The 109,709-nt window shown below is 67.4% G+C and carries 114 protein-coding genes, 1 tRNA gene and 1 pseudogene (2 of these 116 only partly in view); 63 read left to right on the plus strand and 53 right to left on the minus strand.

Annotated features, from left to right (window positions below; genetic code table 11):
- On the plus strand, positions 1-1,287 hold the 3' portion of the coding sequence (locus M1K48_RS10025; protein ID WP_249505228.1) for a transglycosylase domain-containing protein. 795 nt of this gene lie to the left of the window's left edge; the window shows 1,287 of its 2,082 coding nt (coding positions 796-2,082); the start codon falls outside the window, past its left edge; it ends in the stop codon at positions 1,285-1,287.
- On the opposite strand, the gene M1K48_RS10030 is transcribed toward M1K48_RS10025, so the two are convergent.
- Positions 1,237-1,890: a M48 family metallopeptidase gene (locus M1K48_RS10030; RefSeq protein ID WP_249454906.1), complete on the minus strand. Its 654-nt coding sequence runs from the start codon at positions 1,888-1,890 to the stop codon at positions 1,237-1,239. The two genes, M1K48_RS10025 and M1K48_RS10030, sit on opposite strands and share 51 nt — an antisense overlap.
- 28 nt (positions 1,891-1,918) lie before the next feature.
- Entirely contained in the window at positions 1,919-2,368 is a 450-nt protein-coding gene (locus tag M1K48_RS10035; RefSeq protein ID WP_249454907.1) for a YcgN family cysteine cluster protein, read from the minus strand.
- 73 nt (positions 2,369-2,441) lie between these two features.
- Between M1K48_RS10035 and M1K48_RS10040 the strand changes: the two genes are divergently transcribed.
- The gene (locus tag M1K48_RS10040) at positions 2,442-3,044 is read left to right on the plus strand and encodes an ankyrin repeat domain-containing protein (RefSeq protein WP_249454911.1); all 603 of its coding nucleotides are present in this window, start codon (positions 2,442-2,444) and stop codon (positions 3,042-3,044) included.
- An 11-nt stretch (positions 3,045-3,055) separates the two neighbouring features.
- Here M1K48_RS10040 and M1K48_RS10045 read toward each other — a convergent pair whose 3' ends face one another.
- The 10 genes from M1K48_RS10045 to M1K48_RS10090 form a co-directional block, all read right to left on the minus strand.
- Entirely contained in the window at positions 3,056-3,553 is a 498-nt protein-coding gene (locus M1K48_RS10045) for an MmcB family DNA repair protein (protein ID WP_249454913.1), read from the minus strand.
- 69 nt (positions 3,554-3,622) lie between these two features.
- A complete protein-coding gene (locus tag M1K48_RS10050) occupies positions 3,623-4,162 on the minus strand; it encodes a cell wall hydrolase (protein ID WP_249454915.1) in 540 nt (179 codons plus the stop codon).
- 306 nt (positions 4,163-4,468) lie between these two features.
- Positions 4,469-4,795 (minus strand): DUF1491 family protein, encoded by a 327-nt coding sequence (locus M1K48_RS10055; protein WP_249454916.1) that lies wholly within the window; start codon positions 4,793-4,795, stop codon positions 4,469-4,471.
- Positions 4,792-5,274: a PaaI family thioesterase gene (locus M1K48_RS10060; RefSeq protein ID WP_249454918.1), complete on the minus strand. Its 483-nt coding sequence runs from the start codon at positions 5,272-5,274 to the stop codon at positions 4,792-4,794. Before M1K48_RS10060 ends, M1K48_RS10055 begins: the two co-directional genes overlap by 4 nt.
- Positions 5,255-5,719 carry a PTS sugar transporter subunit IIA gene (locus M1K48_RS10065; protein ID WP_249454920.1) on the minus strand — a complete coding sequence of 155 codons (465 nt, stop codon included), beginning with the start codon at positions 5,717-5,719 and terminating at the stop codon, positions 5,255-5,257. Before M1K48_RS10065 ends, M1K48_RS10060 begins: the two co-directional genes overlap by 20 nt.
- Before the next feature lie 70 nt (positions 5,720-5,789).
- Complete coding sequence (gene hpf, locus M1K48_RS10070) at positions 5,790-6,368, minus strand: ribosome hibernation-promoting factor, HPF/YfiA family (RefSeq protein WP_249454921.1); 579 nt, start codon at positions 6,366-6,368, stop codon at positions 5,790-5,792.
- Positions 6,369-6,393: 25 nt separating this feature from the next.
- Positions 6,394-7,098, minus strand: coding sequence for a DNA polymerase III subunit epsilon (gene dnaQ / locus M1K48_RS10075; protein WP_249454922.1), 705 nt, complete (start codon positions 7,096-7,098; stop codon positions 6,394-6,396).
- Between the two features lie 7 nt (positions 7,099-7,105).
- A complete protein-coding gene (gene coaE, locus M1K48_RS10080) occupies positions 7,106-7,699 on the minus strand; it encodes a dephospho-CoA kinase (RefSeq protein WP_249454924.1) in 594 nt (197 codons plus the stop codon).
- Complete coding sequence (locus M1K48_RS10085; RefSeq protein WP_249454926.1) at positions 7,696-8,526, minus strand: shikimate dehydrogenase family protein; 831 nt, start codon at positions 8,524-8,526, stop codon at positions 7,696-7,698. Before M1K48_RS10085 ends, coaE begins: the two co-directional genes overlap by 4 nt.
- Positions 8,527-8,549: 23 nt before the next feature.
- On the minus strand, positions 8,550-9,134 hold the full coding sequence (locus M1K48_RS10090; RefSeq protein WP_249454928.1) for a Maf family nucleotide pyrophosphatase: 585 nt from the start codon (positions 9,132-9,134) through the stop codon (positions 8,550-8,552).
- A 309-nt stretch (positions 9,135-9,443) separates the two neighbouring features.
- Between M1K48_RS10090 and hemE the strand changes: the two genes are divergently transcribed.
- The 9 genes from hemE to M1K48_RS10135 all read left to right on the plus strand — a co-directional run bounded on the left by hemE (position 9,444) and on the right by M1K48_RS10135 (position 18,600).
- A complete protein-coding gene (hemE, locus tag M1K48_RS10095; RefSeq protein ID WP_257794143.1) occupies positions 9,444-10,493 on the plus strand; it encodes a uroporphyrinogen decarboxylase in 1,050 nt (349 codons plus the stop codon).
- Positions 10,493-10,948 carry a CopD family protein gene (locus M1K48_RS10100; RefSeq protein WP_249454930.1) on the plus strand — a complete coding sequence of 152 codons (456 nt, stop codon included), beginning with the start codon at positions 10,493-10,495 and terminating at the stop codon, positions 10,946-10,948. Before hemE ends, M1K48_RS10100 begins: the two co-directional genes overlap by 1 nt.
- A 176-nt stretch (positions 10,949-11,124) precedes the next feature.
- Positions 11,125-12,381, plus strand: a complete 1,257-nt coding sequence (rho, locus tag M1K48_RS10105; protein ID WP_249454933.1) for a transcription termination factor Rho — start codon at positions 11,125-11,127, stop codon at positions 12,379-12,381.
- 157 nt (positions 12,382-12,538) lie between these two features.
- Positions 12,539-13,264, plus strand: a complete 726-nt coding sequence (locus M1K48_RS10110) for a YjbE family putative metal transport protein (protein ID WP_249505230.1) — start codon at positions 12,539-12,541, stop codon at positions 13,262-13,264.
- A 79-nt stretch (positions 13,265-13,343) separates the two neighbouring features.
- Positions 13,344-14,621, plus strand: a complete 1,278-nt coding sequence (gene mnmE / locus M1K48_RS10115) for a tRNA uridine-5-carboxymethylaminomethyl(34) synthesis GTPase MnmE (RefSeq protein WP_249454935.1) — start codon at positions 13,344-13,346, stop codon at positions 14,619-14,621.
- Positions 14,622-14,676: 55 nt separating this feature from the next.
- Complete coding sequence (gene mnmG / locus M1K48_RS10120) at positions 14,677-16,359, plus strand: tRNA uridine-5-carboxymethylaminomethyl(34) synthesis enzyme MnmG (RefSeq protein WP_249454937.1); 1,683 nt, start codon at positions 14,677-14,679, stop codon at positions 16,357-16,359.
- 20 nt (positions 16,360-16,379) lie between these two features.
- Complete coding sequence (gene rsmG, locus M1K48_RS10125; RefSeq protein ID WP_249454939.1) at positions 16,380-16,943, plus strand: 16S rRNA (guanine(527)-N(7))-methyltransferase RsmG; 564 nt, start codon at positions 16,380-16,382, stop codon at positions 16,941-16,943.
- Positions 16,940-17,719, plus strand: a complete 780-nt coding sequence (locus M1K48_RS10130) for a ParA family protein (protein WP_249454940.1) — start codon at positions 16,940-16,942, stop codon at positions 17,717-17,719. Before rsmG ends, M1K48_RS10130 begins: the two co-directional genes overlap by 4 nt.
- Positions 17,716-18,600, plus strand: coding sequence for a ParB/RepB/Spo0J family partition protein (locus tag M1K48_RS10135; RefSeq protein WP_249454942.1), 885 nt, complete (start codon positions 17,716-17,718; stop codon positions 18,598-18,600). Before M1K48_RS10130 ends, M1K48_RS10135 begins: the two co-directional genes overlap by 4 nt.
- A 7-nt stretch (positions 18,601-18,607) precedes the next feature.
- Here M1K48_RS10135 and holA read toward each other — a convergent pair whose 3' ends face one another.
- The 4 genes from holA to M1K48_RS10155 are packed head-to-tail and all read right to left on the minus strand — an operon-like array spanning position 18,608 to position 23,084.
- Positions 18,608-19,621 (minus strand): DNA polymerase III subunit delta, encoded by a 1,014-nt coding sequence (gene holA / locus M1K48_RS10140; RefSeq protein WP_249454944.1) that lies wholly within the window; start codon positions 19,619-19,621, stop codon positions 18,608-18,610.
- A complete protein-coding gene (gene lptE / locus M1K48_RS10145) occupies positions 19,618-20,118 on the minus strand; it encodes an LPS assembly lipoprotein LptE (protein WP_249454946.1) in 501 nt (166 codons plus the stop codon). The genes holA and lptE overlap by 4 nt, the downstream gene beginning before the upstream one ends.
- Entirely contained in the window at positions 20,115-22,622 is a 2,508-nt protein-coding gene (leuS, locus tag M1K48_RS10150; RefSeq protein ID WP_249454949.1) for a leucine--tRNA ligase, read from the minus strand. The genes lptE and leuS overlap by 4 nt, the downstream gene beginning before the upstream one ends.
- A gap of 30 nt (positions 22,623-22,652) precedes the next feature.
- The gene (locus tag M1K48_RS10155; RefSeq protein ID WP_249454950.1) at positions 22,653-23,084 is read right to left on the minus strand and encodes a DUF3576 domain-containing protein; all 432 of its coding nucleotides are present in this window, start codon (positions 23,082-23,084) and stop codon (positions 22,653-22,655) included.
- A gap of 221 nt (positions 23,085-23,305) precedes the next feature.
- On the opposite strand from M1K48_RS10155, the gene M1K48_RS10160 reads away from it, so the two are divergent.
- Positions 23,306-23,998, plus strand: coding sequence for a porin (locus M1K48_RS10160; RefSeq protein WP_249454952.1), 693 nt, complete (start codon positions 23,306-23,308; stop codon positions 23,996-23,998).
- A 12-nt stretch (positions 23,999-24,010) separates the two neighbouring features.
- Here M1K48_RS10160 and M1K48_RS10165 read toward each other — a convergent pair whose 3' ends face one another.
- Positions 24,011-24,499: a thiamine phosphate synthase gene (locus M1K48_RS10165; protein ID WP_249454953.1), complete on the minus strand. Its 489-nt coding sequence runs from the start codon at positions 24,497-24,499 to the stop codon at positions 24,011-24,013.
- A 57-nt stretch (positions 24,500-24,556) separates the two neighbouring features.
- Here M1K48_RS10165 and M1K48_RS10170 point away from each other — a divergent pair, with 57 nt between their 5' ends.
- The gene (locus M1K48_RS10170) at positions 24,557-25,195 is read left to right on the plus strand and encodes a YggS family pyridoxal phosphate-dependent enzyme (RefSeq protein ID WP_249454956.1); all 639 of its coding nucleotides are present in this window, start codon (positions 24,557-24,559) and stop codon (positions 25,193-25,195) included.
- A gap of 12 nt (positions 25,196-25,207) precedes the next feature.
- Here the strand turns inward: M1K48_RS10170 and ribA are convergent, their stop codons facing one another.
- The 11 genes from ribA to M1K48_RS10225 form a co-directional block, all read right to left on the minus strand.
- On the minus strand, positions 25,208-26,302 hold the full coding sequence (ribA, locus tag M1K48_RS10175) for a GTP cyclohydrolase II (RefSeq protein WP_406696641.1): 1,095 nt from the start codon (positions 26,300-26,302) through the stop codon (positions 25,208-25,210).
- Positions 26,242-27,033, minus strand: a complete 792-nt coding sequence (locus M1K48_RS10180) for an exodeoxyribonuclease III (RefSeq protein ID WP_249454960.1) — start codon at positions 27,031-27,033, stop codon at positions 26,242-26,244. Before M1K48_RS10180 ends, ribA begins: the two co-directional genes overlap by 61 nt.
- 230 nt (positions 27,034-27,263) lie before the next feature.
- A complete protein-coding gene (locus M1K48_RS10185; RefSeq protein WP_249454962.1) occupies positions 27,264-27,884 on the minus strand; it encodes a LolA family protein in 621 nt (206 codons plus the stop codon).
- Between the two features lie 80 nt (positions 27,885-27,964).
- Positions 27,965-28,387, minus strand: a complete 423-nt coding sequence (ribH, locus tag M1K48_RS10190) for a 6,7-dimethyl-8-ribityllumazine synthase (RefSeq protein ID WP_249454964.1) — start codon at positions 28,385-28,387, stop codon at positions 27,965-27,967.
- 1 nt (position 28,388) lies between these two features.
- Positions 28,389-29,672 (minus strand): 3,4-dihydroxy-2-butanone-4-phosphate synthase, encoded by a 1,284-nt coding sequence (gene ribB / locus M1K48_RS10195; RefSeq protein ID WP_249454966.1) that lies wholly within the window; start codon positions 29,670-29,672, stop codon positions 28,389-28,391.
- 51 nt (positions 29,673-29,723) lie between these two features.
- The gene (locus M1K48_RS10200; protein WP_249454968.1) at positions 29,724-30,332 is read right to left on the minus strand and encodes a riboflavin synthase; all 609 of its coding nucleotides are present in this window, start codon (positions 30,330-30,332) and stop codon (positions 29,724-29,726) included.
- A gap of 3 nt (positions 30,333-30,335) precedes the next feature.
- Entirely contained in the window at positions 30,336-31,298 is a 963-nt protein-coding gene (gene ribD / locus M1K48_RS10205; protein ID WP_249454970.1) for a bifunctional diaminohydroxyphosphoribosylaminopyrimidine deaminase/5-amino-6-(5-phosphoribosylamino)uracil reductase RibD, read from the minus strand.
- 10 nt (positions 31,299-31,308) lie between these two features.
- A complete protein-coding gene (locus M1K48_RS10210; protein ID WP_249454972.1) occupies positions 31,309-31,635 on the minus strand; it encodes a hypothetical protein in 327 nt (108 codons plus the stop codon).
- 73 nt (positions 31,636-31,708) lie between these two features.
- Positions 31,709-32,392, minus strand: coding sequence for an energy transducer TonB (locus M1K48_RS10215; protein WP_249454973.1), 684 nt, complete (start codon positions 32,390-32,392; stop codon positions 31,709-31,711).
- A gap of 101 nt (positions 32,393-32,493) precedes the next feature.
- Positions 32,494-33,813: a glutamate--tRNA ligase gene (gene gltX, locus M1K48_RS10220; RefSeq protein ID WP_249454975.1), complete on the minus strand. Its 1,320-nt coding sequence runs from the start codon at positions 33,811-33,813 to the stop codon at positions 32,494-32,496.
- Positions 33,814-33,861: 48 nt separating this feature from the next.
- On the minus strand, positions 33,862-35,523 hold the full coding sequence (locus M1K48_RS10225; RefSeq protein WP_249454977.1) for an NAD+ synthase: 1,662 nt from the start codon (positions 35,521-35,523) through the stop codon (positions 33,862-33,864).
- Positions 35,524-35,604: 81 nt separating this feature from the next.
- Here M1K48_RS10225 and M1K48_RS10230 point away from each other — a divergent pair, with 81 nt between their 5' ends.
- Positions 35,605-36,540, plus strand: coding sequence for a ribose-phosphate pyrophosphokinase (locus M1K48_RS10230; protein ID WP_249454979.1), 936 nt, complete (start codon positions 35,605-35,607; stop codon positions 36,538-36,540).
- 43 nt (positions 36,541-36,583) lie between these two features.
- On the opposite strand, the gene M1K48_RS10235 is transcribed toward M1K48_RS10230, so the two are convergent.
- Complete coding sequence (locus M1K48_RS10235) at positions 36,584-36,769, minus strand: PspC domain-containing protein (RefSeq protein ID WP_249454981.1); 186 nt, start codon at positions 36,767-36,769, stop codon at positions 36,584-36,586.
- A gap of 448 nt (positions 36,770-37,217) precedes the next feature.
- Between M1K48_RS10235 and M1K48_RS10240 the strand changes: the two genes are divergently transcribed.
- From M1K48_RS10240 to M1K48_RS10250, 3 genes are all read left to right on the plus strand, one after another.
- Complete coding sequence (locus M1K48_RS10240) at positions 37,218-37,739, plus strand: DUF4402 domain-containing protein (RefSeq protein WP_249454983.1); 522 nt, start codon at positions 37,218-37,220, stop codon at positions 37,737-37,739.
- 176 nt (positions 37,740-37,915) lie between these two features.
- Positions 37,916-38,737 carry a fimbrial biogenesis chaperone gene (locus M1K48_RS10245; RefSeq protein ID WP_249454984.1) on the plus strand — a complete coding sequence of 274 codons (822 nt, stop codon included), beginning with the start codon at positions 37,916-37,918 and terminating at the stop codon, positions 38,735-38,737.
- A 29-nt stretch (positions 38,738-38,766) separates the two neighbouring features.
- A complete protein-coding gene (locus tag M1K48_RS10250) occupies positions 38,767-41,490 on the plus strand; it encodes an MSCRAMM family protein (protein WP_249454985.1) in 2,724 nt (907 codons plus the stop codon).
- A 48-nt stretch (positions 41,491-41,538) separates the two neighbouring features.
- Here M1K48_RS10250 and M1K48_RS10255 read toward each other — a convergent pair.
- Positions 41,539-41,625 (minus strand) — tRNA-Leu (locus M1K48_RS10255).
- Between the two features lie 151 nt (positions 41,626-41,776).
- Here M1K48_RS10255 and M1K48_RS10260 point away from each other — a divergent pair.
- Positions 41,777-41,995, plus strand: a complete 219-nt coding sequence (locus M1K48_RS10260) for a hypothetical protein (RefSeq protein ID WP_249454986.1) — start codon at positions 41,777-41,779, stop codon at positions 41,993-41,995.
- Between the two features lies 1 nt (position 41,996).
- Here M1K48_RS10260 and M1K48_RS10265 read toward each other — a convergent pair whose 3' ends face one another.
- Positions 41,997-42,980, minus strand: coding sequence for a zinc-ribbon domain-containing protein (locus tag M1K48_RS10265; RefSeq protein ID WP_249454987.1), 984 nt, complete (start codon positions 42,978-42,980; stop codon positions 41,997-41,999).
- Positions 42,981-43,091: 111 nt separating this feature from the next.
- Here M1K48_RS10265 and ftsE point away from each other — a divergent pair, with 111 nt between their 5' ends.
- From ftsE to M1K48_RS10285, 4 genes are read left to right on the plus strand one after another with little or no spacing between them, the layout of a single operon-like run.
- The gene (gene ftsE, locus M1K48_RS10270; RefSeq protein WP_249505231.1) at positions 43,092-43,811 is read left to right on the plus strand and encodes a cell division ATP-binding protein FtsE; all 720 of its coding nucleotides are present in this window, start codon (positions 43,092-43,094) and stop codon (positions 43,809-43,811) included.
- The gene (locus tag M1K48_RS10275) at positions 43,808-44,677 is read left to right on the plus strand and encodes a cell division FtsX domain-containing protein (protein ID WP_249454988.1); all 870 of its coding nucleotides are present in this window, start codon (positions 43,808-43,810) and stop codon (positions 44,675-44,677) included. The genes ftsE and M1K48_RS10275 overlap by 4 nt, the downstream gene beginning before the upstream one ends.
- Positions 44,674-45,204, plus strand: a complete 531-nt coding sequence (locus M1K48_RS10280) for a YdcF family protein (RefSeq protein WP_249454989.1) — start codon at positions 44,674-44,676, stop codon at positions 45,202-45,204. Before M1K48_RS10275 ends, M1K48_RS10280 begins: the two co-directional genes overlap by 4 nt.
- An 11-nt stretch (positions 45,205-45,215) precedes the next feature.
- Entirely contained in the window at positions 45,216-45,899 is a 684-nt protein-coding gene (locus tag M1K48_RS10285) for a lysophospholipid acyltransferase family protein (protein WP_249454991.1), read from the plus strand.
- Here M1K48_RS10285 and pheT read toward each other — a convergent pair.
- The 3 genes from pheT to M1K48_RS10300 are packed head-to-tail and all read right to left on the minus strand — an operon-like array spanning position 45,896 to position 50,775.
- On the minus strand, positions 45,896-48,268 hold the full coding sequence (gene pheT / locus M1K48_RS10290; RefSeq protein ID WP_249454993.1) for a phenylalanine--tRNA ligase subunit beta: 2,373 nt from the start codon (positions 48,266-48,268) through the stop codon (positions 45,896-45,898). The two genes, M1K48_RS10285 and pheT, sit on opposite strands and share 4 nt — an antisense overlap.
- Entirely contained in the window at positions 48,265-49,332 is a 1,068-nt protein-coding gene (gene pheS, locus M1K48_RS10295) for a phenylalanine--tRNA ligase subunit alpha (protein WP_249454995.1), read from the minus strand. Before pheS ends, pheT begins: the two co-directional genes overlap by 4 nt.
- A gap of 39 nt (positions 49,333-49,371) precedes the next feature.
- On the minus strand, positions 49,372-50,775 hold the full coding sequence (locus M1K48_RS10300; RefSeq protein ID WP_249454996.1) for a helix-turn-helix domain-containing protein: 1,404 nt from the start codon (positions 50,773-50,775) through the stop codon (positions 49,372-49,374).
- 124 nt (positions 50,776-50,899) lie between these two features.
- On the opposite strand from M1K48_RS10300, the gene M1K48_RS10305 reads away from it, so the two are divergent.
- From M1K48_RS10305 to M1K48_RS10320, 4 genes are all read left to right on the plus strand, one after another.
- Positions 50,900-51,103 (plus strand): DUF4170 domain-containing protein, encoded by a 204-nt coding sequence (locus M1K48_RS10305; RefSeq protein ID WP_249454997.1) that lies wholly within the window; start codon positions 50,900-50,902, stop codon positions 51,101-51,103.
- Between the two features lie 82 nt (positions 51,104-51,185).
- Positions 51,186-52,781, plus strand: a complete 1,596-nt coding sequence (locus tag M1K48_RS10310) for an isocitrate lyase (RefSeq protein ID WP_249454998.1) — start codon at positions 51,186-51,188, stop codon at positions 52,779-52,781.
- Positions 52,782-52,866: 85 nt separating this feature from the next.
- A complete protein-coding gene (locus M1K48_RS10315; RefSeq protein WP_249454999.1) occupies positions 52,867-54,942 on the plus strand; it encodes a malate synthase G in 2,076 nt (691 codons plus the stop codon).
- Positions 54,929-55,834 carry a DUF5996 family protein gene (locus M1K48_RS10320; RefSeq protein WP_249455000.1) on the plus strand — a complete coding sequence of 302 codons (906 nt, stop codon included), beginning with the start codon at positions 54,929-54,931 and terminating at the stop codon, positions 55,832-55,834. The genes M1K48_RS10315 and M1K48_RS10320 overlap by 14 nt, the downstream gene beginning before the upstream one ends.
- Before the next feature lie 63 nt (positions 55,835-55,897).
- Here M1K48_RS10320 and rplT read toward each other — a convergent pair whose 3' ends face one another.
- The 3 genes from rplT to M1K48_RS10335 all read right to left on the minus strand — a co-directional run bounded on the left by rplT (position 55,898) and on the right by M1K48_RS10335 (position 57,300).
- Positions 55,898-56,290, minus strand: coding sequence for a 50S ribosomal protein L20 (gene rplT / locus M1K48_RS10325; RefSeq protein ID WP_249455002.1), 393 nt, complete (start codon positions 56,288-56,290; stop codon positions 55,898-55,900).
- A gap of 14 nt (positions 56,291-56,304) precedes the next feature.
- A complete protein-coding gene (gene rpmI, locus M1K48_RS10330) occupies positions 56,305-56,508 on the minus strand; it encodes a 50S ribosomal protein L35 (RefSeq protein WP_249455003.1) in 204 nt (67 codons plus the stop codon).
- 141 nt (positions 56,509-56,649) lie between these two features.
- Positions 56,650-57,300, minus strand: a complete 651-nt coding sequence (locus M1K48_RS10335; RefSeq protein WP_249455005.1) for an SDR family oxidoreductase — start codon at positions 57,298-57,300, stop codon at positions 56,650-56,652.
- 154 nt (positions 57,301-57,454) lie between these two features.
- Here M1K48_RS10335 and M1K48_RS10340 point away from each other — a divergent pair, with 154 nt between their 5' ends.
- From M1K48_RS10340 to M1K48_RS10380, 10 genes are all read left to right on the plus strand, one after another.
- Entirely contained in the window at positions 57,455-57,601 is a 147-nt protein-coding gene (locus tag M1K48_RS10340) for a hypothetical protein (RefSeq protein WP_249455007.1), read from the plus strand.
- The gene (locus M1K48_RS10345) at positions 57,574-58,023 is read left to right on the plus strand and encodes a DUF1810 domain-containing protein (protein WP_249455008.1); all 450 of its coding nucleotides are present in this window, start codon (positions 57,574-57,576) and stop codon (positions 58,021-58,023) included. The genes M1K48_RS10340 and M1K48_RS10345 overlap by 28 nt, the downstream gene beginning before the upstream one ends.
- 52 nt (positions 58,024-58,075) lie before the next feature.
- Positions 58,076-58,699: a 1-acyl-sn-glycerol-3-phosphate acyltransferase gene (locus tag M1K48_RS10350; RefSeq protein ID WP_249455009.1), complete on the plus strand. Its 624-nt coding sequence runs from the start codon at positions 58,076-58,078 to the stop codon at positions 58,697-58,699.
- Positions 58,700-58,736: 37 nt separating this feature from the next.
- Complete coding sequence (locus tag M1K48_RS10355; protein WP_249455010.1) at positions 58,737-59,267, plus strand: peroxiredoxin; 531 nt, start codon at positions 58,737-58,739, stop codon at positions 59,265-59,267.
- Positions 59,268-59,351: 84 nt separating this feature from the next.
- Positions 59,352-60,803, plus strand: coding sequence for a S41 family peptidase (locus M1K48_RS10360; protein ID WP_249455011.1), 1,452 nt, complete (start codon positions 59,352-59,354; stop codon positions 60,801-60,803).
- Positions 60,803-60,973 (plus strand): hypothetical protein, encoded by a 171-nt coding sequence (locus M1K48_RS10365; protein ID WP_249455013.1) that lies wholly within the window; start codon positions 60,803-60,805, stop codon positions 60,971-60,973. The genes M1K48_RS10360 and M1K48_RS10365 overlap by 1 nt, the downstream gene beginning before the upstream one ends.
- A gap of 297 nt (positions 60,974-61,270) precedes the next feature.
- Positions 61,271-61,618 carry a PilZ domain-containing protein gene (locus tag M1K48_RS10370; protein WP_249455015.1) on the plus strand — a complete coding sequence of 116 codons (348 nt, stop codon included), beginning with the start codon at positions 61,271-61,273 and terminating at the stop codon, positions 61,616-61,618.
- 78 nt (positions 61,619-61,696) lie between these two features.
- Positions 61,697-62,020 carry a TFIIB-type zinc ribbon-containing protein gene (locus tag M1K48_RS10375; protein ID WP_249455016.1) on the plus strand — a complete coding sequence of 108 codons (324 nt, stop codon included), beginning with the start codon at positions 61,697-61,699 and terminating at the stop codon, positions 62,018-62,020.
- 10 nt (positions 62,021-62,030) lie between these two features.
- Complete coding sequence (locus tag M1K48_RS14315; protein ID WP_257794144.1) at positions 62,031-62,153, plus strand: hypothetical protein; 123 nt, start codon at positions 62,031-62,033, stop codon at positions 62,151-62,153.
- Positions 62,110-62,394, plus strand: a complete 285-nt coding sequence (locus M1K48_RS10380) for a DUF427 domain-containing protein (RefSeq protein WP_249455017.1) — start codon at positions 62,110-62,112, stop codon at positions 62,392-62,394. Before M1K48_RS14315 ends, M1K48_RS10380 begins: the two co-directional genes overlap by 44 nt.
- Positions 62,395-62,448: 54 nt before the next feature.
- Here the strand turns inward: M1K48_RS10380 and M1K48_RS10385 are convergent, their stop codons facing one another.
- The 3 genes from M1K48_RS10385 to M1K48_RS10395 all read right to left on the minus strand — a co-directional run bounded on the left by M1K48_RS10385 (position 62,449) and on the right by M1K48_RS10395 (position 64,091).
- On the minus strand, positions 62,449-62,856 hold the full coding sequence (locus M1K48_RS10385) for a hypothetical protein (protein ID WP_249455018.1): 408 nt from the start codon (positions 62,854-62,856) through the stop codon (positions 62,449-62,451).
- 194 nt (positions 62,857-63,050) lie between these two features.
- Complete coding sequence (locus M1K48_RS10390; RefSeq protein ID WP_249455019.1) at positions 63,051-63,296, minus strand: hypothetical protein; 246 nt, start codon at positions 63,294-63,296, stop codon at positions 63,051-63,053.
- A gap of 156 nt (positions 63,297-63,452) precedes the next feature.
- Positions 63,453-64,091 (minus strand): YbhB/YbcL family Raf kinase inhibitor-like protein, encoded by a 639-nt coding sequence (locus tag M1K48_RS10395; RefSeq protein ID WP_249455021.1) that lies wholly within the window; start codon positions 64,089-64,091, stop codon positions 63,453-63,455.
- 118 nt (positions 64,092-64,209) lie between these two features.
- Between M1K48_RS10395 and M1K48_RS10400 the strand changes: the two genes are divergently transcribed.
- Positions 64,210-65,733: a hypothetical protein gene (locus tag M1K48_RS10400; RefSeq protein ID WP_249455022.1), complete on the plus strand. Its 1,524-nt coding sequence runs from the start codon at positions 64,210-64,212 to the stop codon at positions 65,731-65,733.
- 181 nt (positions 65,734-65,914) lie between these two features.
- Here the strand turns inward: M1K48_RS10400 and M1K48_RS10405 are convergent, their stop codons facing one another.
- From M1K48_RS10405 to thiC, 3 genes are read right to left on the minus strand one after another with little or no spacing between them, the layout of a single operon-like run.
- Positions 65,915-66,775 carry a hypothetical protein gene (locus M1K48_RS10405; protein WP_249455024.1) on the minus strand — a complete coding sequence of 287 codons (861 nt, stop codon included), beginning with the start codon at positions 66,773-66,775 and terminating at the stop codon, positions 65,915-65,917.
- Positions 66,776-66,811: 36 nt separating this feature from the next.
- Entirely contained in the window at positions 66,812-67,528 is a 717-nt protein-coding gene (locus M1K48_RS14445) for a DUF4287 domain-containing protein (protein ID WP_249455025.1), read from the minus strand.
- Positions 67,528-69,387 (minus strand): phosphomethylpyrimidine synthase ThiC, encoded by a 1,860-nt coding sequence (thiC, locus tag M1K48_RS10415; protein ID WP_249455026.1) that lies wholly within the window; start codon positions 69,385-69,387, stop codon positions 67,528-67,530. Before thiC ends, M1K48_RS14445 begins: the two co-directional genes overlap by 1 nt.
- A 159-nt stretch (positions 69,388-69,546) precedes the next feature.
- Here thiC and cysD point away from each other — a divergent pair.
- The 5 genes and pseudogenes from cysD to M1K48_RS10440 all read left to right on the plus strand — a co-directional run.
- Positions 69,547-70,455, plus strand: a pseudogene (gene cysD, locus M1K48_RS10420) (sulfate adenylyltransferase subunit CysD); the annotation flags it as partial.
- Positions 70,455-72,266 (plus strand): adenylyl-sulfate kinase, encoded by a 1,812-nt coding sequence (gene cysC, locus M1K48_RS10425; RefSeq protein WP_249455029.1) that lies wholly within the window; start codon positions 70,455-70,457, stop codon positions 72,264-72,266. The pseudogene cysD and the gene cysC, both read left to right, overlap by 1 nt.
- A 24-nt stretch (positions 72,267-72,290) precedes the next feature.
- Positions 72,291-72,914: a hypothetical protein gene (locus tag M1K48_RS10430; RefSeq protein WP_249455030.1), complete on the plus strand. Its 624-nt coding sequence runs from the start codon at positions 72,291-72,293 to the stop codon at positions 72,912-72,914.
- Between the two features lie 99 nt (positions 72,915-73,013).
- A complete protein-coding gene (locus tag M1K48_RS10435) occupies positions 73,014-73,289 on the plus strand; it encodes a hypothetical protein (protein WP_249455032.1) in 276 nt (91 codons plus the stop codon).
- Between the two features lie 165 nt (positions 73,290-73,454).
- A complete protein-coding gene (locus tag M1K48_RS10440) occupies positions 73,455-74,234 on the plus strand; it encodes a MipA/OmpV family protein (RefSeq protein WP_249455034.1) in 780 nt (259 codons plus the stop codon).
- Between the two features lie 48 nt (positions 74,235-74,282).
- Here M1K48_RS10440 and fdxA read toward each other — a convergent pair whose 3' ends face one another.
- The 3 genes from fdxA to M1K48_RS10455 are packed head-to-tail and all read right to left on the minus strand — an operon-like array spanning position 74,283 to position 77,480.
- On the minus strand, positions 74,283-74,621 hold the full coding sequence (fdxA, locus tag M1K48_RS10445) for a ferredoxin FdxA (protein WP_249455035.1): 339 nt from the start codon (positions 74,619-74,621) through the stop codon (positions 74,283-74,285).
- Positions 74,622-74,653: 32 nt separating this feature from the next.
- Positions 74,654-74,926: an RNA-binding S4 domain-containing protein gene (locus M1K48_RS10450; RefSeq protein ID WP_249455036.1), complete on the minus strand. Its 273-nt coding sequence runs from the start codon at positions 74,924-74,926 to the stop codon at positions 74,654-74,656.
- Between the two features lie 7 nt (positions 74,927-74,933).
- Complete coding sequence (locus M1K48_RS10455; RefSeq protein ID WP_249455038.1) at positions 74,934-77,480, minus strand: helicase-related protein; 2,547 nt, start codon at positions 77,478-77,480, stop codon at positions 74,934-74,936.
- Between the two features lie 184 nt (positions 77,481-77,664).
- On the opposite strand from M1K48_RS10455, the gene M1K48_RS10460 reads away from it, so the two are divergent.
- The 4 genes from M1K48_RS10460 to M1K48_RS10475 all read left to right on the plus strand — a co-directional run bounded on the left by M1K48_RS10460 (position 77,665) and on the right by M1K48_RS10475 (position 81,020).
- Positions 77,665-79,086, plus strand: a complete 1,422-nt coding sequence (locus tag M1K48_RS10460) for a M23 family metallopeptidase (protein ID WP_249455040.1) — start codon at positions 77,665-77,667, stop codon at positions 79,084-79,086.
- A gap of 100 nt (positions 79,087-79,186) precedes the next feature.
- Positions 79,187-79,795, plus strand: coding sequence for a DVUA0089 family protein (locus M1K48_RS10465; RefSeq protein ID WP_249455042.1), 609 nt, complete (start codon positions 79,187-79,189; stop codon positions 79,793-79,795).
- Between the two features lie 72 nt (positions 79,796-79,867).
- The gene (locus M1K48_RS10470) at positions 79,868-80,566 is read left to right on the plus strand and encodes a LytTR family transcriptional regulator DNA-binding domain-containing protein (protein ID WP_249455043.1); all 699 of its coding nucleotides are present in this window, start codon (positions 79,868-79,870) and stop codon (positions 80,564-80,566) included.
- Positions 80,567-80,621: 55 nt separating this feature from the next.
- Positions 80,622-81,020 (plus strand): UrcA family protein, encoded by a 399-nt coding sequence (locus M1K48_RS10475; protein ID WP_249455044.1) that lies wholly within the window; start codon positions 80,622-80,624, stop codon positions 81,018-81,020.
- A gap of 72 nt (positions 81,021-81,092) precedes the next feature.
- Here the strand turns inward: M1K48_RS10475 and M1K48_RS10480 are convergent, their stop codons facing one another.
- From M1K48_RS10480 to M1K48_RS10490, 3 genes are all read right to left on the minus strand, one after another.
- The gene (locus tag M1K48_RS10480; RefSeq protein ID WP_249455046.1) at positions 81,093-82,778 is read right to left on the minus strand and encodes an ATP-binding protein; all 1,686 of its coding nucleotides are present in this window, start codon (positions 82,776-82,778) and stop codon (positions 81,093-81,095) included.
- Positions 82,779-82,845: 67 nt separating this feature from the next.
- Entirely contained in the window at positions 82,846-83,607 is a 762-nt protein-coding gene (locus tag M1K48_RS10485; protein WP_406696659.1) for a TIGR02186 family protein, read from the minus strand.
- Positions 83,604-84,515, minus strand: a complete 912-nt coding sequence (locus tag M1K48_RS10490; protein WP_249505233.1) for a sulfite exporter TauE/SafE family protein — start codon at positions 84,513-84,515, stop codon at positions 83,604-83,606. The genes M1K48_RS10485 and M1K48_RS10490 overlap by 4 nt, the downstream gene beginning before the upstream one ends.
- Before the next feature lie 101 nt (positions 84,516-84,616).
- On the opposite strand from M1K48_RS10490, the gene M1K48_RS10495 reads away from it, so the two are divergent.
- The gene (locus M1K48_RS10495; protein ID WP_249455047.1) at positions 84,617-86,338 is read left to right on the plus strand and encodes a gamma-glutamyltransferase family protein; all 1,722 of its coding nucleotides are present in this window, start codon (positions 84,617-84,619) and stop codon (positions 86,336-86,338) included.
- On the opposite strand, the gene M1K48_RS10500 is transcribed toward M1K48_RS10495, so the two are convergent.
- On the minus strand, positions 86,328-87,368 hold the full coding sequence (locus tag M1K48_RS10500) for a quinone-dependent dihydroorotate dehydrogenase (protein WP_249455048.1): 1,041 nt from the start codon (positions 87,366-87,368) through the stop codon (positions 86,328-86,330). The two genes, M1K48_RS10495 and M1K48_RS10500, sit on opposite strands and share 11 nt — an antisense overlap.
- A 119-nt stretch (positions 87,369-87,487) precedes the next feature.
- Here M1K48_RS10500 and M1K48_RS10505 point away from each other — a divergent pair, with 119 nt between their 5' ends.
- From M1K48_RS10505 to M1K48_RS10565, 13 genes are all read left to right on the plus strand, one after another.
- Positions 87,488-89,353, plus strand: coding sequence for a DUF885 domain-containing protein (locus tag M1K48_RS10505; protein WP_249455049.1), 1,866 nt, complete (start codon positions 87,488-87,490; stop codon positions 89,351-89,353).
- Between the two features lie 58 nt (positions 89,354-89,411).
- Entirely contained in the window at positions 89,412-89,837 is a 426-nt protein-coding gene (locus M1K48_RS10510; RefSeq protein ID WP_249455050.1) for an SUF system Fe-S cluster assembly regulator, read from the plus strand.
- Positions 89,834-91,315 carry a Fe-S cluster assembly protein SufB gene (gene sufB / locus M1K48_RS10515; protein ID WP_249455051.1) on the plus strand — a complete coding sequence of 494 codons (1,482 nt, stop codon included), beginning with the start codon at positions 89,834-89,836 and terminating at the stop codon, positions 91,313-91,315. The genes M1K48_RS10510 and sufB overlap by 4 nt, the downstream gene beginning before the upstream one ends.
- Entirely contained in the window at positions 91,312-91,704 is a 393-nt protein-coding gene (locus M1K48_RS10520) for a hypothetical protein (RefSeq protein ID WP_249455053.1), read from the plus strand. Before sufB ends, M1K48_RS10520 begins: the two co-directional genes overlap by 4 nt.
- On the plus strand, positions 91,691-92,431 hold the full coding sequence (gene sufC / locus M1K48_RS10525; RefSeq protein ID WP_249455055.1) for a Fe-S cluster assembly ATPase SufC: 741 nt from the start codon (positions 91,691-91,693) through the stop codon (positions 92,429-92,431). Before M1K48_RS10520 ends, sufC begins: the two co-directional genes overlap by 14 nt.
- Positions 92,428-93,177: a SufD family Fe-S cluster assembly protein gene (locus tag M1K48_RS10530; protein WP_249455057.1), complete on the plus strand. Its 750-nt coding sequence runs from the start codon at positions 92,428-92,430 to the stop codon at positions 93,175-93,177. Before sufC ends, M1K48_RS10530 begins: the two co-directional genes overlap by 4 nt.
- A complete protein-coding gene (locus tag M1K48_RS10535; protein ID WP_249455059.1) occupies positions 93,174-94,364 on the plus strand; it encodes an aminotransferase class V-fold PLP-dependent enzyme in 1,191 nt (396 codons plus the stop codon). The genes M1K48_RS10530 and M1K48_RS10535 overlap by 4 nt, the downstream gene beginning before the upstream one ends.
- Positions 94,361-94,831: an SUF system Fe-S cluster assembly protein gene (locus M1K48_RS10540; RefSeq protein WP_249455061.1), complete on the plus strand. Its 471-nt coding sequence runs from the start codon at positions 94,361-94,363 to the stop codon at positions 94,829-94,831. The genes M1K48_RS10535 and M1K48_RS10540 overlap by 4 nt, the downstream gene beginning before the upstream one ends.
- A complete protein-coding gene (locus tag M1K48_RS10545) occupies positions 94,831-95,196 on the plus strand; it encodes a HesB/IscA family protein (protein ID WP_249455062.1) in 366 nt (121 codons plus the stop codon). The genes M1K48_RS10540 and M1K48_RS10545 overlap by 1 nt, the downstream gene beginning before the upstream one ends.
- A gap of 39 nt (positions 95,197-95,235) precedes the next feature.
- A complete protein-coding gene (locus M1K48_RS10550) occupies positions 95,236-95,502 on the plus strand; it encodes a hypothetical protein (protein ID WP_249455063.1) in 267 nt (88 codons plus the stop codon).
- Positions 95,503-95,564: 62 nt separating this feature from the next.
- Complete coding sequence (gene mddA, locus M1K48_RS10555; RefSeq protein WP_249455064.1) at positions 95,565-96,329, plus strand: methanethiol S-methyltransferase; 765 nt, start codon at positions 95,565-95,567, stop codon at positions 96,327-96,329.
- A gap of 69 nt (positions 96,330-96,398) precedes the next feature.
- A complete protein-coding gene (gene thrS, locus M1K48_RS10560) occupies positions 96,399-98,411 on the plus strand; it encodes a threonine--tRNA ligase (RefSeq protein ID WP_249455066.1) in 2,013 nt (670 codons plus the stop codon).
- Positions 98,408-98,848 (plus strand): acetyltransferase, encoded by a 441-nt coding sequence (locus M1K48_RS10565; protein WP_249455068.1) that lies wholly within the window; start codon positions 98,408-98,410, stop codon positions 98,846-98,848. Before thrS ends, M1K48_RS10565 begins: the two co-directional genes overlap by 4 nt.
- Here the strand turns inward: M1K48_RS10565 and M1K48_RS10570 are convergent.
- Positions 98,827-99,369, minus strand: a complete 543-nt coding sequence (locus M1K48_RS10570; RefSeq protein ID WP_249455070.1) for a hypothetical protein — start codon at positions 99,367-99,369, stop codon at positions 98,827-98,829. The genes M1K48_RS10565 and M1K48_RS10570 overlap by 22 nt on opposite strands.
- Positions 99,370-99,560: 191 nt before the next feature.
- Between M1K48_RS10570 and infC the strand changes: the two genes are divergently transcribed.
- Positions 99,561-100,091: a translation initiation factor IF-3 gene (gene infC / locus M1K48_RS10575; RefSeq protein WP_249455072.1), complete on the plus strand. Its 531-nt coding sequence runs from the start codon at positions 99,561-99,563 to the stop codon at positions 100,089-100,091.
- Between the two features lie 221 nt (positions 100,092-100,312).
- Positions 100,313-103,123, plus strand: coding sequence for a TonB-dependent receptor (locus tag M1K48_RS10580; protein ID WP_249455073.1), 2,811 nt, complete (start codon positions 100,313-100,315; stop codon positions 103,121-103,123).
- A 72-nt stretch (positions 103,124-103,195) separates the two neighbouring features.
- On the opposite strand, the gene M1K48_RS10585 is transcribed toward M1K48_RS10580, so the two are convergent.
- Complete coding sequence (locus M1K48_RS10585) at positions 103,196-105,823, minus strand: [protein-PII] uridylyltransferase (RefSeq protein ID WP_249455075.1); 2,628 nt, start codon at positions 105,821-105,823, stop codon at positions 103,196-103,198.
- The gene (mutS, locus tag M1K48_RS10590) at positions 105,816-108,407 is read right to left on the minus strand and encodes a DNA mismatch repair protein MutS (RefSeq protein ID WP_249455077.1); all 2,592 of its coding nucleotides are present in this window, start codon (positions 108,405-108,407) and stop codon (positions 105,816-105,818) included. Before mutS ends, M1K48_RS10585 begins: the two co-directional genes overlap by 8 nt.
- Positions 108,408-108,460: 53 nt before the next feature.
- Here mutS and M1K48_RS10595 point away from each other — a divergent pair, with 53 nt between their 5' ends.
- On the plus strand, positions 108,461-109,709 hold the 5' portion of the coding sequence (locus M1K48_RS10595) for an NADP-dependent malic enzyme (protein WP_249455079.1). It continues 1,025 nt past the right edge of the window; 1,249 of the gene's 2,274 nt are visible here — the first part of the coding sequence; its start codon is at positions 108,461-108,463; the stop codon falls past the right edge of the window.

Here is a 109,709-nt window from a genome sequence, read left to right on the forward strand (position 1 = left end):
ACGCTGATCGATGAAACCAGCGAGCCGATCGAGGTGTGGACCACGCTCGACACCACCATGCAGGGCGCGGCCGACCGGGCGATCAATGCCAACACTCCGCAGGGTGCGCAGGGCGCGCTGGTCGCGCTCGACCGCGACGGGGCGGTCCGGGCGCTGGTCGGCGGCCGCGATTATGTGTCCAGCATCTACAATCGCGCGACCCAGGCCCAGCGCCAGCCGGGCTCCGCCTTCAAGCTGTTCGTCTACCTCGCCGCGCTCGAATCGGGGATGAAGCCGACCACCACCGTTGTCGACGAGCCGATCGAGATCGAAGGCTGGCGTCCGCGCAACTCGACTCGCACTCACCTCGGCGCGGTCAGCCTGCGCGAAGCGTTTGCTCGCTCGATCAACACCATAAGCGCCAAGATCGGGGCCGAGCTCGGATTCGGCACCATCGCCGACATGGCGCGGCGGTTCGGGATCACCTCGTCGCTGTCGACCTATCCCTCGATGGTGCTCGGCACTTCCGACGTGCGGTTGATCGACATGACCCGCGCCTATGCCGCGGTCGCGGCGCGCGGCGTGTCGGTCAGTCCTTATGCGATCACGCGGGTGACCAGCGCCGACGGACGGCTGCTGTATCGCCACAGCCAGTCCGAGGAACGCACCCTGGTCGCGCCCTGGGTTGCCGCGGGCATGACCGACCTCTTGCAGACCGCAGTGATGAGCGGAACCGGTCGCGCCGCACAGATCGGCCGCCCGGTCGCCGGCAAGACAGGCACCACCCAGTCCAACCGCGACGGCTGGTTCATCGGGTTTTCGAGTGGGATCACCACCGGGGTGTGGATGGGACGCGACGATTCCAAGGCCATTTCGGGTCTGCAGGGCGGCACTGCCCCGGCCCGCGCCTTCCGTGACTTCATGGTCCGCGCGGTCGCCCATCGTCCGGTCGAGCAGTTTCAGACCGAAGTGCCGATGCCAGACTGGCAGCTCGAGCCAGGCGAGGAGAATTACTTCGGCAACGAGGAAATGCCACTCGAGCAGCTGGTCGACGAGAATGGCAATCCGATCGCCGCTCCGGTCGAGGACCCGCTCGCGCCCGAGCCGATCACCGAGCAGCCGGTGACGCAGCCGATCCAGCCCGGCGAGCCGACCGAAGGGGACCGCATCTTCGGGCAGCCTCCGCCCGACCGCCGCGCGCCTACCCCCGCGCCGGCGCCGACCCCGCCGCCAGTGCCGCGCGGGGAACGTCCGCCCCTAGCCCCGGCCGACGGCTCGCAGGGACGGACTGAGACGACGCAATTCTGAACGGGCGGCCGCGACCGGTCCACCGAATAACCGCTCCTCCGCCGCCTTGAACGCTGGCGAATGATCCATGTGCAGACGGTGCGCCACCTCGTGCGTGACGACAAAGCGCAGCACCTCGGGCGGAGCGAGGATCAGCCGCCAGCTGAAGCGAATCGCACCGGACGACGAGCAGCTACCCCAGCGGCTGACCGGGTCACCGACGCTGACCGAGCGGACCGTCACCCCCGCCTGCGCCGCGACCGCAGCGGTGGTGTGGCTCAACCGCTCGCGCGCCAGGGTGCGCAGCCAGCGCTCGACCGCGCCGGGCAGGCTCTCGGCGGGACCGCCGACCAGCAGCGATTCGCCTTCCAGCCTGACGCCGCGGCGAGTGCCGGGTTGATGGACGATGCGCCGCTCCACGCCCTCGACCGGGATGATCGCGCCGTCATTGAACGGGAGACCGGCCGGAGCTGCCGCCAGCTGCCGGTCGATCCACGGCCGTTGTCCCGCCACCCAGTCGAGCGCGGACTTGGCCGACTGCCGCCACGGCATGGTCAGCTTCAGGACGCCCGCTTCGTGATCGACCCGTAGTCGCAGCCGCCGCGAGCGCCGCAGCCGCATCATCCTCACCGGCAGCGGTAGGCGTGGATCCTCAGAGGTCACGGTCGACGAGGTGGAACTCGAGCTCGTTCGCATCGACCTCGCTGATCGTCCATCCGCGGGTAGACATACCTGCCCCGTGCACGCTCTCGCGGCTGCCGCTTTCGAGATAATGCCAGTCGGGCAGCGGTTCGCCGAACGCCCGCAGCCGATAGGCGCAGGTGCCGGGCAGCCATTCGAGCTCCTCCAGCCGGTCCTTCGATAGCTGAACGCAGTCGGTCACCCATTTCTTGCGATTGAGGTAATCGGTGCAGCGCCCGTTCTTGCGATCGAGCAGCTTGCAGGCGACATTGGTCGGGTACAGCTCGCCGGTGTCGGCATCTTCCAGCTTGTGCAGGCAACAGCGGCCACAGCCGTCGCACAATGCTTCCCACTGCCCCGCATCGAGCGCAGCGAGAGGCTTGTCCCACCAGCGGGCAGTTTCGGGCGTGGGCTTGTTCATTGGCGACGCAGACTTGGTCTGCTAAGCGCCCGCATTCAAGCATTTACCTTCAGAAACGCGGGTGGGAAAAGCAATGAGCAAGCGGCGCGCAGCGATCGGAGCCCTGCTGTTGGCGTGTCTGGCGATGCCGGTTTCGGCGCAGACGACGCAGAGCCCGGGCTACAGCTTCCTCCAGGCTGTGCGCGAGCGCGACGGGAACAAGGCCACCGAATTGGTGCAGCAGCCAGGGTCGACCGTGCTCAACTATCGCGACGACCGCGGTGAGAGCGCGCTGCACATCGTCACCGGGCAACGCGACCTGACCTGGCTGCGGTTCCTGACCGGGCAGGGCGCGGACGTGAACATCGTCAACCGCAATGGAGACACCCCGCTGCTTGCGGCAGCGCGGATCGGGTTCGCGGAAGGCGCGGACTTCCTGATCTCGCGCGGCGCGCAGGTCGACCGGCCCAACCGCCGCGGCGAGACCCCGCTGATCATCGCCGTCCAGCAGCGCAACATCGCGCTCGTCAAACTACTCGCCGAGCGCGGGGCCAATCCCGACCGGACCGATAATGCGACCGGGCGCAGCGCGCGAGACTATGCCAGGATGGACAGCCGCGGGCCCGAAATGCTGCGGGTGATGGACATGGCCAAGGCGGCCAAGAAGCCCGAGATAATCGCCGGTCCCAAACTGTAAAAGGTCTGGGCCTAGCTGCCCCACCCCAGGGTGGGATCGATCTGGGCACTGAGGCGGCGGGCGGCGCGGCGGGCGAAGCGCAGGATTTCGGCCTTGCGCCGCGCCGGCGCCAGCGGCCGTTCGGGAGCATCGCGCACCACCGCCGCATCGTAGCGGTCGGCGACGATCACCCCGGCGGTCGCCGGAAGGAAGCGATCCTCGTCGAGCAGCCCGGCCAGGGCCGGCGGCACCGCCCAGAAGAACTGGTCGCAATAATCGAGATAGTCGGTCCACTTGGCGTCGCCGGTGAGGTCGGCCTTGCTGACCTTGATCTCGACGATGGTCAGCTTGCCCTTGGGATCGATCCCCATCAGGTCGGCGCGGCGCCCGTTGGGCAGCGGCACTTCGCAGATGGCGAACAGGTCACGGCGGCAGAACAACCGCGTCACGCCCCGGGCGACTTCGATCGCGACCGGGGCGAGATCCTGGAAACATGAATCGGGAAGAACGGAATCGGGCGCGGTGGACACGCCCGATTCTTAGAACAGGACAGGAACGAAGGCTAGCGTCGCTGCGGCATCGCGCCGCAGTTCAACGGCTTAGCGATAGAAGACGTGATTACCGACCGACGCGACCCGCGTCAGGCGCCAGCCCGGGCTGACCCGGCGGGCGTGGAAGAACAGCGCCTTGCCGACGTTGCTGGCATGAAGGTCGGCTGCAACGATGCGGGCGACCGCCACGGCATTCTTCCACTGCAGGCTGCTCTTGTTGACCGCGGGCCAGCGGCCGCCACGGACGAAGCTGAACTGACCGCGCTGGGTCAGCACACCGCAATAGCTGGACGGGAAGCGACCGCGGCTTTCGGCGCGGTTGGCGATGACCTGGCCGACGGCCAACTGACCGGCGAGCGGCTCGCTCTTGCTTTCGAAATAGACGCCAGCGGCGAGGCACTCGAGCTCGCGGCTGCCGGCATCGCTGCGACGAAGCTTGGCAACGGTTTCGCTGAGGCTGGCGCCGCGGGCGATCGCCACCGGCTCTTCCTGCTCGACGGCCAGAACGGCGGGCTCTTCGCTATTGCTAACCACGGCGGGAGCGAGCGGATCGTTAGCAATAGGAGTGGTGACAAGCGGTTCGTTCATCGTCTGGGCTACCGCTGCGACGGCCCGGTCGGTGGCTGCCGCAGGAAGAACCTGGGCGGGAGCTACGGAGGAGGCGCCAAGTGCGGCGGCAGCAAGCGAAAGGACGAAACGACGAACCACTGAGTACCCAACTTTGTGCGGTGGATAGCCGTCCGCGCGTTAGGTCGGGCCAAATTGGCCGCGTCACGTCGCCTGGGCTGATCCCCCGTCTCGCGCGGCTTGCCAGGCGGATCGAACCAGCCCGGCGAGCACCCCGCTCAAGAACTGTTCCTCGGTTCGTCGCATTCGCCGCGACATGCAAGGCACTCAGGTCATGTCAGCGATGAATCGTTCCGCCGACGGGACGTCCAGTTCAATCATCCACAGATCGGGGTCGCGATCACTGGCCTTCGCAAGCGAAGCTCGCAGCGAGTCCGAATCGGCGATTAACTGCAATTCCCAGCCATAATCGCCGCTGCGTTGAAGCAGTCGCTGGAGGAGAAACCGGCTTTCCCCGCGCTCGGCGACGACGATCATCAGGCTGCCGCGCTCACCATCGCCGCGGCGCAGGACGGTTCCGAATCCACCCAGATGGCGGGCTTGGGCGAGCAGGGCGGCGGCTTCTATCCCGGCGGCAAGTCGCGGCTCACTCATCCTGAGACGTAGCCCGCCAGCCCGGCCAGCGCGATGTGCGAACGGAGGAAGGTGCCGGTGCCGCGGGCGCATTCCTCGCCGCTCGAATCCACGATCCGCGCTTCGGCCACGAACACGCGCCGCCTGCCCGAGATCCAGCGCCCTTCGGCCATCGCCGGGCCTTCGCGCAGCGGTTTGGTGAAGTGGAGGTTGAAGGCGGTGGTCAGCAGGAAGCGGTCGCTGACCAAGCTGTTGGCGGCGTAGAAGGCCGCGTCATCGAGCATCTTGAAGTAGAGTGTGCCGTGCGCCGCGCCGGCAGCATGGAAGCTCGACGGCTCGACCGTGAAGTCGATCTGCGACCGCCCGGCGTCGCCCAGCGTCAGCGCCGAGCGGAACAGCAGGTTGATCGGCGCGGATGCGTAAAGCTGCTCGAGCGCACGATAATGCGCGTCGGCGCCGCTTGGCGGGCTCGGCGCTGCCTCAGGCGGCAAAGGGTTCATCGACCCCCATGAGCACGGCCGTCAGGGCATCGCCCGACCGCGCGCCACGCAATTTCTCCAGAGTCGGGGCGTGTCGCACCACCCGGCTGATCGCCGCCAGCGCCTTCAGATGTTCGGCCCCGGCATCGGGCAGCGACAGCAGCAGGAAGACGAGGTCGACCGGCGCGCCGTCGATCGCCTTGTAGTCGATCGGTTCGGCAAGATGCGCGACCAGCCCGTAGATGCGGCGCAGACCGGCGACCTTGCCGTGCGGTATCGCCACCCCGTTGCCAAAGCCGGTGGTCCCGATCTTTTCCCGTTCGAGCAGCGCGGCGACCAGTTCGGCGACGTCCAGTTGCAGCCGCTGACCGGCGATCTGGCCGAGCGCCTGGAACAAAGCGCGCTTGTTAGCCACCGCCAGCGACGGGCGATTGGAATCGAGGTCGAGGAAAGTCGTAAGCTGCATGTCGAAGAGAAACTCTGATGCCCCCGCCGGAAAAACTGAGCGGGCAGATGCCTCAACGCGCGTCGGCGGTCTAGCGCTCCCGCGGTTCGACCCAGCCGATCCCGCCGTCGTCCCGGCGATACACCATGTTGTACGCGCCGGTGACGCTGTTCTTGAACATCAGCGCATTGGTGTTGCGCAGGTCGAGCATCATCACCGCGTCCGACACGCTGCTGGTCGGGATGTCGACCCGGGTTTCGGCGATCACCGGCGGATGTTCGGCGACCGGCTCCTCTTCGGTCGGGGGCGGTGCGAAGATGGTGTAGGAGGCCGAGTCGTCATAGCCCGGGCCGCCCATGCCCTCGGCGCCCTTGCGATCGCGCAGCCGCGACTTGTAGCGCTTCAGCTGGCGCTCGATCTTGTCGGCGGCGCCCTCGAAGGCAAGCTGCGCCGACATCGCCCGGCCGTTGGCCTTGAGCACCACGCCGTTCACCACCGGCGCCACGATGTCGCAGGTGAAGCCGTGATCGTGCGGGCCCTTGCCGAAGGTCACGTTGGCGGCGGTAGCGCGGGAGAAATAGCGGTCGGTCAGTCCCTGGAGACGATCGGTGACATGGGTCTGGAGCGCGGCTCCGGTCTCGACCTGATGCCCTGAGACCCTGATGTCCATTCGTCTTCTCCCTTGTCGTTGACTCTCAGGCGGTGCCGACGGCGGCCCAGAGCGGCTCCTTCATCTTGGCGATGAACTGGGCATGGGCCGCAAGCTCTTCAAGCGAGGCGGCGTGAGTTCGGACGGGACGTATCGGACGCTGGGCACGGGCCAGCGTGGCGGCCGCCTCGTTGACCTGGTCCTCCCGGCGGGCTTCGGCGAGCAGCGACAGGCCGATCTGGCGGCCTCCGGTCAATTCGACATAGACCTGCGCCAGCAGCTGCGCATCGAGCAGCGCGCCATGCTTGACCCGTGCGGTGCGGTCGACCCCGAAGCGGCTGCACAGCGCATCGAGGCTGTGCTTGGCACCGGGATGCTTCGAACGCGCCAGCACCAGGGTGCAGATCATCCGGCTGAGGCAGACAGGATCGCGCCCGCAATGCTGCAGCTCGTGATTGAGGAAGCCGAAGTCGAAGCCGGCATTGTGCGCGATCAGTGGGGCATCGCCAATGAACTCGAGCAGCTCCTCGCACTTGGCGCCAAACAGGGGCTTGTCGGACAGGAAGATGCCGCTGAGCCCGTGCACCGCCTCGGCCTCGCTCGGCATCGAGCGCTCCGGGTTGAAATAGGCATGGTATTCCCGGCCGGTCGGGCAGCGGTTGATCAGCTCGACGCAGCCGATCTCGACCATCCGGTCGCCGCTGGCCGGATTGACCCCGGTGGTTTCGGTATCAAACACGATCTCGCGCATGAAGACGCTATGCGCCGTCGCCTAGTCCCAGTCCAGCGAGGATCGCACCCACTTGGCGGTCGGTTTCGGCAAGGCTGATCGAGGTGTCGATCACATGGTCGGCACGGGCGCGCTTTTCGGCGTCGGGCATCTGACGGGCGAGGATGTGGTCGAGCTTTTCCGCGGTCATCCCGGGCCTGGCGAGCACGCGCTGGCGCTGCAACTCGGCTGGCGCGGTGACCACGATCACCCGGTCGAACACGGCGCCGCCGCCAGTCTCAAACAGCAGGGGAATGTCGAACAGCAGGGCGGGCGCAGCGCCGTTCTCGACGATGAAGCGGGTCCGTTCGTGATGCACGGCGGGGTGGACGATCGCCTCCAGCGCCGCCAGTTCGTCCGGCTTGCCGAGCACGGCGGCGGCGAGCGCCTCCCGATCGACGGCACCATCGCGGGTGGACCCCGGAAAGCGCGCCTCGATCGCCGGCACCAGCCTGCCGCCGTGCCCCTGCAGGCGCCGCACCGTCGCGTCGGCATCGAACACCGGAATGCCCCGCGCCGCGAACATCTGCGCGACGGTCGACTTGCCCATGCCGATGGAGCCGGTGAGGGCGATGGTCTTCATGCGGTGAGCAACTCCCGAAGCTCGGCATCATGTTCGCGCGGGGCTGGCTCGCAGAACAAGAGTTCGAACGCGGCGGCGGCCTGCGCGACGAGCATGATCAGGCCGTCGAGGGCGACAAGGCCACAATCCCGCGCCTGTCGAATGAGATCGGTCTCGACCGGGTCATAGACCATGTCGAACACGATTGATCCCGGCGCCATTTCGCTCAGGTCGACAACCAGAGGAGGTTGGCCACGCATGCCGAGCGGAGAGGCATTGACCAGCAGCGAAGGGTGATCCCCCGCTTTCCCTGCCCGTGACAGGTCGCTGATCGGCGCGGAAAGATGTTCGGCATCCACGGGGTCAAAGCGCCGCCTAAAGGCAATCGCACTGTCGTAGGTCCGTCCGTAAGAGACTAGCGTGCTCGGAGCGGGGCCTTGCAGAAGCGCGACGGTAGCGGCGGCGGCAGCACCACCCGTCCCGATCACGCTTGCGGTGAAGAAGTCTTCGCCCTTAAGCCACGCCTGCAAGGGCTCGCGCACCCCCAGCAGGTCCGTATTATGCCCTCGCAGGCGGGCATCCTCCCCCACACGAGTGATTGTGTTCGTGGCGCCGACTGACCTGACCTCGGGCGACACCTCAGCAAGGTGCGCAAGCGCCTCGACCTTGAGCGGCATGGTGACATTGCAGCCGGCCCACAATGGATCGGCTCGCCGTCGCTCAAGATAGGCAGGCAGCTGGTCGGCGCTCACGCGAGTCGTGCCATAATCGTAGGTAAGCCCCAGCTTGCCGAGCCAGAAGCGATGGATCAGCGGCGACTTGCTGTGGCTGACCGGATCGCCGATCACCTCCGCATAAGGCACCCCTGCCGTCATGACGCCAGAACGCCCCGCTGCCGCAGCGCGACCAGCAGCGGCAGCAGGGGCAGGCCGAGGATGGTGAAGTGATCGCCATCGATACTCTCGAACAATTGCACGCCTGGCCCTTCGAGCCGGAACACGCCGACGCAATAGCTGACCTCGGGCCAATCCGCCTCGAGATAGCTATCGATGAACTCCTCGCTCAGCGGCCGGACCTTCAGCCGGGCGCGCGCGGCGTGGCTCCAGACGTTCTCACCGCGCTCGACCAGCACCGCCGCGCTCGTCAGCTCCATCACCTTGCCCGAAAAGAAGCGCAGGTGCTCGGCCGCGGTCTCCCGCCCGGCCGGCTTGTCGAAGCGGCGACCCTCGATGCTGACCAAGCTGTCGCTTCCGATCACCAAGGCATCTGGCCGTCGCGTCGACACCGCCATCGCCTTGGCCTCGCCCAGCGCCACCGTTAGCGCCGCATCGTCGCCCGCGAAGCCGGTCTTGAGCGCCGCCTCGTCGACGCCCGGCGCTTCGGCGGCATAGGCGACCCCAGCATTGGCCAGCAGGGTGCCGCGGATCGGCGAGGTCGAGGCCAGGATCAGGGTCACGCCACCAGTTCCATGTTCGTTCCTGTGGAGAAATCGTCCTCAACCCCTAGCGCGGCTCGGGGGATGGACCAACCGGATCCGTTTCAAAGGGTTCGGTAAGACTCCGCCACGACGATTATCCACGGTGGAAAAGGTCATCCACAAGGCTGTGGATTACGGGAATCAACGGCCGCGACTCGCCGGTCTTGCGAGAAGGGCGGTTTGCGGCCACCTGTTGGCAACCGTGGGACGGCCGCTTATTCCCCAGGTTCGGCCGGCCATCTAACTCCAACTACCTTTTTTAAGAATCTATAAGAGAAAGAGATAAGGGTGGCCGACCAGTCTTCGGAACAAGCGATCGACAAGCCGCTTCTGGCGGTGCTCCGGGGTGAGCGTCGCGACCCGCCGCCGGTCTGGATGATGCGCCAGGCCGGGCGCTACCTGCCCGAATATCGCGCCCTGCGTGCCGAAAAGGGCGGCTTCCTCGACATGGTCTACGATCCCGCCGCCGCGGCCGAGATCACGCTCCAGCCGCTGCGCCGCTTTCCGCTCGACGCCGCCATCCTGTTTTCCGACATCCTGATCGTGCCCCATGCGCTGGGACAGGAGCTGACCTTCGTCGCCGGCGAAGGCCCGCGCCTCGCCCCGCCGCTCAGCGGTGCCGAGCTGACCGCCTTCACCCCCCGGCCCGAGCGTTTTGAGGCCATCTACGAGACCGTCCGGCAGGTGAAGGCCCAGCTGGCGCCATCGACCACCTTCCTCGGCTTTGCAGGCTCTCCCTGGACCGTTGCGACCTACATGGTCGCGGGCGAAGGCAGCCGCGAGCAGGCCGACGCCCGCACCCTCGCCTATCTCGATCCCGGCAAGTTCGCCGCGATCGTCGCCGCGATCGAAGAAGCCACCGTCACCTATCTCGTCGGCCAGGCCGATGCCGGGGTTGATGCGGTGCAATTGTTCGACAGCTGGTCGGGCAGCCTCGCTCCGTCCGAGTTCGAGCGCTGGGTGATCGCCCCAACCGCTCGGATCGTCGCGAGCCTTCGCGCGCTTCGTCCCGGCCTCACCATCATCGGCTTCCCCAAGGGCGCCGGCGGCAAACTTCCCGCCTATGCCCGCGAGACCGGAGTCGATGCGCTCGGCCTCGACGAGACAGTCGATCCGGTCTGGGCGCATGCCAGCCTTCCGGCGAACATGCCGGTCCAGGGCAATCTCGATCCCCTCGCGCTGCTGGCCGGCGGCGAAGCGCTGGAGAAGGCGGTCGGGCGGGTCCTGTCGGCGCTCGAGGAACGGCCGCATGTCTTCAACCTTGGCCACGGGATTGGCCAATTCACCCCCATCGAGCATGTGGAGCAGATGTTTCGCTCCCTCGGAAAGGCTGCGTGATGCTCGACAGCGCGATCGGCTTCCTCGGCAATGCCTATCTGTGGGTGAAGGCCGCCCACCTCACGTTCGTCATCTTCTGGATCGCGGGCCTGTTCCTGTTGCCGCGCTTCTACGTCTACCACCATGCGACGACCCCAGGATCGGCCGAGGATCGCGCGTGGGTTGAGCGCGAGCGCCGTACGCGTGCGATCATCCTCGGGCCGGCGATGATCATCGTGTGGGTGCTCGGGATCGCCCTGGCGGTGCACCTGGGGGCGTGGACCCAGGGCTGGTTCCACGCCAAACTGCTGCTGGTGATCCTGCTCAGCGGCTTCCAGGGCTGGCTCGGGTCCTACGGTCGCAAGCTCGCCCGCGGCGATCGCCCGTTGGAGAACAAGACGCTGCGAATCATGAACGAGGTTCCCGGCATCATGACCGCGATCATCGTCGTGCTGGTGATCGTCAAACCGTTCTGATCTTGCCGCAGGGCGAACAGGCCCCCATGTTGACTTGAACAGCCTGCCGCCATAGGCCGCTCCCATACGGCCGCACCGGCCCGTATTTCCATGCCCTTGCCGGTGTGACCGCTCGGTTCTCGACGCGGCCTTCAGTCATCCGACTGCCAAAACTCTTAAGCAAAAGAACAAGCTACATGCATCTCAAGGACCTCAAGCAGAAGACCCCCGCCCAACTCGTCGCGCAAGCCGAAGAGATGGGAATCGAGGGCGCGTCGACGCTGCGCAAACAGGACCTCCTCTTTTCCATCCTCAAGGTCCGCGCCGAAAGTGGCGCCGAGATCATGGGGAGCGGCACCATCGAAGTGCTCAACGACGGCTTCGGCTTCCTCCGCAGCGCCGAGGCGAATTATCTCGCCGGCCCGGACGACATTTACGTCACGCCACAGATCGTACGCCGTTTCGGCCTGCGCACCGGTGACACGGTCGAAGGTGAGATCCGCGCCCCCAAGGATGGCGAGCGCTATTTCGCGCTGAACCGGATTACCTCGATCAACTTCGATGAGCCCGATGCGCTTCGTCACCGGGTCAATTTCGACAATCTGACTCCGCTCTACCCGGACGCGAAGCTCAAGCTCGACACGCTCGACCCGACCATCAAGGACAAGTCGGCGCGCGTGATCGACATCGTCTCGCCGCTCGGCAAGGGCCAGCGCGCGCTGATCGTTGCGCCGCCGCGCACCGGCAAGACCGTGCTGCTGCAGAACATCGCGCGCGCGATCACCGACAACAATCCCGAAGTCTTCCTGATCGTCCTGCTGATCGACGAGCGGCCCGAAGAAGTCACCGACATGCAGCGGAGCGTGAAGGGCGAGGTCGTCTCCTCGACCTTTGACGAACCCGCGCAGCGCCACGTCCAGGTCGCCGAAATGGTGATCGAAAAGGCCAAGCGGCTGGTCGAGCACAAGAAGGATGTCGTCATCCTCCTCGACTCGATCACCCGCCTAGGTCGCGCCTACAACACCGTCGTGCCGAGCTCGGGCAAGGTGCTGACCGGCGGTGTCGATGCCAATGCCCTGCAGCGCCCGAAGCGCTTCTTCGGCGCGGCGCGTAACATCGAGGAAGGCGGCTCGCTCTCGATCATCGCCACTGCGCTGATCGATACCGGCTCCAAGATGGACGAGGTCATCTTCGAAGAGTTCAAGGGCACCGGTAACAGCGAAATCGTGCTCGACCGCAAGGTCGCCGACAAGCGCATCTTCCCGGCGCTGGATGTCGGCAAGAGCGGCACCCGCAAGGAAGAGCTGCTGGTCCCGCAGAACACCCTCACCAAGATGTGGGTGCTGCGCCGGATCCTGATGCAGATGGGCACGGTCGACGCGATGCAGTTCCTGCTCGACAAGATGCGTGACGCCAAGTCGAACGAGGACTTCTTCGCCTCGATGAACCAGTAAGCCGCTTGCGCATTGGGCGCGAGAATCTTCGGTGGCTCGAACCGGATGGTGTTGCAGCGTCCGGCGGAGCAATCCAGTATCGGCTTGCGATATCGCGGCCTTGCCTGCCGGATCACCATGGTGACGAAGGCCTGATCAGATCGACGGAGTGACCAGCTTGTTCGAAATTCTTCTTGCCGCAGTGGCCGCCGCTCCCGCCGGCTTCGGCGGACCCGCCGACATTTGGGCGTCGATCGTCAAGGATTTCAGCAACATCACTGAGCCGGCGGCATTCGCCGCGTTCCTTCAGGTACTGATGATCGACCTCGTGCTGGCCGGGGACAATGCGATTGTGGTCGGCGCGCTCGCTGCCGGTCTTCCGGCCGAACAGCGTAAGAAGGTCATTCTGATCGGCGTCCTTGCCGCTCTCGTTCTGCGGATCTTCTTCGCCCTAATCGTGACCCAGCTGCTGCAGATCGTAGGCCTGATCCTGATCGGCGGCGTGTTGCTGCTGTGGGTGGCCTGGAAGATGTGGCGCGAGCTTCGTCACACGGGCGAGAGCGGTGGCAGCCCCGAAATCAGCGGTGACGAGCATAGCGGATTGCGTCCCGCCAAGAGCTTCGCCGGCGCGGCCTGGGCCGTCGCGGTCGCCGACGTTTCCATGAGCCTCGACAACGTGCTCGCAGTGGCTGGCGCTGCTCGCGATCATCCGGGGATCATGATCGTCGGCTTGATCTTCGCGGTGGCCCTGATGGGTCTCGCCGCAAATGTCATTGCCCGGTACATCGAGCGCTATCGCTGGATCGCCTATGTCGGCCTCGCTGTTATCCTCTACGTCGCGTTGAAGATGATTTACGACGGCTGGATCGACCCGCAGGTCGGGCTCGGACGCCTGTTCGGCTGAACGCGCGGGGGCTTTCGGCTGAGGCCCCCTGCCCTCCGGCGACTTGCCAGCCTGACCGCACTCGGGGCATCGCTGCTGGGTGACCAGCGACACCATCTACGCACTATCAAGCGGCGCCCTGCCCGCCGCCATCGCCATCGTGCGGATCAGCGGCTCGCTGGCCGAGCAGGCTACGACAAGGCTGGCGGGAAATCTTCCGTCGCCTCGGCAGGCCGGCTTGCGAAAGCTCATCGGCGCAGATGGTACGCCCATCGACGAGGCGCTGGTGCTGGTCTTTTCTGCGCCCCACACCGCCACGGGAGAGGCGCTGGTCGAGCTCCACCTGCATGGCGGCCGCGCCGTGGTCGCCCGCCTGCTCCGGGAGCTTTCCGGCATCCCTGGACTGCGCGAGGCCGAGCCGGGCGAGTTCACCCGCCGTGCGCTTCTCAATGGGCGCCTCGACCTGACTCAGGCCGAGGGACTTGCCGACCTGCTCGGTGCCGAGACGGAATGGCAGCGCCGCGCTGCGATGGACGGTGCCGGAGGATCGATCCGGCGCCAGGTCGAGGATTGGCGAAGTCGACTCATCCTCCTTTCCGCCCAGGCCGAGGCGGCGATCGATTATGTCGGGGACGACGACGAAACTGCGCTTGATCTCACGCATTTGGTCGAACAGGCGGGGACGTTGCGAACAGAATGGTCGCGCTGGTTGGCGCAGCCTCCGGCGGAATTGCTTCAGAACGGCCTCAAGGTCGTGCTGGCGGGCCCTCCCAACAGTGGGAAATCGAGCCTCTTCAATGCCTTGGTGGGCTCCGAAAGGGCAATCGTCACGGCGATTCCGGGGACGACTCGCGACGTATTGGAAGCGCGGCTGGATTTCGATGGTATCCCGCTGATCCTGACCGATACCGCTGGCCTCCGCTCGACCGACGACGCGGTTGAGCGGATCGGCGTGAAGCGGGCCCAGCAGGCTCAAAAGGGAGCGGATCTCTTGCTGTGGCTCGGTGATCCCGCAAGCACTCCGTCGGGAAGATCCGTCCTTCTGATTCACGCGCGCGCTGATGAACGCGGCCCACCGCCTTCGGGAAGTATTCCTACTTCGGTGCGCACCGCCGGCGGTTCGGACGAGCTTCTGAATCGGTTGCGCGAGACACTTCGTACTCTCTTGCCAGCGGCCGATATTGCGTTGCTAAATCGCCGACAAAGGGCAGCTCTTAGTAAAGCGGAACAGGCCTTGTCGGCGATACGCACGCACGACATCGTGATCGTCGCAGACCTGCTCCGCCAAGCACTCTCCGCGTTAGATCGGCTGACCGGGCGAACCAGCACTGAAGACGTGCTTGACGGACTATTCACACGTTTCTGCCTTGGCAAATAATGCGTTCCACGTGAAACACCTCGCGAGGTAAGCCACGTTCCGCTAAGCGTGCGCCATGTTTGATGTCGTGGTCATCGGGGCAGGCCATGCCGGGTGTGAAGCTGCTGCCGCCTCGGCTCGATCGGGCGCTCGCACGGCGCTCTTGAGCTTCCAACCCCAAGATGCCGGGCAGATGAGCTGCAATCCCTCCATTGGGGGCGTCGGCAAAGGGCATCTCGTTCGAGAGCTGGACGTCTTCGACGGCCTGATGGCGCGCGCTGCCGACGCCGCGGCAATACACCGCCGCATGCTCAATCGCAGCAAGGGCCCGGCGGTGTGGGGACCACGGGTGCAAGCCGACCGAGCGCTCTACCGGCAAGCAATCGAAAAGCTCCTCGCAGATCAGGCGATCGAGCGCATCACCGGGGAAGCGATCGCCCTCACGATCGATGCAGATGCGGTGACCGGGGTGCAGCTCGCTGACGGCACTGCGCTCTCTGCTCGCGCCGTCGTCATCGCCACCGGTACGTTTCTCGACGCCCGAATCTTCATCGGTGAGGAAAGCAGCGCGGCCGGGCGGGCGGGTGAGCGGGCAAGCCTTCGTCTCGCGCAGCAAGTGCGCGAGCTCGGGCTCGCCGCCAGGCGATTGAAGACCGGGACGCCGCCGCGCCTGGACGGGCGCACCATTGACTGGGCGGGGCTTGAAGAGCAACCCAGTGACCGGGAAGTATGGGCTTTCTCAGCTCATCCCGACCGGTTGCCCGGCGCCCCGCAACTTCGCTGCGCCATCACGCGGACGACCTCCCGCACTCATGACATCATCCGCGCTGCCGAGGGCCGTTCGCCGCTCTACTCGGGCGTGATCGAGGGGCGCGGCCCGCGCTATTGCCCGTCGATTGAGGACAAGGTGCGCCGGTTCGGCGATCGCGACGGTCATCAGATATTTCTCGAGCCGGAAGGCCTCGGCGATCCGCTGGTCTATCCGAACGGCATCTCGACTTCTATGCCGCGCGATGTCCAGCAGGCGTTTGTCCGCTCGATCCCGGGGCTAGAACGGGCTGAGATCGTTCGCCTTGGCTATGCCGTGGAGTATGAGCACGTCGATCCTCGTCGTCTCGGCAGCGACCTGCAGACGCGGGCGTTGGCTGGATTGTTCCTGGCCGGGCAGATCAATGGCACCACGGGTTACGAGGAAGCGGCTGCCCAGGGATTGGTGGCGGGTCTGAACGCGGCACGCTTTGCAGGGGGCACCGCCCCGATCCTGTTCGATCGTGCGAGCAGCTACATCGGCGTGATGATTGACGATCTGACCTTGCAGGGGGTGACCGAGCCGTATCGCATGATGACGGCGCGCGCGGAGTTTCGTCTGCACCTGCGCGCCGACAACGCGGTGACCCGGCTTGGCGAAGACGCGCTGGCCAGTGGCGCGCTGTCCCGTGCCCGTGCGGATGCGATCGGGAAGCATCTCGAGGCGCGGTCGGACCCGTCCTTCGCTTCGACCGAGGAGGGTGAGGCAGACGCCATGTACGCGCCCTATATCGATCGGCAGCGGCGCGAGTGGAGCGCGGTCGAGCGCAGCCGCGCGGTGCGCATTCCGCACAACTTCGACTTTCGCAGCTTGGCAGGACTTTCGGCCGAGATGGCGGAGCGATTGGAGACCGCGCGTCCCGAGACCCTCGATCAAGCGTCTCGGATTCCGGGCATCACCCCCGCGGCGCTAACGGCGCTTTACGTTGGCACTGCGCGCGCTGCAGCATGACTGTTTCACGTGAAACACAGGTGCAACTGCAGCATTTCGTCGAGCTATTGCTGGCGGAGAATGAGCGCCAGAACCTCATCAGCAAAGGCAGCGCAGATGCGGTCTGGAAACGTCATATCGACGATTCGCTGCAATTGCTCGACTTGGCGCCTGCCGGTGCCAATTGGCTGGATATCGGAAGCGGACCAGGCTTACCCGGCATCGTCCTTGCGATCGCAGGCGCGCGCAACGTGACTCTCGTCGAACCGCGACGTTTGCGAACCGATTTTCTCGAGCGTTGCCGTGACGCACTCGGGCTCGACAATGTTACCGTCATCACCGGCAAGGTCGAGCAGATCAATGGCAATTATGAGGTAATCACGGCGCGTGCCGTGGCATCGCTCGATCGCCTTTTCGCGATGGCGGCTCCCTTATTGCTACCAGGCGGACGATGGGTGCTGCCAAAGGGGCGAAGCGCGGAGAAGGAACTGGAAGAAGCGCGTGTCACGTGGCACGGTGAGTTCCGGCTGGTACCCAGCCGAACCGATCCCGATGCGCGCATTTTGCTGGCGCAAGGGGTCCGGCGAAGGGCGAGACGGGGATGATCAAGGTCGCGATTGCCAATCAGAAGGGCGGTGTGGGCAAGACCACGACCGCCATCAATCTGGCCACCGGCCTTGCCGCGATGGGCTGGAAAGTACTGCTGATCGACCTTGACCCACAGGGTAATGCCTCGACAGGGCTCGGGATTGGCGCCCAGCAACGCACGCGCTCCTCCTACGAGGTTCTGATCGGGTCCGAAACGGTCGAGGCTTCGGTCTTGCCGACCCGTGTGCCGCGGCTTGACCTGCTGCCCGCGACCCAGGACTTGTCCGGAGCCGAAGTCGAGCTCGTAGAGCTGGAACGGCGCACCCATCGCCTGGCTGACGCGCTGGAGGCGGCGCCGGCGCGCTGGGACATTTGCCTGATCGACTGCCCGCCCTCGCTTGGCCTCCTGACCGTCAACGCGCTGATCGCCGCGCGTCACCTCATCGTGCCGCTGCAGTGCGAATTCTTTGCGCTGGAGGGACTTAGCCAGCTGCTGCAGACGGTCGAGCGGATCCGCACCCGCTTCAACCCCGAGCTGTCGATCCTGGGTGTGGCACTGACCATGTTCGATCGCCGCAACCGCCTGTCGGCGCAGGTCGCCGAGGATGTTCGCGCCTGCCTCGGTGCGGCGGTGTTCGACACGGTGGTGCCGCGCAACGTGCGCCTGTCCGAGGCGCCCAGCCACGGCCTTCCCGCCCTTATCTACGATCTGCGCTGCTCGGGTTCGGCTGCCTATGTCGGCCTTGCCCGCGAGTTGATGGCACGACTTCCGGCACTGAAGGAGGCCGCATGAACCAGCAGGCACGGGGTCTCGGCCGAGGCCTTTCCGCACTTCTCGGCGATGTCGCCGTCGCCGCACCCGCCGGTAGCGCCGAAGGGGTGCGCGAGCTCGAGGTCGCGCTGATCAAGCCCAACCCGCGCCAGCCGCGCCGGGTGTTCGCGGAAGGACCGCTGGCCGAACTGGCGGAGTCGATCGCCGCGCGCGGTGTACTCCAGCCGATCCTGGTACGACCAGGCGCGACCGCTGGGCACTATGAGATCGTGGCGGGGGAACGCCGCTGGCGTGCGGCCCAGCGTGCGCAACTGCACAGCATCCCTGCGATCGTCCGCAGCTTCGACGAGGCCGGGACCGCCGAGGTGGCGCTGATCGAGAATGTGCAGCGCGCCGATCTCGGGCCGCTGGAGGAAGCCGACGCTTATGCCGCGCTGGTCGAACGCTTTGGGCACAAGCCCGAGGAGGTCGGCAAGCTGGTCGGCAAGAGTCGCAGTCATGTCTCTAACCTGTTAAGATTGCGGGATCTTCCCGAAAGCGTCCGCGCTCATCTCGAGGCCGGGACGCTGACCATGGGCCATGCCCGCGCGATCGCTTCCTCGGCCGATGCCGAGCAATTGGCCGAGCAGATCGTCGCGCGCGGGCTGTCGGTGCGCCAGGCCGAAGCGCTGGCCCGCAAGCGCCGTCCGGGCATCGGCACCGACATGGCGCGGGGCAGTGCGCGGCTGGCGGCGGCAGCGCGCGACGCCGACCTGCTCGCGCTGGAGCGGCAATTGGGTGATCTGCTCGGCCTCAAGGTCTCGATCCAGCACAAGGGCGGTGCGGGTCAAGTGGCGGTTGCTTTCTCCAGCCTCGACCAGCTGGACCTGATCTGCCAGCGGCTGAGCGGCGAGCCGATCTAGCTCGTCGTCAGCGTCCGCCCGAGGCCGCTACCCGCGCCAATTGCATCAGGGTTTCGCCAAGCGCCGCCGCGGCCGGCACCGGCTGCAGCAGGATCTGGCGTTCGAGTTTCTGGACCCGCTGGAATGCTTCAGAAAGCTTAGGTGCGGTCCATCGCGGCAGGATCTGGCTGACGATCGGCTTATCACGCTGCCACACCGTCTGCGTGACCGAGCCGATCGGCTGCCCCTGCTCGACCCGGGCGCGGAGGGGCGCCAGCATCAGGAGGCGCCGCTGAAGCGCCCTGACAACGGGGATGGCATCCATCGCCGCGGCGTCCATCAGCGACAGTTCGGTCGCCAGGCCGGCGACATCCCCGGCCAGCGCAAGATCACCGGCGCGGCCATACTCCGCTTCGGCCTGGTCAATGCCCAACGCGTCCACCACTTCCTCGCCAAGATCGAGCGGGTGCTCCGGCGAAGCGCCGGCATAAAGCGCGAATTTCTGCAGTTCCAGACGAGCGAGGATGAGGTCGCCGCCGGCTTCCTCGGCAATACGCTCGGCAAGCGCGGGGTCGACGATCAGACCTTCCTTGCGGGCGAGTTCGGTGACGGCGCCGCGTTGCTCGCGCGGGGTCTGCGCTTCGCAGGCGACGTGCAGGGCGGCCTTGTTGCCTTCCGCTAGCTTCAGCAGCCCGCTGGTCTTCTTGAGCGAACCGTTGGTGATCGCGACCGCCGGAGCCTCGATCTGCTCGAGCTCAAGCAAGGCTTCGACCGCGGGGCAAATCTCCTCTCCGGCCGGCTCGATCCACAGCAGCCGCGCGCCGCCGAACATCGGCAAGCTCGCCGCTTCGTCGGCAAGCCAGGCGGGATCAGACTTAAGCTGCGCGGCCGAGGCGGTGACCTTCTCGGCACTCAGCCCGTTCAGCAGGCGCTGGGCGAACAGCCGGCTGGCGGCATTGTCGGCGCCGCTGAAGAGGTAGAAGCGGTGCGACGGGTCCGGCTGGTCCAGGGCCGCGGCGGCCTTGTCCCGGCTGAGCTTCACCGCCGGCCCCCTCGCCCGGCGTAGAGGCCAAGGCGGGCGACGATTTGGTCGGCGACGACCTGCGCCAAGCGCTCGGCGGCGGTCTGCTCGGCGGCGAGGGTAGCGACGTCGGAGCTGACCACGTCGATGCCCGCGTCGGAGCCGGCAGTGGCGTCAAGCACCACCTGGCCGGTGGCGTTGTCGACCAGCCGATAGCGGGCGCGGATCGTGCGCCGTTCGCGGGTGACCGCGGTGTCGCCGCGGATGCCGAAGCTGGTCAGGTCGTCGTCGACCTCCACCTCCAGGCGATAGCGCCGATCGCCCTGCGCTGGATCGCCCAAGCGGTCTGCGAGAGCGGCACGGAGCAGCCAGCCGACCCGGCCGCCGTCGATGGGCTGCACCGTCACCGACGACAGGAAGGTCGCGGTCGGACCGCTCGACCCGCCGCTGTAGACCGGCCGGAGCCCGCATCCCGAGGTCAGCGCCGCGACGGCTAGGAGGATTGCGAGGCGCTTCACAGGACGATGTTCACCAGACGGTCGGGCACCACGATCACCTTCCTGGGCGCGCTGTCGCCCAGGAAGGCCGCTACCTTGTCGGCGCCGAGCGCCAGTCCCTGCAGGTCTTCGCGCGGAAGCCCGCGCGGCGCGTTCAGCGTGTGGCGCAGCTTGCCATTGACCTGCACCGCGATGGTGACTTCCTCGTCGACCAGCATTGCTGGATCGTGGCTCGGCCAAGGCTGGTCCACCACCATTCCTTCGCCGCCAAGGGCCGCCCAGGCTTCCTCAGCGAGGTGCGGGGCCATTGGAGCGATTAGCACCACGAGCGTGCGGATGGCGGCCGTCCGGTCGGCGGAAGGCGCGGCCTTTTCAACAGCGTTGACCAATTCATAGAGCGCTGCGACGGCCTTGTTGAACTGCAAGCTTTCCAGCGCCGCGCCTACGGCGGCGATCGCACGGTGGAGCTTGCGAGTCAGCGCGGCGTCATTGCCATCGGCCTGCGCCGGGGAGGTTGCCAGGCGCCACACCCGGTGGACGAAGCGCGAGGCGCCTTCGATACCGCCGATCGACCATTCTAGGTCGCGCTCGGGCGGTGAATCCGAGAGCATGAACCAGCGCACCGCGTCGGCGCCGTAGCGCTCGATGATCGAGTCCGGATCAACAACGTTCTTCTTCGACTTGGACATCTTCTCGACACGGCCGGTGCTGACAGGTTCGCCGCTTTCGATATGGGTCCAGTCGTCACCGTTGCGAGTGACCTGCTCGGGGCTGAGCCAGCTACCGTCGCCGGCGCGATAGGTTTCGTGGGTGACCATCCCCTGCGTGAAGAGACCCTTGAAGGGCTCCTTCACCGACAGGCGCCCGATCCGCTCCAGCGCGCGGGTCCAGAAGCGGGCGTAAAGCAGGTGAAGGATCGCATGCTCGACCCCGCCAATATACTGGCCGACCGGCAGCCAGGCCTCGGCCTCGGCCCGGTCAAACGGCTTGTCGTCGGGCTGGGAGGCGAAGCGGATGAAATACCAGCTGCTGTCAACGAAGGTGTCGAGCGTGTCGGTCTCGCGCCGGGCCGCCGCGCTGCATTTGGGACAATCGACCTTGTTCCACGTGGAATGGCGGTCGAGCGGATTGCCGGGGACGTCGAAGCTGACGTCTTCGGGCAGCACGACAGGCAGCTGCGCCTTGGGTACCGGGACGGCACCGCAGGCGTCGCAGTGAATGATCGGGATCGGCGTGCCCCAGTAACGCTGGCGGCTGACACCCCAGTCACGCAGGCGGTATTGGGTCTTGCCCTGCCCCCAGCCGCCGGCTTCGGCGCGGCGGATGATCTCGGCTTTGGCCTCGTCGGTGGTCATGCCGTCGAGAAAACGGCTGTTGACCGCCACGCCGGGCGCGTTCTCGGCTTCGCTCAGTGGCGCATCGGCCCCGTCGACGCCTTGAGCCACGACGCGGGTGATCGGCAGGCCGTATTTAGTTGCGAATTCGAAGTCGCGCGCGTCGTGGCCGGGCACCCCGTAGAGCGCGCCGGTGCCGTAATCCATCAGCACGAAGTTGGCTATCCACACCGGGAGCTGCCAGTCGGGGTTGAGCGGATGGGTAACGGTCAGACCGGTGTCGAATCCCAGCTTCTCCGCGGTCTCGATCTCGGCCGCGGTGGTCCCGCCTTGCTTGGCCAGCGCGATGAAGTCGGCGACGTCCTGCCGCTCGGCGGCGAGCGCCTCGGCAATGGGATGACCGGGCGAAATGGCAAGGAAGCTGGCGCCGAAGATGGTGTCAGGCCGGGTGGTAAACACCTCGATGCTGCCGCCCTCGGGCCGTTCGAATCGGAACTGCAGCCCTCGGCTCTTGCCGATCCAGTTCTCCTGCATCAGTCGGACCTTGTCGGGCCACTGGTCGAGCGAACCGAGACCCTCGAGCAGCTCCTCGGCGAAGTCGGTGATCCGCAGGAACCACTGATTGAGCTTGCGCCGCTCGACCGGTGCGCCTGAGCGCCAGCCGCGGCCGTCGATCACCTGCTCGTTGGCGAGCACGGTCATGTCGACCGGATCCCAGTTCACTTCCGATTCGCGGCGGAACACCAGGCCGGCCTCGAACAGATCGAGAAAAAGGGCTTGCTCGTGGCCGTAATAGTCTAATTCGCAGGTGGCGAGCTCGCGGCTCCAGTCGAGCGCAAAGCCGAGGCGCTTCAACTGGGCGCGCATCCCGGCGATGTTCTGGCGGGTCCAGTCCCCCGGATGCACCTTCTTTTCCATCGCCGCATTTTCGGCCGGCATGCCGAAGGCGTCCCACCCCATCGGGTGGAGCACTTCATACCCCTGCGCGCGGCGGAAGCGGGCCAGAACGTCGCCCATGGTGTAGTTGCGGACGTGGCCCATGTGGATGCGTCCGCTGGGATACGGAAACATCTCCAGCACATAGGCCTTGGGCTTGGGGCTGGCGCTGTCGGCGCGGAAGCAGCCTGACGCCTCCCACCGCTCCTGCCAGCGGGCTTCGCTCGCCGCCGGATCGAAACGGTCGGTGGTCATGCGGACTCCTTAGGGTTGGGAAACTGGTCCTCAGCCGCCGACGGCGGCGCGGCGGATGTCACGGGCGCGGGTGAGGATGATGTCCTCGAGCTTCTGGACGGTGGCGGCGGCGACCGGCGCATCGACCCATTGGCCGCTCTGGTTGACCTGGCGGCTGGCGGCGACGCGCAGGGCATCGGCGCGCAGGTCCTGGTCGAGGATCGAGACGGTCAGCTTGACCCGCTCGCCAGGCGAACTGGGATTGGCGTACCAGTCGGTGACGATCACCCCGCCATTGCTGTCGGCGGTGACCAGCGGCGCGAAGCTGAGCGTGTCGATGGCGGCGCGCCACAAATAGCTGTTCACCCCGATGGCGGTGGTGCGCGACGGCGCGAGTTCGAGCGGGATGTCGCGATTGCGGCTGCAGCCGGCGGTCGCCAACAGGGTGGCCGACAGGAGAAGGGCGGCGAGCGAACGGCGCATGGTTGGGCTTCCTGGGTGAAACGGTGAAAAGTGCGTCCCTTCGCTCTATAGAAGCTGCACCCTCCCCCGCAACCCGTTCCGGTTGACCGGCTTCTTGTGGATTCGATGTCACAGCGCGAGGGTAAACCAGGAAGCACGTGGAACATTCAGCTTCGCCAATCTATGTAGGGCTTGAAGGGATTTGGGCAGGCATGAGTCGCCGGGGATCAGGGAAGGGCAAAGTGGCCGTGGCGATTGCCGCGGTGGGCTTGCTGCTGCCTGCGTCGGTGGTGATCGCCGCCCCTCAGAAGAAGCGTCCGGCGTCGATCGCGCTGAGCTTTGACAGCGGCTTCACTCCAGCTCAGGCCGATCCGCGACTCGCCGCGGCGCTGGCCAGCCGCCCGGCCCTGGCCTCGGATTTCCGCTTTACCCCGTCGGCCGCCAAGCAGCGTCCGTCGCAGATCCGCATCGCGGTCCGCGCCCGGGCCAGCTCGTCGACCCAGGTCGCGCTGCGTGAGCGTGCCGCCGCCGCGGCGCCGATCCCGGCTGGCCTGCCGCTTACCCCGGCTTCGTACAATTTGGGCGCCGCAGTGGGCTGGAAGCGGTTCGCCGTCTCCGCCGACGTCAGCAAGGCGCAGGGCGCGACCCCGGCGTTCGCGCCGCGCGAAGGCGCCTCGGTGGGCGTCAGCTACAGCACCAAGAAATTCACCGGCCGCGTCGCCGCCAGCGCCGACCGTGCCGACCGCGAGCGGAGCAGCGCGATCGCCGATCCGACGGCCTATGCCCTCGATGTCGGCGGCGCCTACAACATCAGCCGTAACATCGCAGTGACCGGCGGCGTCAAGTACAAGATCGAGCGCGAGCAGCTCGCCACCTTCCGCGACCAGCGGCGCGACAGCCAAGCGGTCTATGTCGGAACCGCCTTCAAGTTCTAAAACCGGCTTGTTTTAGAGCCAGGGGTCGATCCCGGCCCAGCCGGCCCACCCATTTTTCACCAGTTCCTCTCCCCGTTCAAGGGTAATGCCGCCCAGCGCATAGGCCGGGCGGCCGCTCATCAGCGCCAGGCGGCGGGCAGATGATTCGCCGAGAGCGGGGGCGCCGGCATGGCTACGAGTCGCGAACAGGGGTGAGACGAACACCAAAGCGGGCTCCCGATGGGCGGCTTCGCGCGCTTGCGTCTCGTCATGCACCGACAGGCTGAATGGCAGGTCGCCTGGATCGCCGGAAGGATTGTGGACCAGCGCGGCGCCGAGCTCAGCGGCAAGCTCGCTGTCCCGCGACACACCAAGCAGGGCGCCGCTGGCAATTACCTCGCGGGCGATACTGCGACGTTCGGCGACAGACGAGGCGTGGTGGCGGACGATTACCCCCGCTCCGGCCGCAGCCGCGCGGGCAATGGCGGCGCCGAGCGCGTCCCCCATCCTTTCGTCGGTCATCAGCCAGGCCCGAGGCCACGATTGCCTTTGCATCGCCTTTGCCCCTAGCAGCCGCGGATGCCCGATGCAGCCGCCCGCCTTCACGCCATCCGCGCCGCCCTTGCCGATGCCGCCCGCGTCGCCAAACGCGATCCGGCGGAGATCACCCTCGTCGCGGTCAGCAAGAACCGGTCGGCCGAGCAGATCGAGGAGCTGATCGAAGCGGGGCAACGCCACTTCGGCGAGAATCGCGTGCAGGAGGCAACCACCAAATGGCCCAACTTGCGCCGGCGCCATCCCGACGTCGTCCTGCACATGATCGGCCGGCTGCAATCCAACAAGGCGGAGGAAGCCGCCGCTTTGTTCGACGTGATCCACTCGCTCGATCGGCCGAGCCTGGCGACCGCGCTGGTCAAGGCAGGGTGGAGCGGACCGACCTACGTTCAGGTCAATGTCGGTGAGGAACAGCAGAAAGGCGGCGTAGCGATCGCCGACCTGCCCGACTTCCTGGAAGCGGTCCGCGACCTGCAGATCACCGGATTAATGGCCATCCCGCCCGCCGAGGTCGAGCCGGCGCCCTTCTTCGCCCTGCTGGCGAAGCTTGTCCAGCGGCATGACGTCAGCGGTTTGTCGATGGGGATGAGCGGCGACTATCGCGCGGCGGCCATGCTCGGCGCGACCGTGGTGCGGGTCGGTACCGCGCTATTCGAGGACTGAACGCCGCCCGCATCAGTCCAGATGGCCGCTCTTGGCCTGCTTGATCGCGAGATAGTGGGCGTTGTGGGGATTGGCCGGCAAGCGGTGCGCGACGCGCTCGGCGGTGATCCCATGCGCCTCCAGCCCAGCCAGCTTGGCAGGATTGTTCGTCAGCAAGCGCACCCGATCGACCCCCAGCGCCCGCAACATCGCCGCGGCCAGAGCATAATCGCGCTCGTCGTCGGCAAAGCCGAGGCGCTGGTTGGCTTCCACCGTGTCGAGCCCGCGATCCTGCAGCGCATAGGCACGGATTTTGTTGGCGAGCCCGATCCCGCGCCCTTCCTGGCGCAGGTACAGCAGGATACCGCCGCCATCTGCCGCCATCAGCCGCAGCGCGGCCTGGAGCTGCGGTCCGCAATCGCATTTGAGGCTTCCGAACACGTCTCCGGTCAGGCATTCGCTGTGCAGGCGCGTAAGCGGTGCGCGGCCGCCGGGTGCGCCGACCAGCAAGGCGACATGCTCGCTGCCGTCTTCTTCGGCACGCATGGCGACGATCTGGGCGGGAACGTCGAGCGCCTCGACGGGGAGCACGGCCCGGGCCGCGATCGTGACATGCGCCGGTCGCGCAGCGTCGCGTGCTTCTTCGATTGAGAGATGGAAAGACGCCTCGCCTTCCAGCACCCACAGGGCCGGCATCAATCCGGAACGGCGCGCGAGGGCGAGCGCGGCCTGTGCGGCCTTGGGATCGTCCAGGGTCGCGGTTTGCAGCGGGCCGGGACCGAAGCGATCGAAATCGCGGGCGGCGTCGACCAGGCTGCGGACGGTCGCCGAATCCAGCCACGAGGCGCGCTCGATCAGTACCGGCTCGCGCGAGGAAGCGGAGTCGCGCTGGTTGGCGAGGCCGAGCGCTGCCGCCCGGGCGCCGCTCAGCAGGACCGGAGCCCGGCCGCCAGGGTCGAGCAGGCGGAGGAAGGCGTCGCTCGCGGTCTCGACCGCGGCCACGGTCAGCGAACCTACGGTGAGGGCGCGGCCGGCGCGCAGCGCGGCGATCGCCTCCGCGCCCTTTCTCAAAGCGAGAGCTCGACCACCAGCGGCACGTGATCGGACGGGCGCTCCCACGCGCGGCATGGCTCGTGCACCTTGTGCATGGTCGCCTGTGCGGCGACGCTGGGCGAGGCCCACATATGGTCAAGCCGGCGGCCACGATCGTTCTTCGTCCAGTCGGGCGAACGATAGCTCCACCAGGTGAAGCAACGCTCGGGTGCGGGCACGAACTTGCGACCGAGGTCGACCCAGTCGTGCGCCGCCTGCAGCCTCGCCAGCGCCTCGATCTCGACCTCGGTGTGGCTGACCACGTCGCGCAGCGCCTTGTGGCTCCACACGTCGCACTCGAGCGGCGCGACGTTGAAATCGCCGACGATGAGCGTGGGCTCGTCGAGGCCCTCCGACCAGCGGGTCATCCGCTCGATGAAGTCGAGCTTCTGGCCGAACTTGGGATTGAGCGTGCGGTCGGGAATATCGCCGCCCGCGGGCACGTAGACATTCTCGAGCCGAAGCCCGTTCGGCAGGCGCGCTCCGACATGCCGCGCCTCGCCATTGTCCTGCCAGTCGTGGCGGCCAGGATCTTCCAGCGGCACGCGGCTGAGGATGGCGACGCCATGATGCATGCGCTGGCCGTTCAGGGCGTGATGGACATAGCCGCGCGAGGTGAACAGCTCGGCCGGGAAAACCTTGTCCTCGGCCTTGGTCTCCTGGAGGCACAGGATGTCGGGCTGCTCCTCGTCGAGAAAGCGGCCGACGATGGGCACGCGGGCGCGAACGCTGTTGATGTTCCAGCTGGCGATCTTGAGTTTGCTCACGCAACGCCCCTAGCAAGTCGGCGCGGCGAAACGCAAAGGCCGGAACGGAAAAGGCCCCCGCTCCGGGGGCATGGAGCGAGGGCCGACCAAGCGTTCGTCACGCGAGGGACCTGCAGCGAGCCCGGTAACAGGGGGAAACCCAAGCCCATTGCTGCGGTCAAATGTCCCTGTACGTGATCGTGCCTGAAGCTCCGGTGAACAGTAGCTGATTCAATACGGATCACCGTGACTTAGCGACCCCGCTTCGGCGGTTCTCGATAGGTGAAGGCGGCGGCGGGGATGGCTACGTTGTAGCGCTGGCCGTCCAGCTTGACGGTGGTGCGCTTGTTCTGCGCGTCGATCGCGGTCCAGCCTTCCAGCATCAGGCCGCCCGGGGCCGCGCTGTTCTTGGAGAAGGCGAGCAGCAGGGTGCCGAATTCCGGACGGCGGGCATCGCGGGCGCGGACGACGACCACGCCGGGATTGGCCTGCGGCTCGATCCGCGCGATCCGCCCGAGGTTGGGTTGCGGCGAGAGCAGCACTGCCAGCGGCGACCGGGCGATCGGCCAGGCCGACTTCTGCCCGACCTCATAGTCGATGAAGGTCAGGTTCTTGCCGTCGCCAACCATCAACATGTTCGCGCCGGCGCCATATTCGAAGCGGATCTTGCCCGGACGCTGCAGGCTAAGCGTGCCCGACTGGGTCCGGCCGCGGCCATCGGCCTGGGTAAAACGCGCGGTCATGCTGGTAGTCGCGGCGAGGCTCTGCTCGACCGCCTTGAGCGGCGTGGCCTGCTGCGCAACGGCAGCGGGCGCCGCAAGCGACAGCACGGCAGCGAGCCCAAGCAGGCGCGGGTTGAAACGGTGGGACATCGAAGCTCCTGAAGTCATGTTGGCGCCGGCACTAGGCCGAGCGGCTTGAATGCCTTCTGAATTGCGCAGTTCCCTGCCGTTCACCCAACGTAGCGCTGGCGCAGCGCCATCATCGCCAGGGCCGCGGCGGCGGCGCCGCCCCCCTTGTCGAGCTGCGCGGGGTCGGCCCGCGCCAGCGCCTGCGCCTCGTTCTCGACAGTTAGGATGCCGTTGCCGATCGCCAGGCCGGTCAGCGTCAGGTCCATGATCCCGCGTGCGCTTTCGTTGCAGACTACCTCGAAATGATAGGTCTCGCCGCGGATCACGACCCCGAGCGCGACGAACGCGTGGTAGTCGCCGCTTTCGTCGGCAAGGGCGATGGCGGCGGGGGCCTCGAGGGCGCCGGGGACGGTCAACGTCTCGTGGGTGTGGCCGGCCTCTTCGATCGCGGCGCGGGCGCCGGCGAGGAGGAGGTCGTTCAGATGCTCGTAGAAGCGGGCTTCGACGATCAGGATGTTGGCCATGTCAGGCGTCTCCTCCGATGCAGCGTTCCTCGACGATGGCGAGGCCGTAGCCGCTGAGGCCGACGGGCGAGTGGCGGGTATTGGAAAGAAGTATCATGTCGTGGATCCCCAGCGCCGCCAGGATCTGCGCCCCAATGCCGTAGCTGCGCAGCGCTTCGCCTTCCTCCACTTCCTTGCCGATCCGGCGATCGGCCGCGCGGGAAAGAGATCCGGGGCTGGCGGCATGGAGAGCGACCACGACGCCCGAGCCCTGCTCCTCGATCATCCGCATCGCGCCCGCCAGCAGGCCGCCGCGCTCGGACGGTTCACCGAGCACGTCCGCGAACAGGTCGAGGCTGTGCATGCGAACCATTACCGGTTCTTCGGGATTAAGGGGGCCGAGGATCAGCGCCAGCTGTTCGGCGCCGGTCGCCTTGTCGCGGAACACCTGCGCCTGCCACTCGCCGCCCGACGGGCTGTTGAAAGGGGTCGCGGCGACGCGCTCGACCAGATGGTCGCGGCGCAGGCGATAGGCGATGAGGTCGCGGATGGTGCCGATCTTGAGCCCGTGCTGCCTCGCGAACTCCACCAGGCCGTCCAGGCGGGCCATGGTTCCGTCTTCGCTCATGATCTCGCAAATCACGCCCGACGGGTTGAGCCCGGCCAGTCGGCTGACGTCGACCGCGGCCTCGGTATGGCCGGCGCGGACCAGCACGCCGCCGGGACGGGCGACGAGCGGGAAGACGTGGCCGGGCGAGACCAAATCCTCCGAGCTGTTTCCGGCGTCGATCGCGACCGCGACGGTGCGGGCGCGGTCGGCGGCGCTGATCCCGGTGGAGACTCCGGTGCGCGCTTCGATCGAGACGGTGAAGGCGGTCTCGTGACGGGTACCGTTGGTGCGCGCCATCAGCGGCAGGCCGAGCGCATCCACGCGATCCTTGGTCAGCGCGAGGCAGATCAGCCCGCGCCCGTGACGGGCCATGAAATTGATCGCGTCGGGGGTCGCCATCTGGGCAGGAATGACGAGGTCGCCCTCATTCTCTCGGTCATCGTCGTCGACCAGGATGAACATCCGCCCATTGCGGGCCTCGTTGATGATCGCCTCGGGGCCGACCAGCACTTCGGTAGTGCCCTTTGCCAGCAACTTTTCGAGCCGGCCCAGCGTATCAGCGGTTGGATTCCAGTCCGACGAGCCGAGCTTGCGCAGCGAATTGGGGTGAAGCCCGGCCGCTCGGGCGAGACCGGATCGGCTGATTTCGCCAGTCTCGATGATGGCGGTCAGTCGTTCGATGAGATCGGTAGCCATGTGGCATCGTATCACACTAGAATGTGGGATGCGATACCCAGTTCGCCCATCTCAGTGTGAGGAGCGCGCCGCCACCATCCGCTGAAGATAACGCGCCAGTACGTCGATCTCGATGTTCAGCGCTCGGCCGACCGCAAGGCTTGCGAGCGTGGTCTGCTGTGCGGTGTGTGGAATGATGTTCACGCTGAAGTGGGTCTGCTCGCCCTCGTCGCGGACATCGTTGACGGTCAGCGACACGCCATCGAGCGTGACCGACCCCTTGGCCGCGAGCATCGGACCGAGTGCGGCGGGCACGGCCAGGCCGACGCGGAGGCTGTCGCCTTCGGGGCAGAGGCCGATCACTTCGGCAAGACCGTCGACATGACCGGTGACCAGATGGCCTCCCAGTTCCTCGCCGAGGCGAAGTGCGCGTTCGAGATTGAGGCGAGCGCCTTCCTGCCAGAGGCCAGGCGCGGTCTTGGACACGGTTTCGGCACTGAGATCGACCGCGAACCAGCCCTCACCCTTGTCCACCACGGTCAGGCAGGCGCCCGAGCAGGCGATCGAGGCACCGAGGTCAACCCCGGCCATGTCGTAGCCACAGTCGATCACCAGACGCAGGTCGCCCCGCTGCTCGGCGGTGCGGACGGTTCCTACGTCGGTGATGATGCCGGTGAACATGGACTAATTTTCCTCGGGGCGGACGCGCTCGTAGACTTCGAGCCGGTCGATGCCAAGCTGGCGCCCGTCGCGGGGCTCCCACCGGCCGTGCGCATCGCCGATCGCGTCCAACCCGATGTAGCCGACACTTTGCCGCCCTTCCCCGATGATGATCGGGGCACGGTAGAGCAGGATGCGGTCGACCAGATCCTCCGCAAGGAAGGCGGTGGCGGTGGCAGAGCCGCCTTCGACCAGCAAGTCGTTGACGTCATGAAGGCGGAACACGTCTGCTGGCGAGCGCAGCATCTCCCACCCCTCCACCGGATCGCCGCGACTGAGCAGGGCGCGTCGCGGCGAGCGCTCCTCCAGTCCCGGCAGCCGGACGTCGAGGCGCGGGCGATCGGCGGCCAGCGTGCCGCGACCGACCAGGATCATGTCGCAATGCGTGCGCTCGAGATGGACGTGGGCGCGGGCGTCCTCGCCGGTGATCCACTTGGATTCACCGGAAGGCAGCGCGATCTTGCCGTCGATCGAGAGCGCCAGCTTGAGCGTGATGCGGGGGCGGCCGAGCGCCTGGCGAGTGAGCCAGCCGGCCATGCTGTCCCGGGCGAGCTCCGCGCCAGCGCCGACGCGGACCTCGATCCCGGCGGCACGGAGGCGGGCGAAGCCCTTGCCGGCGGTGCGTTCGTCGGGATCCTCGATCGCGGCGACGACGGTGGCGACACCGCTTGAGAGGACCAAGTCGGTGCAGGTCGGCCCCCGCTCGCTGCGGTGATTGCAGGGTTCAAGCGTGGTGAAGAGCGTGGCGCCCTTCGCTCGCTCGCCGGCAAGGGCGAGGGCGATGGATTCGGCGTGGGGGCGGCCGCCGGGCGCGGTCACGCCCCGGCCGACGATCCCGCCATCGGTTGCGACGATCAGGCAGCCGACGTTGGGGTTGGGAGCCGTCGTTCCACGCGCGGCGGCACCTAACCGGGCCGCCTCCGCCATCCATTCGGCGTCACTCCTCGATGCCGAAGCTATTGGCGATCTCCTTGAACTGCTCCTGCCGCGCGCGCGCACGCTCCTCGCGGGCCTGTTGATCGGTGACCTGGTCGGCCTTGATCTCGGCGTCGGTGCGGTTGGCCGACCAGCTCTCGGGATAGATGACGGTCACCGGCGGCGCGGTGTTCACCTTGGCGTCGAGGAAGAAGACCACGATGATCACCACCGTGAAGACGATGCTGAGCCCGGCGGCGATCGCTTGCTCGCGTCCCCGCCGCCGGAACACGGCTCGCAAGTCGCGCAGCGCCGTCCGCGGACTGTGCATCGGAGGAAAGAAACCCATGCCCGCGATGTAGGGGGTCAGGCGGCGCGCGGCAAATGGGCCGCTCTCTTGGGCAGGAGAGCGGCTTGGCGGGTCATTCCTCGAGTTCGAAGCGCAGGGTGATGGTCAGCGTCGAGGCGACCGCGTTGCCGTCCTCGGTCGCCGGCCGGTAGCGCCAGTAGCGGGTGAGGTGGCTGCGCGCCGCGGACAGGAAAGCGGGGTCGGCCGTCCCGACCGGCTCGACCGCAGTCACCCGTCCCCGGGCATCGATCGACAGCCGCAGGCGGAGCACCGCCTCTGACTCGGTCCGCCGCATCGACTCGGGATAGGGCGGGCGCAGCAGGTCGGCAGGGGTCGCCGCGCGGGGCCCGACCCGGACTACGGCGGGCTGCGGAGGTGGCAAGGTCGGCGGCGGGAGGCTCTCGGCCAAGGCCGGTCCGATGTCGGCCACCTGGCTGCTGCTGCTCGGCCCCATGTCGATGCCGTCGGCCGGTCGGGGCAAGGGGATGACGGGAGGAAATTTGTCGATGTGGCTGATCGGTGGCGGCGGGAGCACTGTCTCGCTCTCCACCTGCGGTCTTGGTTCGGGCTTGGGGGCCGGTGGGGGCGGCAGAGGAATAAAGGTGGTTTTTGTGATCACCGGCTTGGGGAACAGCGGAATGTCCATCTTGGCGGTGATCAGCAGCCCGATCGCGACCGCATGACCGGCGGCGATCATCAGCAGGGCGGAAGGGCTAAGCCGGCGCCGGCTCCTCTGGCTGGCGGCGTAGGCAAGCATGGCAACCTCCTCTTCATCGCGAGTCGATATAAAGGATGTTACATCATTACATAAGGTGCGCAAGAGCGAGTGTGCTTGGTGCGGGCTGCGTCGATGATAGGCTAAGCCGCGGCGCTCGCCTCGAGCCGTTTCAGCGCACGTTCGCGCCCGATCAGCCGAGCCAGCGGCACCATCTCGGGCCCGCTCTCCCGCCCGGTCAGCGCCAGCCGCAGCGGCTTGAACAGCGCCTTGCCCTTGCGGCCGGTCGCAGCCTTGAGTGCGTCGGTAAGGGCGTGCCAGGGATCGGCCGACCAGTCGATCGCGGCGGCGTGCGTGGCAGCCTCCGCGAGGAAGGCGCGGTCCTCGGCAGGGAGGTCGGGCGCCGCGATGTCGCCTTGCACGACTTCCTGCCAGCCGGCGATCTCGGTCACATGGTCGAGGGCGGTGCGCAGCACGGTCCAGCTGGCCTCGTCCACCCAGGCGGGGACACGGTCGGCGACTGCGGCGAATGGCATGGCATGGAGCAACCGCGCGTTGAGCTGCTCGACCTCGGCCATGTCGAAGTGCGCCGGGGCACGGCCGAAATGCGCGAAGTCGAAGCTCGCTGCCAGTGGCTCGATGTCGGCGACCGCCTCGACCGGCTGACTGGTGCCGAGCCGGGCGAGCAGACTGAGCAGGGCCATCGGCTCCAGACCCCGCTCCTGCAACTCGCCGACACCGACCGCGCCGAGGCGCTTCGACAGCTTGCCCTCGGCCGCCACCAGCAACGCTTCGTGCGCCAGCCGCGGCGGCGGGCTCCCAAGCGCCGCGAACATCTGCAGCTGCACCGCGCTGTTAGAGACATGATCCTCACCGCGCACGATATGGGTGATGCCCAGGTCGATGTCGTCGATCACGCTCGGTAGCAGGTACAGCCAGCTACCGTCGGCGCGGCGGATCACGGGGTCGGACAGGAGGTGCGGGTCGAACTTCTGCTCACCGCGGACAAGGTCGTCCCAGCCGATCGGCTGCTCTTGGTCGAGGCGGAAGCGCCAGTGGGGGGCGCGGCCTTCGACAGGAGTATTCTCAGCCTCGGGCCGCTCGTAGATCGGCGGCAATCCGCGCCCGAGCAGGATCTTCCGGCGAAGGTCGAGCTCTTCCGGCGTCTCGTAGCAGGCGTAGATCCGGCCAGCGGCGCGAAGCTGCTCGAAATGCCGTTCGTAAAGCTCGAAGCGATCGGACTGCCGCACCGTGTGATGCGGGTGGAGGCCGAGCCAGGCGAGATCGGCGTGGATCGCCTGTTCGGCCTCGGGGCTGGAGCGTTCCCGGTCGGTATCGTCGATCCGCAGCAGGAATTTGCCCCCGTGCCGCTTGGCGAACAGGAAATTGTGCAGCGCGGTGCGAATGTTGCCGACGTGCAGGCGGCCGGTCGGCGAAGGGGCAAAGCGGGTGACGACGGTCATGGCAGCGCGACTATCGCTCCCGGGCCGCCGTGACCAGCCGCGCGGGCGTCAATCGCCGGTCCGGAACGCGTTGGTGATCGGATAACGACGGTCGCGGCCGAAGTTGCGGCCGCCCAATTTGACCCCGGGGGGCGCCTGGCGCCGCTTATATTCGGCGCGGAGCACCATCGTCTCCAGGCTGGCGACCAAGGCAAGGTCGCTGCCAGTCTCCGCCGCAACCTCGTGGACGCTCTGCTCGCGATCGATCAAGCCGTGAAGAATGGGATCGAGCTTGTCGTAGGGCGGCAGGCTGTCCTCGTCCTTCTGGTCGTGGCGCAGCTCGGCCGAGGGCGGCTTGGTGATCACGGTCTCGGGCATTACCGCCCCGGCGGGGCCGAGCAGACCGTCGGGCCGCTCCGCGTTGCGCCAGCGCGACAGCTTGAATACAGTGGTCTTGTAGGCGTCCTTCAGCACCGAATAGCCGCCCGCCATGTCACCGTAGAGGGTGGCATAGCCGACGCTCATTTCGCTCTTGTTACCGGTGGTCAGAAGCATCGGACCGAACTTGTTACTGAGCGCCATCAGCGTCACCATCCGCAGGCGAGCCTGGATATTCTCCTCGGCCAGGTCGCGCGGCCGACCGGTGAAGGCAGCGCCGAGCATCCCGTCGAAGGCATCGACCGCGGTCCCGATCGGGATGACGTCATGGCGGATGCCGAGAAGGCGGGCGCACCCTGCCGCATCGTCGAGACTGGCCTGGCTGGTGAACGCCGAGGGCATCATCACCCCCCACACCTTGTCGGCCCCCAGTGCGTCCACCGCGACCGCCGCCGACAGCGCCGAATCAATCCCGCCCGACAGGCCGAGCAGCACGCCCGGGAAACCATTTCGGGAAACATAGTCGCGCAGGGCAACCACCATCGCAAGGTAGATGTCTTCGGGGTTCGGCGACAGGGTGTGGATGTCGCGGGTCGTGCAGGTCCAGCGGCCGTCCGCCTCCTTCTCCCAATGAGTGAACAGCAACTGCTCTTCCCAGTCGCGCATCTGCACGACCTTGGTCCCGTCGGCGCCGAAAACCATCGAACTGCCGTCAAAGGCGAGTTCGTCCTGCCCGCCGACCCGGTTGAGATAGACCAGCGGCAGTCCGACCTGGCGCGAGCGGTCGCTGAACAGGCGCTGGCGCAGCTCGTCCTTGTCGATCTCGTAGGGGCTGCCGTTGGGGCTGAGCAGCATTTCCGAGCCGCGCTCGGCCAGGTGGCGGGAAACGTCCTCCAGCCACAGATCCTCGCAGATCGGAATGCCGATCCGGACCCCCTTGAAGGTGAAGGGCTCGGGCAGGGGCCCCGAAGTGAACACCCGCTTTTCGTCGAAGGTGCCGTAGTTGGGCAGCTCGCGCTTTAGGGTGACGTACAGCTCGCGGCCCTCGTCGGCGACGATCACGGCATTATAGGCCTTGCCCTCGCGCTGCACGATCGACCCGAACGCCAGCGCCGGACCGGGTTCGGCGGTGGCGGCGACCATGGCGGCGGCGGCCGCTTCGGTTTCGCGCAGGAAAGCGGGCTTCAGCACCAGGTCTTCCGGCGGATAGCCGACCAGTTGCAGCTCGGGGACAAGCAGCAGATCGGCGCCCGCCGCTTGCCGCCGCATCGCCAGCATGGCGTCGGAATTGGCGCGCAGGTCGCCGACCTTCTGGTTCATCTGGGCGAGCGCAATCGTCAGGCGGTCGGTCATGCTTATCCCCCTAAGCGAGAAGGCGGGCTTTCGTCCAACGTCCGACGTGGCTAGGGATGCCCCCACATTCGGGGAGGCGTCATGAAACTGCTGGCCGGCAATTCCAACGCGCCGCTCGCGCGCGCGATCAGCGACTATCTGGAGATCCCGCTTACCCGCGCGAGCGTCCGCCGCTTCGCCGACGAGGAGATTTTCGTCGAAATCCACGAGAATGTCCGCGGCGAGGATGTCTTCCTGATCCAGTCGACCAGCTACCCGGCCAACGACAATCTGATGGAATTGCTGATCTGCATCGATGCGCTGCGCCGCGCCTCGGCCAAGCGGATCACGGCGGTCATGCCTTATTTCGGCTATGCCCGGCAGGACCGGAAGCCCGGCCCGCGCACGCCGATCTCGGCCAAGCTGGTGGCGAATCTGATCACCACCGCCGGGGCCAACCGGGTGCTGTCGGTCGATCTTCACGCCGGGCAGATCCAGGGCTTCTTCGACATTCCGACCGACAACCTATTCGGCGCGCCGGTGGTCAGCGCAGACATCCAGGCGCGGTTCGGCGATCAGCCGATCACCGTGGTGTCGCCCGACGTCGGTGGCGTGGTGCGCGCGCGCAGCCTCGCCAAGCGCCTAGAGAACGCTCCGCTTGCGATCGTCGACAAGCGCCGCGAAAAGGCTGGCGAATCGGAAGTGATGAACATCATTGGCGATGTCGAGGGGCGGTTCTGCATCCTGATCGACGATATCGTCGATTCGGCTGGCACCCTGTGCAACGCCGCGGCGGCCCTGAAGGCGCAGGGTGCGCTGGGCGTGGTCGCTTATGTCACCCACGGCGTGTTGTCGGGAGGTGCCGCGGCGCGAGTGGCGGCGAGCGAGCTGACCGAGCTGGTGGTCACCGACAGCATCTATTCGGGTGAAATGGATCTGCCCGGGACCAAGATCCGCCGTCTCACCATTGCCCCGCTGCTGGCCGAGGCGGTGCGCCGGATCGCCGACGAATCGAGCGTTTCCAGCCTGTTCGATTGAGGACAGGCGGGCCGCTTCACATCGGCCCGCAGCCCTTCCGGCTTCAGCTATTAGGCGCGAGCATTCCCGCAGCGACGTAAAGGATAGCGGCGACCGGGCCGGTGACGAGCACCGCGAGGATGATGGCCAGCCTGATCACCAGCGGGTCGGTGCCGGTCATGTCGGCAAGCCCGGCGCCAACGCCCATCAGTTTCGCGTCGGTGCGGTTGAGAACAAAGCGGCGATTCATCGTGTTGATCCTTGGAAAAGCGAGGTGGCGGTTCAGGCGATCGGAAGCGGGCCGACGGCGGCGCTGACGAACAGCATGGCGGCAACGAAAGCACCCGACAGCGAGACGGCGAGCTGGCGAAGGTTGAGGGTCGTGGTCATGTCATTCTCTCCTGTTTTCTCTCGATCCGGCGTCGGTGCCGATCGATGACAGAGGTGATGCAGGAGCCGTGCCAGATTGCGGTTTGCGCGTGAGATCAACGACTTATCGCCGTAGGCCTAAACAGCTTGGGACGCCCCGCCCCGCGAGTTGGGAAGATCCACCATAGGATGGTCCGATCGTCAGTAATCCCCAATGCCCCATTAACCATTCTCGCCAGCGAAGCCGAAAGGGATGAGGGTTAACAGGCGGCTTACCGCGTTGCTTGGGCTTCTGCCCCGGCACGCCTGATGTGGGGACATGAACGATTATGAAGAAGACGATCTTTGCCGCGGCCGTGCTGGCCGCCGTTGCCGCCGCCACGCCGGCTGCTGCCCAGAACGCAACCTCGGCCAGTCCGCGCGCCCTGGCCGGCGCCCGCCTGATCAAGCCGCTGGCGCTGAGCGCCGTGCGTGACCTGAATTTCGGCACCATCGTGATGGGCACCATCAATGGTGACCAGACCGTCAGCATCAACGGCGCCGGCGCCGTCACCTGCGGCGCGTCGGGCGGTGGCCTCACCTGCGCTGGCTCGCCCGTCTCGGCGACCTACCGGATCACCGGTACCCAGGGCCAGGTCGTGACGATCTCCTCGGCCGCTGCCAGCTTCCCGCTGACCGGTTCGAACGGCGGCACCCTTGCCTTCACGCCGTCCTTCCCGACGTCGCTGACGCTCGGCAATTCGGGCAGCCCGGGCAACGACTTCAACGTCGGTGGTTCGGTCGTCATCAACAGCAGCAGCGTCGACGGGGTCTATTCGGGCCAGATCGATATCCAGGTCGCTTACCAATAGGCAGCCGATCCGGAAGGATTGCTGACCAGAGGGGGGCGGTTCCGCGAGGAGCCCCCCTTTTTGCGTGGGCATGGCCGCCCGCCGCGAAGGGCATGGTTAGCGCTTCATCAACCATTGGCTGCGAGAAAGCTCCGGAATGGTGGCAATCGCGCCGCCGTGGGAGCCCGTCACACGCCATGTCCATCACCGCCCGCCTCGCCCTCCGTGCCGCCCTGCTCGCGCCGCTGGTCGCCCTGGCGCCGCCGGCAACGGCAGGTGTCGGTGACCTGCTGGTCGCGCCGACCCGGATCATTCTCAACAATGGTCGCGGGACCGAGATCATCCTCAATAACATCGGCGACGAGACCGCCACCTACCGCATCAGCGTCGAGGTCAAGCGGATGCGGAGCGACGGCACCTTCGAGGATGTCGCCACGCCGGACGCCCGCGAAGTGACTGCGCGCGACATGATCGTCTATGCCCCGCGCCGCGTCGTGCTTCCGCCGCGCCAGCCGCAGACCATCCGCATCGCCGCGCGAGCGCCGGCCGGCCTGGCCGACGGCGAATATCGCGTCCACCTGCTGTTCCGCGCTGTTCCAGCGGCCCAGCCGCCGGTCCAGACCCCGGCCGACTTCAAGGGCATCGGCTTCGCCCTGACCCCGGTCTACGGCGTCACCATCCCCGTCATCGTTCGTCTCGGCAATCTGTCGGCAAAGGCCGGCATCGCCAATGTCGGAAAGGTCATGCTCGAGGGCCATCCGGCGATCGCGCTGGAACTGACCCGCGCCGGATCGCGCTCCACCTTTGGTGAAGTGCGGGTGCTGAAGGCCGGTCTCAAGGAGCCGCTCGCCATCCAGCGCGGGGTTGCCGTCTATACCGAGATCGACCGCCGTACCGTGACCGTGCCGCTCAGTGCCGAACTGGTGGCGCAGGCCAACGGCCCTGTGACCGTGCAATATCTCGAATCGGTCGATGGCGTGTCGACGATGCTCGCCGAAACCAGCGCGGTCCTGCGCTAGAACGGCGGGGGCAGGTCGGGCCGCACGATATGCTCGGGGGTTGGCTTCGGCTGCCGCTGACGCTGCTTGCGGCGGCGGGTCTCGGCATCGGTGCGCCGGCGTCGGCGCCGCCGTCGGGGCCGGCTTGGACGGCGGATCCCGACAGCCAATATCTGCTCGACCTCCAGATCCGTCAGCGGCTTCTGGGCGACGGGGTTCGCGCCTATCCGGTGCCGGAGGGCACCTGCGTTATCCTGGGCGATCTCGTCACCGCGCTGGATCTCCCAATTAAGATCGACCTCGCCGCCCGGCGCGCCCAAGGCTGGGCCTTCAAGGAGGCCAACCGCCTCGTCATCGACCGCAAGGCCGGCAAGGTTGCGTTTGGACCTAGCGGCAACGGGTCGATCGCGCCGTCCGCCATTCGCGATGCGCCCGATGGCTGGTGCGTCGAAACCGCGGCCTTGTCGCGCTGGCTCGGGCTCACGGTCCAGCCGCGTACCGACGCTTCGCTGCTGCTGCTCGACAGCGAGGAGAAACTGCCGGTCGAACTGGCGGCCGAGCGGCGCGAGCGAGCGGCACGGCTGACCAAGGCCAGCCTGCCGCTGTCCTCCCTGCCCCGGGTGACCCTCCCCTATCGGATGTGGCGGACGCCCAGTGTTGACGTCATGATGGACGCCGGCGTGACCTATTCCGCCGGTAGCGGAGCGCGGATCGATCATCGCGCCAGCATCCTCGCCGCCGGCGAGGCGCTGCAGATGAGCTATGATGCGCGGGTCTCGACCAACAAGCGCGGGCTGCCGACCGGCCTGCGCTTCCGCGCCTACCGGTCTGATCCCGATGGCGGCCTGCTCGGACCGCTCAAGGCGACCCATGCCGCAGTCGGCGACGTCGAGGGGATCGGCAGTCCCGTCGCCGGCGGCACCGCCACCGGACGCGGCGCGATGGTCACCAACCGCCCGCTATTCCAGTCGGTCGCGTTCGACCGCACGCAGTTCAGCGGTGAGCTGCCGCCCGGGTGGGACGCCGAACTCTACCGCAACGGCGAACTGGTCGCCTTTGCCGGGGCCGGCCCGGATGGTCGCTATCGCTTCGACGATGTCGCGCTCGGCTTCGGCGACAACTTCTTCGAGATCGTCACCTATGGCCCGCAGGGCCAGGTCAAGCGGCGCGGCGAAAGCCTGACGGTCGGCCAAAGCGCGGTGCCGCCGGGCGAAACCCATTACTGGGCCGGGGTGGTCGATCCCGGCCGCGACCTCATGGAATTGCACCGAGGGGGTGCGCCGCCCAACCGTGAGGCCGGCTGGCGCGGCGCCGCGAGCATCGAACATGGGCTGGACCGGCGCACCTCGGTGGCGGCGCTGGTCCAGACATTGAGCATCGAAGACAAGCGCGTCACCTATGTCGAGGGCACTGTGCGTCGCTCGATCGGCCCCGCCGTGACCGAATTCGGCGCGGCGCGCGACAGTTCGGGCGGGATCGCCCTGCGCGGGCAGGCGCTGGCCAAGTTCGGCGCCACCAACCTGACCTGGAGCAGTTTCTGGAGCCGCGACTTCGCGGCGCGTCCGCAAGGCCTGTCGGCAACCAGCGAGCATCGCTTCAGCGTCGATGCGCCGCTCAAGCTGGGCGGTGATTTCGTCCTTCCCCTCCATGGGGATGTTCGCATTGCCGGTCGGACCGATGGCGGGCGGACCATCGAGGCCAATGGCCGGACCAGCGTCACCCTCAGCCGCTTCAATCTGGCGACACTGGTGCGCTGGCGTGACGAGCGGCCGCCCGGTGGCCTGCAGGGACGCCAGCGACTCGAAGCGGGGCTGATCGGCAGCGGCCGGATCGGTCCGGTCCGAGTGCGCGGAACGACAGAGGTGGAGATCGCGCCCGCCGCCAGGCTGCGGCGGATCGAGCTGTCGGGCTATTGGCGCGGCAGCGGCAATGCCGACTGGGAAGGCGCGGTCGCCTATGAAGGGCGCGACCGCAAGCTGCGCGGCCGGGTGTCGCATGTCCGGCGCTTCGACGCCTTTGCGGTGGCGGGCACGGTCGAAGCGGCGACCGACGGATCGGTGGCGGCCGGGCTCAACTTCAGTTTCTCGCTTGATCGCGGAAGCTCGGGCTGGCGCGCCAGCCGCCAGTCGCTGGCCGCTACCGGCAGCGTCCGCGCACGGCTGTTCCGCGACGACAATGGCAATGGCGTGAGGGATCAGGGCGAAGCGCTGGAAGAGGGCGGGCTCCTGACCGCCGGCACCCGTCCCGCGGACCGTCCGAGCGGCAAGGATGGCTGGGCCGCGGTTGCCGGGCTCGACAATTACCGCCCGGTGGCGATCGGGGTCGACATCAGCTCGCTGAGCGACCCCAATCTGGTGCCGACGGTCGCCGCGCAGGTCATCGTGCCGCGCCCGGGTGTCTCGGCCGAACTGCTGATCCCGCTGGCGGGCGGCGGAGCGATTGAGGGCAGCCTGCTCAAGGATGGCGGAAGCGCCTTCGAGGGGCTCGACCTCGAACTGGTCGATGCCAACGGCAAGGTCGTCGCCCAAGCTCGCAGCGACTACGACGGCTTTTTCCTGTTTGAGCGGGTGCCGCCGGGGCGCTATGCCTTGAGATTGAACGAGCCAAGCCGGTCGGCGGCGCAGGCGGTGTCGGCGTCGCTTCGCGCGGATGTCGTGCTGCAGCCCGAGCAAGCGGTGACCCGGCTGGGTCCGATCGTCGTCAGGGCCGCCGCGCCGCGACTTGCGGCCGTTAACCAAGAAGTCGTCTCAGGCGACTTGCTGGCGTCGCATTAGGACCGAGCCGGAGGATTTGGAGGTTCCCCCTCCCTGCCAGGGAGGGGGTGGTGCGGTCGAGAAGACTCGAACTTCCACGGCCTTTCGGCCACAGCGACCTCAACGCTGCGCGTCTACCAATTCCGCCACGACCGCATGTTTGTCGGCACTGCTCGGACGAGAGCGCCGGTGGCAAGGCGCGTGCCTCTAGCAGTGCCCTTTGACCAGCGCAACGCCCAAGAACCGTTCCATTGTGGAGCAAGGGTAAAGAGGCCGTTTACCTTTCCGGGCGTGAGTCCTAGCGTCCATGATGATGCTGGCTCCTGCTCTGCTGACCGCCCTTGCGGCGACCGCCCAGACGCCCGATCCGGGGCCCCCGGCGCTGCAGGCGCGCGCGCAGGCCCAGGTGTTCGTCCGGATCGTCCAGGCGGCCGAAGTGCGGAACGGGCAGAGCCTGACCCCGCACCAGCGGACGATCCGCCGCGACGAAGCCGGGCAGGTGCAGGTTCTACTGCAATTCGAGTAGCTTAAGCCCCGGCGGCGTCGACCGGACGGCACCTTTCGATATCGCGCTGCTTGCCGAAGAATACCTCAAGGCAGGCGGCATTCTCCGGCACGTCGAGATTGGCGCTGTTGAAGCTGGCCGACGCGCCGGGAGCGAGTTGCGGGGGCGAGATCGGGATGGTCCAGCGATAGACCACCTTCTGCTCAAGGCTGCGCAGCTGGGCGCTCATCGGCGGCACGGGAAGCGGCTGGTCGGTTTCGTTGCGCACCACGCCGCTCACTTCGTAAAGCTGGTTGCCGCTCGCCAGCTGGGTCCGGCCCTGTTGCTGGACCTGGATGGTCAGATCTTCCGAGCTGTCACTCTGCGCGATTCCGAGCCGGCCCTTGAGCTCGGCCGGAGCGAGGAAATAGACTCCGGCGGCGACCAGCACGACGAGCAGCAGCAGAGCGCCGACGATGAGTGGCCAGCGGCTCCGGGGTTCTTCCTCCTCGTCCTGGGCGGCGAACGGGCTGTAGAGGTCTTCCGTCTCCATCCGCGCGGCACGCAGGGGGTGGGATGCGCGCGGCGCCTCCTCGACCGGCTCGGGATCGAATCGGGGCTCCGCTGACGGTCTCTCCTCATACGGAACCGCCGCCTCGGGATAGGGGTCGGGAGCCGCCGCCGCTTCCTCGGGCATGCTGGCAACCGTCTCCCGCTCGGCTAGCATGTCGGCGGTTGGGGCCGGAGCCGGTTCAGGAGGGGGCGCGTCGACGGGCTGGTTGCCCCCATCGTGGGAATGGGCGGTGACTGCCGCTTGGGCGTCGTCGCCGAACGGATAGTTTGCAGATTCCGAGCCGCCGCCCTGCTCGTCGGCCTGCGCGACCGAGCCCTCGGTCTCCTCCGCGGCATCCGGCTCCTGGTGCCAGCTATGCTTGCACTGGGCGCAGCGTACGGTGCGGCCGGCGGGCGGGATCGCGCCGTCCTTCACCACGTAGCGCGTCCCGCACGATGGGCAGGTCAGGATCATGGGTCGGGCGCTTTCTCTTTCAACCGGGTACAGAAACGTTGCGTAACCTTTTCGTGAATCCATTGGCAAGCTAGACGCGGCAAAGGGCAACAGAAGAAAGAGGGGGCGATCCTGGCCGCGCTGGTCGAGTTCGACGGAGTAGGCTTGCGGTACGGGACCGGCGCGGAGGTGCTGGCGGGCCTCGACCTGCGCCTTGCGCCCGGGGGATTTTACTTCCTGACCGGGGCGTCGGGCGCGGGCAAGACCTCGTTGCTGAAGCTCCTGTATCTTGCCCAGCGGCCGACGCGGGGGCGGCTGCGGTTGTTCGGCGAAGATGTCGGGGAAGCCCCGCGCGAGGCGCTTCCGGCCTTTCGGCGGCGGATCGGGGTGGTGTTCCAGGACTTTCGGCTGGTCCGGCATCTGTCGGCCTTCGACAATGTCGCGCTTCCCCTGCGCATCGCCGGGCACGGCGACCGCGAAATCGAGGGGCCGGTGCGCGAAATGCTGGCCTGGGTCGGGCTGGCCGATCGCGCGAGTGCCAGGCCGCCGACACTCTCGGGCGGCGAGCAGCAGCGCGTCGCGATCGCCCGGGCGGTGATCGCCCGGCCCGAACTGCTGGTTGCTGACGAGCCGACCGGCAACGTCGACGCGGCCATGGCCAACCGCCTGATCCACCTCTTCGAAGCGCTCAACCGGCTTGGCACCACGGTGGTAGTGGCGACCCACGACCTGTCGCTGATCGGAGCGGTGAAGGGCGCACGCATGATGCGGCTGGAGGACGGGCGGCTGTTCGATCCTACCGGCGAACTGCGCCACCCGCCGAGCCGCCATCCCGACGGATCGCCGGCATGAGGGAAACCTTGTTCCCGCCAGCCTCGATGCGCCGCCTGTTGCCAGAGCAAAAACGACGCGCGGCGCCGTGGATCGTCGGGTTGATGACCTTCGTTAGCCTGGTGGTGGGGATCGCCGGACTGGCCGTCCTGGGTGCGGTGTCGGATCTGTCGACCTCGGCGGCTGGCCGCTGGTCGTTGCAGGTCACGGGCACGCCCGCCGATGCGGCGCGGGCCGAGGCTGTCCTGCGCGCCTCGCCCGCGGTCGAGCGGATCGAGCGCGTGCCCGAAGCCGAATTGCGCCGTACGCTCGGCGCCTGGCTGGGGCCAGCGGCGGAACAACTCGACCTGCCCCTGCCGGTGATCGCCGAAGTCAGCCTGGGCGCCGGCGGTGACGGCACGGCCCTGGCGCAGAATCTGGAGCGTCAGGTCCCGGCTGCGCGGCTGACGCCTTATTCCGCCGAACTCGCGCCCCTGCTCGCGACCTTGCGCGGGTTGGCGGTGCTGGTCGCCGGGCTGTTGGTGGTGCTGGCAGCGGCGCTGGCGGGGGCGGTGACGCTGGCGGCGCGGGCGACCCTCGATGCCAATCGCGCCACCCTCGATGTCCTGCACGGGATCGGCGCGACCGACGGGCAATTGCTGTCGCTGGTGCAACGCCGGATCGCGCTCGACGTGCTCGCCGGCAGCGGTGCCGGGGCACTGGCGGCGGTGGCGGTACTGGTGGCGGCGCTGATCCCGGCGCGCGGCCTGCTTGGCGGCTGGGCGGGCGGACCGGCGCTGGCGGCAAACGGACTGCTGTTGCTGGCCCTGCTGCCGCTGGTGCAAGCGGTCCTTGCGACCCTGGTTGCCAGGCGCGCCCTCAAGCAGGCATTGGCGAACGTCGTATGACCATCCGCCTGACGGCCTTGCTGGGACTACTTTACGCGCTGGGCTTCGCGTTGTTCGGAGTGTCGCTGGCCAAGCCCGCCGGGGCCGAGCGAACGCAAGCGGTGGTGGTGCTGACCGGCGGTTCGGGGCGGCTGGAGCGCGGCATGGCCGTGCTAGGACGCGGCGAGGCCAAACGCATGCTGGTGTCGGGCGCCGACCCCAGCGTCACCCGCGCGGATTTGGCGCGGCGGCTGGGGCCGGGCACGCTCCTGACCCTGAACTGCTGCGTCGACCTCGGTTCGGAAGCGGTCGACACCCGCAGCAATGCCGAGGAAGCACGGCGGTGGATGGTCCGACGCGGTTATGACAGCGTGCGGCTGGTAACCAGCGACTGGCACATGCGCCGCGCGGCCTATGAATTCCGGCAGGACCTGCCCGACACCAAAATCGTCGAGGATGCGGTACAGACCCGGCCCAGCCTGTGGCTGCTGTTCCTCGAATATAACAAGTATCTGCTGCGGCGCGGCGCGCTGTGGCTCGACATGTAGGCAAGAAGCTGATGGCCGCGTTGCGTTCGCTCCTTTATTTCCTGATCTTCTATCCGGGCACGATCCTCTATTGCATCGCGACCCTGATTGCGGCGCGCTTCGGCAGCGGGCCGGTACGGCGCGTCATTCGCGCCTGGGCCATCTTCCACCACCAACTGGTCACCCGCATGCTCGGCATTCGGTTCGAGATGGAGGGCGAGATTCCCGACGGCCCGGTGCTGGTCGCGTTCAAGCACCAGGCGATGGTCGAGACGATCGAGACCCTGCTGCTGGTCAAGACGCCGGTAGTGGTGATGAAGCAGGAATATGTCGACGTTCCGCTGCTCGGGCCGACGATGAAGAGCTTCGGCGTGATCGGCGTCAACCGCGAGGCCGGCGCCAGCGCGCTGCGCGAGATGATGCAACGGGGCAAACAGGCGATCGCCGAAGGGCGGCCGGTGGTGATCTTTCCCGAAGGCACACGGGTACCGGTAGGCGAGACGCCGGAGCTTCGCCCTGGCTTTGCCGGTCTGTATCGCGCGCTCGGCCTGCCGGTCGTGCCGGTGGCGCACGACAGCGGCAAGGTGTGGCCCAAGGGGCTGGTCAAATATCCTGGCGTGATCCACCTCAAGGTCGGCGAGACCATCCCCGCCGGGCTCAAGCGCGACGAGATCGAACGGCGGGTGCACAGCGCGATCAACGCGCTGGAGGGCTAGGCCCGGAGCCGCGCCCCGACCTTGGCCGCGCTCGCGACGACCTTGTCCGACAGCGCGGCAAGGTCCGCTTCGGTCAGCGTCTTGTCGGTCGGCTGAAGCGTGACCTCCAGCGCCAGGCTGAGGTCGCCTTCGGCCGGCTGATAGCGGTCGAACAGCCGGACGTCGGCGATCAGCGCCTTGTCGGCACCGCGCACGGCGCGCACCAGATCGCCCGCGGCAAGCCCGTCGGGAACGACGAAGGCGAAGTCACGGGTGACGGGCTGCAACGCGGGCGGGGTAAAGGCGGGGCGGGCCCGGCCTCCATTCTTGCTCGCATCGCGGGCGGTGGGAAGCGCGTCGAGGTAGAGGTCGGCGGCCTGGGTGGCGGGCGGCAGGTCGAGCGCTTTGGCGAGCGCCGGGTGAAGCTCACCGAAGCGAGCGATCTCCGCCTTGCCGAGCCTGAGTGTCGCCGAACGGCCGGGGTGGAAAGCCTCGCCCGCGCCTTGCGCCAGCTGGAGGTTGGCGACCGGGGCGCCGGCCTCTCCCAGCAATGCGAGCACTGCCGCCTTGGCGTCAAACGGATCAAACGCGCGTGCCTTGCCGTCCTGCCAGCCGCGCGGGGCGGCCTCTCCGGCAAGCAGCAACGATAGCGTCGGCCGCTCGGCCTCGGCAAGGTAACGACGACCGAGCTCGAACAGGCGGACCGAGGTCGCGCCGCGCGACAGATTGCGCGCGGCGGCGCGGGCGAGGCCGGGAAGCAGCGAGGGCCGCATGACCTTCATCTCCTCGCTGATCGGATTGGCGAGGACATGCGCCCCGCCGCCGAACAACGCCGCATCGTCCTCCGCGATAAAGCTCCAGGTGATCGCCTCGTGGAAGCCGCGAACGGCGGCGGCACGGCGCACCCGGCGCTCGAGCCGTTGCGCGGGCAGGGCGACGGCCTTGGCCACACCCGCTTCACGCGGAAGCGGCGTCGAAGGGATGAGGTGGAGGCCGGCGACACGGGCGACTTCCTCGACCAGGTCGGCTTCGCCGTCGATGTCGGGCCGCCAGCCTGGGACGGTCCAGCCCGCAGCGTCCTGGCGGAAGCCGAGCGCGGACAGGATGCGGCTCTGCTCGTCGGTCGGCAGGTTGAGGCCCGCGAGACTCTCGACCCGCTCCGGGCGCAGCGCAACCGTGTGCGGCAAAGTGACCTCACTCCAGCGGGCGGTAGTGGCCATGCTGCGCGCGCTCGGCGTGCCGCCGCACAGCTCCACGATCATCACGGCGGCAGCGTCGGTCATCTCCTCAAGCGTCAGCGGGTCGACCCCGCGCTCGAAGCGGGCGCGGGCGTCGGTGTGGACCTGGTGGCGCTGGCCGGTGCGGGCAATGGCGACCGGATCGAACCAGGCGCATTCCAGCAGCACATCGGTGGTGCTCTCGGTGACGCCGGTGGACACGCCGCCAACCACGCCGCCGAGCCCGAGTACGCCATTGTCGTCCGCAATCACGCAATCGTCCGGCGTCGCTTCATAGGCGCGGTCGTTCAGCGCATCGAAGCGCTCGTCCTTGCCGCGCCGGACATTGATCCCGCCCTTGAGCAGCGCGGCGTCATAGACGTGCAGCGGGCGGGCCTGGTCGATCGAAAAGAAATTGGTGACGTCGACCAACGCCGAGATCGGACGCAGGCCGACCGCACGGAGCCGCGCCTGCAGCCAGTCGGGCGAGGGCCTGTTCTTCACGCCGCGGATAAGGCGCGCCGCAAAGGCTTCGCAGCCACTCCCTTCCTCGATGGTGATCGAGACTGGATTGGCGCCCTGCTCCGCCAACGGGCGCACGGGCTGCTGGCGCAAGGTTCCGAGCCCGGCAGCGGCGAGGTCGCGGGCGATGCCGCGCACGCCGAAGCAGTCAGGGCGATTGGGGGTGACCGCGATGTCGAACACCGGGTCCTCAAGCCCGGCATAGGCCGCATAGCTCTGGCCGACCGGAGCGTCGCCCGGCAGCTCGATGATGCCGTCGTGACCGGTGCCAAGCTCCAGCTCGCGCTCGGAGCACATCATGCCATTGGACTCGACACCGCGGATCGCCGCGACCTTGAGCGTGAAGTCGCTACCCGGAACATAGGCGCCCGGCGGACCGAAGACGCCCTTCATGCCCGCGCGGGCATTGGGCGCACCGCACACCACCTGCATCGGACCGTTCCCGGTATCGACCTGCAGTACCTGCAGCTTGTCGGCCTGCGGGTGGCGCTCGGCGGAGAGGACTTCGGCGACCACGAAGGGGGCGAGCTTCTCGGCCGGATTGTCGATGCCTTCGACCTCGAGGCCGAGCGCGGTCAGCTTGTCGGCGATCTCGGCCACCGAAGCACTGGTATCGAGGTGATCGCGGAGCCAGGACAGGGTGAACTTCATGCGCCAACTCCCGCGCTGAGCGTCGGTACGGCGAGCGCGCTGAAGCCGTAATGCTTGAGCCAGCGCAGGTCGCCGTCGAAAAATTGGCGCAGGTCGTTCATGCCATATTTGAGCATCGCCAGCCGATCGATTCCGGTGCCGAAGGCAAAGCCCTGCCACTCGTCGGGGTCGAGCCCGGCGGCGGCGATGACGCGCGGGTGGACCATCCCGCTGCCGAGCACTTCCATCCAGCCTTCCGACCCGCCGACCACGCGGCGGCCATTTTCCATCGACCAGCCTACATCGACCTCGGCCGAGGGTTCGGTGAAGGGGAAGTATGACGGGCGCAAGCGGATCGCGATGTCGTCACGCTCGAAAAAGGCCTTGAGAAAGGTCTCCAACGTCCACTTCAGGTGGCCCATGGTGATGTTGCGGTCGATGACCAGGCCTTCGACCTGGTGGAACATCGGGGTGTGGGTGGCGTCGCTGTCCGAGCGATAGACCCGGCCCGGGGCGATCACGCGCAGGGGAGCGCCGACCTGCTGCATTGCGCGGATCTGCACTGGCGAGGTGTGGGTGCGCAGGACGAAGGTGCCCTCGACGCCCTCGCGCGGCTCGAAATAGAAGGTGTCGTGCATGGCGCGCGCGGGATGAGTTTCGGGCATGTTGAGCGCGGTGAAATTGTACCAGTCGCTTTCGATTTCCGGCCCTTCGGCGACTGCGAAGCCGAGGTCGGCGAAGATCTCGGCCAGCTCATCCATCACCTGGCTGACCGGGTGAACACCGCCCTGCGGCTGCTCGGCGGCTGGCAGCGACAGGTCAACCCGCTCGGTCGCAAGCTTGCGGTCAAGCTCGGCGGCTTCGAGCGCGGCTTTGCGGGCGTCGATGGCGGCGGCGACCTCAGCGCGTTGGCTCTGGATGGCAGGGCCATGGCTCTGGCGCTCGTCCGGGCTCATCTTGCCCAGCGTCTTGAGTAGCGCGGTGACCCAGCCGCTCTTGCCCAGCGCCGACACCCGCTCGGCATCGAGGGAGGCAAGGTCGGGCGCGGTAGCGATGCGCTGCAGGGTGCTGGGGAGGTCGGACATGGCGGCGGCGTTTAGCGGCTGGTGCCGGAGGTGCAAAGGTCAGGCGACGAAGGGATAGGGCGAGATCGTCTTGCGATTCTCGTGCACCGCCAACTGGGCGCCCGCCGGCGGGGTCGCGCGGAAGGCGCAGTCTAGGCGCGGGCAGATCGAGCAGGCCGGGCCGACCGGCGTCACCGGGGCACGCTCGAGGTCGATGCCCTCGGCGCAGTGCAGCTTGTGGGCATGTTCGATACTGACCCCGAGACCGATCGCCAGCAATCCGCCCGACAAGGCGCTGCGGATCGGGCGCTCGATGGTGCGCGCGACGGTGAAATAGCGATGACCATCGGGGGTCTCGATCAGCTGGGTGACCGCCTGGCCCGCCGACTGGAACGCGACATGGAGGTTCCAGCGCGGGCAGGTCCCTCCGAAGCGCGAAAAGGGGAAGCGCTCTCCGGCATAACGCTTGGACACGTTACCGGCCGGGTCGATCCGCAGCATGAAGAAGGGGATGCCGCGCGCGCCGGGGCGGCCGAGCGTGGTGAAGCGGTGCGACACCTGCTCGACATTGGCGCCGAACTCGGCGGATAGCCGATCGATCGAATAACGATAGCGCTCGGCAGCCTCAAGGAAGATGCCGTAGGGCATCATGATCGCGCCCGCCGCATAATTGGCGAAGCTCATGTGCAGGAGATGCCGCGTCCCGGCATCCGGCGGCCGGGCGACTTCCAGCAACCTGACGATGATCTGCTGAAACTCGAGCAGCGAGAGCTGGTAGGCGATACCGAAAGTCTTGTTCTCGGGCCGCAGCAGCGAGGACAGCATCAGCATCCGCCGGTCGGGGTCGTAGACCTGGCTGGCGCCCTGCAGCTCCTCCGGGCCGACCACGGTCACCGTCACCCCATAGGCTTCCTTGAGGCGGCGGCGCAGCGGTTCGGCGACCGACAGCGGGTCACCCAGCGCGCCGCCGAGTGTCTCGGCGCCCTCCTCAAGCTCGGGGAAGTGGTTGGAGCGCGACTGGATGTAGTCGCGGACCCAGGTCTCGGGCGTGAACAGGGCGCGCTCGTCGCCCTCCGTCCCCATACCCGCCGGATTGATCCGCCGTTCGCGCAGCGCGGTGTAAAGGCGACTCACCCCTTCGGCGATTCCGGGGCTGTTGTCGCTCAGTTCGACGATCTCCTGCCGGCCGATCTGGAGGTCGGCGAACATCGGGTCGGCGAACACCTCGGCCAATTGTTCGGCCGATCCCTGCTCGCCGCCTTCGCTTGCGAAACTGCGGATATCGACTTCGAACCCCTCGGCGAGGCGGAGCAAGACCGAGGCGGTCACCGGGCGTTGGTTGCGCTCCAGGTGATTGAGATAGCTGGGAGAAATGCCGAGGCGGCTGGCCATAGCGGTTTGCTGCAGGCCGCGGTCGCGACGCAAGCGCTTGAGCCGCGCGCCAAGGAAAAGCTTTTTCGCCATCCATGCACATTGTCAATAAATCTACAAATCTACAAGTCACGTCATGACACTTGGGCCTTTCTCGACGCCACCGAACGCCGTTTCCGATGTTTCCTGTGTCGACACATTCAACAAGGAGGCCAACATGGGTCAGCGTTTCTGGGTCATCGGCGGCGAGTATCGCGACTGTGCCTTCCGTGAAATCGAGCCCGGCACCGAGCGGGTGAGCGGACCTTTCGGCGACGAACTGAAGGCGCGGATGGAATGGCAGCGACTGACGTTCCGCGACAAGTGCGCGGCGACCGAGCGCTACACCATTGCGATCGAGCCGCATCTCGTGCGCGCCTGACAAATTCGGTGCGTCTTACGTGCGTACCTGACAATCTTTGACAAAGTGCCGCTCTGCAGGCGGCGACATAAGGGGTAAGTGCTTGTCGTACCAGTCCGAAATCAACACCGCCGCGCAGGTCATAGGCGGCAATGGCGAACCGTGGAGCGGGATCGACGCCGAAGCGGTGGCGCGGATGCGGCTCCAGAACCGCTTCGCCTGCGGCCTGGATATCGCGCGCTACACCGCCGACATCATGCGCCGCGACATGGCGGCCTACGATGCCGATCCTTCGGCCTACACCCAGTCGCTCGGCTGCTGGCACGGCTTCATCGCGCAGCAGAAGATGATCGCGGTGAAGAAGCATTTCGGCACCACCAAGGGCCGCTATCTCTATCTGTCGGGCTGGATGATCGCCGCGTTGCGCTCGCAGTTCGGGCCGCTGCCCGATCAGTCGATGCACGAGAAGACCTCGGTCCCGGCGCTGATCGAAGAAATCTACACCTTCCTCCGCCAGGCCGATTCGCGCGAGCTCAGCCTGCTGTTCCGCGACCTCGACAAGGCGCGCGAGGCCGGCAACGAGGTTGAGGAGCAACGCCTGCTCAAAGCCATCGACAATCACGAAACCCATGTGGTGCCGATCGTCGCCGACATCGACGCCGGCTTCGGCAATGCCGAGGCGACATACCTGCTGGCCAAGAAGATGATCGAGGCGGGCGCCTGCGCGATCCAGATCGAGAACCAGGTCTCGGACGAGAAGCAGTGCGGCCATCAGGACGGCAAGGTCACGGTGCCGCACGAGGACTTCATCGCCAAGCTCCGGGCGGTTCGCTACGCTTTCCTCGAGCTGGGGGTCGACAACGGGATCATCGTCGCCCGCACCGACTCGCTCGGCGCCGGTCTGACCAAGCAGTTCGCGGTCAGCCAGCAGCCGGGTGATATCGGCGACCAGTATAACGCCTTCCTCGACTGCGAGGAGATCGAGGACACCACGCAGCTGAATGGCGACGTGCTGATCAATCGCAACGGCAAGCTGATGCGGCCCAAGCGGCTGGCGTCGGGGCTGTTCCAGTTCCGTCCCGGCACCGGCGAGGAGCGCTGCGTCCTCGACTGCATCACCTCGCTGCAGAACGGCGCGGACCTGATCTGGATCGAGACCGAGAAGCCGCACATCGAGCAGATCGCTGGCATGGTCGACCGCATCCGCGAGGTCATCCCGAACGCAAAGCTCGCCTACAACAACTCGCCATCGTTCAACTGGACGCTGAACTTCCGCCAGCAGGTGTATGACGCCTGGGCCGCCGAAGGTCGCGACGTGTCGGCCTACGACCGACCCAAGCTGATGAGCGCCGATTATGATGCGACCGAGCTTGGCCAGGAGGCCGACGAGCGGATCCGCACCTTCCAGCGCGATGCGGCGGCACGGGCGGGGATCTTCCACCACCTTATCACGCTACCGACCTATCACACCGCGGCGCTGTCGACCGACAATCTGGCCCGCGAATATTTCGGCGAGGCCGGCATGCTCGGCTACGTCAAGAACGTGCAGCGCGAGGAGATCCGCCAGGGGATCGCCTGCGTGAAGCACCAGAACATGTCGGGCTCCGACATCGGCGACGACCACAAGGAGTATTTTGCCGGAGAAGCCGCCCTCAAGGCCGGTGGCGCCAACAATACGATGAACCAGTTCGCCGCTTGAGCGGCTGAGCTTACGGTTCCCCAGCGCGGCGGTCCGGGTTAATCCCGGGCCGCCGTTCCTTGTTCGAGAAGGAAGCCCTGCGTCCATGAATGCCCCAGCCGTCACCGCCACCAGCATCGGGGTCGATCCCGTGCTCGCCCGCTTCATCGACGAGGAGGTGCTTCCGGGTCTGGATATGGACCGCGCGGCCTTCTGGGACGGCGTCGATCAGCTGTTCCGCGACCTCGCCCCGCGTAACGCAGCGCTGCTGGCCAAGCGCGACACGCTTCAAGCACAGATCGACGACTGGCACCGTCAGCGTCGCGGCAAGCCGATCGACGGCGAGGAGTATCAGCGCTTCCTGCGCGAGATCGGCTATCTGGTCGAGGAGCCCGCGCCCTTCACCATTGGCACACGGAACCTCGATCCCGAGATCGCGACGCTCGCCGGGCCGCAGCTGGTGGTGCCGATCCTCAACGCCCGCTTCCTCCTCAACGCCGCCAATGCGCGCTGGGGCAGCCTGTATGACGCGCTGTACGGGACCGACGCGATGGGCAGCGCGCCGCCCTCAGGTCCCTATGACAAGGTGCGCGGAGCCGAGGTGGTCGCCGCGGCGCGCCGCTTTCTCGACCAAGCCATTCCGGGCTGGGCTGACGCTATTGCCAGCGGCGAGCATCCGGCCTTTGTCGCCCGAGACGACAACGCAGTGTTGTTCCGGCATCACGGCCTGCACATTGAAGTGTTGATCGATCCCTCCAACCCCATCGGCCGCGACGATCCGCTGCACATTGCCGATGTCGTGCTCGAAAGCGCCCTCAGCACCATCTGCGACCTAGAGGACAGCGTCGCGGCGGTGGATGCCGCGGACAAGGTCGCCGCCTATCGCAACTGGCTCGGCCTGATGCGCGGCGACTTGTCGGCCAGTTTCGACAAGGGCGGCCGCACCGTCGAGCGGACGATGAACCCGGACCGCCAGGTCGGCAACGCAACCTTGTCTGGCCGCAGCCTGCTGCTGGTCCGCAACGTCGGGCACCTGATGACTAATCCGGCGGTGCGACTGGAGGACGGCGGCGAGGCGCCCGAAGGCATTCTCGATGCGATCGTTACAAGTCTGATCGGCCTTTATGACGTTCGCGGGCTGGGCCGGCATCGCAACAGCCGTGCGGGCTCGATCTATATCGTCAAACCAAAGATGCACGGGCCGGAAGAAGCGGTCTTCACCAACGACCTGTTCAATGCGGTCGAGGATCTGCTCGGGCTGGAGCGGCACACGATCAAGGTCGGGGTCATGGACGAGGAGCGGCGGACCAGCGCCAACCTTGCCGCTACGATCCACGCCGTGCGCGACCGGATCATGTTCATCAACACCGGCTTCCTCGACCGCACCGGGGACGAGCTGCACACCTCGATGCAGGCCGGACCGATGATCCGCAAGGCGGGGATGAAGGAGAGCGACTGGATCAAGGCCTATGAGGCGCGAAACGTCGCGATCGGGCTGGCCTGCGGGCTCGGCGGGCGGGCGCAGATCGGCAAGGGCATGTGGGCCGCGCCCGACCGGATGGCCGACATGATCGAGCAGAAGGTCGGCCATCCGCGGTCCGGCGCCAACACCGCCTGGGTCCCTAGCCCGACCGCGGCGACGCTCCACGCCATGCACTACCACCAGGTCGACGTGTTCGAGCGGCAAAGAGAACTGGCGCAAGCGCCGGTGCCGCCGCTGGGCGACCTGATGACCATTCCACTCGCACCGGGGACCAACTGGTCCGAGGAAGAGATCGCGCAGGAGCTGGACAATAATTGCCAGGGCATTCTCGGCTATGTCGTGCGGTGGGTCGATCAGGGTGTCGGCTGCTCGAAGGTGCCCGACATCCACGACGTCGGACTGATGGAGGATCGCGCGACGTTGCGGATCAGCTCGCAGCACCTCGCCAACTGGCTGCTGCACGGCGTCTGCACCGCCGACCAGGTCGACGAGTCGCTGAAGCGGATGGCGGCCAAGGTCGACGCGCAGAATGCAGGCGATCCGCTGTACCGGCCGATGGCGCCCGACCCGCGGGCGAGCCTCGCCTTCCAGGCTGCGCGGGCGCTGGTGTTCGAAGGGCTGGAGCAACCCAATGGCTATACGGAGACCCTGCTTCACGCCTATCGTGCCCAGGTGAAGGAACGCGATGGAGTGGCCTGAACTCGACCCCGCCCGCGATGCGGGAACGTGGACCGTGCTGCACCTGGCCAGCCAGATGCTCGGCAAGCTGCGGATCGCCCACGCCGACTGGGTCAATCACGGCTGGCATGTCGCGCTGCAGCCGAGCGCCAACGGGCTGGCGATGCCGCCGATTGCGGCAGACGGCGGTCGCTTCTCGCTCTCGCTCGACCTGTGCGATCATCGCGTCCACCTGCAGGTCAGCGACGGTCGCAGCGATTCCGTGCCGCTCGCGCAGCCAAACATCGCCAGGCTTCACGCCGAACTGATAGCCATGCTCGACCGCCATGGCCTGCCGAGCAGCTTTCATGGACGCCCCAACGAGCTTCCGGATGCCATCCTCTTTGCCGAGGATGACCGGCACAGCGACTATCGCGAGGAGAGCGCGGTGCGGCTGCGCGAGGCGCTGCGCGTCGTCGTGCCCGTGTTCGAGACCTTCCGTGCCGGTTTCGCGGGCAAGGTCAGCCCGGTGCATTTCTGGTGGGGCAGCTTCGACCTAGCCGTGACCCGCTTTTCCGGCCGGCCGGCGCCCGACCACCCCGGCGGCGTGCCCGGCCTGCCCGACCGGATCACCCGCGAAGCCTATAGCCACGAAGTGTCGAGCGCGGGCTTCTGGCCCGGCGGCGCGTTCGGGGCCGACCCGATCTTCTATAGCTATGCCTATCCTTCGCCCGAGGGCTTTGCCGAGGCTTCGGTCACTCACGGCCGCTTCGATGCGGCGCTCGGCGAGTTCGTGCTGCCCTATTCCGAAGTCCGCGGCGCCGCCGATCCCGCCGCGACCCTGCTGGCCTTCCTGCAGGAAACATACGGTGTCGCGGCCGACCTCGCCTCGTGGGACCGCCGCGCACTCGACCGCACCGTCGCCGCGCCCTGACCAACGAAAAGGGCGCCCCGGTCAGACCGGAGCGCCCCAAATCGTTACCGAAGCGCGAAACGCTTAGGCGGCGTCGGCTTGGACCGAGCGGTCGCCGTCGTTCGGCAGCGCCTTCTTGGCCTGCGCGATGAGGACGCTGAACGCGGCCCCTTCGTGCATCGCCATGTCGGCCAGGACCTTGCGGTCGAGGTCGATACCGGTGAGCTTCAGCGCGTGCATGAACTGGCCATAGGTCAGGTTCTCGGCGCGGACAGCGGCGTTGATGCGCTGGATCCACAGGGCGCGGAAGCTCCGCTTCTTCACCTTGCGGTCGCGATAGGCGTACTGGCCGGCCTTCTCGACTGCCTGGCGGGCAATGCGGATGGTGTTCTTGCGACGGCCATAATAGCCCTTCGCCTGCTCAAGGATGCGCTTGTGCTTGGCGCGGGTGGTTACACCCCTTTTGACGCGTGCCATTGCTCAAATACTCCTTAGGAAAGACCGTAGGGGGCCCAAAGCTTCACGCGCATCGTATCAGCGACGGCGAGAACTTCGGTGCCACGGTTCTGGCGGATGTACTTGGCATTGTGGCTCATCAGGCGATGGCGCTTGCCGGCCACGCCATGCTTGATCTTGCCGGTGGCGGTGAGCTTGAAGCGCTTCTTCACGCCGCTCTTGGTCTTGAGCTTGGGCATTTTCGTCTCCTGTGTAGCCCGCAAGCGAGCGACGTTTCTCACCTGACACGGCAGCCCTCACTGGCCGGCCCGGTGGTTTTTCCAACGATCTGGAAAGCGCGACCCCCTAGCGGTGGAGGGGCATATTGGCAAGTCCCGGGCTCACCAGGGGACGGACGTGCCCTCGAAATCGAAGAAGTCGCCAGAGTCCTTCCGGGTCAGCCCGTCGATCACTCGGCGCATGCCCGCGATGCTCTGTTCTGGCGTGACGGGCGCGCTCTGCCCACCCATCCGGGTTTGCACCCAACCCGGGTGCAGCGGCACGCAGACGAGATCGGGGTTGGCCAGCGCCAGCGTCTTCCACGCCATGTTGAGCGCCGTCTTGCTCGACCGGTAGGCCAGATAACCGCCCGAACTGTTGTCGGCGAGCGAACCCATGCGGGTGCTGATCACGATCAGCTTGCCGCCCGCGGCCCTGACCTCGGGCAGCAAGGCTTGAGCCAGAAGGTAGGGCGCGACGGTGTTGACCGCGAAGGTATCGAGCCACTCGCCCGCGGCCAACTCGTCGGCGGCATCCCGCGGCCCATAGGTGCCGGCATTTGCGATCAGCAGGTCGACTTGGCGCCCCGCCCGGACCGCGCTGACCGCGGCCGCATCGGCGAGGTCAATGGTCCGAATCTCGGCCCCGAGCGACTCGAGCTCGGGCGAGGATTCACGCACGGTGGCGATAACGTCCCACCCGGCCTCGCGATACTGACGGACGAATTCCAGGCCGAGGCCGCGATTGGCGCCGGTGACGAACAGGGTAGGCATGGGGCAGGCTCGCTTTCGGACGGTGTGTTATGGCCGCAGTAACGCACGAGCCCTGCAAAACGCCTGTCCTTTGTACCGTGTGGGGTCCGCTGGCTGCCTTTGGGGGTTTGGAGTAAAGTGTCTGCTTCTTCGTCATTTACGAAGGGAGGCCGACATGAGTGCGGACGAGCGTCACTACAGCGCCGAGCAGGTGACCGGAGCACGCCAGGAAGGGGTAGTGCGTTGGATACTGGTAATCTCGCTCCTTCTGATCATCGTGGCGATGTCGGCCATGTGGATCGTTCCAGCCCTTACCGGCTGAGCCTCGCACGGTTCGTCGCCGCCCAGGGCGGCGTCTACGACCTCGCCCTTGCCGAGCTTCGCGCCGGTGCCAAGCGGACCCACTGGATGTGGTTCGTCCTGCCCCAGCTGCGCGGGCTCGGCACCAGCATGATGGCCGATCGCTATGGCCTGGAAGGGCTGGACGAAGCGCGTGCCTATCTGTCCGATCCGATCCTGGGCGAGCGGCTGCGCGAATGCGTGTCGGCGCTGTTGGCCCATGCCGGCAGCCGCAGCTCCGCCGACGTGATGGGAGTGATCGACGCTATCAAGCTTCACAGCAGCTTGACCCTGTTCGAGGCGGCCGGTGGCGGGCCACTGTTTACCAGTGCGATCGACGCCTTCTACGGCAGTGAGCGTGACCGACGAACGCTCGCCCGGCTCAACCCACGGCGAAGGGCCTGACCGGCGGCGGTTGTCCTTGCCATAGCGGCCGTATCCTTGTTGGTACGGGTCCGTGTCGAACTCGCAACCTCAACTGTCACCGCTTGCCGCCTGGGTGAAGCGGAGCTTCGTCCGCTGGTTCGATGGCGGCGGCTGGACCTGCGAAGGGGCGCTTCCGCTTCCACCCAAGGCGGTGGTGATGGGCGGACCACACACCAGCAACTGGGACTTCCTGGTGTTCATCGGCGCAATGGAAACGATGGGGGTCAGCGCCTCCTACATCGGCAAGGCCAGCCTGTTCAGGTGGGGCCCGATGGCGCGCTTCATGAGAGGGCTAGGCGGGATCCCGGTCGAACGCTCGGTCCGCAATGACCTGGTCGCCCAGGTTTCGCAGCGGCTGAAGGACGCGGACCGGATGCTGCTGGTGATCGCGCCCGAAGGGACCCGCGAGGCGACCACCGACTGGCGGATGGGCTTTTATCGCATCGCGCTGGCGGCCGGGGTGCCGATCGTGCCGGGCGGCCCCGACTATGATCGCAAGGTCGCGATCTTCGGTCAGCCGATCATCCCGACCGGCGACCCGAAAGCCGACCTCAAGCCGGCCTGGGAGTTCTTCCGGACGCTGGTCCCGCGTCACCCCGACCAGGTCCTTTTCCCGGATGGCCGCGGCATGGACGGGGGCAGGGGCGCGGCCTAGGCTGCGGGAAATCGTCCTGCCGCCAAGGAGCCACCCGATGCACCATTTCCTCGCCGCCGCCACCGCCGCACTGCTCGCCGTCGCCGCCACCCCGGCCAGCGCCGCACTGCCGGTCGGGGCCAAGGCGCCGGACTTCACCACCATGGGGTCGCTGAACGGCAAGCCGTTCCGGCTGAACCTCAAGGAGCAGCTGAAGAACGGCCCGCTGGTGCTGTATTTCTATCCCAAGGCCTTCACCGAGGGCTGCACGTTGGAAGCCAAGGCGTTCAGCGACGCCATTCCCGCCTTCCGCAAGGCCGGCGCGCGGGTGGTCGGGCTCAGCGCCGACAATCTCGACACGCTCAAGAAATTTAGCGTGGAGGCGTGCCGTGGCCAATTCCCGGTCGCCACCGCCAATCCCGACCTGATCAAGGCCTATGACGTGAAGTTGCCGGTGGCGCCGATCAGCAACCGCACGTCTTACGTCATCGCACAGGACGGCCGAGTGACCTTTGTCCACTCCGAGATGAGCTGGAAGGAGCATGTCGCGCAGACCCTCGCGGCGGTGCAGGCCCTCAAGAAGAAGTAAGGCCCAGGGGCGCCGGTAAGCATCCGGAAAGCTTGGCTTGGCTAGTCTCTCGACAGGACCGGGCAATTGAGGCAAGTTGCTGAAATGGGTAATCTTTCTCGTCTTCGCCAAGTCACTTCTTTGCTCTCCATCTCGGTGCTGCTGAGCAGTTGCGGCGGCGGCGGCGGCGGCGGTTCCGGGCCCGACTTGGCGCCGACCTCGCCCCCGGTCACCGTGACTCCCCCGGCGACGACGCCGCCGACCAGCACTGCCTGTTCGCTGAGTTCGCGTCTGGACTGGGTCGCGGCGCGGCTGCGGGAGGATTACCTTTTTCCGGACTTGCTCGCGAACATCAGTCCGGCCGGCTACACCGACATCCAGAAGTTCATCAACGACTTGACTGCTCCGGCCCGCGCGGCCGGCAAGGACAAGCTCAACTTCTCCTACCTCACCTCGATCGCGGAAGAGAATGCGCTGACCAACAGCGGCTCCTCGGCCGGGCTGGGCATTCGGCTTTACACCGAGGGCAGCCGGCTGTTCGTCAGCGAGGCCTTCGAAGGTGCTCCGGGCCTCGCGGCGGGTCTCGACCGCGGGGTCGAGATCCTCGCGATCGGCACCAGCGAAGCCAATCTGCAGAGCGTCGCGTCGCTGATCGCGTCCGACGGCCTCAGCGCGGCACTGGGGCCGAGCGATCCGGGCGTCACCCGCACCTTCCGTATCCGCAGCGTGAGCGGCGTCGAAAGCGTCATCACTGCGACCAAGGCCGATTATGCGCTCGACCCCGTGTCGGATCGCTACGGCAGCCGGATCCTGACCGACGGCGGCAAGAAGGTCGGTTACGTCAACCTGCGTACCTTCATCGTCGCCAACGCCGACCAGCAACTGCGAACCGTCTTCGCCGACTTCAAGGCACAGGGCGTCACGGAGGTGATCATCGATCTGCGCTACAATGGCGGCGGCCTGGTGTCGCTGGCAGAGACGCTGACCAACCTGCTCGGTGCCAACCGCACCAGCAGCGACATCCAGAGCAAGACGGTGTTCAATGCCCGGCTGTCGTCCAACAACCGCACCACCTTTTTCGCGCCGCAGCCGCAGTCGATCGCGCCAACCAAGATCGCCTTCATCGGTGGCCCGGCGACCGCTTCGGCCAGCGAACTGGTGATGAATGCGCTGATCCCTTATTACGGGGCCAATGTCGGGCTGATCGGCGCCAATACCTATGGCAAGCCGGTCGGGCAGATCGCGCGCGACCGGGCGGAATGCGACGACCGACTTCGGGTCATAGCCTTCCAGACCGTGAATCGCGACAATAATGGCGATTACTTCAACGGCCTGGCCAGCAGCTTCCAGCGGACCTGCCGGGCGACCGACGACCTGACCAAGCAGCTTGGCGATCCGACCGAGACGAGCGTCAGGACTGCGCTCGACTTCCTTGCCGGGCGCCCGTGTACGGCGATTGGCGGCAGCATCTCGGCGCAGTCGATCGGCGGGAGCCGCGCCCTACTGCAGTCGCCGACCCCGACGTCGGCCCAGCGCGAAGTCCCGGGCCTGTTCTGATGCGAGGCCTGCTCCTCGCGTCGGTGGCGATGATGGCGGGGCCGGCCGTCCCGCCCGAGGCGCCGCCGAATCCCGAGCAGCCGCCCCGTGCCGAGCCGGCCAGGCCGCTGCAACCGGTCCGGCCCGACAAGCCCTCGGACGCGCAGCGCTTCAATCCCGGCCTGTTTTGAACGGCAACCCCGTGCCAATGATGGGCGTTGGTTTTCACCCCGTTGCAGCACAGGAGCAGTCGCCATGGCCAAGGGCCAGATGAAGTCGAGCAAGGAAGCCCGCAAACCCAAGGCGAAGAAGGAAAAGACCATCGCCGCCAATCCGTCGACCAAGGGCAGTCCCAAGCGCGACGACGATTAGGGCGCAGCGCATCGCTGCTCGCGGTTCCCGGCCGATCGGTCCGAAGCGGAGCGGAGGCGCCGTTCCTTTACCTGTTGGAAGCAGGTCGCCGGTAAGACGATGGCGATGGACCAGCGATGACCCCCGCCAACCGCGCCGCCGCAGTGCCGGACGCCTTCGTCGACCAGCGGCAGCATCCGCGAGTCGCGGTCGCCCTGCCGGCATTCCTGGTGATCGGCGGGCGGCGCTACCCGGTGCAGATCGTCGACCTGTCGGCGGGCGGGGCCAAGGTCGATTGCGGCACCGCGCTGGTGGTCGCGGGCGCGACCGTGACGCTCAACTGGGGCGGTGCGGGCGCACAGGCGGCGGTGCGCTGGCGCGAGGCGAGGCTGGCAGGTCTCGCCTTCGCCGCCCAGCTCGACCCGCGCGATGTGGCGGATCTTGCCCGGCGGTCCGACGCGCTGGGCGCCCGGATGCGCGGATAGCGGTCTTGAATGGCGCCCTCGCCTTGTGCGGGGTCGGCGCCGCCCTACCTTGTCGGGACCCGACGAGGAGAGACCAAAATGAAATGTCCGGTAGACGGCGCCACGCTCCAGATGAGCGAACGGTCCGGGATCGAGATCGATTATTGTCCCGAGTGCCGCGGCGTGTGGCTGGATCGCGGGGAACTCGACAAGATCATCGCCAGGTCGGTCGAGGCCGAGGCGCCCCCGGCCGCGCCGGTCCCGCCGCAGGCTCCGCCCCCGCCGCAGGCACCGCCGCCGCCCCGGGGCGGTCCGTGGACGCAGCCCGGCTATCCGCCGCAGTATGGGCACGGCCATGATCCGCGCTTCGGGCACAAGCCGTACAAGCGGAAAAAGAGCTTTCTCGAAGAGATCTTCGACTGACACGCCCGCGATGAGCGAGGAACAGGAGCGCGGCGGACTGCCGATCCTCCACTTCGCCGATGCCGCGGCGCTGGAGCAGGAGAAGAGACATGACCGAAGCCTGGTGGAACGACACGTTGATCGCCCGCAGTGACGACATCGTCACGGTCGAGGGCAATGCCTATTTCCCGCTCGACGCGGTGACGCCCGGAGTGCTGGAGGACAGCGCGACGACCAGCGTCTGCCCGTGGAAGGGCACGGCGTCCTATTACTCGGTGCGGGCGAACGGCGCCGAGAACCGCGACGCTGCCTGGTATTATCCCGAGCCCAAAGACGCGGCGAAGGAGATCAGGGGGCGGGTGGCCTTCTGGAAGGGCGTCACGGTCAAAAACTGACCGGACGGGCGGAGCGGAGCCCCCGCCGCCTAAGCGACAGGGGCCCCAAACTATTTAGCGAATCTGGATTCGCACCAGCGGACGATTGGCGCGGGGGGCCACCGGCTCATAGCGGAGGCGGACCGCGGTCACGTCGCGGCGGTTGCCGCGGAGGTCGACGGCGCGGGTACAGGTGCCGGCATCGAGCACCGCGCGGGTCCTGACGTCCTGGCGGCCGCCGTTGGCAAAGCGGATGTCGAAATCACGCAGGCGCAGCGGGGCGTTGAGGGCGCAGACCCGGATCTCGCGCTGGCGGGTGACGCCGGGCAGCTGAACGACGTCATTGTCGCGGCCGTCGACGCGGGTGGTGCCGATGGTGCGCCAATTGCCCTCGTTCCAGCGCCACTGCTGGGCGGCGGCGGGGGAGGCGGCGGCAAGCCCGGTGGCAAGGGTCGCGGCGGCCAGGATCATGCGCTTGTTCATCGGAATTCTCCTCACTTGATGGGGGATCCTAGTTCCGTGCATCCGGCCCCAGCCTGAACCGTCCGTTGTGCGAGGGTCAGTTTCGCGGGCGGGCCTGGCGCTTGTCGCCGGTTCACAAAGGTCACAGGGTAGGGAAGGTGACGTTGTGACCCAGACCACCGCCGCCGCGCGAGGGGAAAGGCCCCGCCCGAAGGTCACCGCCAAGGTCTCACCCTGTGATCCCAGTGGATCCGGAACGGGCGAGCCATGATGTCGCGCCACATCAGGGCGAACAGTCCGCCCGGATCGCGCGCGCGGAGGCGATAGGCGCTTTCCCGGCTCAATCCCGCCTTGCCCGCCGCCTCGCTCGCCGAGCGGGTGCGCTCGAGCCAGTGGAGGAAGACCAGCTGCCGCTCGGGGGTCCAGCAGGGGTGGGCGGGAGGAGAAGGCGAATCGCGCACGACCAGTATTGAGCAGGCGAAATCCTATTAGGAAAGGGGTGGGCAGCCGGAGCGGCGGTGGCTTCCACCGCGGGCATGGCCCCGCCGTCGTTCCGGACCCGACTTCGCGCTTGGCCGCCAAGATGATCGACTAGGCGCTGCGCTGCCCCGGCCGGGTCAGGCGGGAAGGGGGTTGGCGCCGCCGACCGGGCCGACCGGCACTTCCTCGCCCCGCGAATAGGTGCCGACTAGTACGCCAGCGGCGAGGATGCGGTCCCTCACCAGGTCGACGAACTCGCCCCGGCCGGGGCTGGCCTCGTCCGCGGGATCGCCCTCCGACCCCTCAGCGCGGCGCAGCGCGAGGAGCTGGAAGACATAATCGTGGGCGCCGTGCCCGGTCGGCGGATCGGGCGGGAGCCAGCCCTGCGCGAAATAGGAGTTCATCCCCACGTCCTTGCCGCCCGCGCCATCGCCATCGGGCGCGATCGCCCCTTCGGGCAGGCCGTCGAGCGCGGGGTCGATCGCGACGACTATGGCATGGACCAGCGGCCGCGGCGCCGGGGCGTCGGCATCTTCGACGATCAGGGCGAGGCAGTCGGTCCCCTCCGGAACCCCGCGCCAGACCAGCGGCGGCGACACCCCCTCGCCATCAGCGGTGAAGCGCGGCGGGAGGCGTCCGCCGGAGGCGAAGGCCGGGCTGGAGAGTTCGAGCGAAGCGGCACCGGCAAGGTCGAGCCGCGACAGGGTCAGCTTGTCATGACCGGCGCGAACCCCGGAGAGCGCGGCGCCGAGCCAGTGGGGGATGTTTTCGAGCATGAGGTGGGGAACGCGCGGAGGCGGGAGTGGATGCGGGGAGCCATCAGGAGAAAGTCACCGTGCCCAGGCCATTGTCGCCGCCGTTGAATGACGGCAGATTGTGAGCAGGGGGATCTGTATGCGTCGTCTCTTCATTCTTCTGACTGCCGTAACCTGGTCGGCTGACTTGCTGGCAGCACCTGTCCCGCGTATCGATGAGATCAGCGCCGTCGAGCGTCCGACCGTCACCGCGGCGATTGCGCTTGTCAGCCAGCGGGGTGTCAGTCCGCCGATCGCCGAGTTGGACCGCCTGCTGGCTGACCTTCCCGCGCCGACCAAGGGGCGGGGCGTGATCCAGATGATGCGGGCTAGCATTCTGTCCGGCCTCAACCGGAACGGCGAGGCGCAACTGGCGCTGCAGGAAAGCATTCGCCTGCTACCTGAATATAGCGGGCCGTTGTTCACGGCTGCCGGTATCATGACCTACAGCCGTACGCCGGGCGCTGCTGCAGACTATTTCATTCGGGCCAGCCGCATCGATCCCGAGGAAGCCGCGCAGGCATCGACCTATGACGTCTTCAACATCATCAATCGTCTGCGGGTCGTGGGCGATCAGCAACGACTGGAGTCGCTGGTCGACCGGCTGATCCAGATCAATTGGGTCGGCAACGACCTCGACGGTCGCTCGACGCTCGTCCGGGACGCCATTCTGCTAAGATTGAAGCGCAAGGACGTGGCGGGAGCCCGAGCCCTCGTTCCCGAGGTGCTCGATCCGCGCGATCAATATGGTCTGCTGGCACAAAAGGCTGCGGAGCCCATCTGGAGCGACATCGAAGCCTGGAGCGGACCACGGCTGGAGAAGCAGTGGCCGGTCTATCTGCGCGAAGCCAAGCGCCGCTATGAAGCGAGCGGCGATCTCGAAGGGGCAGGGGATTATCTCGATGCACTCGTCGCGGCCCGCAAGGACCAGGAGGCGGTCATGCGGCTGCTTCCGGTCTTCACCGCCGAGGGGCTTGGGGAAAAGGACCACGAACTGCTGCTGAAAGCTGCTGCACTGGCGGGCGCGCTTGGTCGGTTGGGCCGATTCGACGAGCAGGATGCGCTGTTCGAAGGACTTGGCAAGATCTGGCCGCTCGGATCAGCGACCAACGCCCTGAACCTCACCGGCAATCATGCTCGCTGGTTGCTGATTCGCGGGCAGAACGAACGCAGCCTGACGATGATCGACGCGACCATTGCGGCGGCCAAGCAGGCCGGTGACGAGGTCAACGGCGACGCGTTCGCGGCAATGTATCAGACACGCGCCTGCGTTCTCGCCACTAGCGGCAGGCGCGAGGAAGCGGAGGGTGCGGCAGCGCTGGGTGCACTCGCGGCAACGGTTGCGCCGGCCGGGGCAGCAAGAATGTATCTTTGCCTCGGCCAAATCGAAAAGGCCAAGGCCGTGCTTCTGAAGGCGCTCGCTTCCGACATCAGCAGGCCAGCGACGGTCCTTGCCCTCCAACCCAGCAATTCGCGTCCGGCACCGACGCCTTTCGCCCAATCCGAGCAGAAGGCGTGGGATGAGTTACGGGCCGACCGCGTCGTCGTCGCCGCATTGCGCCGTGAGGGACGGATGCTTAGCTTCGCAATGGGCGAGGGTGCCCCAGCGGCCTTACCTGACTGACGAGGCAACAATCAGATCTAGGTTCAACGCACGGTAATTATAGGTTCGGCGCCACCAATGCTTCGGGTGGCCACCTCCCACAAAGCTCGACCTTAAGCCGAGCGACATGCTTTTTGCATGGCCGGGCCCAGGCGTTGGCGGTGAATCACTGGGCTATTCGGGTCGCCGTACCTGGCCGCGCCTAGCGCTGACCCTCAAGCCTCTTCTCGATCTTCCTGGCGATGGCCTCGCGCTGTGAGGGGGCGGTGACCTTTGGGTCGCTGGCGTAGAGGGCGCGGAGGAGCTCGAGGTCCCAGTCGGTCATGGTGATCGGAACGAGCGCATCGGCCGCGGCGTCGAGGGCGGTGAGGATGGTCGGAGTCGGGGTTCCGGCCAGTCGCGCGGGGTCGATCCGGGCAAAGCTGCGCATCGCGGCATAATCGGCGAGCTGGGTGGTGGTGAGGCCGTTCAGCGCCGCGGCGTCGATCACCACCGCCGCGGCGGCGAATTGCGGGCGGGCGGCCACCGTCAGGCGCGAGCCCCGGGCGGTGGTCTGGTTGACCGCGGTGCCAGTATCGGGGTCGACCGGCATCTCGAACCCATCGGCAGTGAGTGCCGGTCCCGCCACCTGCCAGGCGACGGCGGCGCCCGGCTGATCGATCAGCGCGCGAACTTCCCGGCCGCTCATCCCGGGGAAGTAGAGCCGCCGCTCCTTCGCCAGCCGTTCCAGCAGGGCCTTGCGGTCGTTGGTGACGATGACGAGGACGTTGCTGCGGCACTTGGGGCCGGCGAGGGGAATCCGTGCGGCCCCCGCAATCTGGCGCATCCGGGCGACCACCGCCGCTTTCTGCGAGGGAGTGAGGCCCATCGCCGCCGGGCACACCTGGCGCGCGTCGAAGCGGCTCAATTGGCGGTCGGCATTGGCGACGGTGAGGGCGCCGACGAAATCGCGGACGGCCTCCGTCCGGTCGCGGACGCCGGTCACGACTACGTCATTCTCGGCCGCGGGGGGCGCGGGTTGGGCCTGAAGGACCAGGGCGGCGGCAAGCAACAGGCCAATCATCACGACACTCCTCGACCGGCCAGCCAGCCTAGAGCCTCAGCGGCCCTCCGCAAGCCAATGCGCGACCAGTGCGTTGGCGTGGCCATGCCCCATGCCGTGCTCGGCCTTGAGCCAGGCGACATGCTCCATGTGTTTTGCCGGGGGGCGGGCGGCGAGGAGGGCCTTCCATTCGGCGATCGGGCGGCCGTACCTCCCCTCGATCGAGGGGAAGTAGGAGGCGGGGCCTTGCACCTTGTTGTCTGCCAAGCACTTACCTCGCGGGGGCGGTGGTGCCCTCGCCGGTGGCGCGGACCAGGTGGAGGGTTGAGGGTTCGGCGCCAACGGGCGAGCGATACGTCTCGCTGCGGACCGGGCGGGGTCGGTGAGGTCGAAGGCGAGGTCGTGAAGGTGACTCTCGTTCGCGCCGACATCGGTCGCGTCGCGGTACCGGAAGCTGAGCTTCCGGCCGTTTGACGCGAGCATCAGGCGGGGCTGATTGCCTTGCGGGCAATAGTGGGTCGTGAGCAGGGCGGCGCTGTCGCGGTGGTAGAGGGTGAGGCTGTGCGGCTGTGTCCCGCGGCGCCACTCTTCGACCAGCACGGTGCCGCCCGCGGTCAGGCTGAAGCGGATGCGCAGCGGCGAGGCGGGATTGTCGGCGTTGCGCCAGTCACCGATCAGCGCCTTCATCCGGGTGAAGGCCGCCGCCGCTTCGCCCCCGCCCCGCGGCTCGGCGGGAGCAGCGGCGGCGAGGGCAAGTGCGAGGGCGGCGATCATCAGTCGTGCTCGCGCCCGTTCGCGCCGACGTAGAGCTCGTTGCCGCCGGCGCGGTATTTCTCGCTCATGGCGGCCATGCCCTTTTCGGCTTCCTCGACGGCGATGCTGTTTTCGAGCGGGGCGTTCTGCTTGGCGGCGAAGTCGCGCACTTCCTGGGTGATCTTCATCGAGCAGAATTTGGGGCCACACATCGAGCAGAAATGCGCGGTCTTGGCGCCTTCGGCGGGAAGCGTCTGGTCGTGATATTCCTCGGCCGTGTCGGGATCGAGCGACAGGTTGAACTGGTCGCGCCAGCGGAAGTCGAAGCGGGCGCGGGACAGGGCGTCGTCGCGGACCTTGGCGGCGGGATGCCCCTTGGCGAGGTCGGCGGCGTGGGCGGCGAGCTTGTAGGTGACAACGCCGACCTTGACGTCGTCGCGGTCGGGCAGGCCGAGATGCTCCTTGGGCGTGACGTAGCAGAGCATGGCGGTGCCGAACCAGCCAATCATCGCCGCGCCGATGCCGCTGGTGATGTGGTCATAGCCGGGCGCGATGTCGGTGGTGAGCGGCCCCAAGGTATAGAAAGGCGCCTCGCCGCAGACGGCGAGCTGCTTGTCCATATTCTCCTTGATCTTGTGCATCGGCACGTGGCCAGGGCCTTCGATCATCACCTGGCAGTCATGCTCCCATGCCTTCTTGGTCAGCTCGCCCAGGGTGTAGAGCTCGGCGAACTGGGCTTCGTCGTTGGCGTCGGCGATGCTGCCGGGGCGCAGGCCGTCGCCGAGGCTGAAGCTGACGTCATAGGCCTTCATGATCTCGCAGATTTCGTCGAACCGCTCGTAGAGGAAGCTTTCGCGGTGATGGGCGAGGCACCACTTGGCCATGATCGACCCGCCTCGGCTGACGATGCCGGTGACGCGCTTGGCGGTCAGCGGGACATACGGCAGGCGGACGCCGGCATGAATGGTGAAGTAATCCACCCCCTGCTCGGCCTGCTCGATCAACGTGTCGCGGAAGATCTCCCAGTTGAGGTCCTCGGCAATGCCGCCGACCTTTTCCAGCGCCTGGTAGATGGGAACGGTGCCGATCGGGACCGGCGAGTTGCGCAGGATCCACTCGCGGGTGTCGTGGATGTTGCGCCCGGTGGAAAGGTCCATCACCGTGTCCGCGCCCCAGCGGATCGACCAGACCATCTTGTCGACCTCGGCCGCGACGTCGGAAGCAACCGCCGAATTGCCGATGTTGGCGTTGATCTTGACCAGGAAGTTGCGGCCGATCGCCATCGGCTCGGCTTCGGGGTGGTTGATGTTGGCGGGGATGATTGCGCGGCCGCGGGCAACCTCGTCGCGGACGAATTCGGGGGTGACGAAGTCAGGGATGGCGGCGCCGAAGCTTTCGCCGTCGCGGACATGGTTCAGCGCCTGCTCGCGGCCGAGATTTTCTCGGATCGCGACATATTCCATCTCGGGAGTGATGATGCCGCGCCGGGCGTAGTGCATCTGTGTGACGTTGGCGCCGGGGCGGGCGCGGAGCACGCGCTTGCGGACGTTGGGGAAGGGCGCGACGCCGCCCGAGCGGTCGGGGCCGAGCTGGCCATTGTCTTCGGGGCGGACTTCGCGCTGAGCGACTTCCTCGACATCGCCGCGGCCGCGGATCCAGTCGCGGCGCACTTCGGGCAGACCGGCCATGATGTCGATGCGGGCGGCGTCGTCAGTGTAGGGGCCCGAGGGATCGTAGACCGTGACCGGCGCTTCGCCTGACGACGGCTCGAGGTGGATCTGCCGCATCGCCACCTTGAGCGGCCCGACGTGGATCTTGCGGCTGCCACGGATCGGTCCGGTGGTGACCTTGAGTTCGGTGCGCGCGGGAATGTCTGCCATGTCTTAGAGTTCCTCTTCCTCCGCCGGGGTCAGCCGGATCAGGTTCTCGGGTCGAGCGGGGCCAGCCGCTCCTCTCAGCTCAGGCGAGCTCCCCGGGGACGAGCGGGGTCATAGGAGCATGCGCGGCATTGCGCCAGACGGCGGTGGGCGGCATCAGGCAAGGTGATGGCCCTGACCCACCTCGACCGCCTGGAAGCCGAAAGCATCCACATCCTGCGGGAGGTGGTGGCGACCGCGCGGCGGCCGGTGTTCCTCTATTCGATCGGCAAGGACAGCAGCGTGATGCTGCACCTCGCGCTCAAGGCGTTCGCGCCCGCGCCGCCCCCGTTTCCCTTCCTGCACATCGCCAGCGGGTGGGATTTCGGGGAGATGCTGGCGCACCGTGACGCCATGGCGTCGGCGCATGGGCTGGAGCTGATCGTCTGGCACAACGGGGAAGCGGCGGCCGCGGGCGTCGACCCGTTTGCTACCCCAACCCCGACCTACACCCGGCTGATGTTGACCGAGGCCCTACGCGCGGCGCTGAAGGACGGAGGCTATGATGCGGCGTTCGGCGGCGGGCGGCGCGACGAGGAAAAGGCGCGAGCCAAGGAACGGGTGTTCAGCTTTCGCGGGGCCGGCGGCGGATGGGACCCCAAGCTGCAGCGGCCCGAATTGTGGAATCTGTACAATGCGCGGGTCCATGCCGGGGAAAGCATCCGGGTGTTCCCGCTGTCCAATTGGACCGAGCGCGACATCTGGGATTACATCGCCCGCGAGGACGTGCCGATCGTCCCGCTCTACCTCGCCGCCGACCGACCGACGGTCGTCCGCGATGGCACCCTGCTGATGGTCGACGATCCGGCCCGCTTTCCCGGGATGGAGCAGCAAGAGGTCGTCACTCGCCGGATCCGCTTCCGCACCATGGGCTGCTGGCCGCTGACCGGGGCGATGGAGAGCGAGGCCGATACGCTGGACAAGGTGCTAACCGAGGTGGCGGCGCTGCGCACCAGCGAGCGGCAGGGCCGGGTCATCGACCGCGACGAAAGCGCGTCGATGGAAGTGAAGAAGCGCGAGGGCTATTTCTGATGGACCTGCTGCGCTTCATCACCTGCGGGAGTGTCGACGACGGGAAGTCGACGCTGATCGGCCGGCTGCTGCACGACAGTGCGCAACTGATGGAGGATCAGCTTGCGGCTCTGGAGAACGACAGCAAACGGGTCGGCACGCAGGGGCAGGCGATCGACTTCGCGCTACTGGTCGACGGGTTGGCGGCCGAGCGTGAGCAGGGCATCACCATCGACGTCGCCTATCGCTTCTTCTCGAGCGCGACCCGGCGGTTCATCGTCGCCGATTGCCCGGGGCACGAGCAATATACCCGCAACATGGCGACCGGCGCGTCGACTGCCGAGGCGGCGGTGCTGCTGGTCGATTCGCGCAAGGGTGTTCTGACCCAGACCCGGCGTCACGCCGCCATCTGCCGTCTGATGGGGGTCCGGCACCTGATCCTGGCGGTCAACAAGATGGACCTGGCCGGGTTCGACCGGGCGCGGTTCGAGGCGATCGCCGCCGAGGGAGCAGCGCTGGGTGCGGCCACCGCGATCCCGCTTTCGGGGCTGACCGGCGCGAATGTGTTCACGCGTTCGGTGGACATGCCGTGGTTCACCGGGCCGACGCTGATGGAAGCGCTCGACGCGCTTCCGGTGCAGGCGGACGAAGGCGAGGCGCCGCTGCGGCTGCCGGTGCAATGGGTTAACCGCCCGCACCAGGATTTCCGCGGTTACGCCGGGCTGATCGCCGGCGGAAGCGTCCGGCGCGGACAGGATGTGCGGGTGCTCCCGTCGGGGCGGACCAGCCGGGTCGCGTCGTTGCTGATCGGCGAGGATGCGGTCGAGCAGGCCGGAGCCGGCCAGTCAGTCACCCTGACCCTGACCGACGATGTCGAGTGCAGCCGCGGATCGGTGGTCGTCGCGCTACACGACGCGCCCGAAGTGTCCGACCAGTTCGAAGCGAGCCTGGTGTGGCTGGCCGAAGAGGAGTTGCTGCCGGGCCGCGGCTATTGGCTGCAGCTGGCGAGCCAGAGCGTTACCGCGACGGTCCAGCCGCCCAAATATGAGCTGGGCATCGACAGCGGCGAGCAGCTTGCCGCCAAGACCCTTGGCCTGAATGCGATCGGGGTGGTCGAATTCGCCACCGACCGGCCCCTGGTGTTCGAGCCCTATGCGCGGAGCCGCGCGCTCGGCGGGTTCATCCTGGTCGACAAGGTCACCAACGCCACCGTCGCCTGCGGAATGATCCACTTCGCGCTGAGGCGGGCCAGCAACATCCACTGGCAGGCGATCGAGGTCAGCCGCGAGGCGCATGCGCGGCAGAAGGGCCAGCGCCCCTGCGTCGTCTGGCTGACCGGCCTGTCGGGCGCGGGGAAATCGACGATCGCCAATCTGGTCGAGAAGAAACTGCATGCGCTCGGCCGGCACAGTTTCCTGCTCGACGGCGACAATGTCCGCCACGGGTTGAGCCGCGACCTTGGCTTTACCGAGGCCGACCGGATCGAGAACATCCGCCGGGTTGGCGAAGTGGCGCGGCTGATGGCCGATGCCGGGCTGATCGTCATCACCGCCTTCATTTCGCCCTTCCGGGCCGAGCGGGCGATGGTGCGGCGGATGCTGCCCGACGGTGAGTTCCTCGAGGTGTTCGTCGACGCTGACCTGGCCGAGGCCGAGCGGCGCGACGTCAAGGGCCTCTACGCCAAGGCCCGCGCGGGCCAGCTCAGCAATTTCACCGGGATCGACAGCCCCTACGAGCCGCCCGAACGGCCCGACCTGCATATCGACACCGCGGCGGTCAGTGCCGAGGAAGCGGCGGAGGCCATCGTCGAATTGTTAAGAACACGACGCTAGGATCGCCTCACCGAGGAGGGGCCGATGCAAAAGCCGGTGTTCGGGCGGAAGATGGCGAGCCTGCCGAAGCGGCTCGATGTCGTTCTGGCGCCGCAGGGAGCGGCGAACAGCAGCCGGCAGTGGTCGCTCGCCGAGGCGCTGGCGATGTTCATGGATCATGCGACCGAGGACGCGTTCTTCGAACCGCATGAACTGATCGCCGATGGCTGGGCAGCCTTCCGTGCGTACCGCTGGGCCGGTGAGATCGACAGTCGGCCTCTTTCCGACTGGCTTGCCGGGTCGACCGAGGCGGAAAGGAGTGCGGTTCGCTTCGGCCTGGAACTGATCGGTCGCCGCGATGTCGCGGCTTGTCTTGAGGCCGGGAGCGAACCCCATCCCACCCCCGACATGATGGAGATTGCCGCCGAGGTCGGCGACTGGCTGCGGCGGCAGGAGTGGCTGGTCATCCTCGGCGATGGCGACAAGGATTTCGTGTACAAGGAAGTCATGAAGCGGCTGCACCGGACCAATCCCCAGGCGGCCGCGCGGGCAGGGACACGGCGGCTGTCGCGGGCCCAGGCAGAGCGTCTGGCCGATCCCGCCATCGCCGGGCCGACGGTCGCGATCGGCGCTCTCATCGCCGAGGTTGAACGGCTCCCGCGAGGCTGAGTGCGCCTCCGCCTGTTCACCCGGCAAGAACATTGCTGGCAAATGAACCTTCGCGCGTCATCTTTCGTTGGCATGCCTGATAACATAGGGAGAATAGACGTGCGTGCTCTGATACTGGTCGCTGGTGCGGCCCTTTCCCTCGCGGCTTGCGGTAGCAACAGCGACGAAGCCATGAATGCCGATGCCAACCTGATGGTTGCCGACAATCTGTCGACCATGGACTCGAACATGATGGCCACCGACGCCAACATGATGTCGGGCAACATGGGCGGCATGGACGGCAACATGACCACCAACGGCGCCACCGAAGCCAACATGATGGCCGAGGACATGAACACCAACGCGCCTGACACGAACCTCGCCAACGGGATGTAAGTCCGGAGAGGAATCTATCGGGCAACGCTTGCGCATTTGCGTTGCCCGGCTCCGGGGAAGCGCTCGCTCTCAATCAGAGCGGGCGCTTCTTTCGTTTGGGGGTCGTTCGCGGCTCCGCAGGGGGACGGTGCAACAAAGGCCCGAGCCGGTCGTTGCGCCCGTGACATGAAGATCCGCATCCCCGCATTCGCCGTCGCCGCCCTGGCACTGTCCACCACCGCCGCGGCGCAGGAGACGAAGGATTCTCGGGTAAGGCTAGGATTGGGCGCGCAGCTCAAGCCGGCCTATCCGGGGGCCAGGGACAGCGATCTCAGGCCATTGTTCGACTTCGACCTGGCCAGGGGGATCGAGGAGTTCCGGATCGAGACGCCGGACGATCGCTTCGGCGTGCGCCTGATCTCCGCCGGGCGCTTCACCGCCGGGCCGGCGGCGGCCTACCAGGGCAGCCGCAAGGACAAGGACGTCGGCGCACCGGTCGGCAAGGTCGATGCGACGATCGAGCTGGGCGGCTATGCCGATTACCTGGTCAACGACAGCCTGCGGGTGCGCGGCGAACTGGTGAAGGGCGTCAACGGGCACGAGGGCCTGGCCGGGCAGGTCGGGATCGACCATTTCTGGCGCGACGGCGACAAATATGCGGTGACGCTGGGGCCGCGGCTGCTGTTCTCGGACGATCGCTACCAGCGCGCTTATTTCGGGGTCACCCCGGCGGCGGCGCTGCGGACCGGGCTCCCGGTCTACACCCCGGGCGGCGGCGTCCATGCGGTGGCGCTGGCGGGCGGGGTGCAGACCCAGTTCGGGCCGCGCTGGGGCCTGTTCGGCTATGCCCGCGGCGAGCGGCTCGTCGGCGATGCGGCCAAGTCGCCGATCGTGCGCACCTACGGCCGCCGCAACCAGCTGTCGGCCGGGATCGGAGTCAGCTACGCCTTCACCGTCAGGCGATAGGCGCTAAGGTCGATTGAGGTTCCGGCCTACGCCGGGACGACTTGAAGGTCAGTCGCCCTCGCCGGGTTCGGGCGAGAAGAAGGCGTCATATTTGCCGTCCTTGCCCTTATAGTCGTCGGCGTCGGCCGGGCTGTCTTTCTTGCGCGTGATGTTGGGCCACTGGTTGGAGAAGGTGGAGTTCAGCTCCAGCCACTTCTCGTTGCCGCTCTCGGTGTCGGGAAGGATCGCCTCGGCCGGGCATTCGGGCTCGCACACGCCGCAGTCGATGCATTCATTGGGGTTGATGACGAGCATGTTCTCGCCCTCGTAGAAGCAGTCGACCGGACAGACCTCGACGCAGTCCATATATTTGCAGCGGATGCAGGCGTCGGTGACGACGTAGGTCATGGCGGTCTTCAACTCCCTTGTTGGTGCCAGCGCTATGCCGCTCCGTTCGGCTCGTCAACGCCCAGCTCCTCGTAACAACCGCGCGCCTCGGGGGCGGGGCCGCGGCGCAGCGGGAGCGAGACGACGCGGATCACCCGCACGGCGCCGCGCAAGGGGAGGGTGATGGTGGCGCCGACGCGGACCGTTTCCGACACCTTCTCGACCCGGCGTCCGTCGATCCGGGTGCGGCCCTGTTCGAGCAGGGCCTGGGCCTGGGTACGGGACTTGAGCAGGCGGATGAAGAACAGGTAGCGATCGAGACGCACGTGAGCCTTAGCGCTTGAGGCCGGCCAAAGCGGCGAAGGCGTTGCCGGGGCGGGCGGGCTGCGGGCGGGCGCGGGTCCGCTGGTGGGTGCCGCGCCAGGCCCAGGCGCCCGATTGCTCGCGGAAGCCGACCTCGGCCATCAGCCGGGCGAGCGTGTCCTCGGGCAGGCCAAGCGAGGTGGCGAGGGTGCGGTCTACCGGGTCGAGCGCAATCTCTCCGCCGGCCTTGTGCGCGGCGCGGGCCTGGTGGGCGAAGGCGGCGAGGCGATCGGCGAGGTCGACCCGCAGCCACAGCTCGCCGAACCGGCGATAGGCGAGCGCGGCGCCGAGCCGGTCGGCATCGGCGGGGAGGACCGAGGCGCCGGGGCGGGGCAGGGTCGGCATCGGCTGGCCCGAGCGGACCGCGACCAGTGCCGCCCGCCAGCGCTGCGCCTCGGGCTTGAGCAGCGAGGGGGCGAACACGTCGAGCGCGCCCAGCCGAACCTTCAGTTTGTGCAGCGCGGCGCGCATCGGGCGGTCGAGTTGCCCGATCGGCTCGGCCAGCGCCTTGCGCGGCAGGAGCCCGCCGGCGTCGGCCAGCATCGCGGTCAGCGCGCGCACCGGCGGGCCATAGTGGCGGTCGGAGGAAGCGGCGGTGAGGCGGGCGAGGTCGCCGACGTGGCGCTTCACCTGCCGTTCGAGCCACGCCTCCATATGGGCGCGAAGCTCGGTCCGGGCCGGGGCGGACAGGCGGTCGAGCGAGCGGACGGTGCGCAGCGCAGGCTCGGTCAGGCTGCGGCCGGGGGCGAGGCGGGCGAGGAGATGGCCATCGGCGCTAATGCCGATGTCGCCGCCCGCCGGCGCGAACAGGGTGAAGCGGGCGTCGTCGCCGGCGCACAGGTCGCGGGCGCGGCGATCCAGCTCGTCGCCCAGCCGGCGTTCGGCGGCGGCGAGCAGCAGGCGCTTGTCGGCGAGGCGCGCGGTCGGATCGACCTTGAACTCGAATCCGGTGAGATGGCCGATCGGCTCGGGCCCGACGCTGACCTCGCCGTCGGCGGCGACCGTGACGGGCAACGCATCGGCCCCGCGCGCGCCGATGTCGCGGACCAGCACGGCGGTGCGGCGGTCGACGAACCGCTGGGTCAGCGCGGCATGGAGAGCGTCGGACAGCCGCGATTCGACGTGGCGGGTGCGCTCGGCCCATTTGGCCGGCTCGGCCAGCCAGTCGGCGCGGTGGGCGATATAGGCCCAGCTGCGGACCCCGGCGAGGCGGTCGGCCAGCGCCTCGATATCGCCCGACACATTGTCGAGCCGGCTGACCTCGGCGGCGAACCAGTCGTGGCTGATGTGGCCGCCGTCGGCGATATAGTTGAAGATGCGGCGGACCATCCGGGCATGGTGCATCGGCCCGACCTTGCGGAAATCGGGCAGCCCGCACGCCGCCCACAGCCGCCGCGCGACGACGCCTTTGCGGTCGGCGACGGCGGGATCCTCGGCCAGCGCCTTCAGCACCGCGAGGTCGATCCCCGGCGGGGCGGGACGGAGCAGCGGATCGTCGCTGCGCGCCTCGAGGCTGTGGATCAGCGCGCCGACGTCGGTGAAGTCGAGGTCGGCCGAGCGCCAGTAGAGGTTATCGAGCGGACGGAAGCGATGCTCCTCGACCGCGTTGATCTCCTCGTCGGTGAACGCCGGACCATTGTCGCCGCCGAGGCCAAGCGTGCCGAAGGTGCCGTCGCGCTGGTGGCGCCCGGCGCGGCCGGCGATCTGCGCCATTTCGGGGATGGTCAAGCGTCGTTCGCGGCGGCCGTCGAACTTGTCGAGGCCGGCAAAGGCGACGTGGGCGACATCCATATTGAGGCCCATGCCGACGGCGTCGGTGGCGACCAGATAATCGACCTCGCCGCGCATGAACATGTCGACCTGGGCGTTGCGGGTGGCGGGGCTCAGGGCGCCCATCACTACCGCGGCGCCGCCCTTGAAGCGGCGCAGCATTTCGGCGAGCGCATAGACCTGCTCGGCCGAGAAAGCGACAATTGCCGAGCGCGGCGGCAGGCGCGACAGCTTGGCCGCGCCGCCGTAGCGCAGGGTCGAGAAGCGTGGGCGGCTGACGATCTCGGCCTCGGGAATGAGCTGGCGGACCAGCGGCCTCAGGCTGGCGGAGCCGAGGATCAATGTCTCCTCGCGGCCGCGGGCGCGCAGCATGCGGTCGGTGAAGACGTGGCCGCGCTCGGGATCGGTGCCGAGCTGGGCTTCGTCGATCGCGCAAAAGGCGAAGTCCTTGGGGCCATCGGTGCCGCCGGGGACCCCCGATGGCAAAGGGACCGGCATGCTTTCGGCGGTGCACAGCCAGTAGCGCGCGGTCGGCGGGACGATGCGCTCCTCGCCGGTCAGCAGGGCGACCTTCGATTCGCCCTTCAGCTTGACGACGCGGTCGTAGACCTCACGCGCCAGCAGGCGCAGCGGGAAGCCGATGACGCCCGACGAATGGGCGCACATCCGCTCGATCGCCAAGTGGGTCTTGCCGGTGTTGGTGGGCCCGAGGACGGCCCTGACAATGCCGTCGGAACGCCCGGCCATGAGGCTCATGTTGGCAGGAACGGAGCCGGGCGCAAGTGTGTCCGGCGCGACACCCCCTCTCGTTTATGCTGAGCGAAGTCGAAGCACGTCGGCGCCCGCGCCCTTCGACTTCGCTCAGGGCGAACGAGGAGGAGGGAGAACCACCTTAGCGCCGCGTTAACCTTGCCGCGCGACAAGGGGCGCGATGTTTCAGCCGCCCCGCCCGCTGGTTGCTGCCGCTGCCCTTCCGAGCTTTGGAAGAGCCGCCGCGCTGCGTCCGCCAGAGCCGCCGTTCAGCCTGGTGGTCGATCTCACGCAGGATCCGTTCAGCCGCCGCTGGTGGCGCGGGGCGGCGACGCTGGCCGCGCTGGTCGCGGGGGTGGCGCAGCTTGCACCGCCGATCGAGGCGCTGCCGGTGGGCCCGGCACCCGTCACGGGGCCCGACCAGGCGCGGCAGGAAGCGGCGCTGGCGGTCGGCGCGCTCGCTTATGGCTCGAACACCGGTCTGACCCTGAGCGAGGGTCCGCGGGCACGGCCGATCGCCGCGGCCCCGGCCCGCCAATTGCGCGCGCTCAGCCTGATCGTTTCACCGGGTGACGAGCTTGCCCGGCTATTACAGCGCAATGGGGCACGGGCGTCCGACGCGCTGCAGGCCGCCGCGCTAGCCCGAGGGCAAGGGGCGCTTCCACCGGCGGGAACCACGCTGACCGTGCAACTGGGCGCGCCCGATGCGGCGGGCAGCCGCGGGATCGACCGTCTTTCCTATCGCGCCCGGCTCGACCTCGAGCTGGTGATCAGCGCCGGCTCCGGCGGCGGACTGAGCGTCGAACGGCGCCAGCTCGGGCTCGACCGGACGCCGCTGCGGATCCGAGGCAGCGTCGGCGGCGGGCTCTACTGGGCGTTGCGCTCGGCCGGCGCCTCCCCGACTCAGGCGGCCGACTATCTCGGCGCGATTGGGGGGAGCCTCGACGTCGGCAGCGAGGTGATGCCGGGCGACCGGTTCGAACTGGTGGTGGCGCAGGCCCGGTCGGCGGACGGGCGAACGGTGGCGGGCGGGCTGCTCTACGCCGGGCTCGACCGCAGCGGCGGGAACGACCTGTCGCTGGTCCGGGTACCGCTCCACGGTCGGCTGCAATGGATCAGCGAGAATGCCTCGCCCGAACCGGTGCAGAGCGGCCTGCTGGCGCCGGTGTCGGGACCGATCACCTCGACCTTCGGGGCGCGGATGCACCCGATCCTGCGCTTCACGCGGATGCACAACGGGATCGATTATGGCGCGAGCTGGGGCAGCCCGATCGTCGCCGCGGCCGACGGTCAGGTGGTTCGCGCCGGCTGGGCCGGGGGCTATGGCCGCCAGGTGCGGATCGCACACGCGGGCGGGCTGGTCACCAGCTACAGCCACATGAGCCGGATCGTCGCGGGCGATGGCGGCACCGTGCGGCGCGGCGAACTGATCGGCTATGTCGGATCGAGCGGCCTGTCGACCGGACCGCACCTCCATTACGAAGTGCTGCGCAACGGAGCCCCGGTAAACCCGCTGGGCGTGACCCTGGTCAGCCGGCCGGTGTTCGACCAGGGGCTGATGGCCGCGGTCAGGGCCCGGGCCAAGGCGCTGCGCGGGTTGTGAAGACGACACTCGGCTTGCCCTTGGGTTAATTCGGACTTAACCTTTCCTCCATTGTCGTGACTTCCTGTCGGAACGTCGGACCGCGGATAAAGGAATCGATATGGGCAAGTTCCTGGCGTTGAGCGCCGCAGCGGCGCTATTGACGAGCGCAGCGCCGGCGGCTGCTGCCGACTTCTCCTATGCCGGAACCCTGGCTGGCCCCAACAGCGTCCAGCTCACCACCTTCGTGGTCGGAAGTCCGTCCACCGTCACGTTTCGCACCTATTCCTTCGCCGGCGGGACGAACGCCGCCGGGACGGTGATCGGCCGCGGCGGATTCGATCCGATCCTGACCCTGTTCGACTCGAACGGCCTGCTGATCGACGAGAATGACGATGGCGAATCGAATGTCGGCACCGACCCGCTCACGAGCGAACGCGCCGATTCCTTCCTCCGGGCGCTGCTTGGCCCCGGAAGCTACACGGTCGCGCTGAGCGCCTTTTCCAATTTCGCGAACGGCCCAAATCTCTCGAACGGGTTCGAGAATGACGGTTCGTTCGACGGGCGCAGCAGCGCTTACGCCTTCGACATCCTGGGGGTGAACAGCGCGGTTCAGGTCGGCGCGGTTCCCGAGCCCGGCACCTGGGCCCTGATGCTGGTCGGCTTCGGCGCGATCGGTGCTTCCCTGCGCCGCCGCCGGCGGGTCATCGCGGTTGCCGCGGCCACCTGACAGCCAGGACTTCCGGTTGCTAGGTTGTTAACTTAGGCGTAATTATGCGCGGCTCGCAGGGGAGCCTCGCCAATGACACAGCTCGTCGTCATTGCATGCCTTGCCTTCGATCACCGTGCACCCGCCGATGATGTGCAAAGGTTCAAGGCGTGTCTTCTCCAATGTCCGCAAGTGGAGCGGGCGATGGAGGTGTGCGGCACCTTCGATCTGATCATCGAGGGGCGCTGCTCGGACATCGCCAACTATACCAGGGGGATGGAGCGGTTGCGCAAGCCGCTGTCACAACTGGTGTCGCGGATCGAGACCAGCTTCGTGTCGCGGACCATGGACCGGCCCTCGTCGGTCGAGGAAGACGGCGGCGCGATCTGGCTTCCGTGTCATGACGGCCGGCGCCGGGTGGAACACCGCCAGATCGACAAGATCGTCGCCGAAGGGGACTATATGCGGGTCCATGTCGGCAACTGGAGCTGCCTCGTCCACGACACCATGTCGCACCTCGCCAAGGCGCTGGCCGGGGCCGGCTTCGTCCAGCTTCACCGCTCGTGGCTTGTCCGGATCAGCTTCATCGAACGGCTGGTCCATGACCAGCGGCGATGGACGGCACGGCTGATGGACGGAACGACGGTCAGCGTCGCCAAAAGCCATACCCAGGACGTGCTGGCGATCATCTCGGGCGAGTCGTCGAAGCCCGGGGGCCATTCGGCGATCCGGAGCGAGGTTGGCGAAAGGTCGGACGAGGTGAACGAAAACCTGCTGAAGCTGACCTCCTGAAGTGCGACCAGAAGTCCCGGAGGCGCAATCGGGCGCCCATTTCCGGGAGGCACCAATGGAAAGCCGCAAGTTCGCTTGTCTGACCGCAGCCGTCGTCATGGGGCTCAGCGTCGTTGGTATTGCCGGCGCGTCGGCGGCAGTGGCGCCACCCTTCGAGGATGTCGTCATCAAGGGCGACCGGATCGATCCCGAGCTGCAGCGGACCGTCAGATATGGCGACCTCAACCTCGCTTTCGCGCCCGGGCAGCGGGTGCTCAAGGCCCGGATCCTGCGCACCGCGCATGGCCTGTGCTGGGACCTCAACGGCCTGTACGGCGTCGATAGTTGCACAGACCTTGCGATCGACAGCACCGAAGGTCAGGTCGCGCAGGCGATCACCCGGGCCAAGCGGCAGATGGCCGGGCTTCCGGTCGGTCCAGCGATCGCGATCACCATGGTGATCGGCGGCCGCTGACGGTTCGAGCAAGGGGGCGGGAAGGGGGATCGCCACGGCGGTCCCCCTTTTCACGCGGACTGCGATCGGGGCTTAGCGCCCGTGGCCGCGCCAGCGCTTGACGGTGCGGTTGATGATTTCCGCCTCGCCGCCGGTTTCGCGCCACAGCGACGCGAAGCTCGGGTCGCTCGAGGCCGGGCGCTTCTCGGGCTCGAGGTCGTCGAAGCGGACCCGGATCGGGATCGCGACGCCTTCGCCGCAGACGATGCATTCGCGGTTGCGGAGCGCCGGAATGGCGTCGAGGAAGCCGCGCGCGCCTTCGGGCATGGCGGCGCGGACGCAGGCCTGGTCGCGTTCGTTGTTGAGGCGCATGGCGATGATCGTGCCGCACTGCGACAGCACGCCTTCGGCAAGGTCGGACGGGCGCTGGGTGATCAGGCCAAGGCTGACGCCATATTTACGGCCTTCCTTGGCGATCCGCTCGAGGATCTTGCGGACCGCCTGGACCCCGTTGTTCTCGTCCTTGGGGACGTAGCGGTGGGCTTCCTCGCAGACCAGCAGGATCGGGCGCTGCGCTTCGGTGCGTGACCAGATGGCATAGTCGAACACCATCCGGGCCAGCACCGAGACGACGACGCTGGTGATGTCAGACGGCACGCCCGACACGTCGACGATGGAGATCGGCTTGCCGTTGGCGGGCATGCGGAATAGCCGGGCGATGAAGCTGCCCATGCTGTCGGTAATGTTCATGCCCGAGAACATGAAGGTGTAGCGCGGGTCGGCCTTGAGTTCGTCGAGCTTGGTCTTCAAACGCTGGTAGGGCGTGGTGTCGCCCGCTCGGTCGAGCTTGCCCATTTCGGCGACGATCACGGCGTTCAAATCGGTCAGCAGGTAGGGGATCGGCGAATCCACCGTCACCTTGCCGAACTGCTCGGAGAATTTGTTCTTGGTCCGCGCGGCGAGCAGGCATTTGGCGAGGATGTCGGCGTCGCGGTTGCGCTCGGCCCCGTCGGTGGTGAGCAGCACCTCGCAATGCTCTTCGAAATTGAGCAGCCAGTAGGGCAGCTGCAGATTGTCGACGTTGAACAGTTCGCCGCAGCCCTTGAAGGCGGCCGAATATTCGCCGTGCGGGTCGATCATCACGATATGCCCCTCGGGGCTGTAGTTCGAGATGCGGTGGAGGATTAGAGCGACCGAGGTCGACTTGCCGGTGCCGGTGCTGCCGAGGATCGCGAAGTGCTTGCTCAGCATCGGGTCGATGTACAGCGCGCCGCGGATGTCGTCGGTCGGGTAGACGGTGCCGATCTCGACGTGGGCGCTGTCGGACGCGGCGAAAACCTGGCGAAGGTCGTCGGTGGTGACGGGATGCACTTCGGCGCCGGGGATCGGATAGCGTGTGACGCCGCGGCGGAAGCCGCTCATCCCGCCATTCTGGTCGCGCGTGCCTTCGCCGAGGAAGTCGATCGCGGCGATGATCCGGCCCTGGTCGTCGGCGCGCATGGTGCGGACGTTGGCGATCAGCCAGCTCTTGCCGACCGCCATCTTGACTTGGCTTCCGACCTGGCCGGACATCGCCACCGAGGGGTCGGAGTGATCGGCCAGCGCCAGCAGCAGGGCCGGATCGAACCGCGCCTGCGAGCCCGAGCCCGCGATATCGAGCACCGACCCGATCGGCTCGTGCTTTTCGCGGACGATAGGCGGGCGGCTGCCGACCGGCTCGTCTTCGGCGTGGCTGGTCAGTTCGTCGATCAGTTGCTTGAGACTGGCATTATCTTCCATGGTCGTTCCGAACGCTCCCCACAAATTCTGGAGAGCGGTCTAGTCGAAACGCGGTTAAGATTTTGCTCTAGCTGCGCTGTCCGAACAGGGCGGCCGCGCCCCAGCCAAGGCCGAGGCTGAGCAGCACCGCGGCGAGGCCATAGAGAAAGGCGTGGCGCCGCGCCGCGGTGGCGATGAAGCGCTCGAACCCCGTCTTGCGGACCTCCACCTCCTTGGTCGCGGCGGCGATCACCTTGCCGCGATCGATCAGGAAGGTCTCGGTCTCGTAGGTGCCGATCGGGACCTGGCTCGGGATGACGATGCGGGCGCGGTAGAGGACGCCGTCGCTGATCTCCACGCCGTTGCTGTTCTCGGCATAGAGGCCTTGGCGGGCGCGCAGTTCGAGCAGGCCGTTCTCGAACCGCTGGGCCTTTTCGGGCTGGGCGCCGCCGCCGGGCGAGAGCTGCAGGTTGCCGAGGCCGAGTTCATAGACCGCGGCGGTCCGTTCCCCCACCACCTGCGCCAGCGGGCGGTTGGAAGCGACGGCATAATAGCTGGGCGCCGACACGAAGCGGTGGCTGTCGGCGTTCATCCAGATGCCGGCGATCTTCTGCTTTTCGCGGACGATCATCGGCTGGACCGGGCCTTTCAGCACCACCACCACGTCGAGCGGCCGGGTCGGGGTGCGGCCGCCGGGATAAAGAATGGCGCCAAACAGCAGCAGTTGCGCCCCGGTGAAGCTGTAGCGGATCTCGATCGCGCGCGCGGAGATGTCGGGCACCAGGCGCGGGCCGGCCTGTCCCATCAGCAAAGGCGCCAGCAGCGCCGCGAAGAGCAGCCGCAGCTTCACAGATATTCGATCGAGAAGATTTCTTCGGGGCGGTAGGTGAGGCCGAGTCCCATCCGCAGCGCCACGGCGAGGATGATGATCGCCAGGCTGAAGCGCAGCAGGTCGGGCTTCAGCCGGGTGGTCAGCCGCGCGCCGTATTGTGCGCCCAGCACGCCGCCCGCCAGCAGCAGGGCGGCCAGCACGATGTCGACCGACTGGGTGGTGAGGGCATGGATCATGGTGGTGGCGGCACTGACCGCGAGGATCATCACCAGGCTGGTCCCGACAACCACCCGCGGCGCCATGCCGAGCAGGTAGATCATCGCCGGCACCAGGATGAACCCGCCGCCGATCCCGAGCAGCACGGTGAGGATGCCGGCAACGAAGCCGAGCGCGAGCGGGGCCAGTGGGGAAAGGTAAAGACCGCTGGCATAGAAGCGCCAGCGGAACGGTAGGGACGCGACCAAACGGTGGTGGCGGCGGCGCGGCGCTTCGGTCTCGGCCGGTTTCCACCAGCCGAGCGCCTTTACCGCGTCGCGTAGCATCAGGGAGCCGATCGACCCCAGCAGCAGGACGTAGAGGAGGCCGATCAAGACATCGATCTGCCCGCTCGCCTGCGCCAGGCGGAACAGGCCGGCGCCGGCCAGGCTGCCGACCAGCCCGCCGGCGATCATCACCAGCCCCATGCGCAGGTCGACCCCGCCGCGCTTCATGTGGGCGAAGACGCCCGACACGCTGGCGCCGGTGATCTGGGTGGTTGCCGAAGCGACCGCGACGCTGGGCGGGATGCCGTAGAAGATCAGGAGCGGCGTGGTCAGAAATCCGCCGCCGACCCCGAACAGTCCCGACAGCACGCCGACCAGTCCGCCGAGCGCCACGATGAGCAGCGCGTTGACGCTCATGTTGGCGATGGGGAGGTAGATATCCATGAGGCGGGGCAGCGATAGCGGATAGGGCAGGGCAGGCAAAGGCGGCTGGACCCCCTTGTCGCCCTTGGCGTTCTCTCCCCGCACCTTTAGGCCGGAGCCCCATGAGCCTTCGCATCCTCCTTACCCCGCTGTTCGCCCTCCTCGCCGCCGCCTGCGCCACCGTGCCGCAACGGGCGGTCGATCCGGTCCGGCCGGGGTTTGTGATTGCCGCCAACCCGCTGGCGGCCAAGGCGGGAATGGACGTGATCCAGCGCGGCGGCAGCGCGGCCGATGCGGCGGTGGCGGTGCAGGCGGCGCTGAGCCTGGTCGAACCGCAGTCGAGCGGCCTCGGCGGCGGCGCCTTCATGACCTATTATGACGCCCGCACCGGCAAGGTGGTGGTCTATGACGGGCGCGAGACCGCCCCGGCCGGCGCCTCCCCGACCATGTTCATCGGCACCGACGGCAAGCCGCTGCCCTTCGCCACCGCGGTGCTGAGCGGAAGGGCGACCGGCGTGCCGGGTGCACTGCGGATGCTGGAAACGGTGCAGCGGGCGCATGGCCGACTGCGCTGGTCGGAGCTGTTCGAGGGAACGGCGGTGCTGGCCGATCAGGGCTTCACCATCAGTCCGCGGCTCGGCCGGATGCTAGGCGGCGACTTTCCCCAGCTGACCGCACCCGACGTGGTGAAATATTTCAGCAAGCCCGACGGGACCAGGCTCAAGGTCGGGGACATGATCCAGAACCCGGTCTACGCCCGCTTCCTGCGCCGGCTGGCGAGCGGCGGGGCGGACGTCCTCTACAAGGGCGAGACCGCGGCCAGGATCGTCGAGCGGGTGCGGCAGGGGCCGTTCGAATCCTCGATGACGATGGCCGACCTCGCCCGCTATCGCCCGATCCGGCGCGAAGCGCTGTGCCGCGCATGGCAGGCCTACACCGCCTGCGTCCCGCCGCCCCCGTCGAGTGGGGTGTCGACTCTGCAACTGCTGGCGATGCTCTCGCGCACCGACATTGCAGCGCGCGGGCCGAGCGATCCGCAGGCTTGGTACCTGTTCGCCGAAGCCTCGCGCCTGATGTACGCCGACCGCGACCGCTACGTTGCCGATCCGGCGTTCGTGAAGGTGCCGGTCGAGGGCTTGCTCGACCCCGCTTATGTCGCCTCACGAGCGGCGCTGATCGGGCCGTCGGCAGGGCCGCCACCGGTTGCCGGAACCCCGCCGGGCGCGGTCGCGTCTGGTACCGACCGGACGCTGGAGCCGGCCGGGACCAGCCATTTCATCGTCGGCGACAGCGCCGGCAACGTGGTCAGCATGACCACCACGGTGGAAAGCATCTTCGGATCGGGCCGGATGGTCGACGGCTTCTTCCTCAACAACCAGATGACCGACTTCAGCTTCTCGCCGACCGAGGCCGACGGGCGGCCGGCGGCCAATGCGGTGGCCGGGGGCAAGCGCCCGCGCTCGTCGATGACCCCGCTCATCCTGCTCGACGGCCAGAGCCGCTTCGCCGGGGCGTTCGGAAGCCCGGGCGGAAGCGCGATCCTGGCTTATGTCGGGAAGACCATGACCGGCGCGATCCTGTGGAAGCAGCCGATGCAGGCGGCGATCGACCTCCCCAATCTCGTCGCACGCGGCGGCAGCTTCGGCGGCGAGGTGGACAAGTTTCCGGCCGGCGTGGTCGCCGGGCTCGCCGCGCGGGGCGTGGCGCTGAAGCCTGGCCAGGGCGAGGACAGCGGCGTCCATGCGGTGATGATCCGTCCCGACGGCAGCATAGACGGCGGCTACGACAAGCGCCGCGAAGGCGTGGTGCTGGTCGACGAGAAGCGCACGCCAGTCAGGCGTTAGAGCCGACTGCCTCGGCAAGAGTGGAAAAGCGGGTGGTGGCAAGCCGCTCGACCAGCCCGCGCGCCATGTCGCGGGCGATGCCCGGGCCTTCGTAGACCATCGCCGAATAGAGCTGGACGAGGTTGGCGCCCGCGCAGATCCGACGCCATGCGTCGTAAGGGGTCGCGATGCCGCCGGCCGAGATCAGCGGCACCTGCCCGCCGGTGACCGCGTAGAACGCCTTGAGTTGGTGCATCGCGAGGCTGGCGAGCGGAACGCCCGACAGGCCGCCGGTCTCGTCACGATGGCGTGACGACATGGGCGGACGACTGACCGTAGTGTTGGACACGATGATCCCGTCGATCCCGTGATCGGCGACCGCCCGGACGATTCGGATCGGGTCGCCCTCGTCGAGATCGGGCGCGACCTTGAGGAACACGGGCGGGTTGGCGAACGCGACCTGCCGCGCCTCGCGCACCGCGGCCAGCAACTCGCCCAGCTCGCCACCTGCCTGCAGATTGCGTAGCCCCGGCGTGTTGGGCGAGGAAATGTTGACCGTCAAATAATCGGCTACCGGTGCCATCCGCCGCACTCCCTCGGCATAATCGCGGATGCGGTCGGGGCTGTCCTTGTTGGCGCCGATGTTGACCCCGACGATCCCGCGGCCCCGCCGCGCCTGGAGGCGACCAAGCGCCGCGTCCTGGCCGCCGTTGTTGAAGCCCAGGCGGTTGATCACCGCGCCATCCTCGACCAGCCGGAACATACGCGGCTTGGGGTTGCCGGGCTGGGGCTTGGGGGTCAGCGTTCCGACCTCGACGAAGCCGAAGCCATTGCCGAGCATCGCCTCGAACACCTCGGCGTCCTTGTCGTAGCCTGCCGCCAGCCCGATCGGCGAGGGAAAGCGAAGCCCCGCCACCTCGCTCGCCAGCACCGGGTCGAACGCTGGTGGCTTGCGGACCGGAAGCGCCTTCAGTCCGGCGATGCTGAGCCGGTGCGCGCGTTCGGCATCGAGGCTGAAAAACAGCGGGCGGAGGAGGGGGTAGAGAGCCATGACTTCCCGCTGTTGGTCGAACAATCGTGTCTCCGGCCTTGAGCCGGGGTCCGGTCCCTTGCAAGAAGCAACCCGCCGGCCGGGTGTAACCCCGGCCCGACCAACCGGAAAGGTCCGCCTTGAAGCACCTCCTTCTGCTCGCCTCCACCGCGCTGCTGGCCGCCTGCGCCACCACCACCCCCGATCCGCTGATCGCGCCGCCGCCCGAGGCCGCGCCGCAGGAAACCGCTGCGCCCGCACCGGCGCCGATCCCGGCGCGCAATGCCGAGCTTGCCGCTTTCTTCGAGGAGTATGACAAGGCCGACCTCGCCCTGTCGCCGCTGAGCAAGGCCTATCGCGGGATCAAGGACGCCGATTACGGCAAGTGGGACGAGGTCGGGGACGCCGCCGACGAGCGCAACCGCCAGCTCGACCAGCGCTTCCTCGCCGATCTGCGCAGCCGCTTCCCGCGCGGGTCGCTTAGCCCCGACGACCAGCTGAGTTACGACCTGTTCGAATATCGCATCGCGCGGAGCGAATCGGTCCGGCCGTATCGCAAGAACGGGCTGGTGTTCGACCAGATGAACGGCGCGCAAAGCGACGGGCCGGCGTTCCTGATCAACATTCACAAGGTCGACAGCGTCTCGGACGCCGAGGCCTATGTCAGCCGCATCTCGGCCATCGCCACCTTCCTCGACCAGTCGATCGCCGAGGCGAAGGCTCGCGAGGCGAACGGCGTGCTGGCGCCCAAATGGGTCTATCCCTACGTCATCGCCGACAGCCGCAACCTGATCCGCGGCGCGCCGTTCGACGGCGGGGAGGACAACGACCTGTGGGCCGACTTCAAGGCCAAGGTCGGCAAGCTCGACGCCGACGCGGCGACCAAGGCGCGGCTGCTGGCGGCGGGACGCACTGCGATGGTGCGCGACCTCAAGCCCGCCTACGGCCGGGTGATCACCGCGATGCAGGCGCAGCAGGCCAAGGCGGGGACCAACGACGGCATCTGGCGCTTCGCCAATGGCGCGGCCGAATATCAGGCGCGGACCAAGTTCTACACCACCACCGACCTGACGCCGGATCAGATCCACGACCTCGGCCTGGCCCAGGTCGCGCGGATCCACGGTGAGATGACCGCGCTCAAGGACCAGACCGGATTCAAGGGATCGCTGCAGGACTTCTTCAAGTTCATGCGCGAGGACAAGCGCTTCTATTACCCGAACAATGCGGCGGGTAAGCAGATGTACCTCGACGAGAGCCTGAAGGCCCAGGCGCAGGTCCAGGCCGCGCTGCCGCGCTTCTTCGGGCGGCTGCCTAAGGCGCCGTTACTGGTCAAACCGGTCGAGGCGTTCCGCGAGAAGAGCGCGGGCAAGGCGTTCTACCAGGACCCGCCGCCCGACGGCTCGCGCCCGGGCACTTACTATGTCAATCTCTACGATATGAAGGACATGCCTTCGACCGAGGTCGAGGCGCTGTTCTGCCACGAGGGCATCCCCGGCCACCACCTGCAGGGCGCGCTGCTGAGCGAGCTTGGCAAGGGCGAGGTGCCGCCGTTCCGCCAGTTCAGCGGCTATACCGCGACCGACGAGGGCTGGGGCCTCTACGCCGAGAAGCTGTGCAAGGAGATGGGCCTCTATCAGGACCCCTATCGCGACTTCGGGCGGCTGCAGCTCGAGCTTCACCGCGCGATCCGGCTGGTGGTCGACAGCGGCCTCCATCACAAGCGCTGGAGCCGCGAGCAGGCGATCAAATATGTCGAGGACAATAGCGCCGACGCCAAGGGTGGGATCGTCAAGGCGATCGAGCGCTACGTCGTCTACCCCGGCCAGGCGACCGCCTACATGATCGGCAAGCTGAAGATCGAGGAGCTGCGGGCGAAGGCCAAGACGCAGCTTGGCGCGCGTTACGACGACCGCCAATTTCACGACACGATCCTGCTCGCCGGATCGATGCCGCTCAGCATGCTGGAAACCCGCGTCGACGAGTGGATCGCCCGGACCAAAGCCTAGGCGCTGCGCGGTTGAAGAATGGAGTGTTTCGGCCTAAATAGGACCGGAACACTCCACTATGCGATTGACCCACCTCGCCGACTATGCGGTCGTGATCCTGACCGCTGCCGCCGCCCGTTCGGGTGACGAGCGGTTGAGTGCGTCCGCGCTCGCTGCCGATACCGGCCTGCCGTTGCCAACGACGCAGAAGGTGCTGGGCAAGCTTGGCACGGCGGGTCTGCTCAGCGCGACGCGCGGGATCGGCGGCGGATTTGCCTTCAGCCGCGCGCCGGACACGATCACGCTGGCCGACATCATCGAGGCGGTCGAAGGGCCGATCGCGATGACCCAGTGCAGCGGCTCGGACGAGGTCAGCGACTGCGCGCTCGACAGCCGCTGCAAATTGAAGCCGCACATGAACATCGTCAGCCGGACCGTGCGCGACGCGCTGGCCGGAGTCACCCTCGAGCAGTTGGCGCGCGAGCGCAGCTTGGAAACCGCATGACCGAACAGACCGCAATTCGAAACCAGGAAGCCCATGAGGCGGCGGAGAAGCTCGCCACCTACGAATGGGGCTTCGTCAGCGACATCGAATCCGACTTCGCGCCCAAGGGGCTGAACGAGGACACCGTCCGCTTCATCAGCGCCAAGAAGGGTGAGCCCGAGTGGCTGCTCGAATGGCGGCTCAAGGCCTATCGCGCCTGGCTGACGATGGAGGAAGTCGACTGGGCCAAGCTCGACATTCCGGCGATCGATTACCAGGATGCTTATTATTACGCCGAACCCAAGAAGCGGCCGACCATCGCGTCGCTGGACGAGCTCGATCCCGAAATCCGTCGCACTTACGAGAAGCTTGGAATTCCGATCGAGGAGCAGAAGGTGCTCGCCGGGGTAGAGGGCGCGCGCAAGGTCGCGGTCGATGCCGTGTTCGACAGCGTGTCGGTCGCAACCACCTTCCGCGCCGAGCTGGAACGCGCCGGGGTCATCTTCCGCTCGATCTCCGAAGCGGTGAAGGAATATCCCGATCTCGTCCGCAAGTATTTGGGCAGCGTGGTGCCGCAGCGCGACAATTACTTCGCCTGCCTCAACAGCGCGGTCTTTTCCGACGGGACTTTCGTCTACATTCCCGAGGGCGTCCGCTGCCCGATGGAGCTGTCGACCTATTTCCGCATCAATGCGGAGAATACCGGCCAGTTCGAGCGCACCCTGATCGTCGCCGACAAGGGCAGCTACGTCAGCTATCTCGAAGGCTGCACCGCGCCGATGCGCGACGAGAACCAGCTCCACGCCGCGGTGGTCGAGATCGTCGCGCACGACGATGCCGAGGTGAAGTATTCTACCGTCCAGAACTGGTATCCCGGCAATGCCGAGGGTGTCGGGGGTATCTACAATTTCGTCACCAAGCGGGCGATGTGTTCGGGCAAGAATTCGAAGGTCAGCTGGACCCAGGTCGAGACCGGCAGCGCGATCACCTGGAAGTATCCGAGCTGCATCCTCAAGGGCGACGGCAGCGTCGGCGAATTCTACTCGGTCGCCCTGACCAACAACCGCCAGCAGGCCGACACCGGCACCAAGATGGTGCATATCGGCAAGAACACCCGCTCGACCATCGTGTCCAAGGGCATCAGCGCCGGCCGCAGCGACAATACCTATCGCGGGCTCGTGCGGGTGCTGCCGGGCGCCGAGAACGTCCGCAATTTCACCCAGTGCGACAGCCTGCTGCTGGGCGACCAGTGCGGTGCCCACACCGTGCCCTACATCGAGGTCAAGAACCCGACCGCGACCATCGAGCATGAAGCGACCACGTCCAAGATCAGCGAGGACCAGTTGTTCTACGCCATGGCCCGCGGCCTCGACCAGGAAGCGGCGGTGGCGCTGATCGTCAACGGCTTCGCCCGCGAGGTGCTAAAGCAGCTGCCGATGGAGTTCGCGGTCGAGGCGCAGAAGCTGTTGGGGATCAGCCTCGAGGGGAGCGTGGGGTGATCCTCGCCGCTTTCAGCTTGATGGCTGCACAGGCGGTGGCCCCGGCGTCGCCTTCGAGCGACGTGGTCGTGACTGCCCGTCGCTTGCAGGCATGGCGCGGCAAGGCAAACGCCAATGCTCGTGGCAGCCGTTGCCGGACGACCCAGTCGACCGGCGACAAGGACCTTGATCACATTGCCTGCGACAGCATGCGCTGGTGCATGGGGACGATGCAGGGGCAGGCCGCAGCTTTGGCCGAGCGCGGCATTGCTGCCGACGTGCGGCAGCAGCGTCAGGCTACCCTCAACGCGGGTCTGACGACCTGCATGACCGAACAACATGAGCGGCGCGTTTCCGATCTCCTCGATCGCCGCGTCGCCGCAAGGATTGAAGCCAGTGCTAAGAATTGAAGATCTCCACGCGACCGTCGCCGAGAAGCCGATCCTGAACGGCCTCACCCTGTCCGTTCCGGCAGGTGAGGTGCATGCGATCATGGGGCCGAATGGCGCCGGCAAGTCCACCCTTGCCTACGTGCTCGGCGGGCGGCCGGGGTATGAGGTGACCGGCGGTTCCGTCACACTCGACGGCACCGACCTGCTGGCGCAGGAACCGCATGAGCGCGCGGCGGCCGGGCTGTTCCTCGGCTTTCAATATCCGGTCGAAATCCCCGGCGTCTCCTCGATGCAGTTCATTCGCGAAAGCGTGAACGCGCAGCGGCGTGCGCGCGGCGAGGCCGAGCTGTCGGGCGCCGAATTCATCCGCCTCGCCAAGGCCGAAGCGGGCGAACTCGGCATGGACGTCGACATGCTCAAGCGGCCGGTCAACGTCGGCTTTTCGGGCGGCGAGAAGAAGCGCGCCGAGATGGTCCAAATGGGGATCATGCGACCCAAGTTCGCGGTGCTCGACGAGACCGACAGCGGGCTCGACATCGATGCGCTGCGGATCGTCGGCGCGGGCATCAACCGCATCATGCGTGCGCCCGACAAGGGCGTGCTGCTGATCACCCACTACCAGCGCCTGCTCGACTATGTGCAGCCCGACCGCGTCCACGTGCTGACCGCCGGACAGATCACCCGTTCGGGCGGTCCCGAGCTGGCGCACGAGTTGGAGCGCGGGGGCTACGCCGAGGTCGCATGAGTGTCGCCACCCTCCCCACCCGCAAGGACGAGGCGTATCGCTACGCCGACCTGTCGGCGCTCGACCGCGTCTGGCACGGCCTTGCGCCCGCCCGCCGGATCGACATTCCGGCCGGTGAGCAGGACAGCCATGTCCTCCTCGTCAACCAGGATAGCGTCGAGGTTCACCGGGCCGAGATCGTGCTCCGGCCCGGCGCGTCGCTGTCGCTGTTCGTGCTCAACGGCGCGGCTGAATATGGGCGGGTCGAGGTCGATGTGACCGTTCGAGACGGCGCGCACTTTGCGCTCCACGCCGCCAACATCGCCGGCGGCAAGGCGACGCAGGAGATCGTCACCGTGGTCCGCCATGAGGAGCCCAACGGCACCTCCAACCAGGTGGTGCGCAGCGTGCTCGCCGGCACCTCGACCGGCTCCTACCTCGGCAAGGTCGCGGTCGCGCGGCATGCGCAGAAGGTCGACGGCGAACAGTCGGTCAAGGCCATGCTGCTCGACCGCGGCGCGACCGCCAATTGCAAGCCCGAGCTCGAAATCTACGCCGACGACGTGAAGTGCGCGCATGGCGCGAGCGTTGGCGAGCTCGACCCCGACCAGCTGTTCTACGCCCTGTCGCGCGGGCTCGATCCGGCCAGCGCCAAGGCGCTGCTGCTTGAGGGCTTCGTGATGCAATTGTGGGACGACGCGCCGGAGGATCGCCGCGAGGAACTGATCGCCGAAACACGCCGACTGCTGCGCGAGGTGGCGCGGTGAACGTCCAGTCCGCCATCCATACGCCGCTCGATGTGCGCGATCAGTTCCCGGCCATCGCCGGCTGGCATTATCTCGACAGCGCCGTGTCCGCGCAGAAGCCGCAGGCGGTGATCGACGCGATCGCGAATGCTTATTCCCGCGACTACGCAAGCGTCCACCGCGGGGTCTACCAGCGCAGCGCCGACATGACGTTGGCTTATGAGGCCGCCCGCGCCCGCGCCGGCAATCTGATCGGCGGCGCGGCCGAGGAGACGATCTTCACCCGCGGCGCGACCGAGGCGATCAACCTCGTGGCGTCGGTCCTGCCGAAGGAGGGACGCAACCGCGTTCTCCTGTCGGCGCTCGAGCATCACAGCAACATCGTGCCGTGGCAGCTGGCTGGCTACCAGATCGACGTGGTGCCGCTGACGTCCGATGGCCGGATCGATCTCGATGCTGCCGAGGCGATGATCTCGGACGATCACCGGGTCGTTTCCCTTGCGCATGTCTCGAACGTGCTGGGCTCGGTCCTCGACGCCAGGCGTGCGGCTGAGATCGCCCATTCGAAAGGGGCGCTGCTGCTGCTCGACGGCTGCCAGGCGGCCCCGCGCGTAGCGATCGACGTCGCGGCCAGCGGGGCCGACTTCTTCACCTACTCGGGCCACAAGCTGTACGGGCCGACCGGGATCGGCGTGCTGTGGGGCCGCAAGGCGCTGCTCGAGGCCATGCCGCCGTGGCAGGGCGGCGGGGCGATGATCGACCAGGTCAGCTTCGAACGCACTACCTTCATGCCCCCGCCGCAGCGGTTCGAGGCGGGCACCCCGCATATCGTCGGCGGAATCGGCCTCGCCGCCGCGATCGACTGGGTCGAGGGCATCGGCGTCGAGCGGATCCATGCCCATGAGGCCGCGCTGGTAAGCGAATGCCGCGACGCGCTGCGCGGCCTCGGCTTCGTCCGCCTGTTCGGCCCCGAGGACAGCGCCGGGATCGTCAGTTTCGAGGTCGAGGGCGTGCATCCGCACGACGTCGGCACCATCTTGGACGACGAAGGCGTGGCGATCCGGGCCGGGCATCATTGCGCCCAGCCGCTGATGCAATTGCTCGGCGTTCCCGCCACCTGCCGGGCGAGCTTTGCCGCTCATTCGGGCAGCGACGACATCGAGGCCCTTGTTGCCGGCCTCAGGAAAGTGAAGCGGATCTTCGGATGAACGAACAACGCAAGATCGAGACCAAGGAAGTTGACGCGGTCACCCCGCCGCCCAGGGCGCGGGTCGAGCTGGAGACGCCGGCCGAGACGTTCGAGCGCAAGCGCGACTATCTGGCGGGCTTCCTTAACGAGCAGCCTGCCGCGGCGCCGGTGGGCGGTTCGGGCAGCGATCTGCAGGCGGCGATCGTCGAGACGCTCAAGACCATCTACGATCCCGAAATACCGGTCGACATCTATGAGCTCGGCCTGATCTACGACGTCAGTGTGACCGACGACGGCGACGCGACGGTGCTGATGACCCTCACCACCCCGCATTGCCCGGTCGCCGAATCGATGCCGGGCGAGGTGGAGATCCGCGTGCTGTCGGTGCCGGGCGTCCGCGACGCCGAGGTCAAGCTGGTGTGGGATCCGCCGTGGGACCCGTCCAAAATGAGCGACGAAGCGCGGCTCGAACTGGGGATGCTGTGATGGCCGAAGCAACCACTGCCGTTCGCCGCCCCCGCCCGGCCGCGATCACGCTGACCCCCGGCGCCGAGCAGCGTGTCGCCAAGCTGATGGCGCAGGCGCCGGCCGATGCGATCGGGGTCAAGCTGTCGACCCCGCGCCGGGGCTGCTCGGGCCTTGCTTACTCGGTCGACTACGTCACCGCCGAGGACAAGTTCGACGAGAAGATCGATACGCCCGGCGGGACCTTCTACGTCGACGGCGGGTCGATCCTGTATTTGATCGGATCGGTGATGGACTGGCGCGAGGACGACTTCACCGCCGGCTTCGTGTTCGAGAATCCCAACGCCAAGGGCAGCTGCGGCTGCGGGGAAAGCTTCACCGTCTGACCTTCGGCGTGGTATAAGCTTCGGCAGGAGGACCCTGTCATGCGTGCCTTTGTCATCCTTGCCGCGCTGCCGCTGCTTGGCGCCGCCTCGCCCGCGCCTGTGCGCCCCGCCGCGCCGATGCCGATCAGCAATCCTTATGCCGACGAGCGCTGCCCCGAAACGCCGATGAGCCTTGCCCGCAAGCAGGGCGAACGGCTCGGCCCGCGCAAGCTCGGCGACCTGCCGCCGGCCCAGACCTTCATGGCGGTGGATCGCCGCGTCGCGGGCTGCGCGGTGCCGATGACGATGGGCGAACTCAGGCGCTAGGCGCGGCTTTCAACCTAACCTCGATCATGATAGCGTTTGAACTTCCCCGTCGGGAGGTCGACATGGCACGCATGGTGCAGATGGGCTTTGCCCTTGTCGCGTACGCCGTATTCTTCGCCACTTTCCTGTATCTGATCGCCTTCGTCGGCGATCTGCCGATAGTCCCGGTCACGGTCGATCGCGGTCCCGAGGCAGCGCCGGGAATCGCGCTCGCCGTAAACCTTGGCCTGATCGCGCTGTTCGGGCTGCAGCATAGCGCCATGGCGCGGCAAGGATTCAAGCGTTGGTGGACCGGGATCGTCCCGCCGGCCGCCGAGCGCAGCGTCTACGTGCTCGCCGCGAGCCTGATGCTGATGCTGCTGTTCTGGGGCTGGCGGCCGATGACCGCGACCATCTGGCAGGTCGATAACGCCATCGGGGCGGCGGCGCTCTGGACAATATTCGCGGCGGGCTGGGCAATCGTCCTCCTGAGCACCTTCCTGATCAATCATTTCGAGCTATTTGGTCTTCAGCAAGCGTGGTTTGCGCTGCGCGATCGCGCGGCAGCGGCGCCGCAGTTTCGGCAGCCCTTCTTCTACCGCTTCGTCCGGCACCCTCTCTACAGCGGCTTCTTTCTCGCTTTCTGGGCGACGCCGCACATGACCGCCGGGCACCTGCTGCTCGCCGCCGGCATGGCGGCGTGGATGTTGCTGGCGATCCGCGCCGAGGAAAAGGACCTCGTTGCCGTGTTCGGACCCGAGTACGAGGAGTATCGCGCCCGCGTCGGTATGCTAGCCCCGGGGATCGGCCGGACGAAGGTCCCCCGAACGGCGATCCCGGCGGAGTAACAGCGGGCGGTCGCTGCCGGGTTGCGTTGGGGGTGCACAGTTTGCCCTGCACCCGCTAAGGGCGGGCGCATGTCCAAGATGTTCCGAATCTCGCTTCCCGACGGCACCGTGCGGGAGATGCCGGCGGGCTCGACCCCGGCCGACGTCGCCGCGGCCATCGGCCCGGGTCTAGCCAAGGCCGCACTCGCCGCGCGCGTCAACGGTGAAGTGCGCGACATCATGCGCCCGTTCGAGGAAGATGCCGAGCTCGCGCTGATCACCGCGCGCGACGAAAAGGACGCGCTGGAGCTGGTCCGTCACGACTATGCCCACGTCCTCGCCGAGGCGGTGCAGAAGCTTTATCCGGGCACCCAGATCACCTTCGGTCCGGCGACCGATGACGGCTTCTATTACGACTTTGCGCCCGCCGCCGACCGTGGTCCCTTCACCGACGAGGACCTGCCGGCGATCGAGGAGATGATGCGCAAGGTCATCGCCGCCGACGAGCCGCTGATCCGCGAAGTGTGGAAGCGCGAGGACGTCCGCGACTTCTTCGCCCGCACCGGCGAGACCTTCAAGTCCGAGTGGGTGATGGAACTGCCCGCCGACCAGACCATCACCATGTATCGTTCCGGCAATGGCGACGACGCGTGGATGGACCTGTGCCGCGGGCCGCACCTCGCGAGCACCGGCAAGCTCGATCCGCAGGCGTTCAAGCTGACCCGCGTGTCGGGCGCTTACTGGCGCGGCGACCCCAAGAACCCGATGCTGTCGCGCATCTATGGCACGGCGTGGCTCAACAAGAAGCAGCTGGCCGAGCATCTCACGCGGCTGGAGGAAGCAGGCAAGCGCGACCATCGCAAGCTGGGCCAGGCGATGGACCTGTTCCACCTTCAGGCCGAGGCGCATGGCAGCGTCTTCTGGCACCCCAAGGGCTTCCTGATCTGGCGGCAGCTCGAGGCCTATATGCGCCGCAAGCTCGACGCCGCCGGTTATCTCGAGGTCAAGACCCCGCAGGTGATGGACGCCCGCCAGTGGGAGAAGTCCGGCCACTGGGGCAAGTATCGCGAGAACATGTTCGTCATCCCCGACGAGGTGCCCAACACCGAGGACGAGGGGCCGCTGGTTAGCGACGACGCCGAGTGGATGGCTCTGAAGCCGATGAACTGCCCGGCCCACGTGCTGATCTTCAAGCAGGGCATCACCAGCTACCGCGAGCTGCCGCTGCGGATGGCCGAGTTCGGTTGCTGCCACCGCAACGAGCCGCACGGCGCGCTGCACGGGATCATGCGGGTGCGCCAGTTCACGCAGGACGACGCGCACATCTTCTGCCGCGAGGATCAATTGGTGCAGGAGGTCCGCGATTTCTGCGACCTGCTCGACGGCATCTACCGTGACCTTGGCTTCGACAACTATGCGGTGAAGCTGGCGCTGCGTCCGGACAAGCGCTTCGGCAGCGAGGCGATGTGGGACCAGGCCGAGGCCGAGCTGCGTGAGGCGGTGGTCTCCAGCGGCCGGGCGACCGAGGAATTCGGCTGGGAAGAACTGCCGGGAGAAGGCGCTTTCTATGCGCCCAAGCTCGAGTTCCACCTGACCGACGCGATCGGGCGGACCTGGCAGGTCGGGACCATCCAGTCGGACCGCGTGCTGCCCGAGCGGCTCGACGCCAGCTATGTCGCGGAGGATGGCGAGCGGCATCGCCCGGTCATGCTCCACCGCGCGATCCTCGGCACGTTCGAGCGCTTCATCGGCATCCTGATCGAACATTATGCCGGCAATCTGCCACTGTGGCTGACGCCGGTGCAGGCGGTGGTTGCGACCATCGTGTCCGACGCCGACGGCTACGCCAATGAGGTGGCGGCGACGCTGCAGAAGGCTGGTTTCCGGGTCGAGGCCGACACGCGCAACGAGAAGATCAACTACAAGGTGCGCGAACACAGCCTGGCCAAGGTCCCGCTGCTGCTCGTGGTCGGCAAGCGCGAGGCGGAGGAAGGCACCGTCGCCGTCCGCCGCCTCGGCAGCGAAGAGCGCCAGCAGGTGCTGAGCCTCGACGAGGCGATCGCCATGCTGCGGGCCGAGGCGACCCCGCCCGACCTCAGGTGACCATCCGCCGCGGCATGCCGGCCGACGTGCCGCGCGCGCTGGAGATCTGGCGCCGCGCCGTGGACGCGACGCACGGCTTCCTCACTCCTGAGGACCGGGCCGAGATCGACGCGATGGTCGCGGCGGAATTCCTGCCGAAGGCCGAGCTGTGGCTATCGGTCGATGCCGCCGATCGCGCGGTCGGGTTCGTCGTACTGGACGGTGAGGAGATCGACGCGCTGTTCGTCGATCCGGCCGACCATGGCCGCGGTCACGGGACCGAGCTCCTCAACCATGCGGTCGCGCTGGGAGCGACCCGGGTCGAGGCCAGCGAGCAGGCCGATAATGCCTTGCCCTTCTATCTGGCGCGCGGCTTCACGGTCACCGGACGATCAGAGCGCGACCCGCAGGGCCGGCCCTATCCGCTGGTTCAGCTTCACCTGGTGGCGGGCGACTGACCCCTGTCGCGACTGCCCGCCACTGTGTCGAAATAGTTGTGCATGGTCAGCAGCCGGCCGTCGTCGCGGGCGCGGATCGCGGATCGGGCGGCCTCCGCCTCCTCGCCGATCCGGACCAGCCGCTCGAGCGTCGGGGCGGCATAGTCGCAGCGCTCGTTGGGACGGGCCGAGCGGCAGCGATCGAGGCAGGTGTCGATCAGTTCGGGCACGCGGCGTTCGCAGCTGATCATCAATTGCGCTTCTTCAGGCGTCAGCGCGGCCGATTGCCGCTCGGCCAGCAGCGCCGCTATCCGTTCGCGCGCGGTCCGGGCCTGCTCTCGCTGGCGGCGGTCGAGGTGCGAAGCGAGGCGGGCCCAGCGCGGGTCGGGGATGGCGGAGAAGCCCGGCACACCTTGGGTGAAACTGGCTGCGAAGCCGCGCGCGCTGCGCATCAGGTTGCGCGCCAGCCGAATCCCGAGCCACACCATCAGGACGGTGAACAGCAGAAAGAACAGCAACAGGCCGCCAAGTAGCTCGAGCATCGTAATCCTCTCCCGAGCACCCTATGTAGGAAAGGTCCGCACGGGCGACGAGGGGTCGAGGCTGACGCCACGCCGCCACAGGGCACCACAAAATGCACGGGTCAGCGCCCTGCCTCTTTCCACGTGGCAATGAAGCGCCTAGCTGGCACCCTCGTCCAATTACTAATGGAGATTGCGTTATACGTCCGCCAATGAGGCGCCCTCTGGCGCCGCCCCAACTTTCCGGTCCTCGCTACAACGAGTTCATCCAGAGCCAGAAGGTGCGGGTGATCGACGAGAATGGCGAGAATCTTGGCGTGATGTATACACGTGAAGCGATCGAGCAGGCGGCCGGGGTCGGCCTCGATCTGGTCGAGATCAGCCCGAACGCCGATCCGCCCGTCGCCAAGTTCCTCGATATCGGCCGCTTCAAGTATGAAGCCCAGAAAAAGGCCAACGAGCAGCGCAAGCGCCAGAAGACGCAGGAGATCAAGGAGATCAAGATGCGTCCGAACATCGACGACCACGACTATGAGACCAAGATGAAGAAGGTCGTCGAGTTTCTGGGCGACGGCGACAAGGTCAAGGTCACCATGCGTTTCCGCGGTCGCGAAATGGCGCACGGGCAGCTCGGCATGGCGGTGCTTCAGCGGGTCGCGGCGGAAACCGCCGAAATCGCCAAGGTCGAAGCCCATCCGCGGATGGAGGGCCGTCAGATGTTGATGGTCATCTCGCCCAAGTAAAACTGCGTGGCGGGCCAGCGGCTTCGCCCGTAATTAGTTTCAGCATGAAACAACTTCCGAACATCAGTGTGCAGTGCAGCAATTAATTTTGCTGCACTGCATGATGTTGCTGCTTGGTAACATTCGTTTTTCTTACGTCCGCCGACACTGTTGCACCGCTTCCCAAGTGAGGCGCGCCTGCTCTAGGCCGCACCCTACAGTTTCTTTGGGAGGGGTTCCTCATGCGCAAGTCCATCTGGCTGCTTTCGGCCGGCCTGTTCGCCATCACGACGCCGGCGTTCGCCCAGCCGACCGACACCGACCAGTCGGGCGCCCAGCCAACCGACGGCGCGACGGCCGAAGCCGGCGCGGTCGACAATAGCGCTCAGCAGGCTCCGCAGAGCGGTGATGCGGGCGACATCGTCGTCACCGCCACCCGCCGTAACGAGGCCCTGTCCGACGTTCCGCTGGCGGTCAGCGCCGTCACCGCCGAAAGCCTCGAGAATTCGGGCGCCAGCGACCTTCGCCAGCTGCAGCAGCTGTCGCCGTCGCTGCAGGTGTCCTCGACCTCGTCCGAAGCCGGCGCGGGTGTTGCCCGTATTCGCGGCATCGGCACCGTCGGTGACAACCCCGGCCTCGAAAGCTCGGTCGCGACCTTTATCGACGGCGTCTACCGTTCGCGCACCGGCGTCGGCCTGACCGAGCTCGGCCAGATCGACCGCGTCGAGGTGCTGCGCGGCCCGCAGGGTACGCTGTTCGGGCGCAACGCCTCGGCCGGCATCATCTCGGTCATCACCGCCAAGCCGCGCTTCCAGTTCGGCGTCAACGGCCAGATCGACGTCGGTAACTACGACAGCCGCCGGGTCGAACTGGGCGTCACCGGCCCGATCAGCTCGAGCCTCGCAGCCCGAGTCGACGGCGTCTACATGAAGCGCGACGGCTTCATCGTGAACTCGATCACCGGCGAGGACGTCAACGACCGCGACCGTTACCTGCTTCGCGGCCAGCTGCTATTCCAGCCGAGCGACGCGACCTCGGTCCGACTGATCGGCGACTATGCCAACCGCGACGAATCCTGCTGCGCCGCGCCGTACCTGCCGGCCAGCGATTTCACGACGTCGGGGCGTGCCGCCTCCACCGCCAAGCCGCTGCTCCAGGCGCTGGGCGCGGTCATCAACGACAGCCCCTATCAGCGCCGCGCGACCTGGACCCCGGGCTTCGGGTTCCAGAGCGACGTCAAGGACTGGGGCGCTTCGGGCGAAGTCGTGCATGACTTCGGCACGGCCGAGCTGACCTCGATCACCGCCTACCGCTACAACAAGTGGACCCGCGGGACCGACGCCGACTACAACAACCTCGACATCCTGCACCGCGCCGCGGACGGCAACAGCTACAACCAGTTCAAGACCTTCACCCAGGAACTGCGCCTCCAGGGCGAAGCCTTCGGTGGCCGGCTCGACTGGCTGGTCGGCGGCTATTACGCCAACGAGAAGCTCAAGGTGTCGGACAACCTCAGCTTCGGTTCGGACTATGAGCGGTTCGCCAACTGCCTGCTGATCAACGGCGTCCTTCCGCAGGCGCTTGCGCCGAGCCCGATCGTGGGTTCGAGCTGCATCAACCCCGCCGTGGTCAGCGGCGCCGTGTCGCAGCTGGTGGCGCAGCGTGCCGCGTTGCTTGGCGCAGGGGTCCCGGCGACCGATCCGCGGGTCATCGCGCTCAGCACCAACATCGGCGCGCTCGGTGCGATCGTCGCCAATCCGGCGCGCCCGGGCTTCGGCAGCATCGCCGCCGCGCTCGGCATTCCAACCGCGACGCTCAACAATGTCGGCCTGCTCGACGTGTACAACCAGAAGGCCAACAACCTGGCCCTGTTCACGCACAACATCTTCGACGTCACCGATCGTCTGAAGCTGACCGTGGGCCTTCGCTACACTCGCGAGACCAAGACCCTCGACGCCCGCTTCAGCGACAACAACGCGATCTGCCGCGCCCTGCTCGGCAGCCCGCTGGCGGCGCTGCAGCAGCTTCCCTGCTTCAACCCGTCGGTCCCGACCGGTAACTTCAACCCGGCCGAGAGCAAGCGCAAGGAAAGCGAATTCTCGGGCACCGCGGTGGTCAGCTACAAGCCGACCGACAGCCTGCTGGCCTATGCCAGCTACTCGCGCGGCTACAAGGCGGGCGGCTTCAACCTCGACCGTGCGGGCCTGAGCCGGCAGAACAACAACGGTCCAGTGCTTCCGACCGCGACCCTCGCCACCCTGCAGTTCGCGCCCGAGACCAACAACGCCTATGAAATCGGCGGCAAGTTCAACGGCCGGGGCATCGACATCAACGTCGCCGCCTTCCTGCAGAAGTTCGATGACTTCCAGCTCAACACCTTCGACGGCACCCGCTTCATCGTTGAGAACGTCAACGCCTGTAAGACCGATCTTGCCGGCGCGGATCGCGACAACAGCCCGACCACCGGCGGCTGCACCGGCGACACCAAGCCCGGTGTCAGCAGCCGCGGTGTCGAAGTGGAAATGTTCGCCCGTCCGGTTACCGACGTCGCGGTCAATCTCGGCGCGACGGTGGTCAACACCCGCTATGCCAACAACCTGATCGGCAGCGGCGGTCGTCCGCTGACCAACGCGCTGTTCCAGCTGCCGGGCCGTCGCCTGTCAAACAGCAGCTCGTTCGTCGGCACCGGCTCGATCAGCTTCAACCCGCGGATCACCGATGGCGGCATGCGCGCGCTGTTCTACGTCGATGCCCGCCACCAATCGGCCTTCAACACCGGTTCGGATCTCGACCTCGAAAAGGTCCAGCCGTCCTACACGGTGATCAATGGCCGTATCGGCATCCAGGGCCCCGATCGCCGCTGGGCGGTCGAGCTGTGGGCGCAGAACATCTTCAACGAGGAATATCTGCAGGTCGCGTTCGACGCCTTCGCGCAAGGCTCGGGCACCGAGCGCGGCGTTCGCCAGGGCTTCTACGCCCGGTCGAACCAGCTGTTCGGCGCCTTCCTGGCCGAACCGCGCACCTACGGTCTGACCTTGCGCACCCGGCTCTGAGCCGGACGCGCCTCCGAGTGTGACAGGGGGAAGGGGCCTCGCGGGAAACCGCGGGGCCCCTTGTTTTTAAGCTTAGGCCGCCGCGGCGCTGGCAGGGCGATGGCTGGCGGCGGCGAGCAGCGCCGGCCTGACCCGCGCGACCTCCTCGGCCGAGAGCTTCCGGCCGTTGGCGCCGGTCAGGTAGAAGACGTCCACCGCGCGCTCGCCATAGGTGGCGATGTGGGCCGAGTGGATGGTGAGGTGGCCCTCGAAGATCACGCGGGCCAGCGCCGCGAGCAGGCCTGGACGATCCGCGGCCTGGACCTCGACCACGGTGAAGCGCCGCGACGCACCGACGGCGATCGTCACCGACGGCGCGATCTCGAACACCGGAACCGGGCCTTCTTCGGGAGGACTGGGCAGCGGATCGTCGCGCAGCGCGGCTTCGATCGCCCGGGCCAAGCGCTGGCGGCGGCGGCGGTCGGGATAGGGCCGGCCCTGGCGGTCGTGGACCAGCAGGTTGTCGAGCGCCATTCCGTCGCGGGTGGTGTGGATCCGGGCGTCGACGATCCCCGCCCCGGCCCCGGCCAGCGCGGCCGAAATGCGGAAGAACAGGCCGGGGCGATCGGGCGCGTAGACGGTGACCCGGGTCGCGCCCTCGGGGCCCGCTTCGATGCTGACCGACGGTTCGGGCGTGCTGAGCGCGGCGTCCGACCGGGCGATCTGCCGGGCATTGTCGAGGATCCAGTCGGGCGGCTCGGCGATCCAGTAGCTGTCGGGCAGGCGCCGGGCATGGGCCCCCGCGGGCTCTTCGTCCCAAGCCAGCGCGCGGGCGAGCTGCTGCTGGCGCATGGCGATCTCCTCGGCCCGGCCGCGCTGCTTGTGACCCAGCCGAAGCCGCTCTTCGGCAAATTCGTAGAGGGTCCGGATCAGCTTGCGTTTCCACTCGGTCCAGATCCCCGGACCCACCGCGCGGATATCGACGACGGTCAGGATCAGCAGCAGTCGCAGACGCTCGGGGCTCTGCACCGTCGCTACCAGGTCGTCGATCGTCTTGGGATCGGACGGGTCGCGCTTGAAGGCGGTGTGGCTGAGCAGCAGGTGGTGGCGCACCAGCCACGCCACCGTGTCGGTCTCGCCGGGGTCCAGCCCAAGCCGGGGGCACAGTTCGCGCGCGACTTCCTCGCCGAGGATCGAGTGGTCGCCCTTGCGGCCCTTGGCGATGTCGTGGAGCAGAACCGCGACGTACAGCACCCGGCGCGATCCGATCTGCCGGAATAGCGCGGTGGCGAGTGGATGGTCCTCGGCCAGCTCGCCGCGCTCGACCGCCGCGAGCAGGCCGACCGCGCGGATGGTATGCTCGTCGACGGTGTAGTGATGGTACATGTCGAACTGCATCTGCGCGACGACGCGGCGGAAGTCGGGGACGAAGCGGCCGAACACATTGGCCTCGTTCATCCACCGCAGCACCAGTTCGGGCTGGTCGCGCGCGGTCAGCACTTCGAGGAACAGGGCGTTGGCCTCCGGATCGTCGCGGACCTGCTCGACCAGCCGGGCGTCGCGGGTCGCGACGCGCATCGCGCCCGGGTGAATCTCCAATTTCTCGCGCGCGGCGATGGCGAACAGCGACAGCAGCCGGCGCGGGTCCTCGCGCAGGAACAGGTCGTGGGGAAGCGCAAGCCGACCGCGGGTGATGACGAACCCGCCCAGCCGCCGCGGCCGGCGCAGGAAGGTCGGGAGCGCGAACCGCCGCCCCTTGGCGCCAAGCTGCTCGTCCAATTGCGCGAGGAACTGGCCGGTCAGGTCGCCGACACTGCGCGCCTGCAGGAAATACATGTGCATGAACCGCTCGACCGAGCTCTTGCCCGGGCGGTCGGCGTAATGGAGCGCGCTCGCCAGTTCGCGCTGGTGGGTGAAGCTCATGCGCTCCTCGGCCCGCCCGGCGAGGCAGTGGAGAAGCACGCGCACCGACCAGAAGAAGCGCTCGGCGCGGTCGAAGCGGGCATATTCGGCGTGGGTGAGCAGGCCCGCGTCGACCAGTTCGGCGGGGCTTGCCACACCGTGCACGTAGCGGCCGACCCACATCAGCGTGTGGAGATCGCGCAGCGCGCCCTTGCCGTTCTTGACGTTGGGCTCGACCAGGTAGCGGCTATCTCCGAACTTCTCGTGCCGCGCGTCGCGCTCGGCGAGCTTGGCCGAGACGAATTCGGCCGCGCTCCCCGCTACCACCTCCTTGCGGAAGCGCTCGGTCGCCTCGCCGAACAGGGCGGCATCGCCGTCGACCAGTCGCGATTCGAGCATGGCGGTGCGGATCGTCATGTCCTCGCGCGCCAGCGACAGGAGTTCGGGAATGGTGCGGATCGCCTGGCCGACCTTCAGTTTGGCATCCCACAGGGCGTAGAGGGTCGCCTCGATCACCTGCTCGCACCACGGCGCGCGCGGGTGCGGGGTCAGGAACATCAGGTCGATGTCGCTGTACGGCGCCATCTCGCCCCGGCCGTAGCCGCCCAAGGCCACCAGGCTGACCCGCTCGCCCGACGAGGGGTTGGGATTGGGGTAGGCGCAGCGGGCGGCGGCAAAGGCCTGGCGGACCAGGCTGTCGGTGAAGCCCGAGGCAAAGGCGGCATGTTCGCGCCCGCAGGTCGGATTGGCGAAGGCGCGCTCCGCCAGGTCGGCGCGAAAGGCCGTAAGCCGCTCAAGGAGGTTAGGCTGGTCAGCCATCCGCCGAAGAGTGGGACAGCGCCTTCAATCGGTAAAGGGCCTGCAATGCCTCGCGCGGGGTGAGCGCATCAGGATCGATGTCGCTGAGCGCCTCGGCCAGCGGATCGGGCGCGGGCTCCGCTGCCATCGCGGCCGCGAACAGGGGCAGGTCGTCGAGCCCGGCGGCGATCCCGCCGGTGGCGTCGCGGCCCGCTTCGAGCTTGGCCAGCACCGACTTGGCGCGCGACACCACCGTCGGCGGCAGGCCGGCCAGCCGCGCCACCGCGATCCCGTAGCTGCGGTCGGCCGCGCCTTCGGCGACTTCGTGGAGAAGGACCAGATCACCCTTCCATTCGCGCGCCCGGACGTTGTGCAGCGACAGGCAGGGCAGGCGCCCGGCCAGTCGGGTCAGCTCATGATAATGGGTCGCGAACAGCGTCCGCGAGCGCGCCTCGTCGTGCATCGCCTCGACCACCGCCCAGGCGATCGCGAGGCCGTCGTAGGTCGAGGTGCCGCGCCCGATCTCGTCGAGGATGACCAGGCTGCGGGGGGTGGCCTGGGCGAGGATGGCGGCGGTCTCGACCATCTCGACCATGAACGTCGAGCGGCCCCGCGCGAGATTGTCGGACGCACCGACGCGGCTGAACAGGCGGTCGACCAGGCCGATCTTGGCGCGGCTTGCCGGTACGAAGCTTCCGGCCTGGGCGAGCAGCGCGATCAGCGCGACCTGCCGGAGGAAGGTCGACTTGCCGCCCATGTTGGGGCCGGTGATCAGCCACAACCGGTCGCTCGCGCCAAGGCAGCAATCGTTGGCGACGAAGCGGTCACCCGACTTGCCCAGCGCGCGTTCGACAACCGGGTGGCGGCCGCCCTCGATCTCCAGGCACGGCCCTTCGTCCAGCGTGGGACGGACCCAGCCGCCTTCGCCGGCGCGCTCGGCCAGCGCGGCGGCGACATCGATCCGGGCCAGCGCATCGGCGGTGGTGCTGATCGGTGCGGCCTCGCCGACCGCGTGGGCGGTCAGCCGCTCCAGATGCGCCTGCTCGAGGGTCAGGGCGTGGCCGCCCGCTTCGAGCACGCGGCTCGCTTCCTCGTGCAACGCGGGGCTGTTGAAGCGCACCGCCCCGGCCATGGTCTGGCGATGGGTGAAGCCGCTGTCGGGCGCGAGCAGCCGGTCGGCGTGTTTTGCCGGCACCTCGACATGGTAGCCGAGGACGGCGTTGTGGCGGATCTTGAGTGCGGAGACGCCCGTCGCCTCGCGGTAGCGGCCTTCGAGTTCGGCGATCGCGCGGCGGCCGTCGCTGGAGGCCGAGCGCAACGTGTCGAGTTCGGGGTCATAGGCCTCGGCGATGAAACCGCCCTTGGCTGCGTCGAGCGGCGGGCTGGGGACCAAAGCGCGGGCCAGCTCTTCGATCAGGGTCTGGTGCCCGCCGAGCAGCGGCAGCAGGTCGTCGAGCAGGCGTGGGCGCAATGCCGTTGCCGCCAGCGTGGCGGCGAGGTCCGAAGCGCCCCCCAGCCCGTCGCGCAATGCCGCCAAGTCACGCGGTCCGCCGCGCCCGGCGACCAGCCGCCCGAGCCCACGTCCAAGATCGGGCAGGCTGCGCAGCGCCGAGCGCAGGCGGTCGCGGCGGATCGGCTCCTCGGTGAACCAGGCGACGAGGTCGAGCCGGTCCTCGATCGCCGCCCGGTCGGTCAGCGGCGCGGCAAGGTCGGTGCCGAGCAGGCGGCGCCCGGCGGCGGTGACGCAGCGGTCGATCTCGCCCAGTAACGATCCCGCCACAGTCCCCTCGGCCGTGCGGCAGATCTCCAAGCTGATCCGGGTCGCGGCATCGATCGCCATGTGCGCTGAGCGTTGCACCCGGCGGGGAAGGCCGAGGAAGGCGGTCGCCTCGCGCTGTGTCGCGTCGAGATAGGCGAGCAGTCCGCCGGCCGCGGCAAGCTCGGCGCGTCCGGGCCCGCCAAGGCCGTCAAGGTCGGCGAGGCCGAAGCGGCGCTTGAGGGCGCGTTCGCCAGCGAGGCTGTCGAACCCCTCGTGGCCCCAGCGCGCCTCGATCCCCGGCACCGGCTCGGCCCCGATCACTTCGGCTGGTCCGAGCCTCGCCAGTTCGGCGGCCAGCTCATGACCAGCGCAGGCGACGAGTTCGAAGCGTCCAGTCGAGATGTCGCAGGCGGCAATCGCGCTCTCGTCGCCGACCCGGGCCAGCGCCGCCAGCCAGTTGGCCGAGCCGCTGTCGAGCAACGTGTCCTCGGTCAGCGTGCCGGGCGTCACCAATCGCACGATCGCGCGCTCGACCAGCGCCTTGGAGCCGCGGGCCTTGCGCGCTTCGGCCGGGCTTTCGATCTGCTCGGCGATGGCGACGCGGTGGCCGGCGCGGATAAGCCGGGCGAGGTAACTTTCAGCGGCATGCACCGGCACGCCGCACATCGGCACCCCGTCGCCGCGCTTGGTCAGCGCGATGTCGAGGCAGCCGGCGGCGACCTTGGCGTCCTCGAAGAACAGTTCGAAGAAGTCACCCATGCGATAGAACAGCAGGGCGTCACCGGCCTCGTCCCTGAGGCGGTGATATTGCTGCATCATCGGGGTATCGGCGTCGGCCCGGGCCATCGGTCCGGGTTAGCGGCTCGCAAAGACGGAGGCGAGGGGCTAAAGGCTCCCACATGTCCGAAAGCAATGTGAAGTTCTCCGAAGCCGAGGCCCTGCATTTCCACGCCCGCGGCCGGCCGGGAAAGATCGAAATCATCGCCTCCAAGCCGATGGCGACCCAGCGCGACCTCAGCTTGGCCTATTCGCCCGGCGTCGCGGTGCCGGTACGCGCGATCGCGGAGGATCCGTCCAAGGCCTATGATTATACCGCCAAGGGCAACCTGGTCGCGGTGATCTCCAACGGGACGGCGATCCTCGGCCTGGGTGATCTTGGTGCCTTGGCGTCGAAGCCGGTGATGGAAGGCAAGGCGGTGCTGTTCAAGCGCTTCGCCGACGTCGATTCGATCGACATCGAACTCGACACCCGTGACCCCGACGCGTTCATCAACGCCGTCGCGCTGATGGAGCCGAGCTTCGGCGGCATCAACCTCGAGGATATCGCCGCTCCCGACTGCTTCGTGATCGAGCAGACGCTGCGCGAGCGGATGAACATCCCAGTGTTCCACGACGACCAGCACGGCACCGCGATCATCACCGCCGCCGGCTTGATCAACGCCTGCCTGCTGACCGGGCGAGACCTGAAGGACATCAAGGTCGTCGTGAACGGCGCCGGCGCGGCGGCGATCGCCTGCACCGAGCTGATCAAGGCGATGGGCGTGCGCGGCGACAATGTGATCATGTGCGATCGCACCGGCGTGATCCACAAGGGTCGCGACGACCTCGATCAGTGGAAGAGCGCGCATGCGGTGGTGACCGAGCGCCGGACTTTGGCCGACGCCCTGGTCGGGGCCGACGTTTTCCTCGGCCTGTCGGCGGCCAAGGCGCTGAAGCCCGAATGGGTGACTGACATGGCGCCCCGGCCGATCATCTTCGCGATGGCCAATCCCGATCCCGAAATCACCCCGCCCGAAGCCAAGGCGGCGCGGCCGGACGCGATCGTCGCAACCGGCCGGTCTGACTATCCCAACCAGGTCAACAACGTCCTGGGCTTCCCCTTCATCTTCCGCGGCGCGCTCGACGTGCGCGCGACCGCGATCAACGACGAGATGAAGATCGCCGCCGCCAATGCGCTGGCCGAACTAGCGCGCGAGGCAGTGCCAGAGGAAGTGGCCGCGGCCTATGGCGGGGTCAGCCAGCGCTTCGGTGCCGATTACATCATCCCCGCGCCGTTCGACCCGCGGCTGATGGAAGTGGTGCCCGCCGCGGTCGCCGAAGCCGCGATGCGCTCGGGCGTGGCGCAGCGGCCAATCGAGAATTTCGCGG

Origin of the sequence: Sphingomonas glaciei (assembly GCF_023380025.1) — a bacterium.
Lineage (GTDB): Bacteria > Pseudomonadota > Alphaproteobacteria > Sphingomonadales > Sphingomonadaceae > Sphingomicrobium > Sphingomicrobium glaciei.

Excerpts from the sequence above, each read along its gene's own strand:
- M1K48_RS10030 (WP_249454906.1), bottom strand. The coding sequence starts at position 1,890 with ATGATGCGGCTGCGGCGCTCGCGGCGGCTGCGACTACGGGTCGATCAC.
- M1K48_RS10035 (WP_249454907.1), bottom strand. The coding sequence starts at position 2,368 with ATGAACAAGCCCACGCCCGAAACTGCCCGCTGGTGGGACAAGCCTCTC.
- M1K48_RS10040 (WP_249454911.1), top strand. The coding sequence starts at position 2,442 with ATGAGCAAGCGGCGCGCAGCGATCGGAGCCCTGCTGTTGGCGTGTCTG.
- M1K48_RS10050 (WP_249454915.1), bottom strand. The coding sequence starts at position 4,162 with ATGAACGAACCGCTTGTCACCACTCCTATTGCTAACGATCCGCTCGCT.
- M1K48_RS10055 (WP_249454916.1), bottom strand. The coding sequence starts at position 4,795 with ATGAGTGAGCCGCGACTTGCCGCCGGGATAGAAGCCGCCGCCCTGCTC.
- M1K48_RS10060 (WP_249454918.1), bottom strand. The coding sequence starts at position 5,274 with ATGAACCCTTTGCCGCCTGAGGCAGCGCCGAGCCCGCCAAGCGGCGCC.
- M1K48_RS10065 (WP_249454920.1), bottom strand. The coding sequence starts at position 5,719 with ATGCAGCTTACGACTTTCCTCGACCTCGATTCCAATCGCCCGTCGCTG.
- hpf (WP_249454921.1), bottom strand. The coding sequence starts at position 6,368 with ATGGACATCAGGGTCTCAGGGCATCAGGTCGAGACCGGAGCCGCGCTC.
- dnaQ (WP_249454922.1), bottom strand. The coding sequence starts at position 7,098 with ATGCGCGAGATCGTGTTTGATACCGAAACCACCGGGGTCAATCCGGCC.
- coaE (WP_249454924.1), bottom strand. The coding sequence starts at position 7,699 with ATGAAGACCATCGCCCTCACCGGCTCCATCGGCATGGGCAAGTCGACC.
- M1K48_RS10100 (WP_249454930.1), top strand. The coding sequence starts at position 10,493 with ATGCTCGACAGCGCGATCGGCTTCCTCGGCAATGCCTATCTGTGGGTG.
- rho (WP_249454933.1), top strand. The coding sequence starts at position 11,125 with ATGCATCTCAAGGACCTCAAGCAGAAGACCCCCGCCCAACTCGTCGCG.
- mnmG (WP_249454937.1), top strand. The coding sequence starts at position 14,677 with ATGTTTGATGTCGTGGTCATCGGGGCAGGCCATGCCGGGTGTGAAGCT.
- M1K48_RS10130 (WP_249454940.1), top strand. The coding sequence starts at position 16,940 with ATGATCAAGGTCGCGATTGCCAATCAGAAGGGCGGTGTGGGCAAGACC.
- M1K48_RS10135 (WP_249454942.1), top strand. The coding sequence starts at position 17,716 with ATGAACCAGCAGGCACGGGGTCTCGGCCGAGGCCTTTCCGCACTTCTC.
- leuS (WP_249454949.1), bottom strand. The coding sequence starts at position 22,622 with ATGACCACCGACCGTTTCGATCCGGCGGCGAGCGAAGCCCGCTGGCAG.
- M1K48_RS10155 (WP_249454950.1), bottom strand. The coding sequence starts at position 23,084 with ATGCGCCGTTCGCTCGCCGCCCTTCTCCTGTCGGCCACCCTGTTGGCG.
- M1K48_RS10165 (WP_249454953.1), bottom strand. The coding sequence starts at position 24,499 with ATGACCGACGAAAGGATGGGGGACGCGCTCGGCGCCGCCATTGCCCGC.
- M1K48_RS10170 (WP_249454956.1), top strand. The coding sequence starts at position 24,557 with ATGCCCGATGCAGCCGCCCGCCTTCACGCCATCCGCGCCGCCCTTGCC.
- ribA (WP_406696641.1), bottom strand. The coding sequence starts at position 26,302 with ATGCCGCGCGTGGGAGCGCCCGTCCGATCACGTGCCGCTGGTGGTCGA.
- M1K48_RS10185 (WP_249454962.1), bottom strand. The coding sequence starts at position 27,884 with ATGTCCCACCGTTTCAACCCGCGCCTGCTTGGGCTCGCTGCCGTGCTG.
- ribH (WP_249454964.1), bottom strand. The coding sequence starts at position 28,387 with ATGGCCAACATCCTGATCGTCGAAGCCCGCTTCTACGAGCATCTGAAC.
- ribB (WP_249454966.1), bottom strand. The coding sequence starts at position 29,672 with ATGGCTACCGATCTCATCGAACGACTGACCGCCATCATCGAGACTGGC.
- M1K48_RS10200 (WP_249454968.1), bottom strand. The coding sequence starts at position 30,332 with ATGTTCACCGGCATCATCACCGACGTAGGAACCGTCCGCACCGCCGAG.
- ribD (WP_249454970.1), bottom strand. The coding sequence starts at position 31,298 with ATGGCGGAGGCGGCCCGGTTAGGTGCCGCCGCGCGTGGAACGACGGCT.
- M1K48_RS10210 (WP_249454972.1), bottom strand. The coding sequence starts at position 31,635 with ATGGGTTTCTTTCCTCCGATGCACAGTCCGCGGACGGCGCTGCGCGAC.
- M1K48_RS10215 (WP_249454973.1), bottom strand. The coding sequence starts at position 32,392 with ATGCTTGCCTACGCCGCCAGCCAGAGGAGCCGGCGCCGGCTTAGCCCT.
- gltX (WP_249454975.1), bottom strand. The coding sequence starts at position 33,813 with ATGACCGTCGTCACCCGCTTTGCCCCTTCGCCGACCGGCCGCCTGCAC.
- M1K48_RS10225 (WP_249454977.1), bottom strand. The coding sequence starts at position 35,523 with ATGACCGACCGCCTGACGATTGCGCTCGCCCAGATGAACCAGAAGGTC.
- M1K48_RS10230 (WP_249454979.1), top strand. The coding sequence starts at position 35,605 with ATGAAACTGCTGGCCGGCAATTCCAACGCGCCGCTCGCGCGCGCGATC.
- M1K48_RS10235 (WP_249454981.1), bottom strand. The coding sequence starts at position 36,769 with ATGAATCGCCGCTTTGTTCTCAACCGCACCGACGCGAAACTGATGGGC.
- M1K48_RS10240 (WP_249454983.1), top strand. The coding sequence starts at position 37,218 with ATGAAGAAGACGATCTTTGCCGCGGCCGTGCTGGCCGCCGTTGCCGCC.
- M1K48_RS10245 (WP_249454984.1), top strand. The coding sequence starts at position 37,916 with ATGTCCATCACCGCCCGCCTCGCCCTCCGTGCCGCCCTGCTCGCGCCG.
- M1K48_RS10250 (WP_249454985.1), top strand. The coding sequence starts at position 38,767 with ATGCTCGGGGGTTGGCTTCGGCTGCCGCTGACGCTGCTTGCGGCGGCG.
- M1K48_RS10260 (WP_249454986.1), top strand. The coding sequence starts at position 41,777 with ATGATGATGCTGGCTCCTGCTCTGCTGACCGCCCTTGCGGCGACCGCC.
- M1K48_RS10265 (WP_249454987.1), bottom strand. The coding sequence starts at position 42,980 with ATGATCCTGACCTGCCCATCGTGCGGGACGCGCTACGTGGTGAAGGAC.
- M1K48_RS10275 (WP_249454988.1), top strand. The coding sequence starts at position 43,808 with ATGAGGGAAACCTTGTTCCCGCCAGCCTCGATGCGCCGCCTGTTGCCA.
- M1K48_RS10280 (WP_249454989.1), top strand. The coding sequence starts at position 44,674 with ATGACCATCCGCCTGACGGCCTTGCTGGGACTACTTTACGCGCTGGGC.
- M1K48_RS10285 (WP_249454991.1), top strand. The coding sequence starts at position 45,216 with ATGGCCGCGTTGCGTTCGCTCCTTTATTTCCTGATCTTCTATCCGGGC.
- pheT (WP_249454993.1), bottom strand. The coding sequence starts at position 48,268 with ATGAAGTTCACCCTGTCCTGGCTCCGCGATCACCTCGATACCAGTGCT.
- pheS (WP_249454995.1), bottom strand. The coding sequence starts at position 49,332 with ATGTCCGACCTCCCCAGCACCCTGCAGCGCATCGCTACCGCGCCCGAC.
- M1K48_RS10300 (WP_249454996.1), bottom strand. The coding sequence starts at position 50,775 with ATGGCGAAAAAGCTTTTCCTTGGCGCGCGGCTCAAGCGCTTGCGTCGC.
- M1K48_RS10305 (WP_249454997.1), top strand. The coding sequence starts at position 50,900 with ATGGGTCAGCGTTTCTGGGTCATCGGCGGCGAGTATCGCGACTGTGCC.
- M1K48_RS10315 (WP_249454999.1), top strand. The coding sequence starts at position 52,867 with ATGAATGCCCCAGCCGTCACCGCCACCAGCATCGGGGTCGATCCCGTG.
- M1K48_RS10320 (WP_249455000.1), top strand. The coding sequence starts at position 54,929 with ATGGAGTGGCCTGAACTCGACCCCGCCCGCGATGCGGGAACGTGGACC.
- rplT (WP_249455002.1), bottom strand. The coding sequence starts at position 56,290 with ATGGCACGCGTCAAAAGGGGTGTAACCACCCGCGCCAAGCACAAGCGC.
- rpmI (WP_249455003.1), bottom strand. The coding sequence starts at position 56,508 with ATGCCCAAGCTCAAGACCAAGAGCGGCGTGAAGAAGCGCTTCAAGCTC.
- M1K48_RS10335 (WP_249455005.1), bottom strand. The coding sequence starts at position 57,300 with ATGCCTACCCTGTTCGTCACCGGCGCCAATCGCGGCCTCGGCCTGGAA.
- M1K48_RS10340 (WP_249455007.1), top strand. The coding sequence starts at position 57,455 with ATGAGTGCGGACGAGCGTCACTACAGCGCCGAGCAGGTGACCGGAGCA.
- M1K48_RS10355 (WP_249455010.1), top strand. The coding sequence starts at position 58,737 with ATGCACCATTTCCTCGCCGCCGCCACCGCCGCACTGCTCGCCGTCGCC.
- M1K48_RS10360 (WP_249455011.1), top strand. The coding sequence starts at position 59,352 with ATGGGTAATCTTTCTCGTCTTCGCCAAGTCACTTCTTTGCTCTCCATC.
- M1K48_RS10365 (WP_249455013.1), top strand. The coding sequence starts at position 60,803 with ATGCGAGGCCTGCTCCTCGCGTCGGTGGCGATGATGGCGGGGCCGGCC.
- M1K48_RS10370 (WP_249455015.1), top strand. The coding sequence starts at position 61,271 with ATGACCCCCGCCAACCGCGCCGCCGCAGTGCCGGACGCCTTCGTCGAC.
- M1K48_RS10375 (WP_249455016.1), top strand. The coding sequence starts at position 61,697 with ATGAAATGTCCGGTAGACGGCGCCACGCTCCAGATGAGCGAACGGTCC.
- M1K48_RS14315 (WP_257794144.1), top strand. The coding sequence starts at position 62,031 with ATGAGCGAGGAACAGGAGCGCGGCGGACTGCCGATCCTCCACTTCGCC.
- M1K48_RS10380 (WP_249455017.1), top strand. The coding sequence starts at position 62,110 with ATGACCGAAGCCTGGTGGAACGACACGTTGATCGCCCGCAGTGACGAC.
- M1K48_RS10385 (WP_249455018.1), bottom strand. The coding sequence starts at position 62,856 with ATGAACAAGCGCATGATCCTGGCCGCCGCGACCCTTGCCACCGGGCTT.
- M1K48_RS10395 (WP_249455021.1), bottom strand. The coding sequence starts at position 64,091 with ATGCTCGAAAACATCCCCCACTGGCTCGGCGCCGCGCTCTCCGGGGTT.
- M1K48_RS10400 (WP_249455022.1), top strand. The coding sequence starts at position 64,210 with ATGCGTCGTCTCTTCATTCTTCTGACTGCCGTAACCTGGTCGGCTGAC.
- M1K48_RS10405 (WP_249455024.1), bottom strand. The coding sequence starts at position 66,775 with ATGATTGGCCTGTTGCTTGCCGCCGCCCTGGTCCTTCAGGCCCAACCC.
- M1K48_RS14445 (WP_249455025.1), bottom strand. The coding sequence starts at position 67,528 with ATGATCGCCGCCCTCGCACTTGCCCTCGCCGCCGCTGCTCCCGCCGAG.
- thiC (WP_249455026.1), bottom strand. The coding sequence starts at position 69,387 with ATGGCAGACATTCCCGCGCGCACCGAACTCAAGGTCACCACCGGACCG.
- cysC (WP_249455029.1), top strand. The coding sequence starts at position 70,455 with ATGGACCTGCTGCGCTTCATCACCTGCGGGAGTGTCGACGACGGGAAG.
- M1K48_RS10430 (WP_249455030.1), top strand. The coding sequence starts at position 72,291 with ATGCAAAAGCCGGTGTTCGGGCGGAAGATGGCGAGCCTGCCGAAGCGG.
- M1K48_RS10440 (WP_249455034.1), top strand. The coding sequence starts at position 73,455 with ATGAAGATCCGCATCCCCGCATTCGCCGTCGCCGCCCTGGCACTGTCC.
- fdxA (WP_249455035.1), bottom strand. The coding sequence starts at position 74,621 with ATGACCTACGTCGTCACCGACGCCTGCATCCGCTGCAAATATATGGAC.
- M1K48_RS10455 (WP_249455038.1), bottom strand. The coding sequence starts at position 77,480 with ATGGCCGGGCGTTCCGACGGCATTGTCAGGGCCGTCCTCGGGCCCACC.
- M1K48_RS10460 (WP_249455040.1), top strand. The coding sequence starts at position 77,665 with ATGTTTCAGCCGCCCCGCCCGCTGGTTGCTGCCGCTGCCCTTCCGAGC.
- M1K48_RS10465 (WP_249455042.1), top strand. The coding sequence starts at position 79,187 with ATGGGCAAGTTCCTGGCGTTGAGCGCCGCAGCGGCGCTATTGACGAGC.
- M1K48_RS10470 (WP_249455043.1), top strand. The coding sequence starts at position 79,868 with ATGACACAGCTCGTCGTCATTGCATGCCTTGCCTTCGATCACCGTGCA.
- M1K48_RS10475 (WP_249455044.1), top strand. The coding sequence starts at position 80,622 with ATGGAAAGCCGCAAGTTCGCTTGTCTGACCGCAGCCGTCGTCATGGGG.
- M1K48_RS10480 (WP_249455046.1), bottom strand. The coding sequence starts at position 82,778 with ATGGAAGATAATGCCAGTCTCAAGCAACTGATCGACGAACTGACCAGC.
- M1K48_RS10490 (WP_249505233.1), bottom strand. The coding sequence starts at position 84,515 with ATGGATATCTACCTCCCCATCGCCAACATGAGCGTCAACGCGCTGCTC.
- M1K48_RS10495 (WP_249455047.1), top strand. The coding sequence starts at position 84,617 with ATGAGCCTTCGCATCCTCCTTACCCCGCTGTTCGCCCTCCTCGCCGCC.
- M1K48_RS10500 (WP_249455048.1), bottom strand. The coding sequence starts at position 87,368 with ATGGCTCTCTACCCCCTCCTCCGCCCGCTGTTTTTCAGCCTCGATGCC.
- M1K48_RS10510 (WP_249455050.1), top strand. The coding sequence starts at position 89,412 with ATGCGATTGACCCACCTCGCCGACTATGCGGTCGTGATCCTGACCGCT.
- sufB (WP_249455051.1), top strand. The coding sequence starts at position 89,834 with ATGACCGAACAGACCGCAATTCGAAACCAGGAAGCCCATGAGGCGGCG.
- M1K48_RS10530 (WP_249455057.1), top strand. The coding sequence starts at position 92,428 with ATGAGTGTCGCCACCCTCCCCACCCGCAAGGACGAGGCGTATCGCTAC.
- M1K48_RS10540 (WP_249455061.1), top strand. The coding sequence starts at position 94,361 with ATGAACGAACAACGCAAGATCGAGACCAAGGAAGTTGACGCGGTCACC.
- M1K48_RS10545 (WP_249455062.1), top strand. The coding sequence starts at position 94,831 with ATGGCCGAAGCAACCACTGCCGTTCGCCGCCCCCGCCCGGCCGCGATC.
- M1K48_RS10550 (WP_249455063.1), top strand. The coding sequence starts at position 95,236 with ATGCGTGCCTTTGTCATCCTTGCCGCGCTGCCGCTGCTTGGCGCCGCC.
- mddA (WP_249455064.1), top strand. The coding sequence starts at position 95,565 with ATGGCACGCATGGTGCAGATGGGCTTTGCCCTTGTCGCGTACGCCGTA.
- thrS (WP_249455066.1), top strand. The coding sequence starts at position 96,399 with ATGTCCAAGATGTTCCGAATCTCGCTTCCCGACGGCACCGTGCGGGAG.
- M1K48_RS10570 (WP_249455070.1), bottom strand. The coding sequence starts at position 99,369 with ATGCTCGAGCTACTTGGCGGCCTGTTGCTGTTCTTTCTGCTGTTCACC.
- infC (WP_249455072.1), top strand. The coding sequence starts at position 99,561 with ATGAGGCGCCCTCTGGCGCCGCCCCAACTTTCCGGTCCTCGCTACAAC.
- M1K48_RS10580 (WP_249455073.1), top strand. The coding sequence starts at position 100,313 with ATGCGCAAGTCCATCTGGCTGCTTTCGGCCGGCCTGTTCGCCATCACG.
- M1K48_RS10585 (WP_249455075.1), bottom strand. The coding sequence starts at position 105,823 with ATGGCTGACCAGCCTAACCTCCTTGAGCGGCTTACGGCCTTTCGCGCC.
- mutS (WP_249455077.1), bottom strand. The coding sequence starts at position 108,407 with ATGGCCCGGGCCGACGCCGATACCCCGATGATGCAGCAATATCACCGC.